73 protein-coding genes, 7 tRNA genes and 1 pseudogene (1 of these 81 only partly in view) are annotated in these 85,686 nt (G+C 35.9%); 27 read left to right on the forward strand and 54 right to left on the reverse strand.

What is annotated here, in order from left to right; genetic code table 11:
• The 6 genes from RAH34_RS14390 to RAH34_RS14415 form a co-directional block, all read right to left on the reverse strand.
• Positions 1-349: the 5' portion of a DUF5683 domain-containing protein gene (locus RAH34_RS14390; protein WP_306596573.1), read on the reverse strand. It extends 290 nt beyond the left edge of the window; the window shows 349 of its 639 coding nt (coding positions 1-349); the start codon lies at positions 347-349; its stop codon lies off the left edge, out of view.
• Complete coding sequence (locus RAH34_RS14395) at positions 350-1,240, reverse strand: ParB/RepB/Spo0J family partition protein (protein ID WP_306596574.1); 891 nt, start codon at positions 1,238-1,240, stop codon at positions 350-352.
• 69 nt (positions 1,241-1,309) lie between these two features.
• Positions 1,310-2,083, reverse strand: a complete 774-nt coding sequence (locus RAH34_RS14400) for a ParA family protein (protein WP_002981269.1) — start codon at positions 2,081-2,083, stop codon at positions 1,310-1,312.
• Between the two features lie 164 nt (positions 2,084-2,247).
• Positions 2,248-3,090, reverse strand: a complete 843-nt coding sequence (locus RAH34_RS14405; protein WP_306596575.1) for an energy transducer TonB — start codon at positions 3,088-3,090, stop codon at positions 2,248-2,250.
• A gap of 242 nt (positions 3,091-3,332) precedes the next feature.
• Positions 3,333-3,620: a hypothetical protein gene (locus RAH34_RS14410; RefSeq protein WP_162800939.1), complete on the reverse strand. Its 288-nt coding sequence runs from the start codon at positions 3,618-3,620 to the stop codon at positions 3,333-3,335.
• Positions 3,621-3,811: 191 nt separating this feature from the next.
• Positions 3,812-5,098, reverse strand: coding sequence for an adenylosuccinate synthase (locus RAH34_RS14415; protein WP_062676417.1), 1,287 nt, complete (start codon positions 5,096-5,098; stop codon positions 3,812-3,814).
• Positions 5,099-5,400: 302 nt separating this feature from the next.
• Here RAH34_RS14415 and RAH34_RS14420 point away from each other — a divergent pair, with 302 nt between their 5' ends.
• Genes RAH34_RS14420 through RAH34_RS14430 form a run of 3 tightly spaced genes read left to right on the forward strand, consistent with a single transcriptional unit; the run spans position 5,401 to position 6,954 of the window.
• Complete coding sequence (locus tag RAH34_RS14420; protein ID WP_114821407.1) at positions 5,401-5,649, forward strand: type II toxin-antitoxin system ParD family antitoxin; 249 nt, start codon at positions 5,401-5,403, stop codon at positions 5,647-5,649.
• Positions 5,650-5,949 carry a type II toxin-antitoxin system RelE/ParE family toxin gene (locus tag RAH34_RS14425; protein ID WP_306596576.1) on the forward strand — a complete coding sequence of 100 codons (300 nt, stop codon included), beginning with the start codon at positions 5,650-5,652 and terminating at the stop codon, positions 5,947-5,949. It abuts the gene before it with no gap.
• 57 nt (positions 5,950-6,006) lie between these two features.
• Positions 6,007-6,954, forward strand: a complete 948-nt coding sequence (locus RAH34_RS14430) for an alpha/beta fold hydrolase (RefSeq protein ID WP_306596577.1) — start codon at positions 6,007-6,009, stop codon at positions 6,952-6,954.
• A 142-nt stretch (positions 6,955-7,096) separates the two neighbouring features.
• Here the strand turns inward: RAH34_RS14430 and RAH34_RS14435 are convergent, their stop codons facing one another.
• Positions 7,097-8,686, reverse strand: coding sequence for an ABC-F family ATP-binding cassette domain-containing protein (locus RAH34_RS14435; RefSeq protein WP_306596578.1), 1,590 nt, complete (start codon positions 8,684-8,686; stop codon positions 7,097-7,099).
• A 395-nt stretch (positions 8,687-9,081) separates the two neighbouring features.
• Here RAH34_RS14435 and RAH34_RS14440 point away from each other — a divergent pair, with 395 nt between their 5' ends.
• The 6 genes from RAH34_RS14440 (at position 9,082) to RAH34_RS14465 (ending at position 14,473) form a co-directional block, all read left to right on the forward strand.
• Positions 9,082-9,636, forward strand: a complete 555-nt coding sequence (locus RAH34_RS14440) for a phosphoribosyltransferase (protein WP_034697447.1) — start codon at positions 9,082-9,084, stop codon at positions 9,634-9,636.
• Positions 9,637-9,788: 152 nt separating this feature from the next.
• The gene (locus tag RAH34_RS14445; protein ID WP_034697446.1) at positions 9,789-10,367 is read left to right on the forward strand and encodes an adenylate kinase; all 579 of its coding nucleotides are present in this window, start codon (positions 9,789-9,791) and stop codon (positions 10,365-10,367) included.
• A gap of 63 nt (positions 10,368-10,430) precedes the next feature.
• Positions 10,431-11,414 carry a GTPase ObgE gene (gene obgE, locus RAH34_RS14450; RefSeq protein ID WP_076596748.1) on the forward strand — a complete coding sequence of 328 codons (984 nt, stop codon included), beginning with the start codon at positions 10,431-10,433 and terminating at the stop codon, positions 11,412-11,414.
• Between the two features lie 338 nt (positions 11,415-11,752).
• Positions 11,753-12,244: a DUF6438 domain-containing protein gene (locus RAH34_RS14455; protein ID WP_114821403.1), complete on the forward strand. Its 492-nt coding sequence runs from the start codon at positions 11,753-11,755 to the stop codon at positions 12,242-12,244.
• A 95-nt stretch (positions 12,245-12,339) separates the two neighbouring features.
• On the forward strand, positions 12,340-12,978 hold the full coding sequence (locus RAH34_RS14460) for a porin family protein (RefSeq protein ID WP_306596579.1): 639 nt from the start codon (positions 12,340-12,342) through the stop codon (positions 12,976-12,978).
• A gap of 187 nt (positions 12,979-13,165) precedes the next feature.
• Positions 13,166-14,473 (forward strand): DEAD/DEAH box helicase, encoded by a 1,308-nt coding sequence (locus RAH34_RS14465; RefSeq protein WP_114821401.1) that lies wholly within the window; start codon positions 13,166-13,168, stop codon positions 14,471-14,473.
• 57 nt (positions 14,474-14,530) lie between these two features.
• Here RAH34_RS14465 and RAH34_RS14470 read toward each other — a convergent pair whose 3' ends face one another.
• The 7 genes from RAH34_RS14470 to RAH34_RS14500 all read right to left on the reverse strand — a co-directional run bounded on the left by RAH34_RS14470 (position 14,531) and on the right by RAH34_RS14500 (position 21,569).
• On the reverse strand, positions 14,531-15,295 hold the full coding sequence (locus RAH34_RS14470) for a TatD family hydrolase (RefSeq protein ID WP_306596580.1): 765 nt from the start codon (positions 15,293-15,295) through the stop codon (positions 14,531-14,533).
• Positions 15,292-15,822 (reverse strand): DUF4269 domain-containing protein, encoded by a 531-nt coding sequence (locus RAH34_RS14475; protein WP_306596581.1) that lies wholly within the window; start codon positions 15,820-15,822, stop codon positions 15,292-15,294. The genes RAH34_RS14470 and RAH34_RS14475 overlap by 4 nt, the downstream gene beginning before the upstream one ends.
• Positions 15,823-16,773 carry a GSCFA domain-containing protein gene (locus tag RAH34_RS14480; protein ID WP_114821398.1) on the reverse strand — a complete coding sequence of 317 codons (951 nt, stop codon included), beginning with the start codon at positions 16,771-16,773 and terminating at the stop codon, positions 15,823-15,825. It lies immediately after the preceding gene.
• Positions 16,774-16,849: 76 nt separating this feature from the next.
• Positions 16,850-17,821: a polyprenyl synthetase family protein gene (locus tag RAH34_RS14485; protein WP_306596582.1), complete on the reverse strand. Its 972-nt coding sequence runs from the start codon at positions 17,819-17,821 to the stop codon at positions 16,850-16,852.
• A gap of 101 nt (positions 17,822-17,922) precedes the next feature.
• Positions 17,923-19,065, reverse strand: coding sequence for an inorganic phosphate transporter (locus RAH34_RS14490; RefSeq protein WP_034700227.1), 1,143 nt, complete (start codon positions 19,063-19,065; stop codon positions 17,923-17,925).
• 13 nt (positions 19,066-19,078) lie between these two features.
• Positions 19,079-19,717 (reverse strand): DUF47 domain-containing protein, encoded by a 639-nt coding sequence (locus RAH34_RS14495; protein ID WP_065393534.1) that lies wholly within the window; start codon positions 19,715-19,717, stop codon positions 19,079-19,081.
• Between the two features lie 151 nt (positions 19,718-19,868).
• Positions 19,869-21,569 (reverse strand): DEAD/DEAH box helicase, encoded by a 1,701-nt coding sequence (locus RAH34_RS14500; protein ID WP_114821397.1) that lies wholly within the window; start codon positions 21,567-21,569, stop codon positions 19,869-19,871.
• Between the two features lie 227 nt (positions 21,570-21,796).
• Here RAH34_RS14500 and RAH34_RS14505 point away from each other — a divergent pair, with 227 nt between their 5' ends.
• The 7 genes from RAH34_RS14505 to RAH34_RS14535 all read left to right on the forward strand — a co-directional run bounded on the left by RAH34_RS14505 (position 21,797) and on the right by RAH34_RS14535 (position 29,995).
• On the forward strand, positions 21,797-23,107 hold the full coding sequence (locus tag RAH34_RS14505) for a TolC family protein (protein ID WP_306596583.1): 1,311 nt from the start codon (positions 21,797-21,799) through the stop codon (positions 23,105-23,107).
• 3 nt (positions 23,108-23,110) lie between these two features.
• Positions 23,111-24,379: an efflux RND transporter periplasmic adaptor subunit gene (locus RAH34_RS14510; RefSeq protein ID WP_306596584.1), complete on the forward strand. Its 1,269-nt coding sequence runs from the start codon at positions 23,111-23,113 to the stop codon at positions 24,377-24,379.
• A 58-nt stretch (positions 24,380-24,437) separates the two neighbouring features.
• Positions 24,438-25,187 carry an ABC transporter ATP-binding protein gene (locus RAH34_RS14515; RefSeq protein WP_306596585.1) on the forward strand — a complete coding sequence of 250 codons (750 nt, stop codon included), beginning with the start codon at positions 24,438-24,440 and terminating at the stop codon, positions 25,185-25,187.
• A 17-nt stretch (positions 25,188-25,204) separates the two neighbouring features.
• Complete coding sequence (locus RAH34_RS14520; RefSeq protein WP_306596586.1) at positions 25,205-26,434, forward strand: ABC transporter permease; 1,230 nt, start codon at positions 25,205-25,207, stop codon at positions 26,432-26,434.
• Between the two features lie 311 nt (positions 26,435-26,745).
• Positions 26,746-27,411 carry a DUF2461 domain-containing protein gene (locus RAH34_RS14525; protein WP_114821392.1) on the forward strand — a complete coding sequence of 222 codons (666 nt, stop codon included), beginning with the start codon at positions 26,746-26,748 and terminating at the stop codon, positions 27,409-27,411.
• Positions 27,412-27,692: 281 nt separating this feature from the next.
• Positions 27,693-28,487 carry an FkbM family methyltransferase gene (locus RAH34_RS14530; RefSeq protein WP_306596587.1) on the forward strand — a complete coding sequence of 265 codons (795 nt, stop codon included), beginning with the start codon at positions 27,693-27,695 and terminating at the stop codon, positions 28,485-28,487.
• Positions 28,488-28,495: 8 nt separating this feature from the next.
• A complete protein-coding gene (locus RAH34_RS14535) occupies positions 28,496-29,995 on the forward strand; it encodes a lipopolysaccharide biosynthesis protein (RefSeq protein ID WP_306596588.1) in 1,500 nt (499 codons plus the stop codon).
• Between the two features lie 39 nt (positions 29,996-30,034).
• On the opposite strand, the gene RAH34_RS14540 is transcribed toward RAH34_RS14535, so the two are convergent.
• The 4 genes from RAH34_RS14540 to RAH34_RS14555 form a co-directional block, all read right to left on the reverse strand.
• On the reverse strand, positions 30,035-31,075 hold the full coding sequence (locus tag RAH34_RS14540) for a glycosyltransferase (RefSeq protein WP_306596589.1): 1,041 nt from the start codon (positions 31,073-31,075) through the stop codon (positions 30,035-30,037).
• Between the two features lie 122 nt (positions 31,076-31,197).
• The gene (locus RAH34_RS14545) at positions 31,198-32,052 is read right to left on the reverse strand and encodes a glycosyltransferase family 2 protein (RefSeq protein WP_306596590.1); all 855 of its coding nucleotides are present in this window, start codon (positions 32,050-32,052) and stop codon (positions 31,198-31,200) included.
• A gap of 91 nt (positions 32,053-32,143) precedes the next feature.
• Positions 32,144-33,544, reverse strand: coding sequence for an aspartate ammonia-lyase (aspA, locus tag RAH34_RS14550; protein ID WP_306596591.1), 1,401 nt, complete (start codon positions 33,542-33,544; stop codon positions 32,144-32,146).
• Between the two features lie 72 nt (positions 33,545-33,616).
• Positions 33,617-34,642 carry an N-acetylmuramoyl-L-alanine amidase gene (locus RAH34_RS14555; RefSeq protein WP_306596592.1) on the reverse strand — a complete coding sequence of 342 codons (1,026 nt, stop codon included), beginning with the start codon at positions 34,640-34,642 and terminating at the stop codon, positions 33,617-33,619.
• A 135-nt stretch (positions 34,643-34,777) separates the two neighbouring features.
• Between RAH34_RS14555 and RAH34_RS14560 the strand changes: the two genes are divergently transcribed.
• The 3 genes from RAH34_RS14560 to RAH34_RS14570 all read left to right on the forward strand — a co-directional run bounded on the left by RAH34_RS14560 (position 34,778) and on the right by RAH34_RS14570 (position 35,068).
• Positions 34,778-34,862 (forward strand) — tRNA-Ser (locus tag RAH34_RS14560).
• A gap of 15 nt (positions 34,863-34,877) precedes the next feature.
• Positions 34,878-34,952, forward strand: a tRNA-Pro gene (locus RAH34_RS14565).
• A 42-nt stretch (positions 34,953-34,994) separates the two neighbouring features.
• Positions 34,995-35,068 (forward strand) — tRNA-Arg (locus RAH34_RS14570).
• Positions 35,069-35,263: 195 nt separating this feature from the next.
• On the opposite strand, the gene RAH34_RS14575 is transcribed toward RAH34_RS14570, so the two are convergent.
• Both RAH34_RS14575 and RAH34_RS14580 read right to left on the reverse strand, forming a co-directional pair.
• Complete coding sequence (locus RAH34_RS14575) at positions 35,264-35,419, reverse strand: PTS sugar transporter subunit IIBC (protein WP_306596593.1); 156 nt, start codon at positions 35,417-35,419, stop codon at positions 35,264-35,266.
• A complete protein-coding gene (locus RAH34_RS14580) occupies positions 35,403-36,893 on the reverse strand; it encodes a recombinase family protein (RefSeq protein ID WP_306596594.1) in 1,491 nt (496 codons plus the stop codon). Before RAH34_RS14580 ends, RAH34_RS14575 begins: the two co-directional genes overlap by 17 nt.
• Before the next feature lie 300 nt (positions 36,894-37,193).
• Here RAH34_RS14580 and RAH34_RS14585 point away from each other — a divergent pair, with 300 nt between their 5' ends.
• Positions 37,194-37,469: an AraC family transcriptional regulator gene (locus RAH34_RS14585; RefSeq protein WP_306596595.1), complete on the forward strand. Its 276-nt coding sequence runs from the start codon at positions 37,194-37,196 to the stop codon at positions 37,467-37,469.
• A 69-nt stretch (positions 37,470-37,538) separates the two neighbouring features.
• Here the strand turns inward: RAH34_RS14585 and RAH34_RS14590 are convergent, their stop codons facing one another.
• From RAH34_RS14590 to RAH34_RS14655, 14 genes and pseudogenes are all read right to left on the reverse strand, one after another.
• Positions 37,539-38,810, reverse strand: coding sequence for a hypothetical protein (locus RAH34_RS14590; protein ID WP_306596596.1), 1,272 nt, complete (start codon positions 38,808-38,810; stop codon positions 37,539-37,541).
• A gap of 281 nt (positions 38,811-39,091) precedes the next feature.
• On the reverse strand, positions 39,092-39,547 hold the full coding sequence (locus RAH34_RS14595; RefSeq protein WP_306596597.1) for a hypothetical protein: 456 nt from the start codon (positions 39,545-39,547) through the stop codon (positions 39,092-39,094).
• A 310-nt stretch (positions 39,548-39,857) separates the two neighbouring features.
• A pseudogene (locus RAH34_RS14600) lies at positions 39,858-40,094 on the reverse strand (hypothetical protein); the annotation flags it as partial.
• A gap of 97 nt (positions 40,095-40,191) precedes the next feature.
• Complete coding sequence (locus RAH34_RS14605; protein ID WP_306596598.1) at positions 40,192-41,652, reverse strand: class I SAM-dependent DNA methyltransferase; 1,461 nt, start codon at positions 41,650-41,652, stop codon at positions 40,192-40,194.
• A gap of 11 nt (positions 41,653-41,663) precedes the next feature.
• A complete protein-coding gene (locus RAH34_RS14610) occupies positions 41,664-42,455 on the reverse strand; it encodes a hypothetical protein (protein WP_306596599.1) in 792 nt (263 codons plus the stop codon).
• Positions 42,442-44,034, reverse strand: coding sequence for an AAA family ATPase (locus RAH34_RS14615; protein ID WP_306596600.1), 1,593 nt, complete (start codon positions 44,032-44,034; stop codon positions 42,442-42,444). Before RAH34_RS14615 ends, RAH34_RS14610 begins: the two co-directional genes overlap by 14 nt.
• Positions 44,031-45,533 carry a restriction endonuclease subunit S gene (locus RAH34_RS14620; protein WP_306596601.1) on the reverse strand — a complete coding sequence of 501 codons (1,503 nt, stop codon included), beginning with the start codon at positions 45,531-45,533 and terminating at the stop codon, positions 44,031-44,033. The genes RAH34_RS14615 and RAH34_RS14620 overlap by 4 nt, the downstream gene beginning before the upstream one ends.
• A 1,336-nt stretch (positions 45,534-46,869) precedes the next feature.
• Positions 46,870-47,394: a thermonuclease family protein gene (locus tag RAH34_RS14625; RefSeq protein WP_306596602.1), complete on the reverse strand. Its 525-nt coding sequence runs from the start codon at positions 47,392-47,394 to the stop codon at positions 46,870-46,872.
• 161 nt (positions 47,395-47,555) lie between these two features.
• Positions 47,556-47,927 (reverse strand): hypothetical protein, encoded by a 372-nt coding sequence (locus tag RAH34_RS14630; protein WP_306596603.1) that lies wholly within the window; start codon positions 47,925-47,927, stop codon positions 47,556-47,558.
• Positions 47,928-47,965: 38 nt separating this feature from the next.
• Positions 47,966-48,604: a hypothetical protein gene (locus RAH34_RS14635; RefSeq protein ID WP_306596604.1), complete on the reverse strand. Its 639-nt coding sequence runs from the start codon at positions 48,602-48,604 to the stop codon at positions 47,966-47,968.
• A 48-nt stretch (positions 48,605-48,652) separates the two neighbouring features.
• A complete protein-coding gene (locus RAH34_RS14640) occupies positions 48,653-48,988 on the reverse strand; it encodes a hypothetical protein (protein WP_306596605.1) in 336 nt (111 codons plus the stop codon).
• Positions 48,989-49,048: 60 nt separating this feature from the next.
• Positions 49,049-49,423 carry a hypothetical protein gene (locus RAH34_RS14645; RefSeq protein ID WP_306596606.1) on the reverse strand — a complete coding sequence of 125 codons (375 nt, stop codon included), beginning with the start codon at positions 49,421-49,423 and terminating at the stop codon, positions 49,049-49,051.
• 27 nt (positions 49,424-49,450) lie between these two features.
• Positions 49,451-49,948: a hypothetical protein gene (locus tag RAH34_RS14650; protein ID WP_306596607.1), complete on the reverse strand. Its 498-nt coding sequence runs from the start codon at positions 49,946-49,948 to the stop codon at positions 49,451-49,453.
• 9 nt (positions 49,949-49,957) lie between these two features.
• Complete coding sequence (locus tag RAH34_RS14655) at positions 49,958-50,383, reverse strand: hypothetical protein (RefSeq protein ID WP_306596608.1); 426 nt, start codon at positions 50,381-50,383, stop codon at positions 49,958-49,960.
• A gap of 356 nt (positions 50,384-50,739) precedes the next feature.
• Here RAH34_RS14655 and RAH34_RS14660 point away from each other — a divergent pair.
• The 5 genes from RAH34_RS14660 (at position 50,740) to RAH34_RS14680 (ending at position 54,163) form a co-directional block, all read left to right on the forward strand.
• Positions 50,740-50,814 (forward strand) — tRNA-Pro (locus RAH34_RS14660).
• Between the two features lie 14 nt (positions 50,815-50,828).
• Positions 50,829-50,902 (forward strand) — tRNA-Arg (locus RAH34_RS14665).
• A 903-nt stretch (positions 50,903-51,805) separates the two neighbouring features.
• Positions 51,806-51,880 (forward strand) — tRNA-Pro (locus tag RAH34_RS14670).
• 13 nt (positions 51,881-51,893) lie between these two features.
• Positions 51,894-51,967: transfer RNA gene (locus RAH34_RS14675), tRNA-Arg, on the forward strand.
• A gap of 717 nt (positions 51,968-52,684) precedes the next feature.
• Positions 52,685-54,163, forward strand: coding sequence for a hypothetical protein (locus RAH34_RS14680; RefSeq protein ID WP_306596609.1), 1,479 nt, complete (start codon positions 52,685-52,687; stop codon positions 54,161-54,163).
• 96 nt (positions 54,164-54,259) lie between these two features.
• On the opposite strand, the gene RAH34_RS14685 is transcribed toward RAH34_RS14680, so the two are convergent.
• From RAH34_RS14685 to RAH34_RS14720, 8 genes are all read right to left on the reverse strand, one after another.
• Positions 54,260-55,099, reverse strand: a complete 840-nt coding sequence (locus RAH34_RS14685) for an SH3 domain-containing protein (protein ID WP_306596610.1) — start codon at positions 55,097-55,099, stop codon at positions 54,260-54,262.
• A 24-nt stretch (positions 55,100-55,123) separates the two neighbouring features.
• The gene (gene prmA / locus RAH34_RS14690) at positions 55,124-55,951 is read right to left on the reverse strand and encodes a 50S ribosomal protein L11 methyltransferase (RefSeq protein WP_114822573.1); all 828 of its coding nucleotides are present in this window, start codon (positions 55,949-55,951) and stop codon (positions 55,124-55,126) included.
• A gap of 614 nt (positions 55,952-56,565) precedes the next feature.
• The gene (locus RAH34_RS14695) at positions 56,566-57,279 is read right to left on the reverse strand and encodes a 3-ketoacyl-ACP reductase (RefSeq protein ID WP_062676455.1); all 714 of its coding nucleotides are present in this window, start codon (positions 57,277-57,279) and stop codon (positions 56,566-56,568) included.
• A gap of 333 nt (positions 57,280-57,612) precedes the next feature.
• Complete coding sequence (locus RAH34_RS14700) at positions 57,613-59,175, reverse strand: calcineurin-like phosphoesterase C-terminal domain-containing protein (RefSeq protein ID WP_306596628.1); 1,563 nt, start codon at positions 59,173-59,175, stop codon at positions 57,613-57,615.
• Positions 59,176-59,246: 71 nt separating this feature from the next.
• Positions 59,247-60,695, reverse strand: coding sequence for a SusD/RagB family nutrient-binding outer membrane lipoprotein (locus RAH34_RS14705; RefSeq protein ID WP_306596611.1), 1,449 nt, complete (start codon positions 60,693-60,695; stop codon positions 59,247-59,249).
• Positions 60,696-60,706: 11 nt separating this feature from the next.
• Complete coding sequence (locus tag RAH34_RS14710; protein ID WP_306596612.1) at positions 60,707-63,670, reverse strand: SusC/RagA family TonB-linked outer membrane protein; 2,964 nt, start codon at positions 63,668-63,670, stop codon at positions 60,707-60,709.
• Positions 63,671-64,159: 489 nt separating this feature from the next.
• Positions 64,160-64,906 carry a glycerophosphodiester phosphodiesterase family protein gene (locus RAH34_RS14715; protein ID WP_306596613.1) on the reverse strand — a complete coding sequence of 249 codons (747 nt, stop codon included), beginning with the start codon at positions 64,904-64,906 and terminating at the stop codon, positions 64,160-64,162.
• A 172-nt stretch (positions 64,907-65,078) separates the two neighbouring features.
• A complete protein-coding gene (locus RAH34_RS14720; RefSeq protein ID WP_306596614.1) occupies positions 65,079-68,165 on the reverse strand; it encodes a TonB-dependent receptor in 3,087 nt (1,028 codons plus the stop codon).
• Positions 68,166-68,489: 324 nt separating this feature from the next.
• Between RAH34_RS14720 and ligA the strand changes: the two genes are divergently transcribed.
• Together ligA and RAH34_RS14730 are read left to right on the forward strand one after the other, a co-directional pair.
• Complete coding sequence (gene ligA, locus RAH34_RS14725) at positions 68,490-70,496, forward strand: NAD-dependent DNA ligase LigA (RefSeq protein WP_306596615.1); 2,007 nt, start codon at positions 68,490-68,492, stop codon at positions 70,494-70,496.
• A gap of 101 nt (positions 70,497-70,597) precedes the next feature.
• The gene (locus tag RAH34_RS14730) at positions 70,598-73,159 is read left to right on the forward strand and encodes a T9SS type A sorting domain-containing protein (RefSeq protein WP_306596616.1); all 2,562 of its coding nucleotides are present in this window, start codon (positions 70,598-70,600) and stop codon (positions 73,157-73,159) included.
• Between the two features lie 71 nt (positions 73,160-73,230).
• Here the strand turns inward: RAH34_RS14730 and RAH34_RS14735 are convergent, their stop codons facing one another.
• The 12 genes from RAH34_RS14735 to RAH34_RS14785 form a co-directional block, all read right to left on the reverse strand.
• Positions 73,231-73,521: a type II toxin-antitoxin system RelE/ParE family toxin gene (locus RAH34_RS14735; protein ID WP_227944216.1), complete on the reverse strand. Its 291-nt coding sequence runs from the start codon at positions 73,519-73,521 to the stop codon at positions 73,231-73,233.
• Positions 73,503-73,739, reverse strand: a complete 237-nt coding sequence (locus RAH34_RS14740; protein WP_002981680.1) for a hypothetical protein — start codon at positions 73,737-73,739, stop codon at positions 73,503-73,505. Before RAH34_RS14740 ends, RAH34_RS14735 begins: the two co-directional genes overlap by 19 nt.
• 36 nt (positions 73,740-73,775) lie before the next feature.
• Positions 73,776-74,234 (reverse strand): hypothetical protein, encoded by a 459-nt coding sequence (locus RAH34_RS14745; RefSeq protein WP_306596617.1) that lies wholly within the window; start codon positions 74,232-74,234, stop codon positions 73,776-73,778.
• A gap of 34 nt (positions 74,235-74,268) precedes the next feature.
• Positions 74,269-74,736 carry a hypothetical protein gene (locus RAH34_RS14750; RefSeq protein ID WP_306596618.1) on the reverse strand — a complete coding sequence of 156 codons (468 nt, stop codon included), beginning with the start codon at positions 74,734-74,736 and terminating at the stop codon, positions 74,269-74,271.
• A 78-nt stretch (positions 74,737-74,814) separates the two neighbouring features.
• Positions 74,815-76,530 (reverse strand): ATP-binding protein, encoded by a 1,716-nt coding sequence (locus RAH34_RS14755; protein ID WP_306596619.1) that lies wholly within the window; start codon positions 76,528-76,530, stop codon positions 74,815-74,817.
• Positions 76,531-76,535: 5 nt separating this feature from the next.
• Positions 76,536-77,645 carry a sensor protein KdpD gene (locus RAH34_RS14760; RefSeq protein ID WP_306596620.1) on the reverse strand — a complete coding sequence of 370 codons (1,110 nt, stop codon included), beginning with the start codon at positions 77,643-77,645 and terminating at the stop codon, positions 76,536-76,538.
• 56 nt (positions 77,646-77,701) lie between these two features.
• On the reverse strand, positions 77,702-78,751 hold the full coding sequence (locus tag RAH34_RS14765; RefSeq protein WP_373427987.1) for a porin: 1,050 nt from the start codon (positions 78,749-78,751) through the stop codon (positions 77,702-77,704).
• 103 nt (positions 78,752-78,854) lie between these two features.
• Positions 78,855-79,412: a potassium-transporting ATPase subunit KdpC gene (kdpC, locus tag RAH34_RS14770; protein WP_114822584.1), complete on the reverse strand. Its 558-nt coding sequence runs from the start codon at positions 79,410-79,412 to the stop codon at positions 78,855-78,857.
• 10 nt (positions 79,413-79,422) lie between these two features.
• Positions 79,423-81,462, reverse strand: a complete 2,040-nt coding sequence (gene kdpB, locus RAH34_RS14775) for a potassium-transporting ATPase subunit KdpB (RefSeq protein ID WP_306596623.1) — start codon at positions 81,460-81,462, stop codon at positions 79,423-79,425.
• A 175-nt stretch (positions 81,463-81,637) separates the two neighbouring features.
• Positions 81,638-83,332, reverse strand: a complete 1,695-nt coding sequence (gene kdpA, locus RAH34_RS14780; RefSeq protein WP_114822586.1) for a potassium-transporting ATPase subunit KdpA — start codon at positions 83,330-83,332, stop codon at positions 81,638-81,640.
• A 6-nt stretch (positions 83,333-83,338) separates the two neighbouring features.
• Positions 83,339-83,416 carry a potassium-transporting ATPase subunit F gene (locus tag RAH34_RS22800; protein WP_077415921.1) on the reverse strand — a complete coding sequence of 26 codons (78 nt, stop codon included), beginning with the start codon at positions 83,414-83,416 and terminating at the stop codon, positions 83,339-83,341.
• 353 nt (positions 83,417-83,769) lie between these two features.
• The gene (locus RAH34_RS14785; RefSeq protein ID WP_306596625.1) at positions 83,770-85,092 is read right to left on the reverse strand and encodes a sigma-54 dependent transcriptional regulator; all 1,323 of its coding nucleotides are present in this window, start codon (positions 85,090-85,092) and stop codon (positions 83,770-83,772) included.
• Positions 85,093-85,686 lie beyond the last annotated feature (594 nt).

Raw genomic sequence — 85,686 nt, forward strand, 5'->3', positions numbered from 1 at the left:
CGCGGTATTTTTTGTATTGATTATCATTCCATACGGCAATACCAACTCCTGCACCTACCGCTCCCCAAACAATCGGAATTTTCCAGTATTTTTTGTTATAAAACTGTCCTAATCCAGGTAATACGGCGGAGTATAATCCCGCTCTGGTAGGGTTTAGCTTTAAAGTTTTTGCTGTGGGGCCATTGGCTTTTTCAAGATCTTCTATAATCTTTGCTTCTGTTTTGCCTGGTTTTACCACACGAGCTTCTTCCTTCGGAGGAGTCTGCATCCGAACGGTATCGATAGGTTTTACTTGTGAGTAAGCCAGTGCAGCGATACACAAGAAAAATGTGAAAAATATTTTCTTCATTTATTTAATATGGGATAAAATATATTCCAGCTCTTCTTCATTTTTGAAGTCCAGAACAATTTTACCTTTTTTACCATTTCCAGAAGATTTGATTTCCACTTTTACGTCTAGGATATCTGCGATGGTCTTCTGGGCTTTTTTATAGTTATTGGAAAGCTCCTCTTTTGCTTTTTTAGCAGCGGGAGACTTTGGGTTCTTCAATGCAGCAGCAGCCTGTTCAGCCTGACGAACATTTAATTTTTCTTTGATAATAAGATCAAATAAAACCTGCTGATCTTCTTCACTTTCAAGACTGATAATTGCCCTTCCGTGTCCTGCAGAAATCTCACCGCTTCTGATGGCATTCTGAATATCCGGATTTAATCTTAATAGTCTGATAGAATTGGTAATGGTACTTCTGTCCTTTCCTATTCTCTGGCTCAGGTTTTCCTGAGTAAGACCGATTTCCTCTAAAAGCCTGTGATAGGTTAATGCTATTTCAATAGCATCAAGATCTTCTCTCTGGATATTTTCAACAAGAGCCATCTCAAGAAGCTCCTGGTCATTGACTAAACGGATATAGGCAGGAATAGTCGTTAACCCTGCAATTTTAGTTGCCCTGTAACGTCTTTCCCCGGAAATGATTTCAAACTTCTCCCCATCTTTTCTCAGGGTAATCGGCTGGATTACGCCTAAGTTTTTAATGGACTGTGCAAGTTCGTTTAAAGCTTTTTCATCAAAATAAGTTCTCGGCTGCGTCGGATTCGGATAGATATCTTCAAGCGCAACTTCCACAATATTTCCCACAAACTTATCTGCTCCTTCATCAGTAGCGGAATTGATCGTTGCTTTGGATTCTGCACTTAAAATGGCGCCCAAGCCGCGTCCCATAGCTCTTTTTTTGTCCTTCATAGATATAATTGATAAATGATGTTTGAAAAGTGATGACTGGCATTCACTCGTTGGCCATTTATTATTAAATTAATTCTTTATTAAGTTTTCATTCTTTAAAAGAACTTCTTCAGCTAACTGAATATACTGAACCGCTCCTTTACTTTCTGCATCATAGTTCAGGATACTTTCTCCAAAACTTGGTGCTTCACTCAATCTTACGTTTCTGCTGATGATGGTTTCAAAAACCATTTCAGGGAAATGCAGATTTACTTCTTCAACCACCTGATTGGATAATCTCAATCGGCTGTCGTACATCGTTAAAAGAAGACCTTCTATTCCAAGATCTTTATTGTGGATTTTCTGCACATTTTTAACGGTATTCAAAAGTTTGCCAAGCCCTTCCAATGCAAAGTACTCACACTGGATCGGAATAATTACAGAGTCTGCTGCTGTAAGCGCATTCACGGTAATAAGACCTAAACTCGGTGCACAGTCGATGATAATATAATCATAATCATCTCTTACGCTTGCCAGTGCTTTTTTCAGCATATACTCACGGTCTTCCTTGTCTACCAATTCAATTTCCGCAGCTACAAGGTCGATGTGTGACGGGATAATATCCAGATTTGGAGTTGCAGTTCTCTTGATACAAACTCTTGTATCCGCACTATGCTCCAGTAGATTATAGGTAGAATACTGAACATCCTCAACACCCAGACCGGATGTTGCATTCGCCTGAGGGTCAGCATCAATGATTAATATTCTTTTTTCCAATACTCCTAATGCTGCCGCCAAATTTACAGCGGTGGTAGTTTTACCAACACCTCCTTTTTGATTAGCAATACCTATGATTTTTGCCATTATTAGAACTTTAAGTTTCAAAAATACACTTTTTTCTTTGCTCTCGGTGAGTGGAGAAAATCAAAATTGAGTTAAAATATTGTTAATAAGCAATTTAACAATAAAAAAAATTATCCACAAAAAAAATTCTTTGTGGATAACTATTTGAAATTTACTTTTCCGTATTAATTCTCAAATTTCATGGAGATAGGAAATTTGAAATAACTTCTTACGTATTCTCCTTTTTTGTTTTTGGCCGGGATCCATTTTCCTCTGTTGGAAATTGTTTTAATTGTTCTCATTGCCTCATTATTAAAATCGGCGTTGGTTCCGTTAGCTTTTACCCCTGAGATGGTTCCGTCCATTTCTACAATAAAGGTAACTGTCGTCTTTACAACATCTTCGGATTCAAATCCTGAACTGTCGAAGCTGTTCATTACTTTATTTCTGAAGGAGTCTATTCCTCCTGCAAAATTGGCTTCTACACTTAATTCCGTTTCAATCTTTTTAGGATCTGTCTTTTCCATTACCGGATCAGCCTTTACAGCGGGTGGCCCATCTCCTCCGATAATACGTGGAACAATTGGAATATAGGTTGTATTGGGTACTTCTTTGCCTTCCGATGTTTCTGTGCTTGCTACTGCATTCGTTTTATCTACAACTTGTTTTTCATTGGTAACAATTGCTTTAGGCTCTGGCAATCTTTCATCGTATGTTTTTACTGCGGGAGCTGGCGGCGTTGGTTTTACAATTTGTACCGGCGGATCTTTCGGTTTTTCTATCTCCTGAATTTCAACGACTCTCGGAAGTTCATATACTGTTCCAACAGGCTCGTCCACAGGTTTCATTGCAGAAATTACAAACGGTGTAATGGATACTGCAGCCATTAAACTTGCTCCGATAAAAAGCGCTTTGGTTAATATTCTATCTGATTCGTTTCTTAATACATAGGCACCATAGTCTTTATTGCGGTGCTCAAACAGGACTTCGTTGAACCGAAATTCCTGGTTTTGGTTATGTTGTTTCATCACTACTACTATTTAAACTGTTAAAAAATTGTGATTATTAGTTTTGTTAGCTCTTATCGATAAGCAATATTGTAATATCAAAACATCTGCCAAAATTTTAACAAAACAACATAATATTAGAAAATTTTATGACAATGTTTAAATTTTAACATTTACAAACAGAAAGTTTATCTAGAAAAACACTACTATTTTTCATACAAATAAAGAAACACAAATCACAGATTACAAGCTGAGTAAAGACATTATAAAAGCAGTAGAATAAGAGTAAGCGGTACTAATAGTCCCAGTGCATTAATAACAATCAGAATAATAGAACTGATCTTTGTTTTCAAAAAGCTTTTTGCAGCAAAATAGATTCCGCCCGTACTAAAAAGCAAACTGCAGACAATAAAAAGGATTAGTAAAAAATTTGAACTTAGACGGAATGGTAGCCCTAAATATACTATAAATAAAACAGCATAAGCAATGGTAAGATACAAACTGATCACAATATTATCCAGAAAACGCTGGGGTATTTTATTCTCTTCCATAATTTCTCTTTTGTACACTTTGTCTTAAAGCAAAAGTATGCAAAAATTCAAAATCGGGATTATTGCTTGAATAAAGGGCTGCCTATCCTTGTCAAGGTTTTTAACCTTGACAAGGATAAAAGTAAATTTTTAAAACAAAAAAAAGAGACCATCCCATGATGATCTCTCTGTTATTTATATCTTTAAGAATATTAGAATAATTCTTTTCTGATGATGTTCTGACTTCTTTCAGGACCTACAGAAACTAAGTATACATTGATTCCTAAGTATTTTTCAATAAACTCAATGTATTTCTGAGCAGTATCAGGAAGTTCATCATAGCTTCTTGCTTTGGTAATATCTTCGCTCCAACCTGGTAAATCCTGATAGATTGGTTCGTAGTTGTATAATTTTTCTGTTGAAGAAGTGAAATAATCTATGATTTTTCCGTCTTCAGTTTTGTAATGTGTTACTACTTTCAGGTTCTCAATTCCTGTAAGAACGTCAAGCTTAGTGATCACAAGATTGTTGATCCCGTTGATCATACAAGCATGCTTTAAAGAAACAAGGTCTAACCAACCTGTTCTTCTTGGTCTACCTGTAGTTGCTCCGAATTCACCACCAATCTGTCTGATTTTTTCACCCAGCTCGTTATCTAATTCAGAAGGGAAAGGTCCGTTTCCTACTCTTGTACAGTAAGCTTTTGCTACTCCGATAAGGTTCTGAAGTGAAGTTGGTGGAACACCAGCTCCTGAACACACCCCTCCTGTAGATGGAGAAGATGAAGTTACGTATGGATAGGTACCGAAATCGATATCAAGCATTAATGCCTGTGCTCCTTCGAATAAAACGTTTTTACCGTCTCTGATCGCCTCGTTAAGCTCTAATTCAGTATCAACGATTCTGTCCTGAAGCTGCTTTCCGATTGCTAAATATTCGTTGTAGATTTCCTCAACGTCTAATGTTGGCTTTCCGTAATATTTTTCAAAAAGAGAATTCTTAACTTTTAAGTTTTTCTCAATTTTATCTCTTAAAATCTCAGGATTTAAAAGGTCTACCATTCTGATCCCGACTCTTGCAATTTTATCTTCATAACAAGGTCCGATTCCTTTTTTGGTAGTTCCGATCTGAGTTCCTCCGTGTTCCTCTTCACGGTAAGTATCCAAAAGGATGTGGTAAGGCATGATGACATGCGCTCTTCTGCTGATAAAGATATGATCTGTTCTTAAGCCTTTGCTCTCGATCTGACCAACTTCTTTAATGAAAGACTTAGGGTTTACCACTACTCCGTTCGCAATGATACATTTCCCTTTGCATTGAAGAACTCCTGAAGGAAGAAGGTGTAGAACGAATTTCTCATCACCCACATAAACCGTGTGACCAGCGTTGTCTCCACCCTGGAAACGCACTACATAGTCCGATTTTGCTGATAAAACATCCGTGATTTTACCTTTACCTTCATCTCCGTACTGAAGACCTACAACTACATAAGTTGACATATTTTACTTTTGTTTTTAGATTCGTGCAAAATTACTTTTAAAAAATTGGGTGAGCAAATTTGTGATGGATTTTATTTTTGAGTGGGGTGGAAATTATAGTATTTTACTTTATTATCTCATAGATCTAATCTTGTTAAAACAATCGGTAAATTATTTAGCAACAAGTGATGAAAGTTATGTTGATTTTTGATAAAGAAAACAATTATTCTTTAGATGAATACAAAGAAATATTATTCAATAACTTAGTTTAATTTTTTTTGATAAAATACCAAAAATTGGTATCTTTGATTAAAATTAACACAATGGCAAAAAACACATCCATACTATTAGGCGATTATTTTGACAACTTTATCAGCCAACAAATTAAATCCGGAAAATTTTCTTCTGCCAGTGAAGTTATAAGAACAGCTTTAAGAATGTTCGAACATGAAGAATCTAAAAAAACAGAATTAATCAACGAATTAAAAAAAGGGGAAAAATCTGGTTTTGTTGAAAATTTTGACCGTAAAGAATTTTTGAAAAACCTTCATCAAAAACATTCTGCTGACTAAATGAAATACAAAATCAGTAAAGAAGCGTCAAATGATTTAGAAAAAATCTGGCTTTACACCTTCGAAACCTGGTCAGTAAAACAGGCAGATCATTATTTTGATTTACTTATGAATGAAATTGAGTACTTATCTGAGAATCCAAAATCTGGAAAAGATTACGGTGAAATTACGAAAGGATATTTCCGTTCAAGGGTGAAATCTCATTTTATATTTTACAAAATCAATCTTGAAAATGAAGAAATTGAAATCATAAGAATTCTTCATCAACAAATGGATATTTCATCAATATTAGATGAATAGAAAAATCATTAATTCTGTATCTTTAATTACCCTCCAAACCAAAAGAGAATCCCACCCATGAGATCACTACTAAAATCAGGATACCTATCTGTAACCTCAAACGATCAAACCCAACTCTTTTATACTTTATTTTATCCGGAAGCATCTTCTGTGAAAGCCACCCTGCTTATTGTTCACGGCATGCAGGAACACAGCGGAAGATATGCAGAGATTGCTGAATATTTTGCCAGTCATGGAATTGCTGTATTGGCTTATGATCATCTGGGGCACGGAAAATCTGTAAAAGACAAAAAAGAGATTGGCTTCTTTCAGCTTGAAAAGCCGGATGAAAGGCTTGTTGCAGATGCAGAAATGATGGCAGATTATCTTGCAGAGCAATATCCGGATGCTCCTCATTTTATTTTGGGACATTCTATGGGATCTTTTATTACGCGTTGTCTTCTTCAAAAGGCAAGCAATAAATTTTCCGGAGCTATCATTACGGGAACAGGCGGACCTTTGCCTGGAATAGATCTATTGAGAGGTTATTTGTCATTGGCCAATGCCATAGCGCCTCATCATCGTACTTTTTTGAATTCTGTTTTCACGAGTGTCAATAACAAACATTTTAAAAAGGATAAAGACTTCAGTGATACCAGCTGGCTGAGTGTAGATACAAAAAACAGAAAAGCTTTTGAACAGGATGAACTTTGCGGAATTCCGTTTACCCATAATGCTTTTTATACTTTATTTACCATTTATAAAAAAGCTACTGCAAGAAACTGGGCATCTTCAATTTCAAAATCGTTTCCTTTTTTATTTGTAAGTGGGCAGAATGATCCGATTGGTGACTTTGGAAAAGGTGTCATGAAAACCGCCAACAACTTAAAAACTGACGGTTTTCAACATGTAGACGTAAAAATCTATCCGGAAATGCGTCATGAAATTTTGAACGAATCCATAAGAGAAGAGGTACTGAAGGAAATTTATAAGTGGATATTTAAATTCAATAATCATAGAGAATAAAAATTCCAGATAGCAATTATCTGGAATTTCTGTATAGGTTTTGGCTAAAGCCGATGGAGTTGTTTTGATGTTGAAGGCGGGCTAAAGCCCACCCCTATTGAATATCTAAAGGATTTTGTTTGATTTGCAAGAAATATAATAATTACCCCAGCATCAAATCTCTGTCAATTCCAATCTCCTTCAGAAAAACTTCATCATGGGAAATAACCAATAGGGTTCCGTGATAATCTTTGATAGAATTGGTGAGAATTTCTACATTTTGCAGATCTAAGTTATTGGTTGGTTCATCAAGGATAATCATATCCGGCGCTTTATTACTGATGGAAAGTCCGCAAAGAAGTAACCGTAAACGTTCACCGCCACTCAGCATCCCACATTTCTTGTCCCAGGTGTCTTTCCAGAATAAAAATCTGGACAATAATGTTTTCACTTCGGATTCCTGCATGGCAGTGTCATTGAAAGTCTGTACAAAATCATAAAGCGTCGATTCATAATCAATCAGGGAATATTCCTGATCAATATAGATGCTGTTGAATTCCGTCTTATTTATTTTCCCTTCCGAAGGGTCAAGTTTTCCCAACAGAAGCTTTATCAATGTCGTTTTCCCGGACCCGTTTGAACCTTTCACTGAGATTCGATCTCCGCTTCGGACCTCAAGGCTGATATTTTCTTTCCAGAGTTTTTCTTTTCCGTAAGTGAAATTAACATCTTCAGCGGCAACAAGGATCTTTCCTGAATGAAGATTGGAATCATTAAAATTCACTTTCATCTGATCAGAATTCTTTAAAGAGGAGCGCAGATCTCTCAAATCACCGGAAATCCCACTGATTTTCTCGGCGTGTACACTTTTAAGTTTTGAACTATTTTTTTCAGCATTATTCCTGAGCGTATTCATCATAATTCTGGCTACTCCGGATTTTTCCTGCTTTCCTTTACCTCTTGCATCCAGCTTTTGCTTTCGTTCCAGGGTTTCCCGTTCTTTTTCTTTTGCTTTTTTCAGAGCCCGTTCTTTGGAATGGATATCATTTTGCAATGCTTCCTGCTCCACTTCTTTCTGCTCTGCATAAAAGTCATAGTTTCCACCATAAGTTGCAATTCCCTGATTGCTTAATTCGAATATGGTATCCACAAGATTGAGCAAAGTACGGTCGTGGCTTACGATAACCACTGTTGCATCTGTTTTGTCAATAAGATCATACAAGAGTTTTCTTCCTTCCCTATCCAGGTGATTGGTCGGCTCATCCAATATGATCGTATCAGGTTGATTAATCTGAATTCCGGCGAGAAAAACTTTAGTCTTCTGTCCTCCACTCAGGCCTTCCAGCTTTTGAGTTAATTCAAAATTTTCAAGTCCCCAATGCTCCAAAGCATGCTGACATCGTTCTTCAATATCCCAGTCGTCATTGAGTGTTTCAAAATACATTTCATCCACTTCTCCATTGGTAATTTTTTGAAGAGCATCGAGTTTCTGATCTATTTTCAGACATTCTGCAATGGTAAGATGATTGCAATTCCCGAACATCTGCGGTACATAAAAGATATTGCCTGGGACATTAATATTCCCTTCTAAAGGTTGTATTTCGCCCGCGATTATTTTCAGCAGGGTTGATTTCCCCATACCGTTACTCCCTACCAGGGCAGATTTGGTATGAGACTGTATTGTTAAATTGATATGATTGAATAGGAGATTTCCTCCCGGAAACCCAAAGGATATATTTTGCAGTAAAATCATGATTTCTTTCTTAATAAAGGTTGAACACCGGCAACATTATTGTTACCGTTTTATTGAGTCTGAAAGAAATGATATCCTACATATCTGTTTTTTTGGGTTTTGAAAGAACAAAGATAGTCATTTTCCGTAATATATGATTCTTCACAAAAATACAAGACAATTATCATCATATTGTTCTGCCTTATTTCAAACACCTGTTTTTTATCGCTTTCTAAATCCTTTTTTTAGGGCTATATCATTCTATCTCATTAAAAATCTTATCATTATTACTCTTTAAACATTGTTCGTTATCCTATTCAATTTTGCTGTTGCGATATCTTTTAACTTTCGAACTGATAAAAACAGGAAAGTATTTTAATCAAAAATCCGTAACTTTGCCAACTACTAAAAATTTTATGGAAAGCATTAAAGTTCACGACAAAACTTTCGTTCCTTATTTAAAGGATGCCGAAATTCAGGAAATTGTAAAAGAGACAGCGTTAAGAATTTATGAAGATTACAAGGATGAAGTTCCTGTTTTCATTGGGGTATTAAATGGAGTGGTGATGTTCTTCTCTGATCTTTTAAAATATTACCCGGGAGAATGCGAAATTGCCTTCATTCAAATGAGTTCTTATGTAGGAACCGAATCTACAGGGATCGTTTATCAGAAAATGGAGCTTACTAAAGAAGTGAAAGACCGTCACATCATTCTTGTAGAAGACATTGTAGATACAGGAAATACGGTTGAAAGTCTTTTCAAATATTTCAAGGAAACACAACGTCCTAAATCTATAAAACTGGCTAGTTTCTTATTGAAACCTGAGATTTACAAGAAAGATTTCAAACTGGATTATATCGGAAAAGAAATTCCTAATAAGTTTGTACTTGGATACGGACTGGATTATGATGAGTTAGGAAGAAACCTACCGAATTTATATCAGTTGGAAGACGGACAAATCAACCATTAAATGCTGTTGGCTATTAGCTGATAGCTTTTAGCTTAAAATTATATAAAGAAATAAATTTAATAATAACTTAAAAAAGCTGAAAGCAAAAAAGCAAGCCGCCAAAAGCCACGAGCCAGAAGCAAAATGCCCATTGCTGGAAGCGTATCAACATTATGATAAACATTGTTCTGTTCGGCCCTCCAGGAAGTGGAAAAGGAACACAAGCTCAGAATCTAATCGAGAAATTCAATTTAAAACAGGTTTCAACGGGTGATCTTTTCAGATACAATATGAAAAATGACACTGAACTTGGAAAACTGGCTAAGTCATATATCGATAAGGGAGAACTGGTTCCGGATCAGGTAACAACAGATATGCTGATCGACGAGATCAAAAAACCTACTGATACCAACGGTTTTATTTTTGACGGATATCCAAGAACCACTGCACAGACAGAAGCTTTGGAAACGATCGTTAAAGAAGTACTGAATGACGAGATTGACATCTGTCTTTCATTGGTAGTAGAGGACAAAATTTTGGTTGAAAGACTTTTGAAAAGAGGTGAAACCAGCGGAAGATCAGACGACAGCAATGTAGAGATCATCGAAAACAGAATTAAAGAATATTATACCAAAACAGCAGAAGTTGCCGAGCTTTATAAGCAGCAGGGTAAATATGTAGAGGTAAACGGTGTTGGAGAAATTGATGAGATTTCCCAAAAACTTTTCGCTGAGGTAGAGAAAATTAAATAATCGGGATACGGGTGCGGGATAGAAAATTTCCTCCCGTAGCCTGCAACTCGCAACACAAACTATATGTCTAACTTTGTAGATTACGTAAAGATCCATTGTAAAAGCGGACACGGAGGTGCTGGTTCTGCCCACCTTCGCCGTGAAAAGTATATCCCTAAAGGTGGTCCTGACGGTGGCGACGGAGGTCGTGGCGGACACGTCATCATGAGAGGAAATGCTAATGAATGGACTTTGCTTCCACTCCGATACACCCGTCACATAAAAGCAGAACGAGGTGAAAACGGAGCGAAAAACCAGCTGACAGGAGCTGACGGTTCTGATATTTATATTGATGTTCCTATCGGGACTATCGCTAAAAATGAGGAAGGTGAAATTATTGGAGAAATCCTTGAAGATAAGCAGGAAATCATTTTGATGCAGGGAGGAAAAGGTGGAAAAGGAAACGAACATTTCAAATCCTCTACCAACCAGACTCCAAGATATGCTCAGCCCGGAATGGATGGTGAAGAAGGCTATGTGGTCTTCGAACTTAAAATCTTAGCCGATGTAGGACTTGTTGGATTTCCAAATGCTGGAAAATCTACACTTTTAGCCTCTGTTTCTGCGGCAAAGCCAAAAATTGCCAACTACGCTTTTACCACATTGACTCCTAACCTTGGAATTGTAGATTACAGAAATTACAAATCATTTGTAATGGCTGATATCCCGGGAATTATTGAAGGAGCAGCAGAAGGAAAAGGCTTAGGACACAGGTTCCTGAGACATATTGAAAGAAACTCTATCCTTTTATTCTTAATTCCTGCTGATTCTGAAAATCATTTCCAGGAGTTTAAAATTCTTGAAAATGAATTGAAAGAATATAACCCAGAATTACTGGATAAAGATTTCATTGTTTCCGTTTCAAAATCTGATCTTCTGGATGATGAACTGAAAAAGGAAATCGCTGCAGAGTTCCCGGAAAACAAACAGCCTTTATTCTTCTCAGGAGTTACCGGAGAAGGTCTTATGGAGCTGAAAGATGCGATCTGGAAACAATTGCACGGATAAAAATGCATTGATTCATCAGTTTTATTTTGAAAATAGAACTGCATCATAAAAAATAGCCTCAGATTTTCTCTGAGGCTGTTTTTATTTATACAATTTCTTCCACTCAATATTTTAAACCATTAAGAAGGATGTAGGAAATAAAGAATAGTTAAGATGAATCATTCTGATTATTAAGCACAAAGCGAAGCTTACCTTAATACTCTTAAACTCTTATTAAATCTTAATGGTTCAAAAAATAAGGTTTAAATAGATTTTTCATTTTATATTTAACATAAAAACAAAGAAAGGTTTTATCTTTTGGAACAATTATTGGGAGATCCTTTCAAATTAAAAAAACTATGAAATATTTGCTAGCCATTTGTGCATTTGTATTTTTAACATCCTGTACAACTTCTCAAAAAGTGAATTCAAAATATGCTGCCATCGAATATGAAGCAACTCCATGCTTTGGATTCTGTCCAGTTTTTAAAATGACAGTCAATCCAGACAGAACTGCAGTCTTTGAAGCGGAGCACTTTAATTTTAATGATAAACCTTCGAAGGATGAGTTTTCAAAGCCACGTGAAGGAACTTTTAAAGGAACCATTAAAGAAGAAGATTACAATAAATTAATCAGTTTACTTGATGGCTTAAATATAAAAAGTTTGAATGATAAATACGGTGAGCACAATATCACCGATCTTCCAACGTCTTATTTAAGAATCAAATTCGCTGACGGAACTTCAAAAAATGTGGAAGACTATGGAAAACGTGGAAGTGAAAAGCTTTCGGAAGTGTATCAGTTTTTTGAAAACTTAAGAAAGAATCAACAATGGAATAAAGTGAAATAGATTCACTAAAATATTTAAATTATCTTTGTAACAGTAATTCCTTCGTTTGGAGGAATTATTTTTTTATAAAAACTTTTAATCATTTAAAAATAAATATGAAGAAGAACATTTTCTTTATCACAGTATTTGCTTTCTCAGCAATATTTAATGCACAAGAAAACACAAAAGATCAAGCATCTATGAGCTTTGGCGTAAAGGGAGGATATTCATTATCCAATATGAAGTTTTTTGGAACCGGGCTGGATTCAAAATCCTATTTTTATTTAGGTATTGCAGCAGAGCAGCCTTTATCTTCTAAATTTGGCTTACAGGCTGAATTACTATACACTCAATTGGGTGGTAAAGACGCTTATCCCTGGTATGAGTTGGTAGGCAATGAAGTGGTAGACGTGGGTGATATGCACTTTAATTACAAATTCAACCAGATACAGGTTCCCATTTCAGTAAAATATTATATTGTTCCAGAACTTTCTGCTTCTGTAGGGATGAACTTAGGATTTAATATATCATCCAAAGTAAAAATGAATACTGTTTTTGATGAGGCTGAAACCCACAATTACGAATCTTTAAAAACCTTGAATTTATTTCCTTTTCTGGGTGCAGAATATAAGATTAATCAAAAGTTTTTTGTTGACGCCAGATACAATTTCAATTTTATAGAAACGAATAAAAGCAATGCTGTTCCTACTAAAATTGGATTTCTTCAGGCTGGTGTAGGATATAGATTTAAATAAACATTAGTTTTTACATCAATAAAATGACTGCTCATATACGGGTGGTCATTTTATTTTATATCCTTAGCAGGATCTTTATAAAAACCTAAAATACTAAAAGGATATCTTAATTTTTTTTAAACTACCTTTGCAGAATGTAATTCTTTCAGACTGAAGGAATTTTTATTTAAATTTTAAAATAATTCATTTGAATTTTACAGACTTAAACTTAATAGAACCTATTGCAAAAGCAATTCAGGAACAGGGATACACGACTCCTACTCCTATCCAGGAAAGATCTATTCCTGATATTCTTGAAGGCAGAGACTTTTTAGGTTGTGCGCAAACAGGAACAGGAAAAACAGCAGCTTTTTCCATCCCTATTCTACAGAATTTATCCAAAAATAAAATTCCCAATAAACATATAAAAGCGTTAATCCTTACTCCAACCAGAGAACTGGCTATTCAGATTGAGGAAAATATTAATGCTTACGGTAAATATCTTCCTTTAAAGCAACTTGTTATTTTCGGAGGAGTAAAACAAGGAAATCAAGAGGCAGCTTTGAGAAAGGGCGTTGATATTCTGGTAGCAACTCCGGGAAGACTTCTGGACTTTATTGCTCAGGGAATCATCAGTCTGAAAAACCTGGAGATTTTCGTTCTCGATGAAGCAGACAGAATGCTGGATATGGGATTCGTACATGATGTAAAAAGAATCATTAAGCTTTTACCTCAGAGAAGACAGACTTTATTTTTCTCGGCAACAATGCCTGGTGAGATTCAAAAGCTGGCTAATTCTATTCTGAACAATCCTGTGAAAGTAGAGGTTACTCCCGTTTCTTCTACCGCAGATACCATCAAACAATCTGTATACTTTGTAGAAAAAGACAACAAACTGAATTTGCTTTCTCATATTCTGCAAAATGACATTTCAGACTCTGTATTGGTTTTCGCCAGAACGAAGCACGGTGCAGATAAGATTTCAAGAAAACTTCAGAAGGATAATATCTCAGCAGAAGCAATTCACGGTAATAAATCTCAGAATGCAAGACAAAATGCCCTGAACAATTTTAAATCCGGAAAAACAAGGGTTCTTGTAGCGACAGATATTGCAGCAAGAGGAATTGATATTGATGAACTGAAATTCGTGATCAATTTTGAGCTTTCTGATGTTTCTGAAACCTATGTACACAGGATCGGAAGAACAGGAAGAGCGGGAGCTGAAGGTAATTCTATATCTTTTGTAGACGGACTTGATCTTTTGAACTTAAAGAATACTGAAAAACTAATTGGAAAGAAAATTCCTGTGATCAAGGATCATCCTTTCCATACTGATGATCTTGTTGCCCAGAAAAGGGATTCGAATAACAAACCTGTTCCTGCAGGGGGTGGGAAGCCCAAAACAACAGGTAGCGGTAATAATTCAAGATCGAATAACAACCGTAAAAAGCCTGCAGCGGGAGCTTCAGTAGGATTTAAAAAACCTAAGAATAAGAATTTCACCAGAAAGAAATAAAAACGAAACCCTTTTCAAAAACGAAAAGGGTTTCTATTTATCTTAAAGTTCAGAACTTTATAATTTAAAAAGTTTCTTTGCATTCTCTGTCGTGATACGGTCTATCTCAGAAAAATCTTTTCCATAGATATTCACCAGTTTTCCGGCCACCAGATCAAGATAGGAGCTTTCATTTCTTTTTCCTCTGTGCGGAACCGGAGCCAGATAAGGAGAATCTGTTTCCAGAACAATTTTATCCAAAGGAATTTCGTTCAGAAACTGGTCTATTTTTCCATTTTTAAAGGTCACTACCCCACCGATTCCTAAAGTAAAATTAAGATCAATAGCGTGCTGTGCCTGTTCCAGATTTCCTGAAAAACAGTGAAAGATTCCTCTTAATTTAGGATGTTTTTTTCTTTCCAATACTTCAAACGTTTCATCAAAACTTTCTCTTGTATGGATCACAATCGGAAGATCTTTTTCTATCGCCCAGTCAATCTGATGTTCAAAGGCTTTTACCTGAATATCAAGTGTTGTTTTATCCCAATACAGATCAATTCCGATCTCTCCTATTGCCGGAAAATGTCTCTGATCAAGGTAATTTTTTACGATTTCAAGTTCTTTTTCCCATGATTCAGGTTTTACATAACAAGGATGTAATCCCATCATTGAAAAAATCTGTCCCGGATATTCTGTTTCCAGCTGCAGCATTTTCTCATGCGATTCAGAATCGATAGCAGGAAGATAAAATTCTGTAATCCCTTTATCTAAAGCTCTCTGAATGGCTTCTTTTCTGTCTTCATCAAATTCTTCTGCGTATAGATGTGTATGTGTATCAATCATTTTATGTAAAATTTCAATAGATCTTCGTAAGGGTTTTCAAGTCCCAGCAATAGTCCGAAAGCGGGTTCTGTTTTTATTCCCTGTTTTTTAAGTTCTATTATTTTCTGTTTAAATTTTTCTCCTTTTTCCTGTAATATTTTGTATTCGGCAATCATATGAAGGTATGCATTCTGCTCTGTTGTAGGCTTATTCTGTCCAAAAATCTCAATAGGAAACCCGTCCAGCATAAAATTTAATGTAATGCATTTCTCTCCGTTTACAATAGAATATTCTACTTCTACATTGTGAGGAATAAGCTGACAAAATAGTAAATCATCCAGAAAATCCTGTTCATATTGTAAATCAACTTCGAAAATAAGATCCAGATCGCTTCCTTTGATATCAATCTCAATAGGAACAGTTCCAGCTAAAATTGGGGAATAATCCTTCAATTTTCCGAAAACACGATACTTTGTAAGAATTTCGTACGCTTTTTTCTGTCTTTCATTCCCATCTTTCAGATAATCAATTCTGGTGAAATCAAGCATTTAAAATATTTTATGTTTTACCTTTTTACGCTGCATTTCAATTCTTTGATCCAGCTTTTCTCTGAATTCTATAAATTTCGGATCTTTCTTATCACTGGTTTTATGTTCCAGAGCTTTAACGATCTTAAAATTTTCTTTGATAAAATCCTGGGTTTCTTCTGAAAAATAAGATTTTCCAAATTTCTCAAAAATATAATTAACCGCTTGGGTACTTGGATGAATCATATCTTCCTTGTAAAAACGATAATCCCGGAGATCATCCATTAAAATCTCATAAACAGGCAGATAATGGCAGTCTTCAAACATAGAAATAGACTCGTGAATAGCAGTAATGAGTTTGGATTTGCTCAACTGATTTTCTACCATTCCATCTTTTGTATGCCTTACTGGTGACACAGTAAACAGGATTTGTACTCCTTCTTTGCAAATGTCTTTCAGATCCAGAATGGTGTGGTAAATCGAGCTTGTTAATTCCTGATGGGAAAGCAGTCTTTTCTCAAAAAACTTTTGTGGAATCTTGTGACAGTTGGCCACCAGTTTTTTCTTGGGAAGAAATTCATAGATAAATGAAGATCCGTAGGTGATGATGATCCAGTCGGCTTCCTGAAGAAAGGCATTTCCCGCTTCAATAGCTCCGTTAATCTTATCTAGGGTCTGATGAATATATCGGGTATCAAAACTGGTGTGATGGTCCAGAGAAATATATTCTTCGTTGTAAGTGATCAGTTCCTCTTCTTCATAAAATGCAGAGTCATGTAATCTGTTGACCGCATTATTGATAGAAAAAGGATTAAAAATAGTCCCAAAAGGGTTATTGAGAGTCTGAAGTTGCCCGTCCTGGAGTAAATCCGTCATCTCAGAGGCAAAACATGAACCTATTGAAAATATTTTATCTTCAATCTCAATCTTCTTTTCTGATGCGGGAATGTCAACTTCTGTTCTGAATTTCATTGTATAAGGATTAGGCTGCAGAAAATAAGTAGCGGGTAAATTGCTATTACCTGCTACCTACCCTCTGCTACCTATATTAACTTTCTCTTCTCAACAAATAATTTGCCAGTTCGATAAAAGGTTTTTTCTTTTCTTCCGGAACATCAATTTTCTCAAGATAGCTTTGTCCGATCTCATTATGCTTTTCAATCAGACGTAATGCTTTCTCATCCACTTTTGTTCTTCTGAAAATCTTTTCTACTCCATATACTTTATCAACATTTTCAGTCTTTTTAGAATACCAGTAGTCCAGTTCTTTTCTTTCTTCCTCTGTAGCATGTTCTCTTGCTAACAGATACAAAACGGTTTTCTTGTTTTCGTAAATATCTCCTGCATGTTTTTTACCAAACTGAGCCTGATCTCCGAATACATCAAGATAATCATCCATAATCTGGAAGGCAATTCCGATATGTTTTCCGAAGTTGAAAATAGCTTTGGCATCTTTAAAATCAGCTCTTGCAATCAAGGCTCCGATTTCAAATGAAGAAGCACTCAATACTCCGGTTTTATAGGTAATCATTCTGATATAGTCGTCAAAAGTAACATTTTCCTGAGTTTCAAAGTTGATATCATACTGCTGTCCTTCACAAAGCAAAAGCCCTGTGTGGGTAAATATTCTGATACAAGCTTTGAAAATTTCAGGTTCAAGATCTTCAAAGAACTTATACGCTTTCAGCATCAGTCCGTCTCCGGAAAGAATTCCTACGTTAAGACCATGTAAAGTATGAATGGTTGGTTTGTTTCTTCTTAAAGGAGCTTCGTCCATAATATCATCATGGATCAGGGTGAAGTTATGGAAAAACTCGATAGCCAATGCCGGTTTGATCGCCTGTTTAAGATCTCCGCCGAACATATCACATGCCATCAGCACCATAATAGGACGAAGACGTTTCCCACCATGGGAAATAATATAATTCATCGGATCATACAGCTCCGAAGGTTTATCTTTAAAAGTATATTTAGTGATGGCATCTGCAACAATCTGCTGGTATCTGTCTAAAAATTCCATAAAATCTTATAATTTGAACAAAAATACGATTTTTCAAGGCTTTATAAAACAAAAAACTTTGCCCAAATGGACAAAGTTTGTATAATTATATGATTTGTTTTTTAGAAAAGGAAAGTTACTGCGAGATAGGTAATTGCAGCTACTATTGCAGAGATTGGAATGGTAAGAACCCAAGCCCAAAGTAAGCTTACAGTGATTCCCCATCTTACCGCTGAAATTCTTTTCGTTAATCCTACCCCGATAATAGAACCTGTAATTGTGTGTGTAGTAGATACAGGAATACCGAAGTGGTCTGTGATGAATAAGGTAATAGCACCTGCAGTTTCTGCACTTACTCCTTCTAATGAAGTTACCTTGGTAATCTTAGTTCCCATTGTTTTGATGATCTTCCAACCTCCGCTCATGGTCCCTAAACCAATAGCAAGAAAAGAAACCAGAGGAACCCAGATATAGTGCTGTGCAAAATAATCAAAACGTTCTGCAGAAGGAATATTCAAATACTGCGCATCCTGAAGCATATTAACGTGATAATAGATTACGGCTGCACCAATGATCCCCATTACTTTCTGTGCATCATTCAAACCGTGTCCCAAGCTGAATAAGGCTGAAGAAGCCAGCTGTAATCTTTTGAAAGACTGGTCTGCTTTGTGTGGGTTTGATCTTTTATAAAGGTGTACAATGATCAGAGTAATAATGATCGAGATAATCATCCCTATGATCGGTGCCATGAAAATGAACAGGAAGATAGGAATTACTTTATCAAACTTTACGACACCCTGCTGTGTTACCTGGCTGAAAGCTTCTTTAATGGTATCCCACATCCCAAGCCCGGGTTGTGCTGCCGCCACATCATGATAATCCATCATGAAAGCATGCATAAGAGCTGCTCCTAAGAAACCTCCGATCAGCGTATGTGAAGATGATGAAGGAATCCCGAACCACCATGTCAAAAGGTTCCAGGCAATTGCGGCGATAAGGCCGGAAAATATAACTTCAAGGGTGATAAAATTCTCGTTAACTGTTTTGGCAATTGTATTACCAATTTTGAATTCTCCAATAATGTAAGCAGCAATAAAGAACGCTGCAAAGTTCCAAAGTGCCGCCCAAAGTACAGCCTGGAATGGAGTTAAAACTTTTGTAGAAACTATAGTTGCAATTGAGTTGGCAGCATCATGGAAACCATTGATATAATCGAAGATCAGGGCCAGCGCAATAATAACTACAAGTAAAATCGGAAATTCCATTTTTTGCTATGTATTAGGCGTATTTAATCATGATGTTCTCAATCGTATTGGCAACATCTTCTGCTTTGTCTGTTACAATTTCAAGGTAGTTCAATACGGATGAAACTTTAATAATGTTGATGGCATCATTGGTCTCAAATAATTCTACCATTGAATTGGAAAGCAAATCGTCAGCAATATTCTCAATAGAGTTCACTTTAATACAAGCTTCTTTCACCTGCTCCATGTTTTTGAATCCTTTAAGGTTTTTCATTGCATTCTGAATTTCAAGACATGCTTTGTGGATCAGTAAAGAGAAGTCTGAATACGCCTTCATCTCAGGTGATTTGTAAAGGAAAATATATTTTGTGGAGGCGTAGATATAATCAGCGATATCATCAAGTCCTGTTGCCAGTGTGTGGATATCCTCACGGTCAAAAGGTGTAATGAAGTTTTTCCCTAATTCTACGAAAATTTCGTGAGTAAGTTCATCATTCTTGTGTTCGAAGTCGCTCATTTTCTTCAACATTGAATCGTCATTAAGATCGAAATCCTTGATTCCTGCGTTGAATTCTTCTGACATTGCAACTAGATTTTCAGTTACTTTTTCGAAAAGTACAAAGAAGATTTTATCTTTTGGTTGAAAAGCGTGGAAAATATTACCAATTCCCATTGTTTAGTATTTATAATTCGTGTGCAAATTTCTTAAAAAAGGATTGTACGTGAAACTATATAACATTAAGTTTTGTTAACATTCGCTTACCTACTGATTATCAAATAAAAAAACCGGCATTAGCGCCGGTTTTGTATGATGTAAGAAGAGATTAGTTTGCTACTTCAGCTCTCATATCTTTTCCTTTAAACTTCATGGATTGAATATTGCTCAACACATTATCTTTGAACGATTTTTCAACTTCGAAGAAAGAGAATTTCTCTAAAATTTCGATATCACCGATTTCAGCTCTTTTCTTGCTTTTTCCGCCAGCAGTAGCTTTGTTGATAATATCTAAAACATCAAGTTTCTTCAAATGGTCTTTTTTACCAAGATTGAAGAAGAATCTTACCATGTTTTCATCTCTTCTTCTTGGTTTTCCACCACGATCTCTGTCTCTTCCACGCTCTCCTCTATCTCTGTCGCGACCTCTATCTCTGTCTCTGTCACGTCCACGGTCTCTTCTTGAGTAGTCGTCATCTCTGCTGCTTAATTTCTGCTCAACAAGATCGTGCTTGTCTTTGTAGTATAAAGCAAGATCTTTCAACTGGAACTGCAGAAGCTGGTGTACCAGTTCTTCTTTTGTAAAGTTGCTCAGATCCGGGATTAAGCTATCATCAAATTCGAAAAGATCCTCGTGCTCCGTCAATAATTTTTCGAATACACCACCTACCTGAGCTTTGATAATATCATCACCTGTAGGGATTGTTCTTTCGTTAATTTCAATTTTCGTTGCCGATTTGATCTGCTTCAGTTTTCTGCTTTCTTCAGGCTTGATCAAAGCCATAGAAATACCATCTTTTCCAGCTCTACCTGTTCTTCCGCTTCTGTGAACGAATACTTCAGGATCATCTGGTAAAGAGAAGTGAATAACGTGAGTAAGAGAGTTTACATCCAATCCTCTTGCTGCAACGTCTGTAGCGACAAGAATATCGATGTTTTTCAATCTGAATTTCTTCATTACGGTATCTCTCTGTGCCTGAGAAAGATCACCATGAAGAGCATCCGCGGCATATCCGTTCTGCATTAAGAAATCGGCAACCTCCTGAGTTTCCATTCTCGTTCTACAGAAGATAATGGAATACTGGTTAGGGTTTGCATCGATAAGTCTCTTCAATGCTTCTTTTTTCTGACGGTATCCTACAACATAGTATTCGTGAGTAATGTTCTTCTTCACTTCGTTGATAGAACCTACTGAAATACGATGTGGTTTTGTAAGATAATTTTTGGAAATTCTTTCCACTTCTTTATTCATCGTTGCAGAGAATAAGAAAGTTTGTTTTGTTTCCGGAGTTTCGCTTAGAATGGTTTCCAATTCGTCTTTGAATCCCATAGAAAGCATTTCATCAGCTTCGTCTAATACTAACCAATGAATCGCAGAAAAGTCTAATGCTTTTCTGTTGATAAGATCAATTACTCTTCCCGGAGTTCCCACGATAATCTGTGGTTTGTCCTTCAAAGATCTCATCTGCTCTACAATACTACTTCCACCATAAACCGCAGTTGTCTTGATGTCTTTCATATACTTAGAGTAATTCTTTATGTCCTTCGAAATCTGAAGACATAATTCCCGTGTCGGACAAAGCACCAATAATTGGATTTTGCGACTCGTATCGTCAATCATATCCAAAATCGGAAGCGAAAACGCTGCTGTTTTGCCTGTCCCTGTCTGCGCAAGTGCGATCAAGTCGCGAATATCTGAAAGAATAAAAGGGATAGTCTGTTTTTGGATTTCTGTTGGGCTTTCGTAGCCCAGTTCGCCAATTGCCTTAAGGATATCAGGACTTAAATTGGTTTCCGTAAATAAATTCATTAACTATTTTAAAATTTTTGCAAAGATACAATAAATATTTGATTTGTTTTTGAATAAATTTTTAAATATGCAAACTTAAATTCACAATCCTTTAATATATTTTTAATTTTTTGAAAATTAAATCCAAAAAAACAAGGCTTGGGTTAAAAAGTTGTTAAACATTATTTTTTTTTATTAAATTGGATTGATTTTTTCTGTGTTATTTATGAATTTTCAAAAATAAAGCCATGAAAAGCAAATTTTTCTTTTTGATATTCTCATGCCTAGTCGTTGAAATATTTGCCCAAACACCCCATTATCCGTCCGCCTGGACTCTGGAAAATTGTATTGAATACGCTAAGGAGAATAATATTTCCATTAATTCTCTCCGGCTTTCAAAAAATTCTGCCCAACAGGATCTTCTTCAGGCAAAAGACGCAAAATACCCCAATGTAAGCGGGACCGTTTCACAAGGACTATTTGCCCTTAACGGAAGTGACGGACTTCATATGACCGGAGCACAATCACAAAGTATCGGAGCCAATTCTTCCATGACCCTTTATCATGCCAACTATATTAAAAACAATGAAGCTTCTAAGAATCTTCTGGTACAGATGGCAGATCTGTCTGTACAGGAATCCGAAAATAATATCACACTCAATATCACCCAGGCCTATCTGAATATTCTGATGAACCAGGAAAATATCATTTCTCTTGAAAATGTTCTGAAAACTACCCAAACTCAGTTAAAACAAGGGGATCAACTGTATAAAGCCGGAAGTCTTTCAAAATTAAATTATCTTCAGATCCAGTCTCAGGTCGCCCAGGATCAGTACAATCTGGTAGCGGCTCAGAATAATCTACGGACCAATACTGTTAACTTAAAACAAATTCTACAGTTGCCTTCAGGTTATGATTTTCAGATTGTAAAACCCGACAGTATTATTGTTGATGATCAGTTGAACCCCTTACAAGATGTTCAAAATCTGGCACAAAATCAACGCCCGGAAGTAAAATACGGTGAACTGAATGTAGAAAACTCCAACACTAACCTAAAAATGGCTAAGGCATCTATCCAGCCGACATTAAGTCTGGTAGGAAATATTTCCACCAATTATTCCAACGGAAACGGAAATTATTTTAACCAGCTGGGAAACAATTTTTATATGCCTATCGGATTAAGTCTTGGCATTCCGATTTACAACAATAGAATTTACAAAACACAGATTGAAAAATCAAAAATTGCCATCGAACAGGCCAACCTCGACTTACAGAACACCAAAACGATCCTGAATCAACAGGTAGAACAATCTTACATCAACCTTCAGAATGCATTGTCTCAATACGACTCAGCTTCTCAACAAATGAATATCAGTAAGCAGAGTTATGACATCGTAAATGCCCAGATGAAAATCGGAAGCATTGATTACGTACAGCTTCAGCAGCAACGATTGCTTTATATACAGTCTGTTCAGAATTATCTTCAGGCAAAATATACGGCAATTCTCAATAAACAGATCTACGAATTTTACGCAGGTAACCCTATAAATCTAAAGTAAGCTATGAAAACAAAGAATAAAAAATGGTTGTACTGGATTGTGGGCGGCATCATTGTCCTAGGTGCAGTCTGGTTTTTCTTCATCCGGGAAAAAGAAATAAAAATACAGCTGGAGACCGTAAAGCCTGATATGGGAGAAATTTCAAATTCCATTACCGCTACGGGAACTATTCAGCCTGTGGATACGGTTGCAGTAGGTACTCAGGTATCGGGAATCATTAAAAATATTTATGTGGATTTCAATTCTACGGTGAAAAAAGGACAACTACTGGCTACTTTAGATCCGGATCTGCTACAGTTTCAGTCGGAGCAGATCAAAGCCAACCTTCAGAATGCAAAGAGCAATCTTGCTTACAATGAAATCAACATCAACAGACAATCCCAATTGTACAAAGTGGGCGCTATCAGCAAAGCGGATTATGATGTTGCCACCAATCAGTACAATGCCGCAAAAGCTCAGGTAGGTTCTGTAAATGCCCAGCTTTCCACGGCTAATAAAAATCTGTCGTTAACCAATATTTATTCTCCTATTGACGGAACGGTACTCAACAGAAATGTAAGTGAAGGACAAACTGTGGCATCTAGCTTCAGTACTCCTACCCTTTTCAGCATTGCCAAGGATCTTACCAAGATGAGAGTTCGCGCATCGGTGGATGAAGCTGATATCGGAAATATAAAAGTAGGTCAGAAAGCCACATTCACAGTAGATGCATTTCCTGATGAGACTTTTGATGGTGAAGTTTCAGAAGTTCGTCTTCATCCTACCGTTTCATCAAATGTGGTAAATTATACTACCATTATTAATGCAGATAATTCAAGCTTAAAACTGAAACCGGGAATGACAGCCAACATCACAATTTATACTCAGGTTTTAAACAACATTATGAAAATTCCGGTAGCGGCTACGAGTTTCAGACCCGACAGTCTGGTCATTAAAAAATACAAAGTAAACTCTCCTTTTGCCAATGGTAAAAAACGTGAAAAAGGACAATGGAAAAATCAAAACAAAGGCACTGAAAACAAAAACGAAGCTGCGGTATGGGTGATTGCAAAAGACAGTACCATTTCCCGTAAAAAGATAAAAACAGGAATGGATAACGACACCGAAATACAAGTTGTTTCCGGGTTAACTAAAAACGACAATATCATCACCGGCTATAAAGTTCTGTCGAAAAAATCTTCTGGCGGACAGGCTAAAAGCCCATTCATGCCTCAAAGAAGAGGCAGCGGAAACAACAGAAACAGCGGTGGCGGTGGTGGCGGACCAAGATAACAAGATTTTATATTCCTGACCAATCAACCAGCAACCAGCAAACCTAAAACAAAAAGTCATGGCAGAAAAAATTCTGGAGATTATGGATCTGAAAAGAGAATTCAGGATGGGTGAAGAAGTTGTTCATGCACTGAAAGGTGTAACCTTTACCGTGGAAAGAGGCGAATTTGTTACCATTATGGGAAGCAGCGGCTCGGGAAAATCCACCTTACTGAATATTATTGGCTGCCTGGACAAACCTTCAGGAGGAGATTATATTCTGGATGGTGTTAACATTAAAAATCTTGACCGCGATGAGCTGGCTGTTCTGAGGAATCAGAAAATAGGTTTTGTGTTTCAGTCTTACAACCTTCTTCCCAGAACTACGGCAAAAGAGAATGTAGAGCTTCCACTTCTTTATAACTCAAAAATATCTACAGAAGAACGCCACAAAAGAGCCATAGATGCTTTGACTGCAGTAAAACTTGAAAGCAGGATTGATCACCTTCCGAATCAGATGTCCGGAGGCCAACAACAGAGAGTCGCTATTGCCAGAGCTTTGGTCAATGAACCCGTCATGATTCTTGCAGATGAAGCTACAGGAAACCTTGATACCAGAACTTCCTATGAAATCATGGCACTTATGCAGGATCTTCACCATCAGGGACGAACTATTGTTTTTGTAACCCACGAACCTGATATTGCTACTTTCAGCAGCAGAACAGTTACCCTTCGGGACGGAAAAGTGATTAAAGACATCCAAAATGACAATATAAAATCAGCCAGAGAAGCCCTGGAAAATCTTCCGGTAAATGATGATTACAGATAAACTAAAAATTTATTACAATGAACCTCTCAAATCTCTTCAGAATTGCATGGAAAGCCCTTTTAAGAAATAAGCTTCGGGCATTTTTAACGATGCTCGGTATTATTATTGGGGTCGCTTCAGTGATTGCAATGACCGCCATTGGAGAAGGTTCAAAAAAAAGTATCAGTGACCAGCTTTCTTCGATGGGTTCCAATATGATTACCATACGTCCCTCCAGTAATGTGAATGTTTCCGGAGGAGCAAGAATCGGTGCTTCCGGATTACAGACTTTGAGACCTCAGGATGCAGACGCTATTTCAAAAGGAGCTCCTGATGTTTCTTATGTCTCCCCTGCCGTACAAACCAACGGACAGTCTATTAACGGAGCCAATAACTGGCCTACCCAGCTGCAGGGCGTGAATGAGGAATATTTCAGTATCAGAGACTGGAGCATTGCAGAAGGCAATCTTTTCACCAAAAAAGATGTTAATTCTTCTAATAAAGTCTGCCTTTTAGGCCAAACAGTTTACAACAATTTATTTCCCAACGGTGAAGAGGCTGTAGGAAGCATCATCAGATTCAATAAAGTTCCTATGAAAGTGATTGGAACTCTGGCGCCAAAAGGATCTAATGCCTTCGGACAGGATCAGGATGATGTGATCATTGCCCCGTTCAACACCGTTCAGAGAAGATTTTTAGGAATTACCTATGTTCAGACCATTTATGCAGCTTCTTCGAATGAAAACACTTCACAGCAGGCAACAGATCAGGTGTCAGAGATTCTGAGAAAACAGCATAAACTGCCTGTTGACGGAAGCAATGATGATTTCAGTGTGAGAACTCAGGCTGAGCTTATCTCAACCATGAGTTCTACCAGCCAGCTTCTGACCGTACTTTTATCAGCGATTGCAGGCATTTCCCTTATTGTAGGAGGCATCGGAATCATGAATATCATGTACGTTTCCGTAACAGAACGAACTAAAGAAATTGGGTTGAGAATGTCTATCGGAGCAAGAGGAAAAGATATTCTGTATCAGTTTCTTATTGAAGCGGTACTGATCAGTATTACCGGGGGAATTCTTGGGGTACTTTTAGGCATCCTTTCTTCGGAACTGGTTACTTTTTTCCTTTCATGGCCCACTTTTATAACAGAATCTTCCATTATTGTTTCATTCATTGTCTGTGCTGTGACGGGAGTATTTTTCGGATATTATCCTGCACTGAAAGCGTCAAAACTGGACCCAATCGAGGCGTTGAGATATGAATAGTTTTTGTACATTTGAGTTATGAGATTCGGGATTCGGGTTGCGAGATTCGGGATTCGAGGTACGAAGATTCCGGGTTTAGAAACCATTTTGAATCTCACATAATAACGGAGTTATTTAGACTTATAAAAAATATTGAAAATATTAAAACCATTAAGAAGGATTTAAGAAATAAAATAGAGTTAAGATGAATCATTGTGATTTTTAAGCTTAAAGCGAAGCTTATCTTAATACTCTTAACACCTTAAGATCATCTTAATGTTTCAAAAATAAAAGTTTAAACAAGTTCAACAATAAAAAACACTTAACACAATATGTCTGCAAGTATATCTTCCAAAACATTTGATTTTTTAAACAAATTAAATAAAAATAACAACCGCGATTGGTTTAATGAAAATAAAAATCTGTATACAGAATCTCAGCAAAATGTGGTTTCATTCCTAGATGAACTTATCAGAGAGATGTCCGGTTTTGATGAAGAACTTGCTAAAATAGACAGTAAAAAGGCCTTATTCAGAATTTACAGAGACACCCGTTTTTCCAAGGATAAATCTCCTTATAAAACCAATTTCGGCGCTTCCCTGGGAATGGGAAAAGGAAATCAGAAAGGAGGTTATTATCTTCACATGGAACCTGGAAAATCTTTTTTAGCCGGAGGAATTTATATGCCGGAGTCTTCCGTACTGAAAGAAGTTCGTAAAGAAATTTCTTTGTATGGAGACGATTTTCTAAAAATTCTCAACAATAAGGATTTCAAAAAACATTTTCCGGAGCTCGATCAGGAAGACAAACTGAAGAAAATACCTCAGGGTTTTGAAAAAGAAGATCCTATGGGAGAATATCTGAAATTGAAGAACTTCATTGTTGTTTATTCCCTGAAAGACGAGGAAGTACTGGATAAAAATGCAGTGAAAAACATGAGCAAAGTTTTCAAACTAATGAAACCTTTCAACGATTTCCTGAATACCCCTTTTCTTTAGAACCTTTCTTTTTAGGATCTACTGATTTTTAACCACAGATGACACCCATTCTCACAGAGGGTTGGAGTTATTTGGATGAAATTAAATTGTACTGACTTTTAAAAGAGACCCTTGTCATATACAGATGTCTCTGTGACAAATCATATATATATTAAAATTCAACGGGGTTACAAAAGCAAATTCCAAAACTATACACTGAAAATCAAGCTTTTATAATTAACATTTTTTTAAGAAAAGTTTTACATTTTTACGTATCTTTGCTATTCGCCAAAAAGCCAAAGATGTCTTTATACCAAAAAATTGCAGAGAAACTACAATACATAAGCCCGAATTTCTACAAAAAAAGATATTTTAAAGCTTTAAATAATCTTAACAAAAATAACTTTTCGGAACGTAATGTAGAACCGGAATTGGTATGGATCAAAGAATACCTTCCTAAAAATGCTGTGATACTGGATATTGGTGCCAATGTGGGAACTTTTCTCTATCAGCTGGAAAATACTTTGAAGCATGAGCATATTTATGGTTTTGAACCTAATAAAAAGCTTTACAGAAGACTGAAAAGATTATTTTCAGATATGCACATTCTTCCACTGGCTCTTTCGGATGAAAACAGTATTGCAGAGTTCAAAGTACCCATTATTAATGGAAAAACGATTGCTTCCCGCGGTACTTTAAACACTTCTTACAAAGAAAAAGGAGAAGAGAAAAGCTACACGGAGCAGGTAAAAGTTATTAAGCTTGACGAATGGGCAGCGCTGGAGCATTTCAACAGACTTGATTTTATCAAAATAGACGTTGAAGGAAATGAAATAAAGACCCTTTCCGGCGCGAGAGAAACTATCAGACAGTTCAAACCAACCCTTATGGTTGAGATGGAACAAAGACACCATGAAACGCCTATCTGGAATGAGATATCCGAAGTGATGAGCTGGGGATATGATGCCAAATATCTGAACAGAAACAGCTTCACGCTGGAGGATCTTACAGAAGATATTATTACACAAAATACAAACGACGAAAAAAATAAAACTCAGTACATCAACAATATTATTTTTATACCTAAAAACATTTAAAACAACTTATGAGTGTAGTAGCGAGACAAGGCTTCAAATATTCCATTATCGGTTATATTGGTTTTTTGCTGGGCACCGTTTCCGCAATATTTATATTTCCGAATGATTTTGAATTTTACGGAAAACTGCGCTACATTCTTCCGACGGCTGAAATGCTGGTTCCTTTTGTTGTTTTGGGTATTTCCTATTCGAATGTGAAATTTTTTCACAAAGTAGAAAAAGAGGGTAAAAAACAGAATATGCTGTCACTGTCACTACTGGCGGTTTTTATCAACTTTGTTATTTTCACGGCTGTTTTTTTTGTGCTGCCCTATTTTTATCCAAAATTCAGGCATTCCGAAGCATGGAAAATCAAGGAGATGATTCTGCCCTTGATTTTAATTCTTTCTTTCTGTGCTATTTTCAATAAATATACGTCCAATTATAAAAGAATTGTAGTTTCCAATATTTTTGATAACCTGTTTCCGAAAATAGCCAATCTGGGAGCGTTCTGTATTTTTTTCTTTGCTTTATCACAGAATATTACAGCTTCTACGTCCCAGATCATTGCCTATGCTTTCTTTTTTGGAATTTTCTTTTTAATGCTTTTGGGATATATTTATTACACCAACAAACTGGAAAAAATTCAGCTGGATTTTAATACCGATTATTTTAAAAAGAATAATTTCTGGAAGGAGTTTTTCAATTACAGTTTCTTTGGATTCCTGGGAACTTTTGGAAATTATCTGGCGATCAACAGCTTTATGATCGGAGAATTTATGGGAATGGAAGAAGTTGGAATCTATTCTGTCCTTTATGCTCTGATCTCATTGATTTCTATTCCACAGCTTGGATTATTTAATATTTCAGCACCCATCATCAACAAAACTCTGGCAGACGGAGATATGGTGGAACTGGACAGATTTCACAAGAAGACATCCTTAACCTTATATTTCCTTGGAGCTGTTTTATTCTCCTGTATCATGGTAGGATTTCCTTATCTGACGCAGTTTATGCCAAAGAACGGAACCATGCTCAGAGAATATGAACCCGTTGTCTGGATCTGGGGTTCTGCAGTATTGATAGACCTTGCTACCGGATTCAACGGGAATATTATTTCGCTTTCAAAATATTACAGATTCAATATTCTGGTGATGCTTTTGCTGGCCGGATTAACTATCGGACTGAATTATTATTTCATTAAAAATACACACCTGAAACTGATCGGAATTGCCTTATCTACTGCTATTTCACTTACCATTTACAATGTGGTAAAAATCATCTTCAATTACATCGTATTTAAAGTTTCACCTTTGAGCATTGAAATGATTTTTGTCTCCATTATCTGTACTTTAGCGATTACAGTAGCCATTGTTCTTCCGAACTTCAACAGCAATCTGCTTAATCTTATTTACAAACCTGCGGTTGTCCTGATACTGATCTATGTCGGAAATTACTTTACCAAAATTTTCCCCGTTGAAGATTATCTGAATATGAGGTTTATTAAGAGTGTATTTAAGATAAAATAAATGCCTTTAAGACGGAAAGATAGAATAATCTGAAGCTTTTTACAGCAAGCCTGTTAGAAATTGTTCCAGTTTTTTCTGAACTTCTTTCCTGCTGTATATTGTATAAAAATCAAATGGATTTTCAGAAACGGTTTTTAGCTGTTCAAGAACATTTTCTTTTTCAGGAATAATAAAACTAAGTTTGGAAGGATAATTTCCCGGAAAAACAGCCAGTTTTCCATAAGCTATGGCATCGCCAAGGTTTCCCGTCATTTTACTAAGTCCATACGTTTCTTTCATGCTGAAAAATTCTGTATCCTGTTGAATCGGACACCACAAAACATCTGCTTTCTGCATCCATTGTTCAAAGTCTTCCGAGGAAACTCTTTCTGAAAAATAGGTGATTTCAATATTTTCAGGTAATTTTTCAGACAGGTTTTCAAGCTGTTTTAATTCGTGTCCGTTTGCTTTTCCTAGGAATATAAACCTGCAGCGTTTATCTGTATTGAGTTTCTGAAGGGTTTCGAAAATATAATGATAATTTCTTCTTTTCTGAGAAACGCCGCCAGGAATGACCACCAGAAGATTTTCATTTTTTACCTTGTCAAAGTCTCTTGTATAAAACAGCGGCAAATACTTATATTTTTCTGAAACCAATGCCTCATCCAATACGAAAAGATTTCTTGAAGTCTGATAAACCTTGGTTTTGTAGAACAATCCCTCTTTAAGCCATAACTTTAATCTGAAAATAAAATCTTCTTTAAAAACGCTTTTCATCAGATCCAGCTTTGAAGCTTTTATAAAATTAAGATTATGAGTAATGATCGCGGTATTGTACTTTTTAGTTACTGCTAAAAATGTAGTGAAATAACGATGTACAGTCCCAATTACAACCAGATCATATGGCTTTCCCTTTAACTGATCCAAAATCATAGAACTATCCGACAAAAAAACAGCTTCATGACGGTGGCTTACCTGATCTTTGATTCTTTTTGAAAAATAATAGTCTACCGCAAAATCCTGAGAACCTTCCATAATATCTATGAAAGCCTGGGCAATTTCCGCGTGGGTATCTATTTCTATATAAGCTATTTTTTTCACAGGTTAACGGGAGTTATATCTTAAGTTTTTGCTAAAGCCAATGGATTTTTATTTTTTTAATTAAACGGGCTAAAGCCCGTTTCTATTGATGAACATTTACAATGTATAAAATAATTTATCTTTTACATTTTCAGCCATTTCTTCTTCAACATTCTCCAACGTTGATCATTAACGGCTCGCTGTTCTTCTTTGGTAATTTTCAGTTCTAATTTCTTTGATCTGCAGCTTTCATAAGATGTAATAATATCGAAGAAAAATGAAGCAGATTTACTTTTCATAGCTTCTTTTGATGAGGCAATATAAGCCAGAAACCTGTTCAGTCCCAAGAAATAAAAATATCTTCCGTAATAATCTGCAGGGCGTATCGTGTAGTCAGCTCCTTTTACTTTAATCAGCTTTACATGGAGCTCCGGAAGTACCACTTCTTTCCATCCATGATTTTCCAACAGTATGGAATCAATATTATCCCAGCCCAATGTTTCCCTTAAACCACCGATCTGCACAAAGCATTCTTTACGGTAAGCTTTCATAGGACCTCTTACGTGATGTTTATTGGAATTTCCTTCATACACCCAGTTTCCATCTTTTTCTATGTACAGAAGACCTCCTACAAGCCCGTATTCAGGATGAGTGATAAAAGCTGTTGCTATCGCTGTGAGATAGTTGTCCGGAAGAATGATATCAGCATCAAATTTACAGATGATGTCAAATTCATCCATATTTTGAGTCTGAAGTCCGTTTTTAAAGGCATGAACCACTTTAGAACCTGGCTGATGTTCAGATTTCTGAAGATTGACTGTTTCAAAACGGGAATCAGTTTCTGTATATTTCCTGATGATCTCAGACGTTCTGTCCGTAGAGCCATCATTCACTACCACTACTTTAAAGTCTTTGCTGCTTTGCTGCTGTAAAGAATCAAGAGTAAATGGGAGGTTATCTTCTTCGTTATGGGCAGGAATTATGATTAAAAACCTCACGAATTATAGTATAAATGATGAATAATAAATGATCAATGATGAGAAGCTTTTGAGGGCATCAATTACCATTGATCATTTATCTTTGATGATTTTATTTGTTATGCGGTTTCAGCATGTTTTTAGGATCAAGAATTTCATCCAGTTTTTCCTGGGAAAGAATTCCTTTTTCCAAAACAAGGTTGTAAACACTCTTTCCTGTTTCCAATGCTTCTTTTGCAATCTGTGTAGACTGTTTGTATCCGATATAAGGGTTCAATGCCGTTACAATACCGATGCTGTGTTTCACCATATTAAGGCATACTTCTTTATTGGCTGTAATTCCTACTACACATTTGTCACGAAGCGTATCCAAAGCGTTGCAAAGGAAGTTGATATTTTCCATGATGGCATGAGAAAGTACCGGTTCCATTACATTCAGCTGTAATTGTCCTGCTTCTGCGGCAAAAGTGACAGTAAGATCATTTCCGAATACTTTGAAACAAACCTGGTTAACCACTTCCGGAATTACAGGATTTACTTTCCCTGGCATAATCGAAGATCCCGGCTGCATTGGCGGAAGATTGATTTCAAAAAGACCCGCTCTTGGACCAGATGAAAGTAATCTTAAGTCGTTACAGATTTTGGATAACTTCACCGCAAGACGTTTTGTTGCTGAAGAATAAATTACATAAGATCCTGTATCGGGTGTTGCTTCTACTAGATCCGGTGCTGAAACAATCGGGAATCCTGTAATCTGAGCTAAGTTTTTAGCACAAAGAGTAGCATATCCTACCGGAGCATTTAAGCCTGTTCCAATAGCAGTCGCTCCCATATTTACTTCTACAAACAGGTTGGCGTTGTTATTCAATTTAGAGATATCCTCCTCCAAAGTGGCTGCATAGGCTTCAAATTCCTGCCCCAAAGTCATTGGAACAGCATCCTGAAGTTGTGTACGTCCCATTTTAATAACATCATGGAACTCCTGTCCTTTTGCACGGAAAGCCGTGATAATTCTTTCCAGTTTTTCTACCAGCCCGATATTCATCTGAAGCAATCCCATTTTGATTGCCGTAGGATACGCATCGTTGGTAGACTGAGAAAGGTTGATATGGTCATTAGGTGAACAGAATTCATATTCTCCTTTATTTTTTCCTAATTTTTCCAATACGATATTAGCGATCACTTCGTTCGCATTCATATTGATGGAAGTTCCTGCTCCTCCCTGAATCATATCTACCGGAAACTGCTCATGATATTTCCCTGCTACAATTTCATCACAAGCTTCTGCTATTTTGAAATACAGGTTTTCGTCTAGAAGTCCCAATTCATAATTGGTTTTAGCCGCTGCTTTTTTTACAAATGCCAATCCTTTAATGAAATCAGGATATGAAGACAAAAGCTGTCCTGAGATTTTAAAATTGTCGATAGCTCGTTGTGTCTGAACCCCATAATAAGCATCTAAAGGCACATTCAGTTCGCCTAATAGATCACTTTCTTTTCTGAAATTTTCCATTACAGATATTTTACTGTTTTTGATCGTTTAAAGATAGCAAAAACGCATCTAACCGATGCGTTTTAATTTGAATTATTTTGTAGGATATTTTTGATTTAAAGCCTGGAGTATTGCCCATGTTTCAGCATCCATAATTCCGTCATAATTCTGTGGACGGAAGTGGTACTGGAATGCTTCAATTGTTTTTTTCGTAGCATCGTCCCATTTTCCGCTAAGATCAATTGCATATCCGAATTTCTGCAATGAAGTCTGAATAAGGAAGATAAAGCTGGAATCGTTATACCTTACAGCCAGGTCTGCCTGTGCGGGCTCAAGATAAGTCTGTTTCGCTGCTTCATCATACCACATTCCCACCTGATATTCATCATAAAGCTTTTTCCATGGGAACATAGGTCCAGGATCCTGTTTTCTTGTGGGAGCAATATCTGCATGTGCCAATACATTCGTAGGCTGGATCTGATACCTTGTCACAATATCTTTCACCAGGGCGGCTACTTTTTTCACCTGTTCATCGCTAAATGGAGCAAAAGTTCTTTTCCCTGTACTATCTGTAGTATAACCTGTATTTACAATTTCAATACCGATAGAATTATCATTGAGATTTTTGTCATTTCTCCATGCGCTTACTCCTGCATGATATGCCCGTTTATTTTCATCTACTAACTGATAGATCTCGTTATCTCCTGTATTATTTACCAGATAATGGGCACTTACAGCCTGCTGGGTAAGAACGGTAAGAGATTTATCATCTGCAAGAGCCGTATAATGTAGTATCAGGTAACGCTGTCTGAAATTCTGAGCAACTGCCGGAAAATACGTTTTCACCACTTTATATCCTGCTGGTTTTGCAGATACAATGGAACCATAACTTGCCGTATTATCATTTTTTGTTGGGTCTGCTATATTAGTAGTAAAAAAGTCTACTCCATGATCAGATACAACTTTTGGTTTTGGAGCAACCGGAGGTGTTGTCTTAACAGTTGGTTTCGCCTGTGTTATTGGGGTTTTCGGTTGGTAAGTATTTTTTTTTACATTTTGTTGAGAAGTACATGAAAAAACGAAAGTACTTAATCCGATGATATATAATGTTTTACGCATCAGTTTGGTTTTTGAATGATTTATTACCTCAAAAATACACAAAAATTTCTTGAATTTTATTTGGTAAATAAAGAAATCTGTTCTATATTTGCACTCGCAATAACGGAACAACGATCATTAAAAAATAAACAAAAAGGAGGGTTGCCGGAGTGGTTAACGGAGCAGTTTGCTAAACTGTCGACGCGAAAGTGTCGCAAGGGTTCGAATCCCTTACCCTCCGCTCTTCTTATATATTCGGGGCGTAGCGTAGTCCGGTCATCGCGCCTGGTTTGGGACCAGGAGGTCGCAGGTTCGAATCCTGCCGCCCCGACTTTTTAATGTGCTTATTTACTAAGCGAGAATCAACTTTTAAGGGTGCGTAGCTCAGCTGGATAGAGCATCTGCCTTCTAAGCAGACGGTCAAAGGTTCGAATCCTTTCGCGCTCACTTAATGAGACAACTTTTAAAAAGTTGTCTCATTTTTTATACCCATAAAAATCTGTGGCCCAAACTTTTACAATTGGGATATTTAGAGTTCGATTTTTGAAGCTAGAATTCTTCTATTACTTGTTTGAAATTATCTAGAAGAGCCTCAATATATTTCCTATAGGACTTTTCCGCAAATTCGAAATCTCCTTAGGGTTATACTATCTTTTTTTCTGGTTTTTTGTAATTTTTTGAAATAAGATAAAGCAGGTCCAATATAACTGCTATTTCTTCATCATCTACTTTAATGCCATTTTTTGCTAACAGGGCAATTGCCTGTTCAATTGATATTTTTTTATAAGTGAAATTCATTTTTCATATTTTTTCGATTAGCTTTTTTCAATAGTACTTTTAATAATGCATCATTTAGATCTAAAGAAAGACTCCCTTTTTGGTAGTCAACATTAACAGGAGGAATCAAACTCACAACATGCTTTTTATCAGCTATATCAAATTCCGAAAATCCGTGAAAAAGATCCAAAAATAATTTGCCTTCCAACTGTTCCTGCCTATCAATATCTCTTAATTTAGTATTGATATTACGTAACTCTTTTTTTAAGCATTGAGAATTAACCTGGTTCTCTTTTTTTAATTCATTGTAATCGTCCAGTTTCAAAATCCTTGCTACAAATAGCTTTCTAGCTTGGGAAAGAGTTAATCCTTCTTCTTTCAATTTTCTCTCTGCCAACATCCGTTCATGTAAATAGTTTGTTTTCTGTGTTTTTATATTCTGATCTTCTAAAATACTATTGAATAATTCAGCTGCATTATTTGATAATATTAGTTCTTGAAGTTTATTCTGATAACATTCATTGAGAAGAATTGCATTTATTCTTGTCTTACATCGCCCATGACAGTGATAATAGGGATATTTTTTGGTTTTGCCTTTAGAAAAGCTTCCACTAAGTTTTTGATTACAGTGGGGACATATTAAGAATCCTCTTAGAAAAAATGTTGCTTTTAGAGTATCTGCTTTAGCGGTAACTTGTCTTTTCGTTGTAATAATACGCTGTACGTCATAAAACTGGCTTTCGGAAATTAATCCCTCATGCATTCCTTTAACCATTTGTTGTTCCTCAGCGCTAATATTTACCGATATAAGACCACAATAAACCGGATTACGTACCAACCTAAAAAAATGCGATCGTGAGCATATCAAACCTTTATCAGTCGCCATTTTTCTGATCTCTTCTATCTTATGAATATTTTTTGAAAGTTGATAGAATACCCATTTTATAATTTCTGCCTCTGGTTGTTTAGGAGCAATTATTTTTTTTCCATCTAAAAGTGTCAGATTAATAAATCCTAGTGGAGCCTTATTAGTATACCTACCCATTAGTTTCGCCCGACGAATACCATTTGCTGTATTCTGGGCTCTCCTACTGTTTTCAGCTTCTGGTACAGAAAGGTACACAGCAAGCATAACCGTGCTTTCCGGTACTGCAAAATCTACAGGCTGATCAATAGCCATTGCTGTTGTTTTATATTTTCTAAGCATACCTATCATTTCATAGGCATACTCAACATTACGGCTAAATCGATCCCATTTAATAAACAATATATTAGCTTCTTCCTTTGGTGATTTGTGCTTAACTGTTGCGAATAGCTTTTTCCATTCAGGCCGATTGAAATTCTTAGCTGAGAAGTCTTCGCGATAAATCCCCTTAACTTCGATATTGTTATATCTACAATATTTCAATAACCTGTCCTCCTGTTCAGGTAAGGAATAACCTTTTCTTTTTTGTTCGTCCGTACTTACACGGACATATAAATAGGCTGTTTTCATATGAATAATGTTTGTTAAATCTACAACAAGATTAATATTTTTAAACATATGATAATGAGACACGAACGCACATTTTATACCCAAAATCAGATAGTCACCGAGAATTTTTAAATAAAATTGATATAATATATCTGCTACAAGGACTTTACTCCTAATAATACAAGCGGAAATCATTTCATTTAATGTAGTTGTAGGACAAGAGAATATAAAAAAACTTATATTGATCTGGAAGTCATTGAAAGTATACTTCTAAACCTGGAGCAGTTTGAATTAAGTAAAGAATATCTTAAAATTGCAGATGTGGCAGTTAGTTTTGGTGTGAGCGAAGAAAATTTATCGGCAGTTTTAAACGAGCATAAAAAAGTAAATTTCAACCGTTATCTCAATGAACTGCGGATAGGTTACATAATGGACAAAATAGCAAGTGATCCGAAGTATCAAAAATACTCCAGTACTGCACTTGCGAGAGAATGCGGTATTAATACCAGACAAAGTTTTTCAATTGTTTTCAGTTCAGTAGCAGGCATAAATTTTTCTGAATTCCTCAGAAACTGTGAGAATGAACAAAAGAAATGAGTGAACCTGCGATGTATATTTTTTATAATAAAAGAAGGTCTGAATGTAAAATAACATCCAGACCTTTCTTTACTTAATCGCTGCTTCAAGATTCCACTCTTTTAATTCTCGAAGTTTTGCAAGATCTTCCGCAGTCATTTTTTCATTTACAACATATAACTTGCCACCTCCAGAAATAGGAAAATACAGCTGAAATCTATTTGTACTTAAATTTTTCAGATTTCCATTAATGATCTGCAACTCCAGCCATCTCATGAACTCTTCTGGTTTTTCTTCCGAAAACAGGTACAATTGGCTGTCACCTCGCCATGAAATCCGCATGTATAATGTTTTGCCGTCTGTTGTTTTCGCCATTACCCTGTATGCGGATTTGCAGAAGATGATAGGATCTAAAACGGCACTTGTTCCTTCTCTTTCTTTAAGATGATACATAGTAACTTTATCATCAAATTCAAGATTGTTTTCACCTGTCTGATCTTCCAGATTATCAACAGCCCGCAATAAGCCTTCAAATTTGACATTAAGCTGAAGGGGAATACTTCCATTGCATTTGACGTAACTAATTGTTCTATTATCGAAATTGATTTCCTCTGCTGGCGTTGGCTGAAATCTGTCATTAAACAGGTTTTTAAAAGTAAATATAGGTTTGTCATCCGTTAATTCTTGACCTGTAAATTTGATTGTTGCATCAACGAAGACATTATTAGAAATGTCACCATTTTGCCTACCTTCTTGTGAAACAACAATTTCATTTGGACTAAAAGAGAACCCTGCTTTCATACGCTGTAATTTAACCCGTTTTGCTTCATTAATTGTTTCGATATTGATGTACCCAACCTCTCCTGTAATATTTGCCGATGCTCCGCTTTTTGTTGTCGTAGTGTTGCTATTGCTGTTGGAACGTACAAGATCCCCAGAGTTATTGATCTTCCCAATTTCTTTACCATCTTTATTGTAAACGGTATTCTCATCAGCATTCGACGATTTCCTACTGTTATTCGAAGAAGAAGCATTTGTATTATCGATACTGGAACCGATCTGCCCTGTTGCTGTCAATTTTGAATTGAATGTCGCAGACTGGTTTCTTGAAATATCACCGAGGTCTACTTCTTCGAATTCATTCTCCAACTTATCAATGCTTTTAAAGACTATCCCATGCCGATCGGGCGGTATTGATAGTGAAGTATTCAGGTAGGCAAGTCTTGTATTGGGATGGGTAAACTTTGGATCGATGAAATATCGTTTTATATTTGAAAATACAAGTCTTACTTTATATTCCGTATAATCAGTCGGTAATTCTTTAGGTGACTCTTTCTCTGGTGGATATATCGGCTTCGACATCAATGAAATTATATCTTCGGGATTCTTTGTCTTTGCGCTAATTTCTTTCAGGAGATGATAGGAGAGACTGTCTGGCAGATCCCATAGTAGTTTTGACTGCTCAGGTTTTTGTGAAGAGGCTTTATATGGCACTATACCGACTTTTACTTCAATAACAGGTAGATCTGTATTTTGATTACCAATTTGTCCATGATACAAATTGTTCAACATTGGCTGCGGACTTTTACAGGATATTAAACTTATTAATATCAGACTGAAGATAAATTTGCTATTTTTCATTATTATCTGACTTTAAATAGTGAATACGTAACTCTTGACCCAGCTTTACAAGCACCATCCTCGGTTCTCAAGAATTCCACAGGGACGTCATCTGACAGTGACCATCCTCCGCAGTCGAGACGTGGAGCAGAACCAACGCCAAAATATTGTGTTCCTTCGGGTAAAACATCACCAATGGTTCTTGGGTCTTCTTCTGTCCAGAGGATACTACCAACACCGAAACCTTGGAACAAGGCATCTTTTAAAAGTAAACTTGCTGATCTGTTTGCATATTGAGGACTATAACCAACTATTTTCGTCAAAGCTATCTGGACGGTGTTATCGTCGGCTAAAAATACTTTTCCTTTGACCGATTTCCCTTTTAGATGTGGGTTGTTATGGCTAAACTCAATGCTTTTTTTTGCAGTGTCAGATAAAGCTAAGAGCTTATCTACTGCATTTTTGATTTTAATTCTCATAAGATTCGAATTTGGTTAACTAGTTTTTTTGATATGGCTACGACATGAGATGTCTATATTAAAGATAAATCTTAATGAGATAAATTAATATAGTATAAATACGGTATTTTAAAATGGAAGATATTTTTTTGAATTTATAGTTCTTGAGATAAAATTCGCTCTAAAAATATTTTTGCGAAGCTTCTGGAATACTCTGTATCCCACGACAAGCCCGCAACGGCTGGAAATGTAAGGAACATGAAAGAGAATTGACAGTCGTTGCATCCGATTTTTGCGCCAAAAGCCGTTGGCTTTTGGCCGCGGCAGTTTTTCAACTGCCTACGGGAATGGGTTGGGATCTGAAATTTTTAAGGTTCATAAAAAATCCTCGATTTTCAGTCATACCCGTACTTAGAAGATTCCATAGGAGGGAAGCTCCCATTTGAGCCAAAGTAGAGTTAATAAATAAGTCCTGTTTTCGAAGAGACTCTGCAAGTGAGCAACTTGGGGTATCATCCTTAGTTTCCGAGTCGACCATTAAGTCCCCATATTCTTCAATAATGGACGGATAAGTTGTTCATGTACAAAAATCTACTGAGTAGCTACCTTAAGATTTATTTTTTACTATTGCTAACGAATTATATTAGTTATTACCTTTAAAATTATTAACATAAAGAATCTTTAATTGTTCTAAAATTAGCTAAAGCACTTTCAATATTTTCTATAATATCATCAATTAATAATTCTGGATTTGGAAGATTATCTAAATCAATAGTATTGTCATCTCTAAGCCAAAATAAATCAAAATTTGCTTTATCTCTTCCAATAATCTCTTCATAAGAATATTTACGCCAACGACCATGAGGATTATCAATAGTCCAAGATTCTTTGCGTTCATTTTTTTTGCCTACCTCATAACTCTCAACGAAATCCGATAGATGCTTAAATGTTATTGGATTATTTTTAGGTGTATGATGGACATTTGTTCGATAGTCATAAAACCATATTTCCTTCGTACCAATCTTGTCGTAATTCTTCTTCTTTTCGAAAAATAAAACATTAGATTTGACTCCTTGCGCGTAAAATATGCCTGTGGGTAGTCTCAAAATAGTATGTAAATTTGTTTCTTCGAGTAGTTTTTTCCGAATAATTTCCCCTGCGCCCCCCTCAAATAAGACATTATCAGGAAGTACTACTGCGGCACGACCATCTTCTTCTAGCATAGCTACAATATGTTGTAAAAATGCCAGTTGTTTATTACTTGTAGTAACCCAAAAATCTTGACGGAAAAAATACCCATCTTTTTTTGCTTGATTTTCATCAGTTGTTGGTACATCACTACTACTTTTACCAAAAGGAGGATTAGCCAATACTATTTTTACTTTGGGAACTTCTTTATTTACTTTCTTAGGATTCAAACTATCTGAGACTTGTATATCTGGCGTTTTTTGCAGATCTCCGATACCATGTAAATATAAATTCATCAAACACAATCTCGCTGTAGCTTTTTCAATCTCCCAACCATGAAATGTATCAAACTTCAAAAAATTTTCTTCATCTTCTGACAGTTTGTTATTCTCATGAATGTAATTCAGCGCACCTAAAAAAAAGCCACCTGTACCACAGGACGGATCTGCAATGGTTTCTCCAGGAATTGGTTTAATACATTCAACCATAGCTTGGATAACAGGTCTCGGGGTAAAGTACTGCCCTGCTCCACTATTCTCAGCATTTTTTTGTAATAATGTTTCATAAATTTCTCCTTTAACATCAGAATTTGTTGAAGACCAATTGTCCTCATCAATAAGTTGAAGTAATCTTCTTAGTTTTACTGAATCATGTATTTTATTTTGAGCATTAGCAAAAATCTTTTCAAGCATTCCGCCCGATTCGGCAAGAGTTTTCAATATTTGCTCATATTGTTCTAAAAGTGAACCACCAGAATTAGATATTAATTCTTTCCAGTTACATATATCAGGTAAATTATATTTACTTTTATTTTCATCTGCCATTTTTAGAAATAGCAAATAAGTTAACTGTTCCAAATAGTCATTATAACCCAATCCGTCATCACGAAGAGTATCACAGTATGACCAAATTTTTTGTGCTATAGTAGATGTTGACATATCATTTTATTTTATGCTGCTATTTTAGAAGCCCATGGTAAACCCATACTAACCAAACAAGCTTTGACAGTTGCTGAAAACTCTGCGCTTGGTTGTACGAAATCCTTTAATTGTTTTAATTTCTCCTTTATTTGTCCTCTTCTTAAAGCACTAGGATTTGTATTATTCAAATCCATTAAATTTTGCGTTTCGGAAACAATTGTTGAAACTTTAATCCAAATATCTTGTCTAGCTTCCTTCAATTTCTTAAAATTCAAATTAAGACTCTTTATTGTATAATCAGCCCTCTCAAAATCCCATCCAGTTGTTTTAATGGGAGTAACCTCACCTTTAGGATTAAATGTTATTTTTAGAACATCTTCTTCTTCACAAGGATCTAGAAAATACACAAGTTCATCTTCAATTGGTGTATTGGGATCATTTGATTTATTACTCCTTACAGCAAACTTATCACGTTTCCGTACATTGCCAGCTCCTCCACAAACTCTATAATTAGTCCAAGTGAACGCTAACCACCAATAACCACCTTTATCTTTCTTGTCAAGTCCCAAAGCAATTTTTTTAGGTCTAAAATGATCCACATGTAAATGGTTATATTTGTCTTTGGCTTCGGAATACCAACACTTTTCATTTGATATGGATAATAGAAAATCTTTTAGTTCACCCCAGATTGCTTGATTATCATCTATAATTTGATTACGGGTAGCAATATCCACAGCGTTAATAAGCTGCAACGTTAATGAATCAGCCTTATTTATCCATTCAATATCAGGCTCAAACCCTGTTCTATCAATGTGAATCATTTTCTTCTTCTTTTGATATTTCTTCGAGAATTTCCATAGCTAAAGCATTTTGTTGGTCTAATTCATCTTTAGTAAAGCTATTTTTTCCCTGCTCTTTAATGCGATTTTTATAAGCTATTATGAATTTTTGATAAAGAGGATCTCTAAATGTATTTCCAAAACCTAAATCTTCCAATTCAATAAAAAGCTTTCTCAAATTCTCTTGATCTTGCTCTGAGAGTCTTCCATTTTGCTGTTTTACTAACAACTCATTTCTTTGATCCAATTTACCTTGAGTAAATTCATCAATTGTGGTTGGTAAACCAAACAACTCACTAGTTAGTATACCTTCAACTCCTAATCCTCTTGGGTCTATTTCTGGTTCTTCTACTGTAACTTGGCCATCAGCAGTTGTTCTGAATAATCTGACTTCCTCTTTCGTTAGATTCCCAATTACCAAAGGATCATGTGTATTCATTATTATTTGAGTTGTTGATGGGCGGTCAACAACTTTATCTAAAAATTCTAAATATCTCCATTTCCAAATAGGATTTAGATGAGTATCTGGTTCATCTAGCAAAATTAATGAATCATCATCTTTTGTGAATTTTAGTAATCCTAATACTGTGAGTAATTGTTGCTCTCCTTCACTCAATTCCTTAAAAGTAATACTACCATCAACATTCTTTTTTTGAACTTTTATTCTAACTTCTGCTATCAGTTTGGAAATGTACGTACTTTCCAACGCTTTGAACAAGGCTGTATTACTCGTATAAATCTTAGCTAATTCTTGTAATTTATCTTTGCCTTTTAAATATAGGTAAAGTCTTTTTTGATCTTCAATATCAGCAAAATCTATTCTTATTTTCTCATCATTATATATTGGTGCAAGAGACAATTCCCATAGTTTTTCTAAGAAAGGTCTAACCAATCCTTTTGCTGTCCAAAAAATATCATCTGGATTATTTTTAATCCTACTTTCCGCCCACTTTGGCATTTTAAGAACAAAAAGAATAGATTCAATATCTTTAATATTTAACACATCATTTAGAAAATTTAAACTTTCTTCTTCCTCGTGAGTAAAATAAGCCAATAAAACAAAGTATGAATGAACCAATTGTACATAAAAAAGTTTTCTTAAAGAATCAAGTTCTGTATCTTTAAAATCGTCTCCAATTATTTTGTTATAGAAATTATTTTGGTGATCCCAAAAAAGTTCTTTCAGTTTATTACTTAATCCAGAGTAATAAGTAAATACATATTTCGGTTGGTATTTTGCTTTAGCTTCATTCGAAAAGAAAGATTTAAATGTTTGCTTTTCGTCATTCACTAGAATAACGTAATTTCCTTTTTGGCAGGTTATATTAATTATGTTATTCTGAATTTTATAAATAATATTATAGTCAAAACTTGTCGATTGCCTTTTCGACTCTGTACTTAAATCTAGATATTTAAAAATTAAGATCAAAGCTTCGATAAAATTAGATTTACCTGAAGCATTCGGTCCGAGTAAAACAGTTTTCATCTCGTTTTCATCTAGATTAATTGTGAACTGTTTTAAGTTCTTATAATCTTCTATATATACCTGATCTATTCTCATGATTTATCAGCTAATTTTAAAAAAGTTTCTCTGCCGTTTCTAGGTAATTCAACAATATCTCCCGATTCAATAAACTTCTTTAGTTCTGCATAAAATTCTTCAATATCGTCTTTTTTATCTGAGGCCAGCCAAAGTTGTTTTGAAGGAATAGGTTTTTTATTCTCGTTCAATATTTCGAGAATTGACTTTGATTTTTCAAGCATAATTTTGATCTTTATTGAATTATTCTTCTTTTCCTTTTCTTTTACTAAATACTTTTCTTTTTCAGCTTTAAGCTGATCAAGCAAAACACTAACTTGCTGATCAACAGGATCTTGCTCTACTAATTTACCTGTAAATGCTTTATTGAGAATCGTCTGCCTAAATAAATCTATTTGAGTATGTACTTTCTTGATTACTTTTTCTGTTTCTTCAATAATAGAAAAAGCTTGTTGCATTTGCTCAACAATTGCCAACTGTTCATCAAATGAAGGTATTAATATGGGTATACGATTAAGATTTGCTTGATTCAATTTAGGTTGGGCAGTACCTGTTACATATTCAGTAATATCTAATGAATTGAAATAAAAACTGAGATATTCAATAAGAATATGCTCTTTCACTTGAACAATATGAGCATGATTATTTACCCAAAATTTACCTTCTACAATAAAAGATAAATCTTTAGCTTTACTTAATAAATTTGCCCCATCCTCTCCTAATAAAAGATACTTACCATCAAAAATATAATCATCAATGTAATCAATTACACCTGTAGCACCATAGTATCTATACTTTCCAGTCCTTCCTTTTCGTACTGAGCTACTTAAAGCAATTCGTTTATTATTGCAGTTTATCACACAATCTTCAAATTTTCTTTCTACAAAACTTGTTGATGACATTTTTCTCTCTAATAAAGATCTAAAAAATGTCCTTTTATGAAGATTTAATTTATTAAAACTCAGGTCTAACTGTACGTTACTTTTTTCAAGACTACTTAATATTTCTTCTAATTTAAATACAATTCTTATTTGTTCTTTTAACGGGGGTAATGGAATAGGAATACTACGAAAAGCTGTTGCAGATAATTCTGGAAATGTTGTTCCGCTTGCCCGACTTAAGATACTTTCTTTAGAAAATTGCAGATAATAATAAATATAATCTACATAGGATGATTCTAGGGGGATGAGATTTTTAAATCCTTGATTTGTTGCTAACTCATTTTGAGAAATCGCCATATAACCAATAGGAGCCCTTGATGAAAACAACAAACTACCCTTTGGTAACATGTATGCAGAAGAGTTATCTAATCCAATTTGCGATATATATCTGCCACCTTTTGATATATACTTTTCTTTATTCCCGGATAAATCAGCTGGCGTGATCCAATTGATTTCATTCCCCCAAAACAAAGGTTCTTTTGTTGATGGAGTGCCACCGCTAACAACGATACCAAGGTCTCCTATAGTAACCCAACACCAGCTCTCTGGTAAATTATATTTCTCTTTTTGTTCTTTCATTTAAAATCTTAAAAAAGATTTGGCTCTAAAATTATTTAAAATACTAACTCAAAGAAATGCATTAGAATTAATGCTTTATTCTATATATTTTAAAATCAGAAATTATCTTAGTCATCATCTGCAAAATCTTAATGTTCTATTTTAGGAATAACGCTTACAATATTATTTGACTTCCGCCAAAATAAATTAATTTAAACTTCCTTAAATCAGAAGGCTCTTACATACAATTATTAAGGATTCTTCTAATTTTTCAACGGTTAAAAGTAATTAAAAATATCAATACAAGACCAGTTTTATAAGTGATTAAAAACACAAAATGGGTAATACACTAAGGCATAAAGCATTTGATTCTTCGTCTAATTGAAATAAAAATAATAAACAACAATATTAAATTATAGCCAGAAGCTTAATTATACAATTCCTCATAATTCAATATTTCCATTAAGATATTAATTGGAATTTCTATTCTATCTTTGACATTTATTTATTGAGACATTTTTGCCGTTAAATCATATTTTCAATAAGTTTATCGGCCAAAAAAATCGCATATTGGACTGATCTACTAAATGCCGTTTTTTTCCAATCAAATATAAGCCTAATCTATAAACCCTTTTCCATATACTATATGCTTGATTTAAAAAAAAATAATATAACGCCTTATAATTTAAATACGACAGATTAATAATCTGCCGTATTTTTAATTTAACATTTATATCCCAACCTCGTAATATATTTCCTTTAGTAAAAGTAAAGTTCACAAATATCAAAACCTTAAAATCAATTTAGTACAGGAATCAAACTATCTTAACCAATATAATCAACAAAATACCCGTAAAATCCAATTAAGGTCAGCAACCAAAGAGTTCGAGGATAATCCTGTCAAGTTCACATAAAGACTTACTATTTTTAGTAGGTCTTTTTTATTTTATTCCTTACTCAAAAATTACTGTAAAGCAGATTGGATAGAGCATCCCGATTTCAATCGGGACGGTCAAAGGTTCGAATCCTTTCGCGCTCACATAAAGACTTACTATTTTTAGTAGGTCTTTTTTGTTTTATTCCTTACTCAAAAATCATTGTAAAGCAGATTGGATAGAGCATCCAGATTTCAATCGGGACGGCCAAAGGTTCGAATCCTTTCGCGCTCACAAAAAACCTCACAATTTTTATTGTGAGGTTTTTTGTTTTTAAGAAGAGTAATTTTTAGTAATAAAATTAAGACTTTTTGTATTTGGTTTCAAATTCCGTTGTCGCCTGGTTGACATTACCAGACATATTTTGAAATGCCTCATTTTTTTGAGACAGTTTTTGTTTTTTCTTCTATCCTTTAGAATATTTAAGCAACTCCTTTTATTTTTGTTCCGTTCTTAGCCGCTTCGATTTTCTTATTATTTCTAAGCTCACGTTTCATTTTACGGTAGTCCCAGGGAGCCATAGCATTAATATCCTGCCACAGACCCATTTTTTTAAGTTTTGCAGTTTCCTGAATTTTGCCCAGAGACGCATCTTTTGAGTAGGAAAAATACCACCATCCCAATCCTGCTTTGATCAGTTCTTTGGAAAGGTATTTTCCATCGTCATAGTACACTTTCGCAATGGATCTTCCATAACGGTCTGTAGTGGTTTCAACAAAGCTTACCGTTTTCCCGAATACTTGAGCAGAAGTAAACTGTTTCGCATTTTTACCGAACGCCTGTCCGCTTTCCGGACAATCAACTTCGGCTAATCTGATTTTTTTTTGTTGATTACCTTTTAACAGTAAAGTAATAGTATCTCCGTCTGAAATTTTGATCACTTTTCCGGTAGTCTGTGAGAATAGAAATACAGGGAAAAGTACGTACAGCAGCATTAATCGTTTCATGGAGCAAATATAGGGATTAGAAAGGCTTGTTTAATTACAAAAACCTCGCAAAATGCAAGGTTTTTGTAATATCAAATTAAACTATTTGTTTTTTTCACCTCAAAGTCGGGAGAATTTGCGGAACGGGGTTATTGATATTGGCTAAAACCAAATATATTAAATCATTGCCCCTCTAAACCAAACTGATCTTCATAATCCAGTTTTTCAATTTTATCAGAATTTTTTATAATCACTTCTAAAGATCCTTTGGGTTTTATTATCGAGTCTCCAACCATAACTTTATCCCACCAATCTCTGTAAACTAAAATACTATCTTGATTGCCATACACCAGAAATGGTATATTGTGATTATCATGATTCATATACTTTTTTCTAATTATTGATTTTATATCCTTTTCTCTAATTTCATCTAAAAAACTACCTTCGTTTTTTGACGAAAATATCAGTTTGTATAAGAATACAAAAACAATAATAACCAATATGACTACTAAACTCTTATTTCTATTTATTATTTCTAATCTTAAAAAATTCATTCTATATGCGTACTGAAGCAATTATATTTATACTATTCTCACCAGTTAAACGGTATCGCTACATAAGTATTTTCAAAAATAGGTAAGGACAAAAATTCCATTGGTGGTATGCAGTCTTCTTCCTTCTTCACAATGCAAACTTTAAGTAATTCTCTCCGATGATGGTAGCCATTTAAGATGAGCGCCTGAATACCATCTGTATCCAGAATCCTGATCAAAGCTCTAAATTTATCTGCTGTATCTGTTATTTCCAGAAAACTTAAATCAATATCCGTAAAAGAGATATTTTCATCGGCTACGATCTGAACAAAACGTTGTCCGGTATCATATGCAGTAAGGTCTTTAAATTTTTCATCTGCTGTCACAAGACTGGTTTCAAGGCAATCCAGATATACTTTTCGCTCTCCTGACAAATAGTTTCGGGTATGCAGCTTATCTTCCTGTACAATCTCAATATTATTTCTTCTGAAAGCTCTTTTCCATTCATCAATCTTTATTATAATATCCGGATTTGAATACTCCCACAAAAAAGTATAAACCTTCTGATCAGGAAAAAAGGATTCCATTTGAATTCCGTCTTCATGGTTATAAAACAACCAGAAACTATCATAGTTCAATTCACTCTCTTTAAAAAAATTTGAAAGGTAATGATGATGAATATCTCTATATTTCTTCATAAAACACTAATGTTTTTTTGTAAGGTATTTCAGTTTTCTCTGGAATAATTATAACTCCCAACAGCCAATATTGACAGGTAGCGAAGAATAATTTTCAATAAAAACATTATGATCAAAACGATAAAAATAAAAATTTTCTATATTCATCTCAATATTCTGTATCGTAATGTCCAGGTGTAAAAAAAATGCAACAAATTCTCTCACAAAATCATTGATATTAATTATTATATTTTCATCAGCATACAATCCTCCATTGATCTGATTATCTGAACAGCCACCTCCCCAATTCACTGACCAGTCTTCAATAAAAGCAATGAAACGGTCTACCAGATTCCCCGGCATATCTTCATGAATTACAATTTTAAACTCAAATATATCTTTCATTAATTCTTATTTTAGTCAGCAACTACCTGCTTTCTACAAATCTCTATACAGACAAGTATATCAAGTATATAGTGTTGAAATATCAACAGGAAGCTTAATCGTTCTGATATCTGAATTTTTCACTTTACTAAAAGTAATATCTGAACCCACGGATAATGATACTGTTCTCAATAAAAATACATTATCACTTTTGTTATTCTCTTCAAAAATAAGATTTATGGTACTCCAATCCTTTTTAGTAAAGGTCTTCTTCTCTATAATATTCTGAATCTGTTCAGATGATTTTTCATCTGTTTTTACCCCATAATATATTTTCTCTCCGTTTGTAAAATCCTTCTGAATACAGGTAAAAATATAAGAATCATTTTCCAATGAAATCCAAGATGTCATCATATCATCATACCAGTCGAGTATATGCAATTGAATAATGGTCATTTCTATTTAATTTATTTTTCATCAATATTAATGGGAAACAGGGCTGACCAGCTTCATAATTTTATCATATCCGACCTTTATGTAATATGTCTCGCGGGTAGTATGATTGATTAAAAAACATTCATCACAATAAACACTGAACTTTGCAACATATTTTAAATCAGATCCCTTGTAAAATAATAAAATATGATTATTTCCTGCCGGACAGTTGGGTCTCGGGGAATATTCTTCATACTTTCCTTTAAAGAACAGAGAATCGGTTTTCCTGCTCGGTTTTAGAGAATCTATAAACGTAAAATTCAATGTTCCTATTTTGGGGTAGAGAATACTGTCCTGATCGGATAATTCAGTTATATAAATCTTATTTTTCTCCGCATCAGAATCCCATGGTTCTTTGTTATACTTGTACACCTTAATGTAATCGTATCCGTAAGGGCTTGTATATTCCTTATTACATGCAATAAAGAGAGAAAGCACTGCAGAAAGACCAATGATGAGTCTTGAACATGATAGCCATGATTTCATATGGGATATTTACGGATTGAATTTAATAGTTTTAAAAACTTTTAAAAATAATTCTTTATTCTCCTCACTCAAATCATTGATAATGATTGCCATTTTCTTTTGATGAATATCTACACTGTCAAAATGAATCCCAATAAGTCCCTTATCCATTTTTTTCGGCATCATAATCTGAGCTCTATGCTTATTGATTGTATCGTAGTAATAATAATTAACATTATAAATTCCGTTTCTGTAATCTCTATCAGAATTATCAGAAAAATACGCTTTTAACTCCCTATTTTTATATTTTCCATATAATTCTTTATCATCTGTAATGAAAAAAGAATTTTCTTCAAAAGGTTTATAGTCACCATAGTAAATATATCCAACATGCTTATTTCCAGCATTAATGCTATATACCTGGGAATCTTCAGCCCGTTCTTTTTTAATGACCATTGATTTGGGTAAACTCAGTGATGTATTTGCAATAGTGTGACTAACAAATTCCTGGTTCTTACAGCAAGAATACATCATCATCAAAAAACAACAGAACAGAGGAAAACGAACTCCTACTTTCCATCCTGTTTTTTTATATTTTGGGATAAGAATGTTGAATGTGAGCAAAAAAAAAGAAAATTCTTTCAGCATTTTTAAGCGGGCTAAATCAATGGTTATTAACAAGGTAAAGTTAATAAAAAAGAGTGCATAAAAAATTAATTAAAAATTATACCTTATTTTCTTTTTTTATTACAAAAAGAATCGCAACTTTGCAGCCCTAAAAACGATGTAAAATTCGTTATTGATGACCCTTTCGGGGCGTAGCGTAGTCCGGTCATCGCGCCTGGTTTGGGACCAGGAGGTCGCAGGTTCGAATCCTGCCGCCCCGACTTATAAAATTTTAGGGTGCGTAGCTCAGCTGGATAGAGCATCTGCCTTCTAAGCAGACGGTCAAAGGTTCGAATCCTTTCGCGCTCACTTAAAGACTTACTATTTTTAGTAAGTCTTTTTTGTTTTTTATTACCCTACAATAACCAGTTATTAATCAGACCGGATAGAGCATCCCGATTTCAATCGGGACGGCAAAGGTTCGAATCCTTTCGCGCTCACTTAAAGACTTACTGGAAACAGTGAGTCTTTTTTGCTTTTATTTACCCTATAACAACCAGTGATTAATCAGATTGGATAGAGCATCCCGATTTCAATCGGGACGGTCAAAGGTTCGAATCCTTTCGCGCTCACTTAAAGACTTACTGGAAACAGTGAGTCTTTTTTGCTTTTATTTACCCTACAACAACTAGTGATTAATCAGATTGGATAGAGCATCCCGATGTCAATCGGGACGGTAAAGGTTTGAATCCTTTCGCGCTCACTTAAAGACTTACTGGAAACAGTGAGTCTTTTTTGTTTTTATTACCCTACAACAACCAGTGATTAATCAGATTGGATAGAGCATCCCGATTTCAATCGGGACGGCAAAGGTTCGAATCCTTTCGCGCTCACTTAAAGACTTACTGGAAACAGTGAGTCTTTTTTGTTTTTATTACTTTTTAAAATCATTGGTAAAGCAAAAGCAAAACGGATAGAGCATCCCGATTTCAATCGGGACGGCAAAGGTTCGAATACTTTTGCGCTCACTCAAAAACTCACTGGATACAGTAAATCTTTTTTGTTTTTCCTCGAATTATGTACAATGAACCATTTTTGGCATTGGATTATAAAAACATTCTAAGGCAATGATTTTTAAATAAGTAGAATGGATCAAAAGTCAGTCATTAAAAATTAATTAAAAATTATTCATAATTTTATTTTTTTATTTCAAAAAGTATTGTACCTTTGCAACCGCAAAAACGAAGTAAATATCGTTACTGATGACACCCTCGGGGCGTAGCGTAGTCCGGTCATCGCGCCTGGTTTGGGACCAGGAGGTCGCAGGTTCGAATCCTGCCGCCCCGACTTATAAAATTTAGGGTGCGTAGCTCAGCTGGATAGAGCATCTGCCTTCTAAGCAGACGGTCAAAGGTTCGAATCCTTTCGCGCTCACTTAAAGACTTACTATTTTTAGTAAGTCTTTTTTGTTTTTTATTACCCTACAATAACCAGTTATTAATCAGACCGGATAGAGCATTCCGATTTCAATCGGGACGGCAAAGGTTTGAATCCTTTCGCGCTCACTCAAAGACTTACTGGAAATAGTGATTTTTTTTGTTGTATTCTCATCAAACAAAAAGAGATTATTCATATTGGATAAAATAGCCCCATTAAAATGGACAACAAAGACCATTTTAATGGGATACTGATGTACATCTGATACCCTAAAAATATCTTGGTAAATAAAAAGCCATATCAAATTCTGTTTTTTTTCATTTTTCTTTTCAGATTTCATTTAATGCTGGCGCAACAGCAACTTTCATTACAAAGCCCTCACACAATGCATTCAAGCAATAAACATACACCATACATACAACCTGATAGCAACCCTTACAGATAAAACAAAAATCACATGATGTACCTATGATGTATTCTATAATTTTCTTAATTCTTTTCTTTTTTTGAAATTGCAGCCAATTATCGATTCTAAAACACAAGAATGATCAAAAAACCTTTATGATGCCAACAGGTGGGATTAATAATCTCACCTGTTTTTTACAGGGGTATTGTGGTTAACAACAGGAATTGATAAACTACTGCCTATATTCTAATGAATTCACTTGCATCATATCCGACTCTTGTAATTATCTTTAATACAGTATTTATTCTATGACCACGAACTCTTTGAAAAACATTAATAGAATAATCTATTGCCTGATTTTTACATTTTGCTGTTCAAAACTATTCCCACAAAACTATAATAAACAGCAAATAGATACCTTACTCATCAAAACAAATGAAGAGCTTAGAACCAGAATATCTAATAAAGATCTGATCATTTGGAATCAAAAGATTATAAAAGAAGCTATTCGCAACAAATATCCTAAAGGAGAAGCCTGGGGGTATGCCAATATTGCGAATCGTCTCTGGCTGATAGGAGAATTTAAAAAGGCCATAGAATATCTGAACTATGCTGAGGAAAAATCAAAAAAGATTAATGATGACTTTCTTGATGGTAAAATTAATCAGGAGTATTCACAGGTCTATAGCAGGATGAATCTACCTAAAATGGCTTTAGATTATAATTTAAAAGCCATGAAATCTGCTTTAAGATTAAAAAAAGATAATCAGGACTGTCGTTTTTTTTTACGGTATGTCTATTCAACACGAGCTGTTTATTTCAACGGAAATGAACGGCCTGATTCCTCACTCATTTACCTTCATAAGGCCATTAAAGTAGATCCTAATCCTTTAGATATTGCACATGTAGCCTATCACTATACAAAATACAACTTGAATTCAGATTCAGCGAGGCATTATTTAAAAAAAGCCTTTGATCTGCTGGAAACCAAAAGATTTAAGCATAATAAGTACCAAAGAGCAGTAGTTCTATATGATTATAGCAGTTTTATGCAGGTTCAGAAAAAAAATAATGAGGCTATCGACGCTATTATAGAGTCTATTGAACTGGCGAAAGAAATCAACAGACCTCAGCTGGTTTTAAATAATTACAAATTACTTGCTTCATTGTACAAAGAGCTTAAAGTAGCTGAGAAAGAAGTTGAATATTTAGACAAAGCAACCTCGTTAAAAGACAGCATAGATAATGACCAAAGCAAAGCGATCACATTAGCGTTTAATAAAATATCAAAGAAAGAAGAAGAAAAACAAAAAACTAAATTTCAGAAAGCCTTATGGTATGGAGGGATTTTATTTTTACTTGTTTTGTTGCTGTTCTTTTATTTTTATTTCCAGTTTAAAAGAAAGAAAAAAAGACTGATGGAAAGCAAAACCATTATTCTTCAGCACGAAGAAGAAGCCAAAATTTTAAAAAGAAAGCTTAATGAAAATCACGAGCAGATTATCCAACTGGCAAAGAAAAACAGTGCAGGTTTTCTAGCATTATTTCAGGAAACTTATCCTGAAGTCTGTCAGCAGCTTTTAAAAATCAACTCTAATCTTTCCTTATCAGATTTATCTTTCTGTGCTATGATATGCCTGGGGTTCTCTTCAAAAGAAATTGCACAGTACTCTTCTATGGAACACAGATCTGTACAGACAAAGAAATACCGTTTACGTAAAAAATTACACCTTGAAACAGAGACGGATCTTTATCAATTTATCAAATCAATATCTGACGCTCAATAGATGTGATCATCTTGATAAATCGAAAATAAACTGCTGAAATTATACTAGATCCCCCAACCACAAATTGAGGGATTTATAATTTCCAGCATACTGATTTTATTTCAGTTTGTATGTATTTCCATTCCAAACATAAGTTCTGGAAGAATGCTTTTTCTTCTCTCTGTTTTTTTCATCCACTTCCATATCTTCTACCTTTAAGATGAATGCATCTGGAATGCCCCCTTTATCATTAGGAAAAATATATTCTTCACTGTGATAAAAAGCACCGGCATCTCCTACGTTTGTCAATTGCGGAAGGACAATCAACTTTTTATCTTTAAAAAGAACATACTGATCATAACTTGCTATTCCACAAGCTTCTCCGGAAACCATTGCTTTTAAGGTGAATTCAACATTTTGCAGTTTGTGATTACTTTCTATATTGAATGCTGCTGAACTCAACTCCTCTCCTCTTCCGGTATCAAAATACACCTCATCAAGAAGTGTATTTCCTTCCAATACTTTTATTCCGGCAATATTCTGCTTTTCAATCTCATTGATTTCTTTATTCTTCCGGTCGATTGTTTTGGAAAGTCCAAAGAGGAAATCATACCCGTTCTTATTGCGGTAGCCTACACAAAGATTGCCACCCCAGATATATCCTTCCAATATATTCTCTCCTTTCTGATAAGATATTTTATACCAATTAGCATTTCTTTCTCCCAGTTTCAGGACTGCATTATCCTTTTGAAGAATCATTACCTGCTGGTTCACCTGCAATGAATCTACAATCTGAGCATTCACTCCGGCATCTGATCGCACGCGGGTCCAATTTGTAAAGATCTTCTGTGCTTTATTTTCTTCAAAGCTAAAGATACCATCTGCATATACTTCATTTTCCTGTGCTGTAAAAAACTGCAGCATCAGTAAAAATAAAGCTGTCCATAAAGTTTTCATATTCGTATTTTGTTTTTTGGTGTGTTATTTTTCAAGCAGAAGGCTTACCCACTCTTCACGCTGTAATTTCTTTTTAAGTTCCAGGCCGCTTTCTTTGCATACTTCCAGAATATCATCTACATCAAAGAAGCATAGTCCTGAAAGCAATAATTTTCCTCCTTCATTCAATACTGAAACGTAAGTCGGAATATCTGAAATCAGGATATTCCTGTTGATATTGGCTAAAATGATATCATAATTCTCTTTGCCCAGATTTTCAGCAGTTCCCTGTTCGATATCCAGTTCTACATTATTTCTTACTGCATTTTCTTTTGAATTTTCTACTGACCACTCATCAATATCGATTGCTTTTGTATCTCCAGCTCCCTGCTGTTTGGCATAAATGGCTAATACGGAAGTTCCGCATCCCATATCCAATACTTTTTTACCATTGAAATCAATATCCATCATTTGCTGGATCATCAAGTGGGTTGTTGGGTGATGTCCCGTTCCGAAAGACATTTTAGGCTGAATGATAATTTCATGCATTTCTGGTACAGATTCATGGAATTCTGCTCTGATCAATACTTTATCATCGATATTGATCGGAGAGAAATTCTTTTCCCATTCTTCATTCCAGTTGATGTTTGGCATTTCTTCGAACGAATATTCGATTTTTACGTTTTCGTTTTCAAAGATTGGAAGGGCTTTCAGCTGATCTTCGTGAAACAAATCTGTCTGGATATATCCCAAGATTCCGTTAATTTCTTCTGTAAAGCTGTCAAAACCTATTTCTATAAGTTCTGCCATTAATATCTCGTTCCAAGGTTGCAATGGAGAAATCTTGAAATTGAATTCTAAATAATTTTGCATGTGACTAATTTGCTGCAAAAATACTAATGTTATCACGGTTAAAAAAATGATGAAAGGATTTTTGGCCGAAACCGGGGATTTTTTTGTTTTTTTGAAATATAACCCCAAAGTCAAATAATTTGTAGTTTGTCATTCTGAATGAAATGTAGTGAAGAATCTCATGTTTAAAATACTAATAAGATTCTTCCTTCGTCAGAATGGTATTTTGGGGATAGCTTATATTGTAGGAATATTATTCTTTTATCCCACGGATTGCACGGATCGCACAGATTATTGGCCATCATATATTCAATAGGGACGGGCTATAATCCTGAGCATAGACGAAGGAAGCCCCATCTTCAAAATTAATACAATACCATTGGCTTTAGCCAAAGCTTATAATAAAAGATCTGGAAATAAATTCTCTATTATTTTTTCTATCCTAAAGGCTATGTAGATTTCTTTTGAAATGCGAAAGATTGTAAGTTTTGGCTAAAGCCCAAATTGAAGCATAAAAATAAAGCGGGCTAAGGCCCGCTCCTATTGAATTTTATGATCCAAGGAAAAAATAAGAGTCTTTTGCTTTAAACTTTAAACCCAGAACATTAAACCTTGAATTTTAAATTTTAACTCTCTTATGGATTTGTAGAGAAAATAGAACCATTTGCAATTAATGCTCTTCTGTTCATTTTCAGGATATCTCTTACCCATTCTGCAAAGTCTTCCGGTTGTAATACTTTATCTGGATTTCCGTCTGTAAGACCTCCCTGGATACTCATATCAGAAGCAATGGTACTTGGAGTCAGTGTGATCACACGGATATTTTGTTTTCTCCATTCTGCCATCATGGATTGAGAAAGAGATACTACGGCTGCTTTTGACGCTGCGTATGCAGACATATTCGGGCCTCCTTTCAAACCTGCAGTAGAGGCTACGTTTACGATATCACCTTCTCCTTTAGCTTTCATAAATGGATAAGCTGCCTTAGCTGCATAGTACACACCGAAAAGATTGGTTTTAATCACCTGTTCCCATGTTTCGGAAGGCATTTCTTCGATAGACCCAAAGTCTCCGATTCCTGCATTATTGATCAGAATATCAATTCCTCCCAATTGTTCTGCTAAAGATTCTATTCCAGCTTTTACCTGAATTTCATTGTCTACAGAAAATACTGCGTAGGCTGAATGTACTCCTAATTTTTTGATTTCTTCAACCGTCATTTTAAGGTTCTCTTCGTTTCTTCCTGTAATGGCAACATTTACTCCTTCATTGGCTAAAGCTAATGCTACGGCTTTCCCTAGTCCTCTTCCACCACCTGTTACAATGGCATTTTTTCCGTTTATATTCATAGTAATGATACTTTTCTTGATACAAAGTTACGAAAGAACATTTTTATGAGGCGGTGAAAACACAGATTTAACTTATATTTTATACAACCACAAAAGTCACAAAAGATGATTACTAGTGAGAATATTTAAAAGTTACAATCATCCTGTATAAAAGTTAACATAAGATGAAAACTTAGATTTTTATAAAACTTAAGTGCGCTTCTTATATTCAAAGTATAGCTTAAAAACTTTTGTGACTTTTATGGTTTATCTAAACCTCGATAAAAATTAAAACCGGCTCATAAGAACCGGTTTCAAAATCTAAAAAAAGGTATAGTAAAAAAAATAAAAAGCTTAAGGAATCTGGATGGCGTTCTGAACTTCAAATTCTTCTGAAGCTGAGAATTCATTTCCATACATGTCTACAGCTTTCACCTCAACTTTGTGTTTTCCTAATGCTAATTTCTTAGGAAAATCTGCTTCCCAGATATGTTTTGACATTTCAGGATTAGAAGGTCTTCTTCCCGGAAGAATTTTCTCTGTAGAATCCCATTTGAAAACAGAAAGAGCAAAATTCGGGTCGATGGTTTCGTCATATTCCATTTCTTCCCATTTTCCACCGTCTATTCTGTATTCTACTTTGTCTTTTTTGCTTCCCATGAAGAAATTGGCGAGCACTTTTGCTGAGGTTCTTGACGAAGAAATCACTTTCGGAACATATAATTTGATCTGATAGTCTTCCGGTTTTCCGGCAGTTCTGTATTTCACTTTATACTGATTGTCTGTAAAGCTGATAAAAGAATATCCTTTTGCCGTTCCGTCTCTCATGGTTGAGGTAGGAAGTCCGGCATCATCGGGTGTTCCTGAATACCAGTCGCCGCAGGTAGTTCCAACATTATATTCGTGTAATTCTTTGATTCCGTTCCAGCCTGCTTTTTTGCCGTAGAAAATCTGCTGCTGGATATGGGTATGTGCTGATAAAAGCAATACATTCCGGAAAGGATTCAAAAAATCAAATAACTTCTGACGGTCGGCATTTCTAAAATTGTCTTCGTTGTTATGTTCCAACGGAATATGGAAAGAAATGACGATCAGTTTGTTCTTATCAACCAGTTTCAGATCGTTTTCGATGAACTGAAGCTGGTCTTCACGGAAACCACCCCAGTATCCTTTGCCATCCCTCGGATCTGGATAAAGAATATCATCCAGAATGATAAAGTGCACGTTTCCATAATTGAAAGAATAATTAGCCGGACCGAAATTGGATTCAAATGTTTCATCGGAAAGTTTATCTTCTTTTGCATCATAATTCATGTCATGATTTCCCATTACATTATACCATGGCAGTCCTACTTCTCTCATTACATCTGCATACGGCTTCTGAAGGCTGAGATTATCTCCCACCAAATCTCCCAGACTGATTCCCAGCACTGCATTTTTCTTGGTATTCTTCACCTCATTTACAATTCCTCTTTTGAAGTAATCCAGTTCTTTTTCTGTGTAAGGCTGCGGATCTCCGAAAACCAGAATATCAAAATTCCTGTCTTCATTTTGCTTATAAAGCGGGAAGTTCAGTTCTTTGGGAAGGTCTCCTGTGGGAGCAACTCCTTTGTATTTAAAATCTGCCGGAGAACCTTTTGGTTTATGATGATAATAAAACTGTGGTAAGTTATTAGCATTTAAAGCCGTTTGATATCCTGAAGGTTTGATGACAAAAACCGTCTGATCTTCCTGAACCGGCAGGCTGTATCTTCCGTTTTTATCGGTAAGAGCTACCTGGATACCATTGGAAACAGCTACACCTTCTATTCCTTTTTCACGATTTTCTCTCTTTTGGTTTTTGTTACTGTCTTCGTATACGTATCCGGCAACAGAAGCCTGTGAGAAAGCCATTGCTGAAAGCAGCATACAAGGCATTATAAATTTTATATTGATACTCATAATTTTTTAAATCTTTAAATTATTTTTAAATCTTTCAATTGAAATTACTATTTATTCCACCACATTTTCACATTGATATTGTCTCCACCCATGGATTGTACAGCTGCATTATAATTGTCTGTATTCATCACTTTTGTCGCAGTAGGATACATAAATCTTACAGGCATCTGTCCACCGTTCTGAAGTCCGCCGTTATTTGGAAGTACCGGAAGTTTCGTACGTCTGTACTCATACCATTGCTGATGGTCTACAAAAAACAGCGAAATATATTTCTGAAGCATAAGCTTTTGCAAAGAACCATCATAGGCTACGTTTGGATTGCTGAAGTAATTGGCAGGAACTGTTGCTCCCCATTGTTCGATTATAGATTTTACCCCTGTCTCGTAATAGGTCTGCTGATTTCCTGCAATAATTCCTTTGTTAACCAATTCAGCCAGAATAAACTGAACTTCAGAATAGGTCATGATTAAAATCTTTAAAGGTGCTTTCGCCAGGTTCTGGTTTAGGTTAGAAGGCTGATAATTGAAAGATGTTCCCAGAGCATATCCTGACGGAGCTCCTTTATAACCAAGATCTTCTCCTGACGTTGCTTTAGCTTTAGTAAAAAATAGGCTCAGTCTCGGATCATTATTATCTTTCATAGCATTAACAAAGAATTCACCTGCTGCCCTGTAAGCTGTAAAATCCTGTGGACGGGCTATTGGCGGCAAGTAGGGAGATATTCCGGAAAGTGGCAGCACTGCACTGTCTGTGTTATTCTGGAAAATTGGGTATTGAGCCGGATTATTGATAATTTCCTGAATACGTTCATATACATTTACTTCTCCGTTCCGGCTTAGAATTCTGGTCAGTAATCTTAATGAAAGAGAGTTACAGAATTTTTTCCATCCTAAAATACCAGTCTGACTGTTGGTATTGGCATTATAAAACAAATCTGTTTCCGTTAATGCCTGAGTGGTATTGAATAACGAGTTAGCTGTTTTCAGATCGTTTAGCAGCTGGATGTAGACATCTTTCTGCTTATCGTATTTTGGTCTTAAAATATTTTCTTCAACTCTTAATGCTTCGGATAAAGGTATATCACCAAAAGCATCCGTAAGATTGGAGGCAATCCATGCGTTCAGGACCATTGAAATAGCCAGGTAATTGTTATTCTGTTCTTTTGTTGCATATTTTCTAAGATCGCTTACCTGCTTAAGCCACCTGTAAGAAGTATTCCAGTATCCGTTACCACTTTTTTCATCCATATAATATCTGCTGTAGGAATTTCCTTCATTGGGAAAGTCTAAAGCGATCTGCATGATATCAAAGGTGAAATCATCTGCCCTGTTATAGCCATAACTTCCCATTTCATACTGGACGGGAGCGAGAAGGCTGCCAACGGAAGGGTCTTTAACTTTACTGGTATCTGTATTTATTTCCTCAAAGGTTCTGTCGCACGACTGAAGCATAAAAACAGAAGCCGCCAGTGTCAGATGTATGATTATTTTTTTCATTTTTAAAGATTTTAGAATTTAAGATTTAACTGGAAACCAATTGTTCTTGCTGTTGGAAGCTGTCCCATCTCCACGCCCGGAGTAATGGTTGCATTATCCAGGGTAGCTACTTCAGGATCAAACATCGGAAACTTCGTCCACATCCACAGATTTTTTCCGAAAATGGCAATAGTAAGGTCATCCAGACCTATAGATTTGATGGTTTCTTTCGGGAAAGAATAGGCAATTCTCGCGTCTCTCAGTTTAATAAAGTCTGTACTGAAGCTGTTGGTTTCTACATTCGCTCTTCGGTAGTAATCTCCGTAATAAGAGGATACCAGTACTCCTTTTGTGTTTGTACTGAAAGATCCGTCAGGATTCTGAACGACTCCATCTCCTACAATCATTCCGCCAGGGTTGTCTCTTCCCGGAAGGGTCGATTTCAGCTTACCTTGTTCAGACATTTTGTGATGGGACTGTGAATATGCAATACCTCCATATTGCCCATCAAAGGAGAAACTGATTGTAAAGTTTTTAATCTTGAAATCATTCTGAAGACCGGCTCTCCATTTCGGGAATGCATTTCCTACTTTTTCAATATCTGCAGGTCTGGCGGGAAGTCCGTTGTCTCCATAAATTACTTTTCCGTCAGGGGTTCTTAATAATTTAAATCCATACATATCTCCCAGCGAACCTCCTACTTCCATTTTATAGAAGACCACATCTCCTACATTGGAAACGATGCCATCAAAGCCTTCAGGAAGGGTCATTACCCTGTTTTCGTTAGTAGACCAGTTCCCGCCTACTTTCCAGGAGAAATCTTTACCTTTTACAGCTAAGATATCGGCTGAAAGTTCAAGACCTCTGTTTCGGATTTTTCCAGCATTAATGATTCTTTTGGAATATCCTGCTTCTGTGGGCAACGAGACAGGGATAATCTGGTTTTCACTTAAATTCTGGTAAGCGGTAAGATTAAGGTTCAATCGGTTCCTGAAAAGGCTGAAATCCATACCGGCTTCTATATTGGTATTTTTCTCAGGTTTAAGGGTAGGATTATTAAAAGTGGTAGGCCCTGTTACACTTCCTGTAATGTTGCTGGCTGTATAATAATTATCCAAAAGATAGGGATCACTGTCTATCCCGACTTTCGCCCATGAAGCTCTTAGTTTCCATAAATTCAGATTACTACTTTTCAGATTAAACAGATCCGAAAGAATGAAACTGGTACTCACTGATGGATAAAAGAAGGACCTGTTCTGTTTTGGAAGTGTAGAACTCCAGTCATTTCTTCCTGTAAAGTCTACAAATATTTTATTGTCATATCCTAACGTCAATAATCCGTACACACTGTCTACATGTTTATCTCTTGGAGCAGGATACTTAACCGGAATAGAAAGGGCATTGGTAAGACTGTATTCGCCTGCGGTTTTCAATCCGATGGCCTGATAATCGTTCTGCAGATATTCATTATAACGGATACTTCCTCCTGCTGAAGCTGAGATACTGAATTTATTCCAATCTGCTTTATAAGAAAATAAAAGGTCGTTATTATATTCCTGGTTCTTGATAAACTGTTCTCTGTAGAAACCTTTCAGATAATTGGCAGTGCTCCACGGTCTTTTGGTGGTTCTCTTTTCGTTCAGAATTTCAATTCCTGACCTCAGCATTAAACTGAAATTTTTATTAAACTGATAATCTGCTGTGATATTTCCTGTAATGGTCTTCTTTCTTACCCCATTCAGCATTTCGTAAGCAATCATGTAAGGGTTATCAATATAAGAACTGAACGGATGGATTTGATCAACCTGCTCCTGTCCGGGTTTCCAGATGGGTTTATACCATTCCAGATCTACATTGGGATTCTGGAAAATCATGAAATAAGAGATCGACTGGTTGTTATATCCCGTCGCAGGAAGATTGTCACTGGTAGTAGTGTTATAAGCAAATTTTGTAGAAATTTTTAATTTTTGGGTAAGCTGATGCGCAAAAGATAAAGCAAAATTGAATCGGTCAAAGCCTGTATTCGGCATCATCCACTCATTATTAAGGTAAGTAAGTGAAGATCTGAAACTTGTTTTCTCGTTGGAACTTTCTACGGAAATGCTGTTGGAATAGGTAGAACCTGTTCTCCAGAAGCCTTTGATATTATTTTCATAAGGTCTCCATAATTGTCTTTCCGTACTTTGTCCTATCACATTCGGATCGTATTGGAAATAATATTGTCCGGCAAATTTAGGACCGAAGGCACTACTTGTCCCCCCCGTACTTGGTCCATCAGGGGAAAGTCCATAAGAGTAGTAAAAATTTCCTGCTGTATTGGTGGCCAGTGTTCCCTGCCCATATTCATATTGCCAGTCCGGCCACTTCAAGACGGAATCAAAACTTGAGGAAGAATTGAAAGTAACTCTTAGTTTTCCGTTTTTTGTTTTTCCTGACTTTGTGGTGATCATTAAAGCTCCGTTGGCAGCGCGTGATCCGTATAATGCAGCTGCAGAAGCTCCTTTTAAAACGGTTACGGATTCAATATCATCAGGATTGATGCTGTTTAATCCGTTTCCAAGGTCAATAGGAACATCACCTCCGGAACCTGCTCCATAAGCTGCTGTACCGGAACCAGTGGTAGAATTGCCCAATGGTACTCCATCTACGACGATCAGAGCATAGTTATGATCCATCATGATGGATTTTTCCCCTCTCAAAGTAATTCTGGAAGTTCCCAACGGTCCTGCTCCGGCGGTCTGGATTTTAAGGCCTGCCACTTTGCCTTCCATAGATTGCGCCCAGTTATTATTCTGGGTTTCTTCAAATGTTTTGGCATCTACTTTCTCGGCAACATATCCTAAAGCTCTGTCGTGCCTCTTGATTCCCAAAGCAGTTACAACTACTTCATCAATTCCTTTAATGGTGTCCTTTTTAGCTTTCTGCTGAGCTGCCAGATTGGCGCTGACTAATCCTAACAGTGACAAAACCAACAGTTTTTGTGTCTCTTTACGCATTTCCTTTTTGTTTGCGCAAAATTAGAACGACATTATAAGGATGGCCTTAACATGACTTTAACGTTTCTTAAAAATTTATTAAACCATATGTTAAGCCAGTCTTAATAACATTAGTTAAACAGCTAATCAACAAACACTTAAGCAATTAAGTATTTTTAATACGGTTTCCAAGCTGTATTTATGTATCTTTATTGTCTTGCATTGAGATAATACTATACAAAACAGGTAAACCACTGAATTACAAAACATTAAAATCAAAATTCAATCACCTGTTTCTTCATTCATTATCAAAAAGAAGTTCTCAGCTCCTAAAAAAAAAGCCTGCTTCCTTATAAGGAGCAGACTGTATAAATTTTTGGTTATTTGTTGAGATGATTAAAATATTTCGTTTGACCACCCCGTCAAAAATTCTTTGAATTTTCGCCACCCCTCCGGAGGAGGGGAATATTTGTCTTTCAGTTGTAATATTTCTGAAAGGTTTTGAGTTGTTTATTTGTTTTTCAACTGATCAGGGATGTTAGTGGTTACAAACCCGATTCCCTGCTTTTTCAGTTCATCGTATACGGCAACATCATTTACTGTCCAGGCATTAGTGATTAGTCCTAATGTTTTTGCATCCGCAATCCAGGTAGGGTTTTTCTGGAAAACACTGTAGTGGTAATCCATTCCGTCTAATCCTTCTTGTTTGATCTGCTCCGGAGACAGCTCACCGTTCAGATATTGTACTTTAAAGGCAGGAGCCAGTTTTTTGATCTCTTTACAAATGTTAAGACTAAAAGAAATAAACTCACTTTGAGATTCCAGCTTCATATCTTTAATCATTTTGATCGTTTTCTCCGTGATCTCATTTTCAATTTCCGGAGTTTTGGCTGGTTTGATTTCAACGATCAATTTCAGAGATTTATCTTTTTTTCCCTGCTTTAAATAGTCTTTCAGAGTAGGAAATTTTTCTCCGTTGGATAATTTCAATGCTTCCAGTTCTTTGAAGGTAGCTTCTGAAATTTCCATTTTACCGTGATGCTCATCGTGGTTGATTACCAATACACCATCTTTCGTCATTCTCACATCAAATTCAGACCCATATATTTTTAATTTCTGAGCATTCTCCAGTGATTGAAGTGAATTTTCCGTGGTAGGAGGCTGAGCCTGGAAATATCCTCTATGGGCAATGATCTGGGTTTGTGCTTTCATCATAACTGTACTTAAAACTGCTAACCCTAAGATAAAATTTTTCATAATATAATTTAAATTATTAAAAATAAAGTCGTAAAACTTCCTGATAAAGGTAGTTATTAAAAAATGAAAACCACAAAGACATAAAAGATTTTCTGGCTAAAACTAAGGCTTCAAGTCCCATTAATCTGCCGTTTCAATTTCTTTTATGTCTTCTGTGGTTTAAAAAAAGATATTAGAAGGAGTATTTCGCTCCAATCTGAATCTGATATGGATTTCCTGATAGTGGAACCAGACCACCTCCACTTACGTTTTTGGTGTATTCGTACTGCATCGTATCTTTATTGAACTTCGTCACTTTATACAGAGACGTGTTTCCGTACGATTTGTTTACACCCCATTCCTTGTTAAGAAGGTTGGCTACGTTGAAGATATCTACAGAAAGTTCGAAAGCTCCTACCTTATCAAATTTTATTTTCTTAGCGACACGTACATCCCACACACCATAGAAACCATTCTTCCCTCCGTTACGTTCAGCAATTTTACCATTGTATTCGTTGATATAATCTTTCAGGGCCTGTCCCACCTGTGGATCATCCAGAATAGCTTTGGTAAGGTTCGGGAAGATAAAAGCAAGATCATTGGAATCTACGAAATCACCATTGATATTTCCTCCGGTTGTCGCTGAGAAACGAGTTCCTCCAATACCTGAATATCTGATCCCTAAGGTAAATCCGGCAATTGTAGGCGAGTTCCCATAAATAACCACTTTATTACGGAACTGGTTGTCGGAATACGTCATTCTTAAATCTCTCGGATCACTCTGAATCATGGTAGACAATGTTGCAGAGTTCGCTACGTTTCCGTTGTATGAAGTATTGTCTTTGATATCAGACCATGTGTAACTTGCTGTGATTTCCCCATCTTTCCAGTAACGGTAACTTGTATCCAATACGAATGAGAACTGGTTTACTTTACCATCACTTACCAATTCCAGTACTCTTCCGAAATTATTATTGATTCTTCCCTGTTTCCAATCGAAACTTACACTGTTATTGGCATTATTGGTAATAGCACCTGTAGGGATAAATACTCCTCTTCCGCCTTCATTAGCTAAAGTAAAGAAAGGATTTGCCACCAAGTTTCTGTCGTAGTAATAGTAATTGTTTCTACCCAGAGCCATATATCCGGCAATTCCAGCTCTGAATCTTTCATTGAAGAAGTGGGTATAAGAAATATTGGCTTTATAAACGATCGGGATTTTCGCATCTTTACCAGTATAGTTAATTGTTGGAATCTGATACTGGGAAAGAGACGGAACAGAATTATAGTCATTCCTGTAACTGTTAAAATCAGGAGTAAGACCAATCGCCGTAGGATTTACATCCACTGTAGCAAGGTGTCTACCATCAAATACCAGGTTGTTGATGATCATATAATTGTTGATATCTGAAGAGAAAATTCCGGCACCGAACTTAAGGAAGTCTTTATTTCCTTCATTGATATTCCAGTCAAACTGGAATCTTGGCTGAATGACAAATGATTTGATCTGATTATCTGTTCTGATTCCCATTTCATCAAACAGTTTCTGGTTGAATTCTGCTTTCGGATAACCACCGTAGTCTAATCTTAAACCGGCCATCAAATCAAGTCCTTTTGCCACTTTAGTCTGAAACTGTCCATAGATACCAATGTTCCAAATGTTCGATCTTACAGATGGATCTGCCATCAAAGGAACTTCTCTGTAGAATCTGTATGGAGTAAGATTATCAAAATTGGTAAGCCCCTGAAAATGGAATCTTCCGTTCACCTCACTTCCGTATACCGATTTTGCTGTTGTATACATTAAATCAGCACCAAAAGTATATTTTACCTTATCGGTATTGTAGTATAGGTTGTCAACTATCTGGAACACATTATTTCTAAAGCTTTCCTGTGCAAAGCGATGTCCTCCGATCTGAATATTGGTAGATCCGGCACTTGAAGCTACTCCTTCCACAATAGCTCTCGGTACAGGTTTTCCTAATTGATTATTCTGATAACTATCCTGGAAAGTGTAAAGATATTGTGCCTTCAATTCATTGGTCAGATTAGGCTGAAGGTTTGATCTTAATGTTAACAACAAGCTGTTATCAAGGTTTTTGTCATTCCCGTAAGATTCAAAGAAGTTGATATTGGTATTATCACCCAATCCGTTTTTATTAAGGTCGTAGGTAAAGTTATTTCTAAGCGTCAATAAGTTCTTTTCGTTGATCTGCCAGTCAAGACGTAAGAATGCGGCATCGGAGTTTCTCACTTTATCAAAAGTTCCGAATTGCGGGCTGCTTCCTACTCCATATTTAGCTCTTGCAATATCCAGAAACTGATTAAGCGTCTGTGTGGTTGTATTGAATCTTTTTTCGTCATCCGGAGACTTTATATCAGCAATGACCAATGGTCTTGAATCCAACTGATGGTCCCATGCTACGAAGAAATGCAATTTGTTTTTAATGATCGGTCCACCCAATGAAAACCCGAACTGGGAAGTAGAGAAATCATTATCTCTTTTATTCCCTCTGATGTCATAAGGGCTGGAAAGCCAGTTGGTTCTTAAATATTCCCAGGCACTTCCGGAAAATTTATTGGTTCCTGATTTGGTAACAGCACTTACTGTTCCACCTCCGCTTCTTCCCAAAGTAACATCATATTGGTTGGTTGTGATTTTAAATTCACGTACCGCTTCAATGGAGATGGAGAAAGGAGCACCGCTTCGGCTGGTAGTAGATCCTGCAGAAGTAGGATTTTTGGCAGTCATCCCGTCAATGGTAAAGTTGGTAGAAGATCCAAGCTGCCCGGAAAGGTTTCCTCCTTTTCCGCTTAACGGAGATAGTTCCGTAAGATTGGTAAAGTTTCGTCCATTCACCGGAAGCATGCTGATGTTTTTTGCTGAAATGGCTGTGGCAGCTCCAAGGTTTCCGATCTTGTTTTTAAGATTTCCGGTAATTTTTACTTCCTCAATGGTCTTTTCGTTTCCCAGATCCATATTTACAGTCACCTGATCTCCGAAGTTGACATTATAGCCTTCTTTTTTATCTTCATTTACAATGACTGTGTAAGGTCCTCCCAAAGGAATTTCTTTAAAAATATATTCCCCTTTTGAGTTGGTTTCCGTTTCCGTTCTGAATCCTGTGGACTCATTCACGATCGTCACTTTCACTTTTTCCTGAGCCGTACTTCCCGGTCCGGTAACTTTCCCTACAATAGAAGCCTGCGTGGTCTGTGCATAAGCCATTGTCCCAAGCCCTAAAAACAATAATCCCAGTACAATCTTTACTTTTTTCATTTCTTCCGAAGATCTTTATGATTAATTTTTTGATGTTCGCCAGGAAACCTCTTTGATTTTCATACTCATAGATGATTTTGAGGTTTCTTTTAATCAGATGTGCAAAGGTATTTTGACTTTAACAGCGGGGTGTTTAAGAAAGTTTTAACATTTTTTTAATTAAATCAGAACTTTATGTTAAATTACTTTAAACACGTGTTTTAATTTCTGTAAAACCAGTCAGTTAAAGCATATTACGTATTCTTAATTTTCCAATACTATTTTATTCTGTTATTTTTTAAATGCAATTACTTTAGTTATTTTTGCTCAAAAGATAGAAACCCAATGTCTGAAAACATTCAACAAAAGATAGAACAGCTCCGGAAAGAGCTTCACCAGCATAACGATAACTACTACCAACTGGATACTCCTACTATTACAGATTATGAATTTGATATGCTTCTGGAGGAGCTACAGGATCTGGAAGCCAGGTATCCCGAATTTTATGATGAAAATTCTCCTACAGTACGTGTAGGTGGTGGTGTTACCAAGGTTTTCCCTACCATTCAGCATAAATTCAGAATGTATTCTCTGGACAATTCCTATGATTTTGACGATCTTGAAGACTGGGAAAAAAGAATCATCAAAACGATTGAAGATCCCGTAGAGTTTGTTGCTGAGCTAAAATATGACGGAGCATCCATTTCTATTCTTTATGAAAACGGAAAACTGTCTCAGGCGGTTACCCGTGGTGATGGTTTCCAGGGAGATGAAATTACCCCAAACGTGAGAACCATTTCAGATATTCCTTTGACTTTAAAAGGTGATTTCCCAAATCATTTTTTCATGCGTGGAGAAATTTATCTGACCCGGAAAAACTTTGACAAAATCAATAAACTTCGTGAGGAAGAAGGTCTTGATCCCTTCATGAATCCAAGAAATACTGCGAGCGGAAGCTTGAAAATGCAGGACAGCGCTGAGGTAAGAAAGCGTGGCCTTTCTTCGGTATTGTATCAGTTTATTTCTGATGAAGTTCCTGCGGAAACCCATTGGGAACTGCTTCAGAAAGCTCAGAGCTGGGGTTTCAAAACCTCCCAGCAGGCCAAATTATGTAAAACGATGGCTGAGGTACAGGAATTTATTACTTTCTGGGATACCGAACGTCATCATCTTCCTTTTGAAATTGACGGAATTGTTTTAAAGGTGAATTCATTACAGCAGCAGAGACAGCTTGGATATACGGCTAAGTCCCCACGTTGGGCAATGGCTTATAAATTTAAGGCAGAAAAGGTAGAGACAGAACTGCAGAGCGTTTCTTATCAGGTAGGAAGAACCGGTGCTATTACTCCTGTTGCCAATCTTAAACCTGTTTTACTGGCAGGAACCATCGTAAAAAGAGCTTCTCTTCATAATGAGGATATCATCAAAAAACTGGATCTTCATGAACATGATTTTGTGTACGTAGAAAAAGGAGGTGAAATCATTCCTAAAATTGTAGGGGTAAACACAGATAAAAGAACGGAAGAAAGCAAAGAAATAGAATACATCAAACAGTGCCCTGAATGTGGTACCGAACTGGTAAAAATTGAAGATCAGGCGATTCATTTCTGTCCTAATGAGCTTCACTGTCCGCCACAGGTAGTAGGAAGAATGATTCACTATGTTTCCAGAAAGGCTTTGAATATTGATAATCTTGGAAGTGAAACTATTGAACAGCTGTACAGAGAAAGACTGATTGAAAATCCTGCCGACTTTTATGTTTTAACAAAAGAACAGCTTCTTCCCCTGGAAAGAATGGCGGAAAAATCTGCCCAGAATATCATCACAGGAATTGAAAAATCAAAAGAAATACCTTTTGAGAAAGTATTATATGGAATCGGGATTAAGCATGTAGGAGAAACAGTGGCTAAGAAACTGGTTAAAAACTTCCCGACGATTGAAGAACTGAAAAATGCTACTGTAGAGGAGCTTTGCCAGGTAGAAGATATCGGAGCTAAAATTGCAGTGAGTATTGTTGATTTCTTCCAGAATTCTGAAAACGTACTGATGATCGAGCGATTGAAATCTTACGGAGTACAGCTTGAAAAAGGAGAAAGCACCAATGAAGTTCTATCCAATGTTCTGGAAGGAAAAACTTTCTTATTCACCGGAAAATTGTCATTATTCACCAGAGAATCTGCGGAGGAAATGGTAGAAAAACATGGCGGAAAAAATATTTCTGCGGTTTCAAAAAATCTCAACTATCTTGTAGTAGGTGAAAAAGCCGGAAGCAAGCTGAAAAAAGCTCAGGATATCGGAACTATTATGATTCTGGATGAGCAGCAGTTTCTGGACCTGATTGAGAAACAGTAATAAAATCAAAATAATATTAAATAAACCATTAAGATATTGTCTTAATGGTTTATTTTTGCAATCAATTCTATAAAAGAATAAAAAAAATAACAAACTAATCCATGAAAAAAATCTACTTAATCATTTTGATGATTCTGTTTGCACAGTTTCAGGCTCAGACATTAAATGTCGATACCTATTTGAAAACAAAATTGTTTACGTACGGAGCAACAAGTGATTCTACCGGAAACTTTATTACTTTGGATACAAACAATGATGGACAGATTCAACTATCGGAAGCTTCGCTGGTTTATAAAATAAATCTATCTGATCTTTCAAATGCTATTACAGGTTTATCCGTACTTACTGAATTTCCGAATTTAACTGAGCTAAAACTAACAAATCCTGATATATCCTCTAATCTGTTTTTCAGTAATTATACTAACCTTCAAAAATTAATTTTTTCTGGCGGAACAGTAGGTAACGTAACGATTGAAAACTGCAATGCTATAAATACCGCACAATTTGGCAGCGCGGGAAACGTTATAAATATCCAGAACACTTCGCTACAAGAAATTTCTGTTTCCAACATTAGTGGGTTTACTATTTCCGGACTTCCTAATCTTACAAAATTATCACTGGAGAATTCAACGATGACTTCTTTAAATTTAAGTAATCTCCCTGCACTGGAAGAAGTAAATGTTAGTCAAAACCAATTTCTGACAAGTATTAATTTTGCCGGAGATACAGCTTTGAAAAAACTAGAATTATTTCGTAATAAACTAAGCAGTCTTTCGATTCCTAATCCTTCTTTAGTAAACTATTTAAGTATAAGCTTCAATCTGTTCCAGACTTTCGACGTAACCCCTTATACCGGATTGGTAATGTTTCTTGCTAACGACAACCAAATCACAAGTCTGGACTTTAGTTCAAGCCCTCTGATTGGAATGCTTTATATTTACAATAATCAGCTTACCACATTAACACTTAATAATAATCCAATTTTAGGTTATTTGTATGCCAATAATAATCATATAACCAATATTGCATTTGATCAGGCAAAAGGCTTAAAAGGTATTCAGGTAATGAATAATTCGCTTACGAATATTGATCTATCAAAGCAGACTATTCTGGATATTGCTGATCTTGATAATAATCTTACTTTACAGACTTTAAATCTTAAAAACGGAAAGCATAATTATCTTGGCATTGGCTTTTCAAATACACCACAGCTGCAATATGTATGCACTGACCCTATAGAAACTGACTATGTAATATCGCAATTAGCATCCTATAATCAACCCAATGCTGTTGTAAATTCTTATTGTTCTTTCACACCAGGAGGCTCTTCTTATTTTATCCTTCAGGGTAAAACAAGATATGACATGAACACAAATGGATGCGACATTAATGACATGCTAAAACCTTTTCAAAAATTCAATATTTTAGGGCAAAACATGGCCATTTCAAATGCGTTCGGATCTTATTCTTTCCCTCTGACATACGGAACTAACACTATCTCTCCTGTGTTGGAAAATCCTTCTTATTTTAATATTACGCCCCCTTCATTCACTACCAATTTCCCAACACAGATAAGTCCTTATACGCAGAACTTTTGTTTAACAGCGAATGGTAACCATAATGATCTGGAAATTGTTATTATTCCTATGCAGGCAGCAGTTCCGGGATTTGTTACTCAATATAAAATCTTTTATAAAAACAAAGGAACAGGAACACAATCCGGAAATATCGCTTTTAATTTTGATCATACCCGAATGGTCTATCAGTCTGCAACGACATCTCCAAGCTCTCAATCTTCCGGAACACTGAACTGGAATTTCACGAATCTCCTTCCTTTTGAAACCAAAGAAATTACTGTAACGATGAAATTAAATACACCAACACAGGCTCCACCGCTAAATGGAGGTGATATTTTACATTACACCGCACAAATCAATGGAGCTACAGACGAAACACCTGCTGACAATACCTTCACATTGAACCAAACGGTTGTCAATTCTTTTGACCCGAATGATAAGACTTGTCTTGAAGGAACTACTATTGCGCAAACCCAGGTTGGAGACTATGTACATTACCTGATCAGATTTGAAAATACAGGAACAGCCAATGCACAGAACATTGTGGTAAAAGATGAAATTGACACGACTAAATTTGATATTTCTTCTCTGGTAGCGTTAAACGGAAGCCATAATTTTGTGACAAGAATTACCAGTCCGAATACGGTGGAATTTATCTTTGAAAATATTCAGCTTCCTTTCGACGATGCTAATAATGACGGTTATGTTTCGTTTAAAATTAAAACAAAATCTACCTTAAATCCTGGGGATAGCTTCAGCAATACAGCAAAAATCTATTTCGACTACAACGCCCCGATTGTTACCAATACGTATACAACAAGTATTCAAAATGTATTGGCAACAGCTGAAAACGATAAGGAAAACACCATTATTGCTGTTTATCCGAATCCGGTAAGAGATATTTTACATATTCAATCTAAAAATGAAATTATAAAAGCTGAAATCTATGATGCAGCCGGAAGAATTATCAGCTCAACAAATGTAAAAGGAAACTCCATTCCTGTTTCTGAACTTTCTAAAGGAAATTATATTCTCAAAGTTTTCTTGAAAGACAAAGTAATTGTACAGAAGTTTATCAAGGAGTAAGCTCACGACTGTTATAAAAAAAGCTGCGAATAATTTTCGCAGCTTTTTTATTTAAACAAAAGTAAATGTAATTATTCACGCCTATTTTCTCTTCTTCCATCCCAGATTGAAAGTATAATCAATTCAGAAGCTGAAAATTCATAGAATATCAGATAATCTCTTACTATTTTTACCCTTACATTTTCAATATCTGTCTTTCTTCCAATGGCAGGGTGATCTGCTAGTAATCTTACATTATATAAGATCAGCTTATTAAGTTTAATACTAAAAATTTTAGATTTATTTCTTAACATCCAATATTCGAGAATATCTTTTCTCTCTTTATTGGCTTTAATGGTCCAAATTACTTTTCTTTTAGCCATTCTTCAATATCCTGATTGGCCTGATCTTCCGTAAGGTATGCTTTGTTTTTATATTCTTCTCTTCCTTCAGCAACTCTTTCTTTTTGCTCGGTAGTAAGAATATATTCATTCTGATCCAATTCGAAATCCAGAATCTTTTGAATTTCTTCAATAATTCTGGCTTCTTTTAATTGGGTAATTCTATTAATTAAATCAATTTTTAAATCTGAAGTATTCATCTTATGTGATTTAAGATCAAATTTAGAAAAATTTATTTACTTAAAAACAATAATGGTATACGGAATACTTTCGCCTGCTTTAGGCAAGATCAGCCTGATATGTTCCTTATTCTTGTAGTAATCTACATAAAGCTCTTTGGTGATAATCTTTCCTTTCTCAGTTTCTTTATACCCGGCAGCCAATATCAGTTTAAGATACTGCTCATATTCTTTCTTGTCCTTAAAATCAAACTCAATCCGATCTTCAGATTTTTCTTCTTTGTATTCAAACTTTCCGATTTTCGAGGTATAGTCCGGGGATTCGTATTCGGTTAAAAGGAAGCTTAAGCCTTCTGTTCTGTCATAAAATTTGAACTGAAGCTGTTTCATTTCCTTTTTAAACTCATCCATTGTCAGTTTATTGAATCCTTTAAGCTGTTCTACTGTGAAGGTTTGTGCAGAGACCTGAATCCCCAGTACAACTGAAAATAATAAGAGTCCTAAACTTTTTCTCATTGTTATTTTTATCGCAAATATAAAGAATATCGGTTTAGGCTTCTTTAATCAAAGCTTTCCGAAACAGCAAAATTTCGTCCTTGTTTAATCCTTTCAAAGAAATTATACGTTTTGTATTGGGCATCCAGTCAGGATAAAGAATCAATTCCACATAATTATCATGTATATGAAACTCTCTCAGAACTTCCGGATTTATTGTATTTCTGCGATCTGATCCAAATCTCAGATTAATACATTTACCGGGAACAATATAAAAATCTTTAGGAAACAAAAACATAGAATTCTGATTCATGACAATTTCAAAACTACACCATTGAAGTCTTTTACTATACCTAAGACCTCCTTTAGTTACTGAAACAATGGTACCATGGATATTTTTAAAAATTACCGCATCCGGCTGCTGATATTTTTCAATAATTTTATTTTTCTGGGTATAAAAGAAAATTCTTGAAATGATAAAAAATGCTATACCTGCCAATGGCAAATAGAAAAAAGGATCCATGAATTTAAAAGGATAGAATTACAAATTTCAAATAAGAAAAATCAAATATTTTCTTATTCAAAGATATAACAATAATCCTTATGAAATTGGCAATCTGAAGTAAAACGTACTTCCATTATTCCGGGAACTCTTCACTCCTATTTCTCCATGCTGCTTCTCAATAAAATTCTTTGAAATTGCCAAGCCTAAGCCAGTTCCATTCTGATGTTCTCCGGGAACCTGGAAATAGCGGTCAAAGATCTGGCGGTGGTATTTTTCATCAATTCCGCTTCCGGTATCAATAATACTGAACTGAATGAATGTATTCAGTTTTTCTACTACAATCTTAATATTTTCATCCTGAAAAGAGTGTTTTACCGCGTTGGTCAGGAAATTATTCATCACCCAGACTGTTTTATCAAAATCTGCAGTCACTGTATCACTGTCTTCCAGAAGATATTCTGTGCTGATGGAGATATTTTTCTGCTCAGCAAGCTTTTCTACATTCTTTACAGCAGTCTGTACAATTTCTTTCGGAGAACATTTTTCTACAGTCAATCTGATATTTCCGGATTCTACCTGAGAAAGATTAAGCAATTCTCCAGTGATATCCAATAAACGCTGCCCGTCTTCATTGATGCTCTTCAACAATTCCTGCTGCTGCTCGTTCAGTTCTCCGAACTTTTGGTTTCCAAGAAGCTGAACGCCCATTTTGATCGCTGAAATCGGGGTTTTCAATTCATGGGAAATGGTTGCAATGAAGTTGGTTTTGGCAAAATCAAGTTCTTTAAAAGGCGTAATATTTCTCAAGAGTATTACCTTTCCGATATATTTTTTCTCTTTTTCGCCTGTCTTTACAATATTGATAGGAATAATATCCTGCTCAAAATAGTTTTCTTTGTTATCGCGAACAATTTTAATCGGATCTTTCACCGGATGGTCTATATTTTTCAGCAGTTCGCGCATCAAATCATTGTTGATCGCAACTTCATGAGCCGTTTTTCCGATAATATCTTCCTTATGGAGATTGGTGATCTTCAACGCTTCATCATTAATCATATAGATAAAATGATTCTCATCCAGACCAATCACCGCATCATGCATATTGTTGACCAGTGTTTCGATACGTTTTTTATCCATTAACTGCTTCGAAAGTGTACTGCTTTCGTACTCCTGAAGCTTTTCCGCCATACTGTTGAATGAGTCTGCCAGACTGTTGAACTCTTCACTTCCTTTGAAATGAACTCTTTCACTATAGTTTTTATCAGCAATCTGTTTGATACTGAAAGTAAGCTGATTGATAGGCTCTGCAATGGTTTGCGGCAAATTGAAAAGCAATATAAAAGCAATCAGAAAACATACGGTTCCTAAACTTACGATCCAAAAAGTGGCATTTTCTGCTGTAATAATTGCTATATCACTTTTCCGTTCTATGCCTTTCATATTCAAAGACATGATCTTCGAAAGATCTTCACGGATGAGCTTTTCTTTATTGATATCAGGAGCTTTCAGGTAGCTGTTGAAATGAAGATTCAGGTTCTGTGTGGCTTCCTTTTCTCCAAATTCTGTAAGGTTTTTTTCCTGAAGCTTATTATTTTTTTGAAAATCTGCTACGGCAACGGTGCTGTCTGTACTGATATTATCCAGCGCCAGAAGCATATTTTTGGAAAACTCCAGGCTGTTGTAATTGGCTGTAAGGATCTTTTCAGTATCAGATTTTAATTTATTGATGTATACAGAACCTATCACTGAAAGCAGAACAATCAGTAAAAATAAAAGGCCAACGCCTAAGGTAAGTTTCGTTTTAAGTTTCATTATTTTTATGATAAAATAATAATATCTATCTGTCTTTCATTCAGCCTGTTCATGAGGGTATAAATCCAGCTGTACCCCAGCATTCGCTGCCAGAAACTGGCGTGAGGTTTTCCAATACAGACCGTGGTGATGTTCTGAGCAATCACATATTCCAGAATTCCGTTATGAACACTGCTTTCTTTGATGCGGACTACTTTGGCTCCTAATTCCTGTGCTAAATTAAAATTATTAATTAAATACCGCTGTTTATCCAATGCAATTTTTTCCGGATTTTCAGAAGGTTTCTGAACGTACAAAACAGTCCATGGACTGTTATAGTAGCTGGCTAATCTCGCTGTTTTACGGATAATTGTTTTGGCAATTTTCTCATTACTGCTGATACAGGCCAGGAATTTTATCGGTTTAAAATTTTCGGTTTTAATCTCTGTCTCCACCTTTCTTTCCACATGGGTGGCTACTTCTTTTAAAGCCAGTTCACGAAGCTGAAGAATATGTCCGCTTTGGAAAAAATTGCTCAGTGCCGTCTGAATTTTTTCCTTTTTATAGATTTTTCCTTCTTTCAGTCGGGTCAGCAATTCATCAGCGGTAAGGTCAATGTTTACGACTTCATCCGCCAGTGCCAGAATCTTATCCGGAACCCGCTCTGTCACTTCTACTCCAGTGATTTTCTTTACCTCTTCATTCAGGCTTTCGATGTGTTGAATATTCATGGCACTGATGACATTGATCCCGTTATCAAGGATTTCCAGCACATCCTGCCATCTTTTTTTATTTTTGGAACCTTCCACGTTGGTATGCGCCAGTTCATCTACCAGAACCACTTCAGGATGTTCGTTGATGATAGCCTGAAGATCCATTTCTTCAAGATTTTTTCCTTTATAGAAGACTGATTTTCTTTCAATCTCAGGAAGACCTTCTACAAGGACTACCGTTTCTTCTCTACCATGAGTTTCAATATAGCCAACCTTTACATCAATGCCATTTCGCAAAAGGGAATGCGCTTCCTGAAGCATACGGAAGGTCTTTCCTACACCTGCACTCATCCCGATATAAATTTTGAATTTTCCTTTACGGGATTTTTGAATCAGTTCTAAAAAATCTTTTGCTGATGACATTGATTTTATTCTTTTTAATTTTACTTTAAGCACTATTTTCTGTGGCTAAACCGATTTTAAAACCAGACTGCTAAGCTCGATGTTATATAGAAATTTCCTTTTTTAAAATCATCATTTCTGGCAAAAATGGCATCTTTGGAAGTAAAACCTCTTGCTTCTGTACGGAAAACAACATTTTTGAATATAGCATAGTCTATATTGAGAGAATATCCGAAGGTCTGAAATCCGTTGGGAGATTCTGTGCTGATAATCACACCATTTTTATCATTATAATATTCCAGTCTTCCTGCCAGTGCCCATTTGCTGTCCAACTGGTACTTCATCTGAACATTCGGGCTGTACCAGATGTTATACTGCTCGCTTCCTTTGGATTTCTGCTCAGCTCCGATATCAAATCCCAATACAGCCGAAAACTGATCTGTCAGCTGAAAGTTTCCGTACAAATCATGAAAATAACGCATTCTTTTATCTTGTTTTGCTTTATCATTTCCTATGAATGAGCTGCTGTTCAAAGTAATTTTATCATTAGGTTTATACGTTATCTGATGTCCGAAAGAAATACTCTGGTTTCCTTCAGGTTTGGCAATTCTCTGCCATCCGTTCAGTACCAGTCCGCTTAAAAACCATTTCCCGTTATCTGAGGTATAAGAAATTTTTGCTCCTGTTTCGAAATATGGAGAGTTCTCAGCAGCTAAACTTCTTGTCAGATTCACATTATCCTTTCCTATGGCACTTTCCCATCCAATATGGGAAGGCATGATCCCTGCATCAATCCATAAATTCTTATTCTTTGATATTTTGATTCCGACATTGGCTTCGTTTACATAACGCAGTGCATTTTGTTCTGCTGCCATATTATCCTGGGCATAGGTTCCGGCCATTAAAGCAACATTGGCACGGATATTTTCACTCTGGTAATTGGCTTTAACCAATCCCAGATTCAGATTCATTTCATTATGTCTGTTATATGAGTATAAAAAATTCTGACGCATATGGTTGCCCGGCTCATTAAAATCATAGGTGTAAAAAAGTTCTGCATATGCGGAAAATGTCACTTTATTACTTGTTTTTAATGAATCTGATGACTGGGCTTTTGAGAAAAACATTCCCAATACGGCTCCTATAACTAAATATTTTTTCACTTTTATTAAGGTATGTTAATCATGTCAAGGTTTAAAATCTTGACATGATTATCGGTTATTAAATTTATTATTTTAACTGGTCCAAAGCAATATTAAGCTTCAGAACATTTACTTTTGAAGGCCCGAAAAGTCCTAAGAAAGGCTTTTCAGTTTGATTATTAATTAAGCTTTTGATCTGTTCCTCTGAAAGACTTCTCACTTTTGCAATTCTTTTTGCCTGATATAAAGCTCCTTCTTCAGAAATATCCGGATCCAGTCCGCTTCCGCTGGCGGTTACCAATTCTACAGGAACTTTAGCATTAGCCATTTCAGGGTTGTCCATTTTCAAAGTATCAATTCTTTTCTGTACAATTTCCAGATATTCTTTATTGCTTGGACCTTTGTTGCTTCCTCCGCTTCCTGCTGCGTTATAATTGACTGAAGAAGGACGACCGTGGAAATATTTTTCAGACTTAAATTCCTGCCCGATATTAGCATAAAACTTCTGCCCTTTGTTGTAAACAATTTCTCCGTTTCCTTTGTTAGGAAGTATTTTAGAACCTCCATAAACAACTGCCAGATAAATACCTGTAACGACCAACATTACAAGAGTTAATCTGAATGCTGAAACAATATGATTTTTCATTTTTAAAATTTTAATAGAATAAACTGATTATCAGGTCAATGATTTTGATCCCGATGAACGGAACGATTACTCCGCCTAACCCATAGATCAAAAGGTTTCTTCTTAATAATGCACTTGCACCAATCGGCTTGTAAGCCACTCCTTTCAACGCCAGAGGAATCAGGAACGGAATAATTATCGCATTGAAAATAACTGCTGATAATATGGCTGTTTCCGGGCTGTGAAGGTTCATAATATTCAGCTTCTGAAGAGAAGGAATAAAAGTGATAAAGAGTGCCGGAATAATGGCAAAATACTTCGCTACGTCATTCGCAATACTGAAAGTGGTCAATGTTCCTCTGGTCATCAATAATTGTTTCCCGATTTCTACAATTTCAATCAGCTTGGTGGGGTCGTTGTCAAGGTCTACCATGTTACCGGCTTCTTTAGCAGCCTGCGTTCCGCTATTCATAGCAACACCTACATCTGCCTGGGCTAGTGCCGGAGCATCATTGGTTCCGTCTCCCATCATCGCTACCAGCTTACCTTCCTGCTGTTCCTTTTTGATGTAATTCATCTTATCTTCAGGTTTGGCTTCAGCGATAAAATCATCTACTCCAGCTTTTTCTGCAATGAATTTTGCAGTCAGAGGATTATCTCCGGTTACCATTACCGTTTTCACCCCCATCTTTCTCAGTCTCTGGAAACGTTCCTGAATTCCCGTTTTAATAATATCCTGAAGTTCAATAACGCCCCACACTTTTTCGTTAACGGCTACTACTAGAGGAGTTCCTCCGTTTTCAGAAATTTTGGTTACCGCATCCTGGGTTTCCTGCGGGAAGATATTCCCGGCTTTTTCAGTCAGTTTTTTTATCGTATCATAAGCTCCTTTACGGATTCTTGTTTCATCAAAATCAATTCCTGAAGTTCTTGTTTCTGCAGTAAAATCGATATAAGTAGGATTAGCAACCAATAGATCTTCAGATTTCAAAGCACTCAGTTCAATGATAGATTTTCCTTCCGGTGTTTCATCCGCTACAGAACTTAATGCTGATGCTTTAATAAATTCTCCAAGCTGAATTCCATTGGCAGGATGAAATTGGGTTGCCTTACGGTTTCCGATGGTAATTGTTCCGGTTTTATCAAGTAGCAAAACATCAATATCTCCTGCTGTTTCCACTGCTTTTCCGCTTTTGGTAATCACATTTGCTCTTAATGCTCTGTCCATCCCTGCAATTCCGATTGCAGAAAGCAGACCTCCGATAGTTGTCGGAATAAGACAAACGAAAAGAGATATAAATGCTGCTATGGTAATCGGAGTCTGCGCATAATCTGCAAAAGGCTTTAAAGTGAGGGTAACAATAATAAATGTAAGCGTGAATCCTGCTAAAAGTATGGTTAATGCGATTTCGTTGGGTGTTTTCTGTCTTGATGCTCCTTCTACAAGGGCAATCATTTTATCTAGAAAGGATTCTCCGGGTTTTGTGGTTACTCTTACTTTAATTCTGTCTGACAATACTTTCGTTCCTCCTGTTACAGAACTTTTGTCTCCACCCGCTTCACGGATGACAGGTGCACTTTCTCCGGTAATAGCAGACTCATCAATGGTAGCAAGACCTTCAATAATCTCACCATCCATCGGAATCTGATCTCCAGCTTCACAAAGGAAAATATCGCCTAATGTCATTTCAGCAGACATCTTCAGCCTTGTTTCTACCTGGAATCCCGGCTTGTTATCAAGTACCAGTTTGGCCGGCGTTTCCTCCCTTGTTTTTCTGAGGGTATCAGCCTGCGCTTTTCCTCTTGCCTCTGCAATAGCTTCTGCAAAGTTGGCAAACAGGACGGTGAAAAATAAAATAATAAATACTAAAAAGTTATAGGAAAAGCTTCCCTGGGTTTGATCACCGGTAAGGCTGAACATGCTTACGATAAACATGACAATAGTTCCGATTTCCACCAGGAACATTACCGGATTTTTAAACATAATTTTCGGATTCAGTTTTACGAAGGACTGTTTGATCGCTTCGTTGACCAAATCTCTTTGAAACAATGTTTGTGACTGATTTTTCATTTTTTTGAAAGAGTTTATATCATTGTAAATCAATAATCACCATTAAGGTCTGCCTAATAATAAGGATAGATATGGATAATATAAGTGAACGTTTCAGTAAGTGTCAGACTAGCTTTCTCAAACTCTTCAGCATCCTTAATGGTTGAATATTGATTTTAAATTTTAATGTTCATATTTATTTTGAGAAATACTGAATCTGCTCTGCAATAGGCCCTAGAGTCAATGCAGGGAAGAAAGACAGTGCTGCAATCAGTAGAATCACCGCCAAGGTCATAAATCCGAAAGTCGCTGTATCTGTTTTCAGTGTTCCTGAACTTTCAGGGATATATTTCTTCTGTGCTAATAGTCCAGCAATCGCTACAGGTCCTATAATCGGGATGAATCTTGAGAGTAACAATACAATTCCTGTTGAGATGTTCCACCAAGGAGTATTGTCTCCAAGTCCTTCAAATCCGGAACCGTTATTCGCTGCAGAAGAAGTAAACTCATACAGCATTTCACTGAAACCATGGAAACCTGGGTTGTTCAATGTTTTTGCCCCAAATTCCGGGAGATAAGCCGTTAAAGCTGTTCCTGCAAGAATTAAGAAAGGATGGAATAAAGCCACAATCATTGCGATTTTCATTTCTTTAGCCTCAATCTTTTTACCCATAAACTCCGGGGTTCGTCCTACCATCAGCCCACTGATGAATACAGCAAGAATGATAAAGATGAAATAGTTCAGAATTCCGACTCCACAGCCTCCGTAGAAACAGTTAATCATCATCGCAAGGAGCTCGTTCATTCCAGAAAGAGGCATCGTACTATCATGCATTGCGTTTACAGAGCCTGTAGAAATTACCGTTGTGGCAATACTCCAATAACCCGATGCTGCACTACCGAAGCGGATTTCCTTCCCTTCCATAGCTCCAAGACTGTTGTCTGCACCCATTTGCGTAATCAAAGGATTTCCACCTGTTTCATTCACGATATTCGGAATGGTGAGTGCCAGAAAACCGACCGTCATTACTGTAAAGATTACCCATGAAAGTTTTCTTTTATTCAGATAAAAACCCAGGGCAAATACCAATGCAAAAGGAATAATCATCTGTGTGACCATCTCTGTCATATTGGTGATATAATTAGGGTTTTCAAGCGGATGCGCTGAGTTGGCCCCGAAAAATCCACCACCATTAGTTCCTAAGTGTTTGATTGCAACAAATGCAGATACAGGACCTCTTGAGACATCTGCTTTCTGGCCTTCCAGTGTTATAATGTGATCTTTACCTTCGAATGTCATCGGACTTCCATTGATAGAAAGTATCAAAGCGACAATTACACTGATAGGAACAAGAATTCTGATCATTGATTTTGTAAAATAATCGTAGAAGTTCCCAAGTTCAGTACTTGTTTTTTCTTTAAAAGCTTTGAAAAGAACAGCCATAGCCGCCATTCCCGTTGCAGCCGTAACAAACTGTAAAAACATCAGATAAAGCTGGCTCAGATAACTTACTCCTGTTTCTCCTGAATAATGCTGTAAATTACAGTTCACTAAGAATGAAATGGTTGTATTAAAAGCCAGATCGGGTGACATATTCGGGTTTCCATCAGGATTTAAAGGAAGCCAGGCCTGATTCATCAAAAGAAGAAAACCAATGATGAACCAGATCAGGTTGATCGCCAGCATAGCATACATATTCTGTTTCCAGTTCATCTGGCGGGCAGGATTAATTCCCGAAACTTTATAAATTAACTTTTCAATGGGTTCAAAAACCGGATCCAGAAAAGTTTTTTTGTATCCATAAACATTAGCTATGTATTTCCCTAAAAAAATTCCGATAACTAACGTGATAGCAAACATTGCTATAATGCCTAAAATTTCTGTATTCATGACCAATTAAAATTTTTCAGGTTTAATTAAAACATAACAGATATACACAAAGGCAAGTATTGAGAGGAAAAATAAACTCCACATAATTTATATTCTATCAAAAAATTCAACTGATTTACATAAAAGCCAAAACAACACTGCAAAAAGCAGAATTAAACTGATGAGCATCATATCTTAATCATTAGGGTTAAAAGAGTCAACAATACGTACGATACAATCAGCAAACTAAAAGTAGAATGCTCCCGTTTTTTAAACGTTTTTCTTGAAATTGTCATTTTTAAATATTTTATTCAGAGACTATATGCCAAAAGAAAGTCCATTTTGAAAAATAAACACACAAGAAATTGAATTACAGTAAATTAAAACAAAATACCAAACTATATAAAAACAGAAAAGCCTATCAAAATGATAGGCTCTTTATTAAAATGATAAAAGATTTATTTCAATCCGTATTCTTCCAGTTTACGGTATAGCGTGGCGATACCGATCTCAAGTAATCGGGCTGCTTCTGCTTTATTTCCTTTTGTATACTGTAATACTTTTTGGATATGTATTTTCTCCAGTGAACGGATGCTTAAAGAATCACTTTCAGGAACTGTTTTTTCAGAATAATGAGGAAGACTTTCAGCATCAAGAATATTATTATCCATTAAAATCAAACTGCGTTCTACAGCGTTTCTCAACTCACGAATATTTCCTTTCCAGTCATTTCTCTCTAAAACTTTATAATATTCCAGATCAACCTGAACCGAGGACAAGTGAAGTTTATTTGAAAAAATATCTACAAAGTTTTTGGCAAGAGCTTTCAGGTCTTCTTTTCTTTCTCTTAATGCCGGGAGTGTAATCTCAAATACATTCAGCCTGAAATAGAGATCTTCTCTAAAGTTGCCATGCTTTATTTCTTCTACAAGGTCCCTGTTGGTCGCTGCAATCAATCTGAAGTCTGACTTTGAAACTTTAGTTTCCCCCATTTTGATAAATTCCCTGGTTTCCAAAACCCTGAGCAGTTTTGCCTGGAGTTCAATCGGCATCTCACCTATTTCATCCAGAAACAGAGTTCCTCCATCAGCTTCTTCAATCAATCCTTTCTTATCTTTCAAAGCACCAGTAAAAGCACCTTGTTTATGACCAAAAAGCTCACTTTCAAGAATCTCCTTACTGAATGCTGAACAGTTGATGGCTACAAAACTATTCTTCTTCCTGTCGCTTCCTTCATGAATAGCACTGGCAAAAACTTCTTTTCCTGTACCTGTTTCACCTGTAAGAAGAACAGCAGCATCGGTTAATGCTACTTTCTCAGCCAGTTTTTTAGCCTGTAAAATTAAAGGTGACTTACCAATAATCTGATCAAAACCTTTTGTTGCAGTTTGCGAAACAACCTTTGATTTGTTATCCTTTACCTTATCCAGAGCTTTATATACCAATGGGATGATTTTCTCATTATCATCTCCCTTCACCAGGTAATCATACGCTCCATTCTTCATAGCCTGCACTGCATCCGTAATATTACCGAATGCCGTCATCAGGATAATTTCAATTTGAGGATATTTATTCTTGATAGACTTTACCAGTTCTACTCCAAATGCATCAGGCAGACGCACATCGCTCAAAACAACATCAAATTCATATTGCTCCAGCATCGTCATTGCTGAACGTGCCGTAGACGCTTCTTTTACATTAAAATTTTCTTGGGAAAGGATCATTCCTAGTAATTTAAGGAGTTTGATCTCATCATCGATGATCAGAATATTTCCTGACATTATAATTATTTTTGGAAAACTAGTACAAACTTATTGAATTTATTCGAGGAAAACAGTGTAATAGAAGGAAATAGTTTTGTGAATAGCTTGCCGGTGATTAATAGGTGATGGTTAATTCGGGTTGCGAGTTCCGGGGTTAGGACCAGTTATCAGTATGTGTTTAAAAATTCATGATTTCTATAGAAAAAGGATACGTACAGATATACCTTTATTACCATTGTGTCATACCTTAGGAATCAAGGTTTATGTATGAGAGGTTTGAAGGATGTAAAATGACAGGATAATGTCTAAGTTTTTTAACAGCTAGTATTAGCAATGTCATGCTGAGTGGAGTCGAAGCATTTTAAGAAAGAAGAACTCTGTTTAGACTCCTACGGAGTGACTATTGGAGTGTGTGCTGTCCGCTATCAGTGATAAGTGATAAGTGATAAGTGATAAGTGATAAGTGATAAGTGATCAATGATAAATGACAAGTGATGAATAATGAATAATCGATGTAGTGCTCATTACTCATTACTCATTACTCATGAATTGAGCTGGGTAGAAAACAAAAAAACCTTTATCGTAAAGATAAAGGTTTTTTAAAAATAAAAT

The organism is Chryseobacterium sp. WLY505, assembly GCF_030846215.1.
Lineage (GTDB): Bacteria > Bacteroidota > Bacteroidia > Flavobacteriales > Weeksellaceae > Chryseobacterium.

Bases quoted from the DNA above. Each gene is read 5' to 3' on its own strand.
- RAH34_RS14395 (WP_306596574.1), bottom strand. From the start codon at position 1,240: ATGAAGGACAAAAAAAGAGCTATGGGACGCGGCTTGGGCGCCATTTTA.
- RAH34_RS14400 (WP_002981269.1), bottom strand. From the start codon at position 2,083: ATGGCAAAAATCATAGGTATTGCTAATCAAAAAGGAGGTGTTGGTAAA.
- RAH34_RS14405 (WP_306596575.1), bottom strand. From the start codon at position 3,090: ATGAAACAACATAACCAAAACCAGGAATTTCGGTTCAACGAAGTCCTG.
- RAH34_RS14410 (WP_162800939.1), bottom strand. From the start codon at position 3,620: ATGGAAGAGAATAAAATACCCCAGCGTTTTCTGGATAATATTGTGATC.
- RAH34_RS14415 (WP_062676417.1), bottom strand. From the start codon at position 5,098: ATGTCAACTTATGTAGTTGTAGGTCTTCAGTACGGAGATGAAGGTAAA.
- RAH34_RS14420 (WP_114821407.1), top strand. From the start codon at position 5,401: ATGGCAAAAAACACATCCATACTATTAGGCGATTATTTTGACAACTTT.
- RAH34_RS14425 (WP_306596576.1), top strand. From the start codon at position 5,650: ATGAAATACAAAATCAGTAAAGAAGCGTCAAATGATTTAGAAAAAATC.
- RAH34_RS14430 (WP_306596577.1), top strand. From the start codon at position 6,007: ATGAGATCACTACTAAAATCAGGATACCTATCTGTAACCTCAAACGAT.
- RAH34_RS14435 (WP_306596578.1), bottom strand. From the start codon at position 8,686: ATGATTTTACTGCAAAATATATCCTTTGGGTTTCCGGGAGGAAATCTC.
- RAH34_RS14440 (WP_034697447.1), top strand. From the start codon at position 9,082: ATGGAAAGCATTAAAGTTCACGACAAAACTTTCGTTCCTTATTTAAAG.
- RAH34_RS14445 (WP_034697446.1), top strand. From the start codon at position 9,789: ATGATAAACATTGTTCTGTTCGGCCCTCCAGGAAGTGGAAAAGGAACA.
- obgE (WP_076596748.1), top strand. From the start codon at position 10,431: ATGTCTAACTTTGTAGATTACGTAAAGATCCATTGTAAAAGCGGACAC.
- RAH34_RS14455 (WP_114821403.1), top strand. From the start codon at position 11,753: ATGAAATATTTGCTAGCCATTTGTGCATTTGTATTTTTAACATCCTGT.
- RAH34_RS14460 (WP_306596579.1), top strand. From the start codon at position 12,340: ATGAAGAAGAACATTTTCTTTATCACAGTATTTGCTTTCTCAGCAATA.
- RAH34_RS14470 (WP_306596580.1), bottom strand. From the start codon at position 15,295: ATGATTGATACACATACACATCTATACGCAGAAGAATTTGATGAAGAC.
- RAH34_RS14475 (WP_306596581.1), bottom strand. From the start codon at position 15,822: ATGCTTGATTTCACCAGAATTGATTATCTGAAAGATGGGAATGAAAGA.
- RAH34_RS14480 (WP_114821398.1), bottom strand. From the start codon at position 16,773: ATGAAATTCAGAACAGAAGTTGACATTCCCGCATCAGAAAAGAAGATT.
- RAH34_RS14485 (WP_306596582.1), bottom strand. From the start codon at position 17,821: ATGGAATTTTTAGACAGATACCAGCAGATTGTTGCAGATGCCATCACT.
- RAH34_RS14490 (WP_034700227.1), bottom strand. From the start codon at position 19,065: ATGGAATTTCCGATTTTACTTGTAGTTATTATTGCGCTGGCCCTGATC.
- RAH34_RS14495 (WP_065393534.1), bottom strand. From the start codon at position 19,717: ATGGGAATTGGTAATATTTTCCACGCTTTTCAACCAAAAGATAAAATC.
- RAH34_RS14500 (WP_114821397.1), bottom strand. From the start codon at position 21,569: ATGAATTTATTTACGGAAACCAATTTAAGTCCTGATATCCTTAAGGCA.
- RAH34_RS14505 (WP_306596583.1), top strand. From the start codon at position 21,797: ATGAAAAGCAAATTTTTCTTTTTGATATTCTCATGCCTAGTCGTTGAA.
- RAH34_RS14510 (WP_306596584.1), top strand. From the start codon at position 23,111: ATGAAAACAAAGAATAAAAAATGGTTGTACTGGATTGTGGGCGGCATC.
- RAH34_RS14515 (WP_306596585.1), top strand. From the start codon at position 24,438: ATGGCAGAAAAAATTCTGGAGATTATGGATCTGAAAAGAGAATTCAGG.
- RAH34_RS14520 (WP_306596586.1), top strand. From the start codon at position 25,205: ATGAACCTCTCAAATCTCTTCAGAATTGCATGGAAAGCCCTTTTAAGA.
- RAH34_RS14525 (WP_114821392.1), top strand. From the start codon at position 26,746: ATGTCTGCAAGTATATCTTCCAAAACATTTGATTTTTTAAACAAATTA.
- RAH34_RS14530 (WP_306596587.1), top strand. From the start codon at position 27,693: ATGTCTTTATACCAAAAAATTGCAGAGAAACTACAATACATAAGCCCG.
- RAH34_RS14535 (WP_306596588.1), top strand. From the start codon at position 28,496: ATGAGTGTAGTAGCGAGACAAGGCTTCAAATATTCCATTATCGGTTAT.
- aspA (WP_306596591.1), bottom strand. From the start codon at position 33,544: ATGGAAAATTTCAGAAAAGAAAGTGATCTATTAGGCGAACTGAATGTG.
- RAH34_RS14555 (WP_306596592.1), bottom strand. From the start codon at position 34,642: ATGCGTAAAACATTATATATCATCGGATTAAGTACTTTCGTTTTTTCA.
- RAH34_RS14575 (WP_306596593.1), bottom strand. From the start codon at position 35,419: ATGAATTTCACTTATAAAAAAATATCAATTGAACAGGCAATTGCCCTG.
- RAH34_RS14580 (WP_306596594.1), bottom strand. From the start codon at position 36,893: ATGAAAACAGCCTATTTATATGTCCGTGTAAGTACGGACGAACAAAAA.
- RAH34_RS14590 (WP_306596596.1), bottom strand. From the start codon at position 38,810: ATGTCGAAGCCGATATATCCACCAGAGAAAGAGTCACCTAAAGAATTA.
- RAH34_RS14595 (WP_306596597.1), bottom strand. From the start codon at position 39,547: ATGAGAATTAAAATCAAAAATGCAGTAGATAAGCTCTTAGCTTTATCT.
- RAH34_RS14605 (WP_306596598.1), bottom strand. From the start codon at position 41,652: ATGTCAACATCTACTATAGCACAAAAAATTTGGTCATACTGTGATACT.
- RAH34_RS14610 (WP_306596599.1), bottom strand. From the start codon at position 42,455: ATGATTCACATTGATAGAACAGGGTTTGAGCCTGATATTGAATGGATA.
- RAH34_RS14615 (WP_306596600.1), bottom strand. From the start codon at position 44,034: ATGAGAATAGATCAGGTATATATAGAAGATTATAAGAACTTAAAACAG.
- RAH34_RS14620 (WP_306596601.1), bottom strand. From the start codon at position 45,533: ATGAAAGAACAAAAAGAGAAATATAATTTACCAGAGAGCTGGTGTTGG.
- RAH34_RS14625 (WP_306596602.1), bottom strand. From the start codon at position 47,394: ATGAAACGATTAATGCTGCTGTACGTACTTTTCCCTGTATTTCTATTC.
- RAH34_RS14630 (WP_306596603.1), bottom strand. From the start codon at position 47,927: ATGAATTTTTTAAGATTAGAAATAATAAATAGAAATAAGAGTTTAGTA.
- RAH34_RS14635 (WP_306596604.1), bottom strand. From the start codon at position 48,604: ATGAAGAAATATAGAGATATTCATCATCATTACCTTTCAAATTTTTTT.
- RAH34_RS14640 (WP_306596605.1), bottom strand. From the start codon at position 48,988: ATGAAAGATATATTTGAGTTTAAAATTGTAATTCATGAAGATATGCCG.
- RAH34_RS14645 (WP_306596606.1), bottom strand. From the start codon at position 49,423: ATGACCATTATTCAATTGCATATACTCGACTGGTATGATGATATGATG.
- RAH34_RS14650 (WP_306596607.1), bottom strand. From the start codon at position 49,948: ATGAAATCATGGCTATCATGTTCAAGACTCATCATTGGTCTTTCTGCA.
- RAH34_RS14655 (WP_306596608.1), bottom strand. From the start codon at position 50,383: ATGGTCATTAAAAAAGAACGGGCTGAAGATTCCCAGGTATATAGCATT.
- RAH34_RS14680 (WP_306596609.1), top strand. From the start codon at position 52,685: ATGACCACGAACTCTTTGAAAAACATTAATAGAATAATCTATTGCCTG.
- RAH34_RS14685 (WP_306596610.1), bottom strand. From the start codon at position 55,099: ATGAAAACTTTATGGACAGCTTTATTTTTACTGATGCTGCAGTTTTTT.
- prmA (WP_114822573.1), bottom strand. From the start codon at position 55,951: ATGCAAAATTATTTAGAATTCAATTTCAAGATTTCTCCATTGCAACCT.
- RAH34_RS14695 (WP_062676455.1), bottom strand. From the start codon at position 57,279: ATGAATATAAACGGAAAAAATGCCATTGTAACAGGTGGTGGAAGAGGA.
- RAH34_RS14700 (WP_306596628.1), bottom strand. From the start codon at position 59,175: ATGCCTTGTATGCTGCTTTCAGCAATGGCTTTCTCACAGGCTTCTGTT.
- RAH34_RS14705 (WP_306596611.1), bottom strand. From the start codon at position 60,695: ATGAAAAAAATAATCATACATCTGACACTGGCGGCTTCTGTTTTTATG.
- RAH34_RS14710 (WP_306596612.1), bottom strand. From the start codon at position 63,670: ATGCGTAAAGAGACACAAAAACTGTTGGTTTTGTCACTGTTAGGATTA.
- RAH34_RS14715 (WP_306596613.1), bottom strand. From the start codon at position 64,906: ATGAAAAATTTTATCTTAGGGTTAGCAGTTTTAAGTACAGTTATGATG.
- RAH34_RS14720 (WP_306596614.1), bottom strand. From the start codon at position 68,165: ATGAAAAAAGTAAAGATTGTACTGGGATTATTGTTTTTAGGGCTTGGG.
- ligA (WP_306596615.1), top strand. From the start codon at position 68,490: ATGTCTGAAAACATTCAACAAAAGATAGAACAGCTCCGGAAAGAGCTT.
- RAH34_RS14730 (WP_306596616.1), top strand. From the start codon at position 70,598: ATGAAAAAAATCTACTTAATCATTTTGATGATTCTGTTTGCACAGTTT.
- RAH34_RS14735 (WP_227944216.1), bottom strand. From the start codon at position 73,521: ATGGCTAAAAGAAAAGTAATTTGGACCATTAAAGCCAATAAAGAGAGA.
- RAH34_RS14740 (WP_002981680.1), bottom strand. From the start codon at position 73,739: ATGAATACTTCAGATTTAAAAATTGATTTAATTAATAGAATTACCCAA.
- RAH34_RS14745 (WP_306596617.1), bottom strand. From the start codon at position 74,234: ATGAGAAAAAGTTTAGGACTCTTATTATTTTCAGTTGTACTGGGGATT.
- RAH34_RS14750 (WP_306596618.1), bottom strand. From the start codon at position 74,736: ATGGATCCTTTTTTCTATTTGCCATTGGCAGGTATAGCATTTTTTATC.
- RAH34_RS14755 (WP_306596619.1), bottom strand. From the start codon at position 76,530: ATGAAACTTAAAACGAAACTTACCTTAGGCGTTGGCCTTTTATTTTTA.
- RAH34_RS14760 (WP_306596620.1), bottom strand. From the start codon at position 77,645: ATGTCATCAGCAAAAGATTTTTTAGAACTGATTCAAAAATCCCGTAAA.
- RAH34_RS14765 (WP_373427987.1), bottom strand. From the start codon at position 78,751: ATGTTTTTCTCAAAAGCCCAGTCATCAGATTCATTAAAAACAAGTAAT.
- kdpC (WP_114822584.1), bottom strand. From the start codon at position 79,412: ATGAAAAATCATATTGTTTCAGCATTCAGATTAACTCTTGTAATGTTG.
- kdpB (WP_306596623.1), bottom strand. From the start codon at position 81,462: ATGAAAAATCAGTCACAAACATTGTTTCAAAGAGATTTGGTCAACGAA.
- kdpA (WP_114822586.1), bottom strand. From the start codon at position 83,332: ATGAATACAGAAATTTTAGGCATTATAGCAATGTTTGCTATCACGTTA.
- RAH34_RS22800 (WP_077415921.1), bottom strand. From the start codon at position 83,416: ATGTGGAGTTTATTTTTCCTCTCAATACTTGCCTTTGTGTATATCTGT.
- RAH34_RS14785 (WP_306596625.1), bottom strand. From the start codon at position 85,092: ATGTCAGGAAATATTCTGATCATCGATGATGAGATCAAACTCCTTAAA.